Annotated in this window: 111 protein-coding genes, 2 tRNA genes, 1 other RNA gene and 1 pseudogene (1 of these 115 running past the window's edge); 57 read left to right on the top strand and 58 right to left on the bottom strand. The window is 60.0% G+C overall.

The genetic code is table 11. From position 1 onward, the window contains the following. The 4 genes from EDF70_RS17315 to EDF70_RS17300 all read left to right on the top strand — a co-directional run. Positions 1-393, top strand: partial view of a 2,3-bisphosphoglycerate-dependent phosphoglycerate mutase gene (locus tag EDF70_RS17315; RefSeq protein ID WP_132276134.1) — the 3' portion only. 243 nt of this gene lie to the left of the window's left edge; 393 of the gene's 636 nt are visible here — the last part of the coding sequence; its start codon lies off the left edge, out of view; its stop codon occupies positions 391-393. Between the two features lie 347 nt (positions 394-740). Further along, positions 741-1,451, top strand: a complete 711-nt coding sequence (locus EDF70_RS17310; protein WP_132276132.1) for a DUF1045 domain-containing protein — start codon at positions 741-743, stop codon at positions 1,449-1,451. Then, the gene (locus EDF70_RS17305) at positions 1,451-2,584 is read left to right on the top strand and encodes an alpha-D-ribose 1-methylphosphonate 5-triphosphate diphosphatase (protein WP_132276131.1); all 1,134 of its coding nucleotides are present in this window, start codon (positions 1,451-1,453) and stop codon (positions 2,582-2,584) included. Before EDF70_RS17310 ends, EDF70_RS17305 begins: the two co-directional genes overlap by 1 nt. 111 nt (positions 2,585-2,695) lie before the next feature. Continuing rightward, on the top strand, positions 2,696-2,986 hold the full coding sequence (locus EDF70_RS17300; protein WP_132276129.1) for a hypothetical protein: 291 nt from the start codon (positions 2,696-2,698) through the stop codon (positions 2,984-2,986). A 36-nt stretch (positions 2,987-3,022) separates the two neighbouring features. Here the strand turns inward: EDF70_RS17300 and polA are convergent, their stop codons facing one another. After that, entirely contained in the window at positions 3,023-6,007 is a 2,985-nt protein-coding gene (gene polA / locus EDF70_RS17295) for a DNA polymerase I (protein WP_132276809.1), read from the bottom strand. 426 nt (positions 6,008-6,433) lie between these two features. Here polA and EDF70_RS17290 point away from each other — a divergent pair, with 426 nt between their 5' ends. Further along, on the top strand, positions 6,434-6,865 hold the full coding sequence (locus EDF70_RS17290) for a MarR family transcriptional regulator (RefSeq protein WP_132276127.1): 432 nt from the start codon (positions 6,434-6,436) through the stop codon (positions 6,863-6,865). A gap of 100 nt (positions 6,866-6,965) precedes the next feature. Next, positions 6,966-8,357, top strand: a complete 1,392-nt coding sequence (locus EDF70_RS17285; protein ID WP_132276125.1) for a dipeptidase — start codon at positions 6,966-6,968, stop codon at positions 8,355-8,357. 341 nt (positions 8,358-8,698) lie between these two features. Here the strand turns inward: EDF70_RS17285 and EDF70_RS17280 are convergent, their stop codons facing one another. Next, a complete protein-coding gene (locus tag EDF70_RS17280; RefSeq protein WP_132276123.1) occupies positions 8,699-8,908 on the bottom strand; it encodes a cold-shock protein in 210 nt (69 codons plus the stop codon). Positions 8,909-9,398: 490 nt separating this feature from the next. Here EDF70_RS17280 and EDF70_RS17275 point away from each other — a divergent pair, with 490 nt between their 5' ends. Beyond that, positions 9,399-9,890 (top strand): YbaK/EbsC family protein, encoded by a 492-nt coding sequence (locus tag EDF70_RS17275; protein ID WP_132276121.1) that lies wholly within the window; start codon positions 9,399-9,401, stop codon positions 9,888-9,890. Here the strand turns inward: EDF70_RS17275 and EDF70_RS17270 are convergent. The 4 genes from EDF70_RS17270 to EDF70_RS17255 all read right to left on the bottom strand — a co-directional run bounded on the left by EDF70_RS17270 (position 9,884) and on the right by EDF70_RS17255 (position 11,592). Then, positions 9,884-10,228: a hypothetical protein gene (locus EDF70_RS17270; RefSeq protein WP_132276119.1), complete on the bottom strand. Its 345-nt coding sequence runs from the start codon at positions 10,226-10,228 to the stop codon at positions 9,884-9,886. The two genes, EDF70_RS17275 and EDF70_RS17270, sit on opposite strands and share 7 nt — an antisense overlap. Before the next feature lie 253 nt (positions 10,229-10,481). Next, entirely contained in the window at positions 10,482-10,703 is a 222-nt protein-coding gene (locus EDF70_RS17265) for a hypothetical protein (protein WP_132276117.1), read from the bottom strand. A 282-nt stretch (positions 10,704-10,985) separates the two neighbouring features. Continuing rightward, the gene (locus EDF70_RS17260) at positions 10,986-11,243 is read right to left on the bottom strand and encodes a DUF982 domain-containing protein (RefSeq protein WP_245519221.1); all 258 of its coding nucleotides are present in this window, start codon (positions 11,241-11,243) and stop codon (positions 10,986-10,988) included. A gap of 106 nt (positions 11,244-11,349) precedes the next feature. Beyond that, positions 11,350-11,592, bottom strand: coding sequence for a hypothetical protein (locus tag EDF70_RS17255; protein WP_132276115.1), 243 nt, complete (start codon positions 11,590-11,592; stop codon positions 11,350-11,352). A 173-nt stretch (positions 11,593-11,765) separates the two neighbouring features. On the opposite strand from EDF70_RS17255, the gene EDF70_RS17250 reads away from it, so the two are divergent. The 4 genes from EDF70_RS17250 (at position 11,766) to dnaJ (ending at position 18,337) form a co-directional block, all read left to right on the top strand. Next, complete coding sequence (locus EDF70_RS17250; RefSeq protein WP_132276113.1) at positions 11,766-12,173, top strand: DoxX family protein; 408 nt, start codon at positions 11,766-11,768, stop codon at positions 12,171-12,173. A 190-nt stretch (positions 12,174-12,363) separates the two neighbouring features. Then, positions 12,364-15,000 (top strand): penicillin-binding protein 1A, encoded by a 2,637-nt coding sequence (locus EDF70_RS17245; RefSeq protein ID WP_132276111.1) that lies wholly within the window; start codon positions 12,364-12,366, stop codon positions 14,998-15,000. Positions 15,001-15,210: 210 nt separating this feature from the next. Further along, positions 15,211-17,112, top strand: coding sequence for a molecular chaperone DnaK (dnaK, locus tag EDF70_RS17240; RefSeq protein WP_132276109.1), 1,902 nt, complete (start codon positions 15,211-15,213; stop codon positions 17,110-17,112). A 97-nt stretch (positions 17,113-17,209) separates the two neighbouring features. Further along, a complete protein-coding gene (gene dnaJ / locus EDF70_RS17235) occupies positions 17,210-18,337 on the top strand; it encodes a molecular chaperone DnaJ (protein ID WP_132276107.1) in 1,128 nt (375 codons plus the stop codon). A gap of 57 nt (positions 18,338-18,394) precedes the next feature. On the opposite strand, the gene EDF70_RS17230 is transcribed toward dnaJ, so the two are convergent. Beyond that, positions 18,395-19,033 carry a threonine transporter RhtB gene (locus EDF70_RS17230; protein WP_245519220.1) on the bottom strand — a complete coding sequence of 213 codons (639 nt, stop codon included), beginning with the start codon at positions 19,031-19,033 and terminating at the stop codon, positions 18,395-18,397. A 151-nt stretch (positions 19,034-19,184) separates the two neighbouring features. On the opposite strand from EDF70_RS17230, the gene EDF70_RS17225 reads away from it, so the two are divergent. Then, positions 19,185-20,363, top strand: coding sequence for a low temperature requirement protein A (locus tag EDF70_RS17225; RefSeq protein ID WP_132276105.1), 1,179 nt, complete (start codon positions 19,185-19,187; stop codon positions 20,361-20,363). A gap of 12 nt (positions 20,364-20,375) precedes the next feature. Here the strand turns inward: EDF70_RS17225 and EDF70_RS17220 are convergent, their stop codons facing one another. The 3 genes and pseudogenes from EDF70_RS17220 to EDF70_RS17210 form a co-directional block, all read right to left on the bottom strand. After that, on the bottom strand, positions 20,376-20,582 hold the full coding sequence (locus tag EDF70_RS17220) for a SlyX family protein (protein ID WP_132276103.1): 207 nt from the start codon (positions 20,580-20,582) through the stop codon (positions 20,376-20,378). Positions 20,583-20,586: 4 nt separating this feature from the next. Beyond that, positions 20,587-21,036 (bottom strand): annotated as a pseudogene (locus EDF70_RS17215) (cupin domain-containing protein); the annotation flags it as partial. Positions 21,037-21,453: 417 nt separating this feature from the next. Beyond that, a complete protein-coding gene (locus tag EDF70_RS17210) occupies positions 21,454-22,950 on the bottom strand; it encodes a globin-coupled sensor protein (protein WP_132276099.1) in 1,497 nt (498 codons plus the stop codon). Positions 22,951-23,253: 303 nt separating this feature from the next. On the opposite strand from EDF70_RS17210, the gene recF reads away from it, so the two are divergent. Genes recF through EDF70_RS17195 form a run of 3 tightly spaced genes read left to right on the top strand, consistent with a single transcriptional unit; the run spans position 23,254 to position 25,655 of the window. Then, positions 23,254-24,375 (top strand): DNA replication/repair protein RecF, encoded by a 1,122-nt coding sequence (gene recF, locus EDF70_RS17205; RefSeq protein WP_132276097.1) that lies wholly within the window; start codon positions 23,254-23,256, stop codon positions 24,373-24,375. A gap of 39 nt (positions 24,376-24,414) precedes the next feature. Further along, positions 24,415-25,185, top strand: a complete 771-nt coding sequence (locus EDF70_RS17200; RefSeq protein ID WP_132276095.1) for a molybdopterin-synthase adenylyltransferase MoeB — start codon at positions 24,415-24,417, stop codon at positions 25,183-25,185. Next, complete coding sequence (locus EDF70_RS17195) at positions 25,182-25,655, top strand: GNAT family N-acetyltransferase (protein WP_132276093.1); 474 nt, start codon at positions 25,182-25,184, stop codon at positions 25,653-25,655. The genes EDF70_RS17200 and EDF70_RS17195 overlap by 4 nt, the downstream gene beginning before the upstream one ends. On the opposite strand, the gene EDF70_RS17190 is transcribed toward EDF70_RS17195, so the two are convergent. Further along, the gene (locus EDF70_RS17190) at positions 25,652-26,656 is read right to left on the bottom strand and encodes a D-glycerate dehydrogenase (protein WP_132276091.1); all 1,005 of its coding nucleotides are present in this window, start codon (positions 26,654-26,656) and stop codon (positions 25,652-25,654) included. The two genes, EDF70_RS17195 and EDF70_RS17190, sit on opposite strands and share 4 nt — an antisense overlap. A 151-nt stretch (positions 26,657-26,807) precedes the next feature. On the opposite strand from EDF70_RS17190, the gene EDF70_RS17185 reads away from it, so the two are divergent. Beyond that, positions 26,808-27,353 (top strand): SH3 domain-containing protein, encoded by a 546-nt coding sequence (locus EDF70_RS17185; protein ID WP_132276089.1) that lies wholly within the window; start codon positions 26,808-26,810, stop codon positions 27,351-27,353. Here EDF70_RS17185 and EDF70_RS17180 read toward each other — a convergent pair. Continuing rightward, positions 27,346-28,338 carry an adenosine kinase gene (locus EDF70_RS17180; protein WP_132276087.1) on the bottom strand — a complete coding sequence of 331 codons (993 nt, stop codon included), beginning with the start codon at positions 28,336-28,338 and terminating at the stop codon, positions 27,346-27,348. The two genes, EDF70_RS17185 and EDF70_RS17180, sit on opposite strands and share 8 nt — an antisense overlap. A 374-nt stretch (positions 28,339-28,712) precedes the next feature. On the opposite strand from EDF70_RS17180, the gene EDF70_RS17175 reads away from it, so the two are divergent. Beyond that, entirely contained in the window at positions 28,713-29,657 is a 945-nt protein-coding gene (locus tag EDF70_RS17175) for an AEC family transporter (RefSeq protein ID WP_132276085.1), read from the top strand. A 69-nt stretch (positions 29,658-29,726) separates the two neighbouring features. On the opposite strand, the gene EDF70_RS17170 is transcribed toward EDF70_RS17175, so the two are convergent. After that, positions 29,727-30,302 carry a cytochrome c family protein gene (locus tag EDF70_RS17170; RefSeq protein WP_132276083.1) on the bottom strand — a complete coding sequence of 192 codons (576 nt, stop codon included), beginning with the start codon at positions 30,300-30,302 and terminating at the stop codon, positions 29,727-29,729. A gap of 154 nt (positions 30,303-30,456) precedes the next feature. Between EDF70_RS17170 and EDF70_RS17165 the strand changes: the two genes are divergently transcribed. Together EDF70_RS17165 and EDF70_RS17160 are read left to right on the top strand one after the other, a co-directional pair. Then, positions 30,457-31,209: a 3-deoxy-manno-octulosonate cytidylyltransferase gene (locus tag EDF70_RS17165; RefSeq protein ID WP_132276081.1), complete on the top strand. Its 753-nt coding sequence runs from the start codon at positions 30,457-30,459 to the stop codon at positions 31,207-31,209. Positions 31,210-31,220: 11 nt separating this feature from the next. Further along, on the top strand, positions 31,221-32,072 hold the full coding sequence (locus EDF70_RS17160) for a prephenate dehydratase (protein WP_132276079.1): 852 nt from the start codon (positions 31,221-31,223) through the stop codon (positions 32,070-32,072). 60 nt (positions 32,073-32,132) lie between these two features. Here the strand turns inward: EDF70_RS17160 and EDF70_RS17155 are convergent, their stop codons facing one another. The 4 genes from EDF70_RS17155 to EDF70_RS17140 form a co-directional block, all read right to left on the bottom strand. Then, positions 32,133-32,507, bottom strand: a complete 375-nt coding sequence (locus EDF70_RS17155) for a VOC family protein (protein ID WP_132276077.1) — start codon at positions 32,505-32,507, stop codon at positions 32,133-32,135. A 70-nt stretch (positions 32,508-32,577) separates the two neighbouring features. Beyond that, positions 32,578-33,273 (bottom strand): YafY family protein, encoded by a 696-nt coding sequence (locus EDF70_RS17150; protein ID WP_132276075.1) that lies wholly within the window; start codon positions 33,271-33,273, stop codon positions 32,578-32,580. A gap of 6 nt (positions 33,274-33,279) precedes the next feature. Continuing rightward, positions 33,280-34,233, bottom strand: coding sequence for an NAD(+) diphosphatase (gene nudC, locus EDF70_RS17145; RefSeq protein WP_132276073.1), 954 nt, complete (start codon positions 34,231-34,233; stop codon positions 33,280-33,282). Between the two features lie 30 nt (positions 34,234-34,263). Beyond that, the gene (locus EDF70_RS17140) at positions 34,264-34,683 is read right to left on the bottom strand and encodes an HIT family protein (protein WP_132276071.1); all 420 of its coding nucleotides are present in this window, start codon (positions 34,681-34,683) and stop codon (positions 34,264-34,266) included. A gap of 111 nt (positions 34,684-34,794) precedes the next feature. Here EDF70_RS17140 and ffs point away from each other — a divergent pair. From ffs to EDF70_RS17120, 4 genes are all read left to right on the top strand, one after another. Next, an RNA gene (gene ffs / locus EDF70_RS17135) (signal recognition particle sRNA small type) lies at positions 34,795-34,891 on the top strand. A 77-nt stretch (positions 34,892-34,968) separates the two neighbouring features. After that, positions 34,969-36,855 carry a DNA polymerase III subunit gamma/tau gene (locus EDF70_RS17130; RefSeq protein ID WP_132276069.1) on the top strand — a complete coding sequence of 629 codons (1,887 nt, stop codon included), beginning with the start codon at positions 34,969-34,971 and terminating at the stop codon, positions 36,853-36,855. A 12-nt stretch (positions 36,856-36,867) separates the two neighbouring features. Then, complete coding sequence (locus EDF70_RS17125; RefSeq protein WP_132276067.1) at positions 36,868-37,191, top strand: YbaB/EbfC family nucleoid-associated protein; 324 nt, start codon at positions 36,868-36,870, stop codon at positions 37,189-37,191. Positions 37,192-37,263: 72 nt separating this feature from the next. After that, a complete protein-coding gene (locus tag EDF70_RS17120) occupies positions 37,264-37,875 on the top strand; it encodes a LysE family translocator (protein ID WP_132276065.1) in 612 nt (203 codons plus the stop codon). Positions 37,876-37,883: 8 nt separating this feature from the next. Here EDF70_RS17120 and EDF70_RS17115 read toward each other — a convergent pair whose 3' ends face one another. Beyond that, positions 37,884-38,516, bottom strand: coding sequence for an MOSC domain-containing protein (locus tag EDF70_RS17115; protein WP_132276063.1), 633 nt, complete (start codon positions 38,514-38,516; stop codon positions 37,884-37,886). A 57-nt stretch (positions 38,517-38,573) separates the two neighbouring features. On the opposite strand from EDF70_RS17115, the gene recR reads away from it, so the two are divergent. Together recR and EDF70_RS17105 are read left to right on the top strand one after the other, a co-directional pair. Further along, a complete protein-coding gene (recR, locus tag EDF70_RS17110; RefSeq protein ID WP_132276061.1) occupies positions 38,574-39,179 on the top strand; it encodes a recombination mediator RecR in 606 nt (201 codons plus the stop codon). A gap of 10 nt (positions 39,180-39,189) precedes the next feature. Beyond that, positions 39,190-40,431, top strand: coding sequence for a lytic murein transglycosylase (locus EDF70_RS17105; RefSeq protein WP_132276059.1), 1,242 nt, complete (start codon positions 39,190-39,192; stop codon positions 40,429-40,431). Positions 40,432-40,454: 23 nt separating this feature from the next. Here EDF70_RS17105 and EDF70_RS17100 read toward each other — a convergent pair whose 3' ends face one another. Next, entirely contained in the window at positions 40,455-42,086 is a 1,632-nt protein-coding gene (locus EDF70_RS17100; protein ID WP_132276057.1) for an MFS transporter, read from the bottom strand. Between the two features lie 264 nt (positions 42,087-42,350). On the opposite strand from EDF70_RS17100, the gene rimP reads away from it, so the two are divergent. From rimP to EDF70_RS17060, 8 genes are all read left to right on the top strand, one after another. Continuing rightward, positions 42,351-42,947 (top strand): ribosome maturation factor RimP, encoded by a 597-nt coding sequence (gene rimP / locus EDF70_RS17095; protein WP_132276055.1) that lies wholly within the window; start codon positions 42,351-42,353, stop codon positions 42,945-42,947. A gap of 58 nt (positions 42,948-43,005) precedes the next feature. Beyond that, a complete protein-coding gene (nusA, locus tag EDF70_RS17090) occupies positions 43,006-44,625 on the top strand; it encodes a transcription termination factor NusA (protein WP_132276053.1) in 1,620 nt (539 codons plus the stop codon). After that, positions 44,622-45,314 carry an RNA-binding protein gene (locus EDF70_RS17085; protein ID WP_132276051.1) on the top strand — a complete coding sequence of 231 codons (693 nt, stop codon included), beginning with the start codon at positions 44,622-44,624 and terminating at the stop codon, positions 45,312-45,314. The genes nusA and EDF70_RS17085 overlap by 4 nt, the downstream gene beginning before the upstream one ends. Before the next feature lie 101 nt (positions 45,315-45,415). Beyond that, positions 45,416-48,133: a translation initiation factor IF-2 gene (gene infB / locus EDF70_RS17080; RefSeq protein WP_132276049.1), complete on the top strand. Its 2,718-nt coding sequence runs from the start codon at positions 45,416-45,418 to the stop codon at positions 48,131-48,133. 321 nt (positions 48,134-48,454) lie between these two features. Beyond that, positions 48,455-49,711, top strand: a complete 1,257-nt coding sequence (exbB, locus tag EDF70_RS17075) for a tonB-system energizer ExbB (RefSeq protein WP_245519219.1) — start codon at positions 48,455-48,457, stop codon at positions 49,709-49,711. Between the two features lie 5 nt (positions 49,712-49,716). Further along, positions 49,717-50,229 (top strand): TonB system transport protein ExbD, encoded by a 513-nt coding sequence (exbD, locus tag EDF70_RS17070; protein WP_132276047.1) that lies wholly within the window; start codon positions 49,717-49,719, stop codon positions 50,227-50,229. After that, the gene (locus EDF70_RS17065; protein WP_245519218.1) at positions 50,226-51,179 is read left to right on the top strand and encodes an energy transducer TonB; all 954 of its coding nucleotides are present in this window, start codon (positions 50,226-50,228) and stop codon (positions 51,177-51,179) included. The genes exbD and EDF70_RS17065 overlap by 4 nt, the downstream gene beginning before the upstream one ends. Before the next feature lie 94 nt (positions 51,180-51,273). Continuing rightward, on the top strand, positions 51,274-52,266 hold the full coding sequence (locus EDF70_RS17060) for an Ldh family oxidoreductase (RefSeq protein ID WP_132276045.1): 993 nt from the start codon (positions 51,274-51,276) through the stop codon (positions 52,264-52,266). A gap of 18 nt (positions 52,267-52,284) precedes the next feature. Here the strand turns inward: EDF70_RS17060 and EDF70_RS17055 are convergent, their stop codons facing one another. The 4 genes from EDF70_RS17055 to EDF70_RS17040 form a co-directional block, all read right to left on the bottom strand. After that, on the bottom strand, positions 52,285-53,676 hold the full coding sequence (locus tag EDF70_RS17055; protein ID WP_132276043.1) for an ABC transporter permease: 1,392 nt from the start codon (positions 53,674-53,676) through the stop codon (positions 52,285-52,287). Further along, complete coding sequence (locus EDF70_RS17050; RefSeq protein ID WP_132276041.1) at positions 53,673-54,362, bottom strand: ABC transporter ATP-binding protein; 690 nt, start codon at positions 54,360-54,362, stop codon at positions 53,673-53,675. The genes EDF70_RS17055 and EDF70_RS17050 overlap by 4 nt, the downstream gene beginning before the upstream one ends. Positions 54,363-54,366: 4 nt before the next feature. Next, complete coding sequence (locus tag EDF70_RS17045; protein WP_132276799.1) at positions 54,367-54,795, bottom strand: hypothetical protein; 429 nt, start codon at positions 54,793-54,795, stop codon at positions 54,367-54,369. A gap of 167 nt (positions 54,796-54,962) precedes the next feature. Further along, positions 54,963-56,717 (bottom strand): alkaline phosphatase, encoded by a 1,755-nt coding sequence (locus EDF70_RS17040; RefSeq protein WP_132276039.1) that lies wholly within the window; start codon positions 56,715-56,717, stop codon positions 54,963-54,965. A 437-nt stretch (positions 56,718-57,154) separates the two neighbouring features. On the opposite strand from EDF70_RS17040, the gene EDF70_RS17035 reads away from it, so the two are divergent. Together EDF70_RS17035 and EDF70_RS17030 are read left to right on the top strand one after the other, a co-directional pair. Next, positions 57,155-57,778: a ribonuclease D gene (locus EDF70_RS17035; RefSeq protein WP_132276037.1), complete on the top strand. Its 624-nt coding sequence runs from the start codon at positions 57,155-57,157 to the stop codon at positions 57,776-57,778. Positions 57,779-58,008: 230 nt separating this feature from the next. Then, a complete protein-coding gene (locus EDF70_RS17030) occupies positions 58,009-59,769 on the top strand; it encodes a hypothetical protein (protein ID WP_132276035.1) in 1,761 nt (586 codons plus the stop codon). An 81-nt stretch (positions 59,770-59,850) separates the two neighbouring features. Here the strand turns inward: EDF70_RS17030 and rpsA are convergent, their stop codons facing one another. Next, positions 59,851-61,554 carry a 30S ribosomal protein S1 gene (gene rpsA / locus EDF70_RS17025; protein ID WP_132276033.1) on the bottom strand — a complete coding sequence of 568 codons (1,704 nt, stop codon included), beginning with the start codon at positions 61,552-61,554 and terminating at the stop codon, positions 59,851-59,853. 152 nt (positions 61,555-61,706) lie between these two features. Then, on the bottom strand, positions 61,707-62,345 hold the full coding sequence (cmk, locus tag EDF70_RS17020) for a (d)CMP kinase (protein WP_245519217.1): 639 nt from the start codon (positions 62,343-62,345) through the stop codon (positions 61,707-61,709). Between the two features lie 254 nt (positions 62,346-62,599). On the opposite strand from cmk, the gene EDF70_RS17015 reads away from it, so the two are divergent. After that, the gene (locus EDF70_RS17015; protein WP_132276029.1) at positions 62,600-62,986 is read left to right on the top strand and encodes a TIGR02300 family protein; all 387 of its coding nucleotides are present in this window, start codon (positions 62,600-62,602) and stop codon (positions 62,984-62,986) included. 149 nt (positions 62,987-63,135) lie between these two features. Beyond that, positions 63,136-63,211 (top strand) — tRNA-Ala (locus EDF70_RS17010). A 51-nt stretch (positions 63,212-63,262) separates the two neighbouring features. On the opposite strand, the gene EDF70_RS17005 is transcribed toward EDF70_RS17010, so the two are convergent. From EDF70_RS17005 to EDF70_RS16985, 5 genes are read right to left on the bottom strand one after another with little or no spacing between them, the layout of a single operon-like run. Beyond that, positions 63,263-63,670, bottom strand: coding sequence for a hypothetical protein (locus EDF70_RS17005; protein WP_132276027.1), 408 nt, complete (start codon positions 63,668-63,670; stop codon positions 63,263-63,265). A gap of 39 nt (positions 63,671-63,709) precedes the next feature. Next, complete coding sequence (gene nagA / locus EDF70_RS17000) at positions 63,710-64,867, bottom strand: N-acetylglucosamine-6-phosphate deacetylase (RefSeq protein ID WP_132276025.1); 1,158 nt, start codon at positions 64,865-64,867, stop codon at positions 63,710-63,712. Next, positions 64,864-65,892 (bottom strand): SIS domain-containing protein, encoded by a 1,029-nt coding sequence (locus EDF70_RS16995; RefSeq protein ID WP_132276023.1) that lies wholly within the window; start codon positions 65,890-65,892, stop codon positions 64,864-64,866. Before EDF70_RS16995 ends, nagA begins: the two co-directional genes overlap by 4 nt. A gap of 15 nt (positions 65,893-65,907) precedes the next feature. Continuing rightward, positions 65,908-66,672 carry a GntR family transcriptional regulator gene (locus EDF70_RS16990; protein ID WP_132276021.1) on the bottom strand — a complete coding sequence of 255 codons (765 nt, stop codon included), beginning with the start codon at positions 66,670-66,672 and terminating at the stop codon, positions 65,908-65,910. Then, positions 66,669-67,556, bottom strand: a complete 888-nt coding sequence (locus EDF70_RS16985; RefSeq protein WP_132276019.1) for a BadF/BadG/BcrA/BcrD ATPase family protein — start codon at positions 67,554-67,556, stop codon at positions 66,669-66,671. Before EDF70_RS16985 ends, EDF70_RS16990 begins: the two co-directional genes overlap by 4 nt. Before the next feature lie 207 nt (positions 67,557-67,763). Here EDF70_RS16985 and EDF70_RS16980 point away from each other — a divergent pair, with 207 nt between their 5' ends. The 11 genes from EDF70_RS16980 to EDF70_RS16930 all read left to right on the top strand — a co-directional run bounded on the left by EDF70_RS16980 (position 67,764) and on the right by EDF70_RS16930 (position 77,926). Next, positions 67,764-68,651: an N-acetylmuramic acid 6-phosphate etherase gene (locus EDF70_RS16980; RefSeq protein WP_132276017.1), complete on the top strand. Its 888-nt coding sequence runs from the start codon at positions 67,764-67,766 to the stop codon at positions 68,649-68,651. Between the two features lie 52 nt (positions 68,652-68,703). After that, on the top strand, positions 68,704-69,969 hold the full coding sequence (locus EDF70_RS16975) for an ABC transporter substrate-binding protein (protein ID WP_132276015.1): 1,266 nt from the start codon (positions 68,704-68,706) through the stop codon (positions 69,967-69,969). Positions 69,970-70,154: 185 nt separating this feature from the next. Then, a complete protein-coding gene (locus EDF70_RS16970; RefSeq protein ID WP_132276013.1) occupies positions 70,155-71,105 on the top strand; it encodes a sugar ABC transporter permease in 951 nt (316 codons plus the stop codon). Positions 71,106-71,116: 11 nt separating this feature from the next. Continuing rightward, the gene (locus EDF70_RS16965; RefSeq protein WP_132276011.1) at positions 71,117-71,956 is read left to right on the top strand and encodes a carbohydrate ABC transporter permease; all 840 of its coding nucleotides are present in this window, start codon (positions 71,117-71,119) and stop codon (positions 71,954-71,956) included. Continuing rightward, positions 71,953-73,014 (top strand): Gfo/Idh/MocA family oxidoreductase, encoded by a 1,062-nt coding sequence (locus tag EDF70_RS16960; RefSeq protein WP_132276009.1) that lies wholly within the window; start codon positions 71,953-71,955, stop codon positions 73,012-73,014. Before EDF70_RS16965 ends, EDF70_RS16960 begins: the two co-directional genes overlap by 4 nt. A gap of 22 nt (positions 73,015-73,036) precedes the next feature. Continuing rightward, positions 73,037-74,038 carry an ATP-binding cassette domain-containing protein gene (locus EDF70_RS16955; protein WP_132276007.1) on the top strand — a complete coding sequence of 334 codons (1,002 nt, stop codon included), beginning with the start codon at positions 73,037-73,039 and terminating at the stop codon, positions 74,036-74,038. Between the two features lie 62 nt (positions 74,039-74,100). Beyond that, complete coding sequence (locus EDF70_RS16950) at positions 74,101-74,652, top strand: DNA-3-methyladenine glycosylase (protein ID WP_132276005.1); 552 nt, start codon at positions 74,101-74,103, stop codon at positions 74,650-74,652. Positions 74,653-74,835: 183 nt separating this feature from the next. After that, complete coding sequence (locus tag EDF70_RS16945; RefSeq protein ID WP_165932053.1) at positions 74,836-75,393, top strand: winged helix DNA-binding protein; 558 nt, start codon at positions 74,836-74,838, stop codon at positions 75,391-75,393. Positions 75,394-75,424: 31 nt separating this feature from the next. Beyond that, positions 75,425-76,285, top strand: a complete 861-nt coding sequence (locus tag EDF70_RS16940; protein ID WP_245519216.1) for an alpha/beta hydrolase — start codon at positions 75,425-75,427, stop codon at positions 76,283-76,285. A 69-nt stretch (positions 76,286-76,354) separates the two neighbouring features. Continuing rightward, positions 76,355-77,071, top strand: coding sequence for a YoaK family protein (locus EDF70_RS16935; protein WP_132276001.1), 717 nt, complete (start codon positions 76,355-76,357; stop codon positions 77,069-77,071). A 66-nt stretch (positions 77,072-77,137) separates the two neighbouring features. After that, positions 77,138-77,926: a YdcF family protein gene (locus tag EDF70_RS16930; RefSeq protein ID WP_132276795.1), complete on the top strand. Its 789-nt coding sequence runs from the start codon at positions 77,138-77,140 to the stop codon at positions 77,924-77,926. Here EDF70_RS16930 and EDF70_RS16925 read toward each other — a convergent pair whose 3' ends face one another. Then, a complete protein-coding gene (locus EDF70_RS16925; protein WP_132276793.1) occupies positions 77,927-78,394 on the bottom strand; it encodes a hypothetical protein in 468 nt (155 codons plus the stop codon). It lies immediately after the preceding gene. A 124-nt stretch (positions 78,395-78,518) separates the two neighbouring features. Beyond that, a complete protein-coding gene (gene irrA, locus EDF70_RS16920) occupies positions 78,519-78,938 on the bottom strand; it encodes an iron response transcriptional regulator IrrA (RefSeq protein WP_132275999.1) in 420 nt (139 codons plus the stop codon). A gap of 296 nt (positions 78,939-79,234) precedes the next feature. Here irrA and fabA point away from each other — a divergent pair, with 296 nt between their 5' ends. The 5 genes from fabA (at position 79,235) to EDF70_RS16895 (ending at position 82,509) form a co-directional block, all read left to right on the top strand. Further along, positions 79,235-79,750, top strand: coding sequence for a 3-hydroxyacyl-[acyl-carrier-protein] dehydratase FabA (gene fabA, locus EDF70_RS16915; protein ID WP_132275997.1), 516 nt, complete (start codon positions 79,235-79,237; stop codon positions 79,748-79,750). Positions 79,751-79,794: 44 nt separating this feature from the next. After that, the gene (gene fabB, locus EDF70_RS16910) at positions 79,795-81,018 is read left to right on the top strand and encodes a beta-ketoacyl-ACP synthase I (RefSeq protein ID WP_132275995.1); all 1,224 of its coding nucleotides are present in this window, start codon (positions 79,795-79,797) and stop codon (positions 81,016-81,018) included. Positions 81,019-81,022: 4 nt separating this feature from the next. Beyond that, on the top strand, positions 81,023-81,829 hold the full coding sequence (gene fabI / locus EDF70_RS16905) for an enoyl-ACP reductase FabI (RefSeq protein ID WP_132275993.1): 807 nt from the start codon (positions 81,023-81,025) through the stop codon (positions 81,827-81,829). 88 nt (positions 81,830-81,917) lie between these two features. Continuing rightward, entirely contained in the window at positions 81,918-82,100 is a 183-nt protein-coding gene (locus EDF70_RS16900) for a type II toxin-antitoxin system HicA family toxin (protein ID WP_132275991.1), read from the top strand. A 13-nt stretch (positions 82,101-82,113) separates the two neighbouring features. Further along, positions 82,114-82,509, top strand: a complete 396-nt coding sequence (locus EDF70_RS16895; protein WP_132275989.1) for a type II toxin-antitoxin system HicB family antitoxin — start codon at positions 82,114-82,116, stop codon at positions 82,507-82,509. Here the strand turns inward: EDF70_RS16895 and EDF70_RS16890 are convergent, their stop codons facing one another. The 7 genes from EDF70_RS16890 to EDF70_RS16860 form a co-directional block, all read right to left on the bottom strand. Continuing rightward, positions 82,510-83,151, bottom strand: coding sequence for a tetratricopeptide repeat protein (locus EDF70_RS16890; RefSeq protein WP_132275987.1), 642 nt, complete (start codon positions 83,149-83,151; stop codon positions 82,510-82,512). 75 nt (positions 83,152-83,226) lie between these two features. Then, positions 83,227-84,234, bottom strand: a complete 1,008-nt coding sequence (locus EDF70_RS16885; RefSeq protein WP_132275985.1) for a class I SAM-dependent methyltransferase — start codon at positions 84,232-84,234, stop codon at positions 83,227-83,229. A gap of 95 nt (positions 84,235-84,329) precedes the next feature. Next, a complete protein-coding gene (gene pnp / locus EDF70_RS16880; protein WP_132275983.1) occupies positions 84,330-86,462 on the bottom strand; it encodes a polyribonucleotide nucleotidyltransferase in 2,133 nt (710 codons plus the stop codon). A 325-nt stretch (positions 86,463-86,787) separates the two neighbouring features. Beyond that, positions 86,788-87,057 (bottom strand): 30S ribosomal protein S15, encoded by a 270-nt coding sequence (gene rpsO, locus EDF70_RS16875; RefSeq protein ID WP_112729456.1) that lies wholly within the window; start codon positions 87,055-87,057, stop codon positions 86,788-86,790. A 171-nt stretch (positions 87,058-87,228) separates the two neighbouring features. Next, on the bottom strand, positions 87,229-88,158 hold the full coding sequence (gene truB, locus EDF70_RS16870) for a tRNA pseudouridine(55) synthase TruB (RefSeq protein WP_132275981.1): 930 nt from the start codon (positions 88,156-88,158) through the stop codon (positions 87,229-87,231). A gap of 6 nt (positions 88,159-88,164) precedes the next feature. Next, the gene (gene rbfA, locus EDF70_RS16865; RefSeq protein WP_132275979.1) at positions 88,165-88,590 is read right to left on the bottom strand and encodes a 30S ribosome-binding factor RbfA; all 426 of its coding nucleotides are present in this window, start codon (positions 88,588-88,590) and stop codon (positions 88,165-88,167) included. A gap of 172 nt (positions 88,591-88,762) precedes the next feature. Then, positions 88,763-89,011 (bottom strand): hypothetical protein, encoded by a 249-nt coding sequence (locus EDF70_RS16860; RefSeq protein ID WP_132275977.1) that lies wholly within the window; start codon positions 89,009-89,011, stop codon positions 88,763-88,765. Positions 89,012-89,041: 30 nt separating this feature from the next. Here EDF70_RS16860 and EDF70_RS16855 point away from each other — a divergent pair, with 30 nt between their 5' ends. Continuing rightward, entirely contained in the window at positions 89,042-90,148 is a 1,107-nt protein-coding gene (locus EDF70_RS16855; protein ID WP_132275975.1) for a DUF475 domain-containing protein, read from the top strand. Positions 90,149-90,223: 75 nt separating this feature from the next. Here EDF70_RS16855 and EDF70_RS16850 read toward each other — a convergent pair whose 3' ends face one another. From EDF70_RS16850 to EDF70_RS16835, 4 genes are all read right to left on the bottom strand, one after another. Next, positions 90,224-90,976 carry an ABC transporter permease gene (locus tag EDF70_RS16850; RefSeq protein ID WP_132275973.1) on the bottom strand — a complete coding sequence of 251 codons (753 nt, stop codon included), beginning with the start codon at positions 90,974-90,976 and terminating at the stop codon, positions 90,224-90,226. Next, positions 90,973-91,908: an ABC transporter ATP-binding protein gene (locus EDF70_RS16845; protein WP_132275971.1), complete on the bottom strand. Its 936-nt coding sequence runs from the start codon at positions 91,906-91,908 to the stop codon at positions 90,973-90,975. The genes EDF70_RS16850 and EDF70_RS16845 overlap by 4 nt, the downstream gene beginning before the upstream one ends. After that, positions 91,905-93,092: an ABC transporter permease gene (locus tag EDF70_RS16840; protein WP_132275969.1), complete on the bottom strand. Its 1,188-nt coding sequence runs from the start codon at positions 93,090-93,092 to the stop codon at positions 91,905-91,907. Before EDF70_RS16840 ends, EDF70_RS16845 begins: the two co-directional genes overlap by 4 nt. Positions 93,093-93,157: 65 nt before the next feature. Further along, on the bottom strand, positions 93,158-94,066 hold the full coding sequence (locus EDF70_RS16835; RefSeq protein ID WP_281033623.1) for an ABC transporter substrate-binding protein: 909 nt from the start codon (positions 94,064-94,066) through the stop codon (positions 93,158-93,160). Positions 94,067-94,351: 285 nt separating this feature from the next. On the opposite strand from EDF70_RS16835, the gene EDF70_RS16830 reads away from it, so the two are divergent. Further along, positions 94,352-95,116 (top strand): siderophore-interacting protein, encoded by a 765-nt coding sequence (locus tag EDF70_RS16830; protein ID WP_132275965.1) that lies wholly within the window; start codon positions 94,352-94,354, stop codon positions 95,114-95,116. 67 nt (positions 95,117-95,183) lie between these two features. Here EDF70_RS16830 and ccoS read toward each other — a convergent pair whose 3' ends face one another. The 14 genes from ccoS to EDF70_RS16760 all read right to left on the bottom strand — a co-directional run bounded on the left by ccoS (position 95,184) and on the right by EDF70_RS16760 (position 109,275). Beyond that, positions 95,184-95,348: a cbb3-type cytochrome oxidase assembly protein CcoS gene (gene ccoS / locus EDF70_RS16825; RefSeq protein ID WP_132275963.1), complete on the bottom strand. Its 165-nt coding sequence runs from the start codon at positions 95,346-95,348 to the stop codon at positions 95,184-95,186. Next, positions 95,345-97,627: a cation-translocating P-type ATPase gene (locus EDF70_RS16820; RefSeq protein WP_132275961.1), complete on the bottom strand. Its 2,283-nt coding sequence runs from the start codon at positions 97,625-97,627 to the stop codon at positions 95,345-95,347. Before EDF70_RS16820 ends, ccoS begins: the two co-directional genes overlap by 4 nt. Continuing rightward, on the bottom strand, positions 97,624-98,115 hold the full coding sequence (locus tag EDF70_RS16815) for a FixH family protein (RefSeq protein WP_132275959.1): 492 nt from the start codon (positions 98,113-98,115) through the stop codon (positions 97,624-97,626). Before EDF70_RS16815 ends, EDF70_RS16820 begins: the two co-directional genes overlap by 4 nt. Beyond that, a complete protein-coding gene (gene ccoG / locus EDF70_RS16810; protein WP_132275957.1) occupies positions 98,112-99,710 on the bottom strand; it encodes a cytochrome c oxidase accessory protein CcoG in 1,599 nt (532 codons plus the stop codon). Before ccoG ends, EDF70_RS16815 begins: the two co-directional genes overlap by 4 nt. 164 nt (positions 99,711-99,874) lie before the next feature. Then, positions 99,875-100,738 (bottom strand): cytochrome-c oxidase, cbb3-type subunit III, encoded by an 864-nt coding sequence (ccoP, locus tag EDF70_RS16805; protein WP_132275955.1) that lies wholly within the window; start codon positions 100,736-100,738, stop codon positions 99,875-99,877. A gap of 3 nt (positions 100,739-100,741) precedes the next feature. Next, positions 100,742-100,894 (bottom strand): cbb3-type cytochrome c oxidase subunit 3, encoded by a 153-nt coding sequence (locus tag EDF70_RS16800; RefSeq protein ID WP_132275953.1) that lies wholly within the window; start codon positions 100,892-100,894, stop codon positions 100,742-100,744. A 12-nt stretch (positions 100,895-100,906) separates the two neighbouring features. After that, positions 100,907-101,638: a cytochrome-c oxidase, cbb3-type subunit II gene (ccoO, locus tag EDF70_RS16795; protein ID WP_132275951.1), complete on the bottom strand. Its 732-nt coding sequence runs from the start codon at positions 101,636-101,638 to the stop codon at positions 100,907-100,909. Positions 101,639-101,649: 11 nt separating this feature from the next. Then, positions 101,650-103,272, bottom strand: a complete 1,623-nt coding sequence (gene ccoN / locus EDF70_RS16790) for a cytochrome-c oxidase, cbb3-type subunit I (RefSeq protein WP_132275949.1) — start codon at positions 103,270-103,272, stop codon at positions 101,650-101,652. A gap of 133 nt (positions 103,273-103,405) precedes the next feature. Then, complete coding sequence (locus EDF70_RS16785) at positions 103,406-104,068, bottom strand: HAD-IA family hydrolase (RefSeq protein WP_132275947.1); 663 nt, start codon at positions 104,066-104,068, stop codon at positions 103,406-103,408. Positions 104,069-104,144: 76 nt separating this feature from the next. Beyond that, positions 104,145-104,882: a copper homeostasis protein CutC gene (locus tag EDF70_RS16780; RefSeq protein ID WP_132275945.1), complete on the bottom strand. Its 738-nt coding sequence runs from the start codon at positions 104,880-104,882 to the stop codon at positions 104,145-104,147. Next, positions 104,879-105,877, bottom strand: coding sequence for an ROK family protein (locus tag EDF70_RS16775; protein ID WP_132275943.1), 999 nt, complete (start codon positions 105,875-105,877; stop codon positions 104,879-104,881). Before EDF70_RS16775 ends, EDF70_RS16780 begins: the two co-directional genes overlap by 4 nt. Further along, positions 105,874-106,674, bottom strand: coding sequence for an ABC transporter permease (locus tag EDF70_RS16770; protein ID WP_245519215.1), 801 nt, complete (start codon positions 106,672-106,674; stop codon positions 105,874-105,876). Before EDF70_RS16770 ends, EDF70_RS16775 begins: the two co-directional genes overlap by 4 nt. Positions 106,675-106,754: 80 nt before the next feature. Beyond that, positions 106,755-107,675 (bottom strand): ABC transporter permease, encoded by a 921-nt coding sequence (locus EDF70_RS16765; RefSeq protein ID WP_132275941.1) that lies wholly within the window; start codon positions 107,673-107,675, stop codon positions 106,755-106,757. 52 nt (positions 107,676-107,727) lie between these two features. Continuing rightward, the gene (locus EDF70_RS16760) at positions 107,728-109,275 is read right to left on the bottom strand and encodes an ABC transporter substrate-binding protein (RefSeq protein ID WP_165932052.1); all 1,548 of its coding nucleotides are present in this window, start codon (positions 109,273-109,275) and stop codon (positions 107,728-107,730) included. A 133-nt stretch (positions 109,276-109,408) separates the two neighbouring features. Here EDF70_RS16760 and EDF70_RS16755 point away from each other — a divergent pair, with 133 nt between their 5' ends. Next, the gene (locus EDF70_RS16755) at positions 109,409-110,542 is read left to right on the top strand and encodes an ROK family transcriptional regulator (RefSeq protein ID WP_132275937.1); all 1,134 of its coding nucleotides are present in this window, start codon (positions 109,409-109,411) and stop codon (positions 110,540-110,542) included. A gap of 20 nt (positions 110,543-110,562) precedes the next feature. Then, positions 110,563-112,005 (top strand): M81 family metallopeptidase, encoded by a 1,443-nt coding sequence (locus EDF70_RS16750; RefSeq protein WP_132275935.1) that lies wholly within the window; start codon positions 110,563-110,565, stop codon positions 112,003-112,005. A 133-nt stretch (positions 112,006-112,138) separates the two neighbouring features. On the opposite strand, the gene EDF70_RS16745 is transcribed toward EDF70_RS16750, so the two are convergent. Next, positions 112,139-112,215 (bottom strand) — tRNA-Met (locus EDF70_RS16745). Positions 112,216-112,232: the final 17 nt, after the last annotated feature.

Genomic DNA, 112,232 nt, shown 5'->3' with positions numbered 1-112,232 from the left:
CGCAACCAGGCGCTCAACGAACGCGATTACGGCGACCTCTCCGGCCTTAACAAGGACGATGCCCGCGCCAAGTGGGGCGAGGAACAGGTCCATATCTGGCGCCGTTCCTACGACGTGCCGCCGCCGGGTGGCGAAAGCCTGCGTGACACCGGCGCCCGCGTCTGGCCCTATTACCTGACGGAAATTTTGCCACGCGTTCTCAAAGGCGAGAAGGTTCTGGTAGCCGCCCACGGCAATTCGCTGCGGTCGCTGATCATGGTTCTCGACCGCCTGACGAAGGAGCAGATCCTCGACGTCAACCTCGCGACCGGCGTGCCGATCGTCTACACGGTCAACGCCGATTCCACCGTCGCTTCCAAGGCGGTTCTGGGCGATATGTCCGGCGCGCACTGAGCCAACGGCAAGCATTGAAATGCAGGAAGGGCCGCGTCGATGACGCGGCCCTTCCTGTTCAAATTACATGTTCCCAAAAAGATCGGCAATCAATCCTGGTGACGGGAATACCAATAGGCCGACAATACGCCGCTGGCCGCAAAGACTGCCATGACGGTGCCGATCATGATGCTTGCTTCTTCCATTGTACTGTCTCCTTATTGCGTTGTGGAAACGTACGAAGGGTCGAAAAGGTTTCATCGACCGTGCCGCGGGTTTGTCACGAGGCTGTGAAAAGGTACCGCGACAACGCGGCGACAACGGCCTATATCCCTGGTCGAACACCGAATTTAAGGACATGAGATACCATGCGTTATGCGATCTATTTCACCCCCGCCAAGGATGATCCGCTGACGCAGGCAGCAAGTGTCTGGCTTGGCCGTGATGCCTATGAAGGGCGCGATCTTACCCCTCCCACCGATACGGGTCTTTCAGAAGACGAATGGAGGACGATTACGGCTGATCCGCGCCGTTACGCCTTTCATGCGACGCTGAAGGCGCCGTTTACGCTGGCCGACGGCAAGGACGAAGCGGGCCTTATAGATGCAGTCGATCGGTTCGCCGCACAGGCTGACGCCTTCGACATTCATGAACTGGTGGTCGCCGGCCTTGGGCCTTTCTTCGCGCTCGTGCCGGGCGCACCTGACCCAATCCTTCAAGCTTTCGCGGGCAGCATCGTGGAGCAGTTCGAGCCCTTTCGTGCACCGCTTTCCGAAGCCGATATCGCGCGCCGCAAGCCGGAAAAACTGAGCGAGCCGCAGCGCAACTATCTGCATCAATATGGCTACCCTTACGTCATGGAAGAATTTCGCTTCCACATGACGCTGACCGGGCCAGTAGTCGAGGAACGCAGCGCGGCAATTGCCGCGCTGCTGACACAGCGCTTTGCCGCGTTCACCGGCAAGCCGCGCAGCATCGATGCGCTGACGGTGTTCGTCGAACCGCAACGTGGCGAGCCGTTTTCCGTTCTGCATCGTGCGCCGCTCAAGTCTGGTGAGAAAAAAGAGGCCGTGGCTTGATGGAACAGGTTTTCAGCAATGCCCGCATCGTTCTTGAAGACAGCATCCTGCAGGGTTGCGTGCAGATCCGCGATGGCCTGATTGCAGACATTTCCGAGGGAACATCCCAAGCCGGTGAAGACCTGGAAGGCGATTATCTGCTGCCCGGCCTGGTGGAACTGCATACCGACCATCTGGAAACCCATTTTTCGCCCCGCGCCGGGCTGAAATGGAATGCGATTGCCGCCATTCAGGCGCATGACACCCAGATCGCTGGTTCTGGCATCACCACCGTTCTCGATTGCCTGCGCATGGGATCGGGCGAGGAAGGCGGCTTTGCGCGGGGCGAGATGCGCGAACTGGCAAACTCGATCGAAGCGGCCGGTCGTGAGGGTCGCCTGCGCTCGGAACATCTCCTGCATCTGCGCTGCGAGGTCTCGACATCAGACGTGGTCGAGCAGTTCTCCGATTTCGAGGGTGATCCGGCCGTGCGGCTCGTTTCACTGATGGACCATGCACCCGGCCAGCGCCAGTTCCAGACGATGGACCAGTACATCTTCTACTACAAGATCAAGCGTGGCCTGAGCGATGAAGCTTTCGATGCTTTCGTCGCACGCCGTCTGGAGGCATCCGAGCGCTATGCGGCGCCGCATCGCGATGCGCTTGCCGCCCATTGCACGGATGTCGGCATCGCGCTTGCCAGCCATGACGATGCGACCCTTGAGCATGTCGATGAATCGATCGGCCACGGCGTAAAGCTGGCTGAGTTCCCGACAAGCGTCGCTGCCGCCGAAGCCTCGCACAAGGCTGGTCTCAGCGTGTTGATGGGGGCACCGAACGTGGTGCGCGGTCAGTCGCATTCCGGCAACATTGCCGCCAGCGACCTTGCCCGTCTCGGCGTGCTGGATGTGCTGTCGTCGGACTATGTGCCCTTCAGCCTGCTGCACGCTCCATTCCTCCTCGCAGACACGATCGAGAACGTCAGCCTGCCGCAGGCGATTGCCATGGTCAGCGCTACGCCAGCCCGCACGATCGGCCTCAACGACCGCGGCCGGATCGCCACAGGCCTGCGTGCCGATCTTGTGCGCGTGCATCGGACGAGCGGTGTACCGGTCTGCCGCGCTGTCTGGCGGCAAGGAAAACGCGTCACCTGACGGCATCTATTCTTGGGTTCACAGCGACGTGAGGTGTAAAAATCTTCACACGTCTCGCTTTAAAGTTTCAGACAAAGCTCTAGCTCTCCTATTATATTAGGGGAACACAATATGAAACAGACGGCCAGAACGACCAGGAAAGCAGAGGAAATCGCATTCGATATCGAGGCACGCATGGTCGTGCTCGAGATCGTTTCGATGACCAGCCTTGCGCTGGCGCTCGACACTTCGGAAAACGGAAATGCCGAGCAGGCGCGTGGCATCATGGAATTGATCGTCGAGACCGTACAGCAACGCTGTTCGGAGATGGGCCTGTCGTCCGAGGCATCACAATCGGCCGAGCGTTACGCCCAGCAAATGCTGTCGACGGCCCTGTCTTCCCTTTACCCGACCGGCCATTGACCCGCCTGCCCCGGTTATTCCGCGGCAGGCAGAAAATCAGTGCGCTTCATCCCAGTTGCTGGCAGCACGCGCATCCACCTTCAGCGGCACGCGCATGGACAGCGCCGGCATGGTGGCATTTTCCATGACTGACACGATCACCGGGATCGCCTTGTCGACATCGGCGTCCTCGACCTCGAAGATCAGTTCGTCATGCACCTGCAAGAGCATGCGCACCCGCTCACCCAGACCTGCATCGGCAAGCGCGGGCTCCATCTGCACCATGGCGCGGCGGATGACATCGGCCGCCGAACCCTGGATCGGAGCATTGATCGCCGCGCGCTCGTTAAAGGCACGCACGGACGGGTTGGAAGACTTGATCTCTGGATAGTTGATGCGGCGGCCAAAGATGGTTTCGACATAACCATCCTCGCGAGCTTTTGCCTTGGTGCTGTCCATGTAGTCGCGAATGCCCGGAAAGCGCTCAAAATACTTCTTGATGTATTCGCCGGCTTCCGAGCGCTCGATCGACAGCTGATTGGCAAGACCGAAGGCCGAAATGCCGTAGATAATGCCAAAGTTGATCGCCTTCGCGCGGCGACGCACCTCTGACGGCATGCCTTCCACCGGCACGCCGAACATTTCCGATGCCGTCATCGCATGGATATCGATGCCGTCTTCAAAAGACTTGGTCAGCTGCGGAATGTCCGCGACATGCGCCAGCACACGCAGTTCGATCTGGCTGTAGTCTGCGGATACCAGCTTGTGGCCCGGCGTCGAGATGAAGGCCGTCCTGATCTTGCGGCCTTCGGCATTGCGCACCGGGATATTCTGCAGGTTCGGTTCCGACGAGGACAGACGTCCCGTCGTGGTCGAAGCCAGCGAATAGGATGTGTGCACCCGCTTGGTTTCAGGATGAACGTAGCCCGGCAGCGCATCGGTATAGGTGGATTTCAGCTTGGTGAGTTGACGCCAGTCGACGATCTTTCGTGGCAGCTCCGCCCCTTCGGCCGCCAAATCCTCCAGCACGCTGGCCGAGGTCGACCACTGGCCGGTCTTGGTCTTGGAACCGCCGGGCAGGCCCATTTTGCCGAACAGGATGTCACCGAGCTGTTTCGGGGAACCGATGTTGAACCGTTCACCGGCCAGCTGGTAGATTTCGTCCTCGAAGGCTGCGGCCTTCTGGGCAAGTTCACCGGAAAGACGTGAGAGGATCTGACGATCGACGGTGATGCCGCGTTCTTCCATATCGGCCAGAACCGACACCAGCGGCCGCTCCAGGCGTTCATAAACGCGGGTGAGGCCAGCAGCGGCAAGCTGCGGCTTCAACACCATCCACAGGCGCAGCGTCACGTCGGCATCTTCCGCCGCATAGGCCGTCGCCTTGTCGATATCGACCAGATCGAAGGTAACACCGCTCTTGCCCGAGCCAGCGACCTCCTTGAAGGCGATCGGCTTGTGGTTCAGCCAGCGTTCCGACAGCCCGTCCATGCCGTGGTTCGCCTTGCCGGCTTCCAGCACATAGGACATCAGCATCGTGTCGTCGTAATTCCTGACGGTGACGCCGTGGCGTTTCATCAGCAGATAGTCGAACTTCAGGTTCTGCGCGACCTTCAGCACCGACGGATCTTCCAGCAGATCCTTCAAACGGTCGAGCGCCTGGCGCGGCGCGATCTGGTTTTCGGCCAGACCACCGCCCAGAAGATCGCCGACGCCGTTCTTGTGCGTCAACGGCACATAGGCAGCCCGGATTTTCTGGCCCGACGGATTATCCTTGTTGTCGGCAAGCGCCAGCGAAAAACCCACCAGTTCGGCCTGCATCGGATCAAGCGAATTGGTCTCGGTGTCAAAACCAACGAGACCGGTTTCGCGCGCCGCCCTGATCCAGTCGTCGAGTACCTCGACATCGCGGATCGTCGTGTAAGTGGTCGTATCGATCTTGGCACTGCCGAAAGCGGCAATCCGCGTCTCGGCCAACGATGCCGGCGTGGCTTCGCCGTTGCCCTTGGCAGCAGCCGCCTTTGCCGGCGTTGCTGACACATCGCCCGCGCTCTGAACGGTATCTCCAGCGGTTCCGGCATCGAGATCGGGACCTCGGGCAAGGTCACCCCACTCGACAGTGACCTCAGCGGGTTCGATTTCGTCGGCATTGCAGTCGCAGGCAGCCGCCACGCGGCGTGTCAGTGTGCCGAACTGCATGGTTTTCAGGAAGGCGACCAGCTTGGGACCATCCTGCGGCTCAAGAACCAACGCATCCAGATCGAGCTCCAGCGGCACGTCGGTGCGAAGCTCTACCAGCTGCCTGGAAAGACGGGCCTGATCGGCAAAATTGATGATGCTTTCGCGGCGCTTGACCTGTTTGATCTCGCCGGCACGGGCGAGCAGCGTGTCGAGATCACCGAATTCTTCGAGAAGCTGGGCGGCGGTCTTGGGGCCGATACCGGGAATGCCCGGCACGTTATCGACCGAATCGCCGACCAGCGCCTGCAGGTCGATCATCTTTTCCGGCGGCACGCCCCATTTCTCGATGACGTCAGGGACACTGATCTGCTTGTCCTTCATGCTGTCATACATGTGGACCATCTGCGTCACGAGCTGCATCAGATCCTTGTCGGAGGAAACGATCGTGACATCCGCTCCGGTCGCTTCCGCCTGTCGTGCATAGGTGGCTATGATGTCGTCGGCCTCGAAACCTTCCGTCTCGATGCAAGGCAGATTGAAAGCGCGGGTCGCCTGGCGGATCAAGCCGAACTGCGGCACCAGTTCTTCCGGCGGCGCGGAACGGTTGGCCTTGTAGGCATCATAGATTTCCTTGCGGAACGTCTTCGAGGAATAATCGAAGATGACCGCAAAATGCGTCGGCGTGACACCGACAGAAGTGTCGCGCGCATCAGTCAGCAGCTTCCACAGCATGTTGCAGAAACCCGATACGGCACCGACCGGCAGCCCATCGGACTTGCGGGTCAGGGGGGGAAGCGCGTGAAAGGCCCGGAAAATGAAGCCGGAGCCGTCGACTAGGAAGAGATGATCGCCTTTTTTCATGGGCATGAGATATCGCGTGACGTGGGTTGCGTCCAATGAAACTTGGCAGGATACGCCGCCTTTGCAAGCCGCCTGCGAGTGGGGCGCCGGGTATTATTACGGATTTGTAATTCTTGCTTCCCTTGAAAAGCCGCATTCAGGCTCACATTTCTAAACCAACGGCGCCTGATCACGCCGTCGTCTGAAAGCTGGCTCGTCCCCCGCCGCTTCAGATCGGGCAAGGGCCTTTCCCCCTCTCCGGGCCTTTGCCGCTTATCTGAGCCGCCATGACCGATCCCCCTCCCGGTCATGGCGGTTTCGCTTTCGGCATCAGCATCAACTTTAGAATTTATTCACATACATAACCCTGCGCAGGTTTCGCAAAAGCATGGCAGGCTATATAACCGATCCATTCCGCGCCCTCGCATCCGGAAGGATGATTCGCCCATGGCCTTTGATCGTTCCAAGTCAGCGACCTATCTGGCTGGCCAATTGGCCAAGGGGTTTGCGCGATCACTTCACCAACGCGCCGTCACGCTTGGGTTTTCGCCCGGCCAGTTCCCAGTTCTCGTCGAGCTCTGGCAGGAAGATGGCCTCACCCAGAAGCAGATTCTTGATCGCCTCGATGTCGAGCAGGCAACTCTTGCCAACACACTGTCACGCATGGAACGCGACGGACTGGTCGGACGCACACCACACCCGACCGATCGCCGCGCCCAGATCGTCTCGCTGACAGAGCGTGGCAGGGCGCTTGAAAGCGAGGCAATTGGTGCAGCGGCCGAGGCCGAAAGCGCACTGCTCGACGGATTTCGCAGTTTTGAAAAGCAGCTTATGCTCGAATACATGCGCATGGCGGTGGAGAATGCGCGAAAGCTCTGATGGCTGAACCTGACCTCAGGGACAATATCCGAGGGTGTTTCCAAATCATTGCGAATGGGTCTAGGGTCCGGCCAGTCTTTAAGAATGCAGGATCTTTTCCATGACCGATCTTTCCCCCGTGCTTTCCCGCGCCGACGAAAACCTGCCGGCCGCGCTCGACCGCCTGTTCGATCTTGTCCGCATCAAGTCGATCTCCACTGACCCTGCCTACAAGGCAGATTGCGCCAAGGCCGCCGACTGGCTGGCCAAGGAACTGACTTCGCTCGGCTTCGACGCATCGGTACGCGCCACACCCGGTCATCCGATGGTTGTCGGCCACCACGCCGCCTCCACGCCTGACGCCCCGCACGTTCTGTTCTACGGCCATTACGATGTGCAGCCGGTCGATCCGATCGAGCTTTGGGAAAACGATCCTTTCGAACCGGCGATCAAGGATCTCGGCAATGGCCGCAAGGTACTGACCGGTCGCGGCACCGCCGATGACAAGGGCCAGTTGATGACCTTCGTGGAAGCCTGCCGCGCCTACAAGGACGTGCATGGCTTGCTGCCGATCAGCGTCACCATTCTGTTCGAAGGTGAAGAAGAGTCGGGGTCGCCGTCGCTGAAACCGTTCCTGCAAGCCAATGCGGAAGAATTGAAGGCCGAATTCGCACTCGTTTGCGACACCGGCATGTGGGACACCGATACGCCGGCAATCGCTGCTGCCCTTCGTGGCCTGGTCGGCGAGGAAATCACCATCACGGCTGCCGACCGCGATCTGCATTCCGGCCTGTATGGCGGTGCGGCCGCAAACCCGATCCACATCCTCACCAAGGTCATTGCCGGCCTGCGTGACGATACCGGCCGCATCACGCTTGATGGCTTTTACGATGGCGTCGAGGAAACACCTGAAAACATCAAGGCAAGCTGGGAAACGCTCGGTCGCTCCTCGGCAAACTTTCTTGGCGAGATCGGGCTCTCGGAACCGGCTGGCGAAAAGGGACGGTCGGTACTGGAACTGACCTGGGCGCGCCCGACCTGCGAGGTCAACGGTATCTGGGGTGGATATACCGGCGACGGCTTCAAGACCGTGATCGCCGCCAAGGCATCGGCAAAAATCTCTTTCCGCCTCGTCGGCACCCAGGACCCTCAGAAGGTTCGCGAGAGTTTTCGCGCTTACGTGCGTTCGCAGATCCCGGCCGATTGCTCGGTTGAGTTTCATGAGCACGGCGCCTCTCCGGCGATCCAGCTGTCCTACGATTCACCTGCCCTGACGACGGCCAAGAACGCGCTGTCGGACGAATGGGCAAAGCCTGCCGTCGTCATCGGCATGGGCGGATCGATCCCGATCGTCGGTGATTTCCAGACCTTGCTGGGCATGGACTCGCTGCTGGTCGGCTTTGGCCTCAACGACGACCGCATTCACTCTCCGAACGAAAAGTATGAACTGAAGTCGTTCCACAAGGGCATCCGCTCGTGGGCACGCATTATAGATGCGCTTGCAAAACGGTAATTTTTCCCGTGGCTCCGGCACTTTGCGTCGGGGCCACTGCACATCGTAAGGTTTTCGATGCCCTAAAACGCCAAAAAGGCCGGGCAAGCCCGACCTTTCGTATCCCGTTTCAAGCCTGCCATTACATCCGTGGTCAAACGAACGGGATCGGCACTTCTCAATTCCGCAGGCTTTTGACCCGCGGTTATGAAATGACGATAAGCTGAAATGGTTAATATTTCGTTAACATCTAAAACAGCATCTCGAATTAGCACAGGCCTCGGCTTTCCGCGTCCTGAAACGCAAAACGCGCCCCGGAAGGGCGCGTCCAATATTTCTGATCCCGAGGGATAAATAGCTGATCAGGCAGCCTGAAGATTGTCAGCCGAAACGCGGCCCGAACGCTTGTCGGTAACCAGTTCGAAGCTGATCTTCTGGCCGTCGTTCAGGCCGTTCATGCCAGCGCGCTCAACAGCAGAGATGTGAACGAAGACGTCCTGTGCGCCGTCGTCAGGCTGGATGAAGCCGAAGCCCTTGGTTGCGTTGAACCACTTTACGGTACCTGTAGCCATTACGATGTCCTTTCAGTCGCAAATATAAGCTTGCTCACTGCCTCATGAAGGCAATGTGCGTCATTTCTCGTATTTGAAGGAAAGGTCTCGTAGCGTAAGGACGCCTTAGTGCCGCTTGCAAACAAATATCGATGCGGAGGCAGGTAACTTTGAGAAGGCGGGATGTCAAGATAAACAGATGCCGCAGGCGCAATCTTCAATTGCACCAAACTCGAAACATCAACTGAATTTCCCTGTCGGCAAATACCGAAAATAAGAAACCCGGCGCGGGAGGAGGTGCGCCGGGTTCTTAATACTGACTAGCAACCGGGAGGAGGAGGTGTTGCCAGTCCAATCGAGCGACACTGGGAGGAGGAGTGCGTCGCTTCGATGTTTGTAAGATACGGCATATTCGCTCAAAAAACAGACAGAGTTTCGCAGCGCAGCCATGCGTTTTGCGCATAACTCTTTCAGGCTTGCGGCCTCAGTGCCTGGCGATTAGGCTGACTTCATGTCACTTCAATCAGTTCAGGCCTTCTTCGCCAGTCACGCACCCGAAATACAGGTCATCGAAACCGAAGCTAGCTCGGCAACTGTTGCGCTTGCGGCCGAAGCTCATGGCGTCGAGCCGGACCAGATTGCCAAGACCATCTGCCTGCGCGCCGGCGAAACCGTGCTGCTGCTTGTGACGGCGGGCACACGCCGCCTCGACAATCGAAAGTTTCGTGATCACTTTGGCGCCAAGCCGCGGATGCTGGGTGGAGAAGATGTGGTGGAACTGACCAGTCACCCGATTGGCGGCGTCTGCCCATTCGGCCTCGCCGCACCGCTATCGATCTATTGCGATTTATCGCTCAAGGACCACGCTATCGTGGTGCCGGCTGCAGGCGCCACGAATTCTGCGGTTCGAATTGCGCCTGAGAGGATGGCGGAGCTGGTATCCGCCACCTGGGTCGATGTCTGCGGCATGCCGAAAGAGCCTGCCGAACAGAGTGATCAGTAGTAGCGGCGGTACCAGGCCTGCTTCTGCTCGGCCGTTGTCGTGGCAACCAGATAACCGATACCGAAGCCGATCGCACCGATCAGCGTAAACAGAGTGGTGGCTGCCGCAGGATGCTCACGAATGGCGCCGGCCGCGGAGACAGCCTCATCCTGCACATAATGCGCAGCACTGCTGGCCCGGCGTGAAACATTTTCATATGCCTCGCCGCTTTTTTCAGCGAGCTTTTCGCGGATCGTGGCAATCTCGGCGCGCAGGTTGGCGACTTCGCTCTTGAACCCGTCGTTGAGGTCCTCGCTCGTAAGGTCGCTTGAGATGTCGGCTTTGCGTAGGGACTTCATTCCAATCGCCTCTGGCATGGGTATCTCCAAACATGGTTGTGTTCAACGTATCGGAGCATGCTCAACTGATGAGCGGCGGATAGGTTCCCGATCGCAGCAACCAGGGGGATGATGTGATGCAAAAAAGCAAAACGGCCGAATCAGTCATGATTCCGCCGTAATCGAAGCCGGCAATCCGGCCATGTTTTCAAGCTGAAAACAGCTTTCATTCCCCGCATGAGCAACGCGTGAGTGCAGCCCTAACAGCGCACGACTAGCGGCTTTGGGCCAGGGTTTCTGCCAGATGCGACAGAGCCTCTTTTTCGCTCATGCCCTTCTGCAGAGAATTCACCAGAATCAGCGCAAGGGCCTCGCCATCAGGGCTATCCTTGTTGATCCGGTGTTCGTTGCAGGCATCATCGAAGACCTGCTGAAGGAGGCTGAGCTGATCGGGATTGACCGGCTGTCGAACTTGTGTGCGCATGAAAATCTCCATCGCTCCCGGCTTCCCCTGCCGGGCGTTGGCTACAGTGCATACGTTCTCAACGTCTGCGAGGCGTTGGCTACCTTTCCCCGAAATAAAGGCACCAATTGGACTGATCTCAGATCCGCTTACCGGAGATAGTCTCAACAATAAATACAGCCTTCACGGGAATACTATTGAGGCTAAAATCGATAGCGACGCAACTACAACTAATCATATGTGATTTAGCATATTATTTTACTCTTAATTGTATGTTGAGCCATAAAAAAGGGGACTAGCGCCCCCTTTTCAAAATCAGTTCGAATGAGCCCGCGCTTCGCTGACGGCCTGTTCAAATTGAATGCGCGCTTCCTCGACGGTTCGCCGTCCATCCAGCGCCGCCCGGCAAAGGCTGCGGGCACGCACGAACTCTGCACCACGTAGAAACGGCCACTTCTCTGTCATCAAAGCCAGGGCATCATGTGGCCCCTTGACCAACTGTTCGTCTGCTTCACCAACAGCGACACAGACGGGCTTATTCCATTGCGACTTGCTAATCTGTACGTCGAGCATCGGACCCTCCCCTTTAACAGCCGACTTAAACGCATTGGCAGCCTAATCGGTTCCAAGGAAAAACACCAGAAAAGGATCATATGTCATCTTCATCCTTTTGGCGGGATCAGTGCCGCCACGAATGATCGCGCGGGACAGATGCCGAACCCAGAAGATAGCCCACCGCCAGGCCGGCAAGTCCGACAGCAATCAGAGCCGAGCCGGTCGCTGCAGGATGATCCGCCGCGTGGGCCGCGACCATGCCGGCCTCATCCCTGACACGATCAACAGCCTTTCGTGCCTTTGCCGTTGGCCGGTCCCTGTTCGTGATATCGCCGGTGAAACCAGCATCCAGTGATTTGCGCGCCATATCCATTCTCCTTTGCCAACAACCTCGATCGGGTAACACAGGCAAACCGGATTGGGTTCCGCTCAACGGCACGGCATGCGCTTTCACGAAGACGTGCGGTGAAGTTGCATTGCTTTTCGCAAGTGCAGCAAACAAAGGGATTCGTTATCATTTTCTCCCGGAGTACACCGCTTATGCAAAACAGCCTCAACAGCGCCCAGCCTGCTCTTCTCAGTGCGCTGCGTATCGCCCTCGGCCTCGTCATCTTCTCGTTCGGCATGGCAAAGATCTTTCACTTCCAGGCCGGCAACTTCACCCCGCCGGCCGGATCGCTTCCTTGGATCGCCGGTCTTTTCGAACTGATTTGCGGTTTCCTCTTCCTTGTCGGCTTCCAGACGCGCATTGCCTCTTTCTTGCTCTCGGGCCTGATGGCGTCGGCCTATTTCATCAGCCATTTCCCCAAGAGCTTCTTCCCGGTTGAAAACGGTGGTGGCGCGGCAGCGGTCTACTGCTTCGTCTTCCTGTATTTCGTCGCCGCCGGCGCCGGACCGTTCAGCCTCGACGCCAAGCTTTTTGGCGCCCGCACTGCCAAAACTGCCTGATCTGAATGACAGGGAGCGCAGCCGACCGGGCTGCGTTCCTGCTCTGCGGGACGGGCATCATCACCCTTAATGCCTCGTTAAATCGCCGCATTTACAATTCATTGGAAATATCGGGCGAGGAACGACGCGCGCCGCCGGACGCATTGTCATCCGGCAGGCGCCCGACAGAATTGGGGTATTACCGGTCCGCATGGCATCCAGATCAAAGTCAAATGAACGCGTCGAGCCATCCTTCGGGGACGAGGCAGAGCAGGATTCCGACTTGCGTCTGGACGCCGACGATCGGATTTCCGCCAGAGGCAAGTCTGCCAAGGGCAAAATCAAGCCCGCGACGCCAGCTAAAAAATCCTCCCACAAAGCCAAAGAACCGCGCCAATCCGGCGGCTTTTTCGGCTTCGTCCGCTCCGTCGTTTATTGGTGCATCGTTCTCGGCATCTGGGTCGGCATCGGCGTCGGCGGTCTCGTCATATATTACGGCTCGAAAATGCCGAGCGCCAGCTCGTGGACAATCCCCGACCGGCCGCCGAACATCAAGATCACCGCGCTCGATGGTCAGGTGATCGCAAACCGCGGCACGACCGGCGGCGAGGCTTTGGCGCTTGAAGAAATGTCGCCTTACCTGCCACAGGCCGTCATTTCCATCGAGGACCGCCGTTTCTACTCGCATTTCGGCATCGATCCCGCCGGTCTTGCCCGCGCCTTCGTCAACAACCTGACCGGCCAGCCGATCCAGGGTGGTTCGACGATTACGCAGCAGCTGGCCAAGAACCTGTTTCTTTCGCCGGACCGCACCTTCGAGCGCAAGATCCAGGAAGTGCTGCTTTCCTTCTGGCTGGAAACAAAATTCACCAAGGACCAGATTCTCGCCATGTATCTGAACCGGATGTTCTTCGGTTCGAATGCCTATGGCGTCGAGGCAGCCTCGCGGCGCTACTTCAACAAGTCGGCGCGCGACGTCAATCTGGGTGAAGCGGCAACGATTGCCGGCCTTTTGAAAGCCCCATCGCGCCTTTCGCCGGCGCGCGATCCTGAGGCAGCCGAAGCCCGCGCACAGATCGTGCTCAGCACCATGCAGCAGGAAGGCTATATTACCGAAAGCGACCTGAAGACGGCGATGTCTCAGCCACCGACCAAGGCAAAACGCTATTGGTCCGGCGCGCAGCATTATGCCGCCGATATGGTGGTCGATGAAGTGAAGCGCCTGATCGGCGACATCAAGACCGACGTCAATGTCGAGACCACGATCGATCTTTCGCTGGAGGAAAAAGCTGAAAAGGCATTGACCGACGTCCTCCAGAAGGAGGGCAGCAAGCTCAACGCTTCGCAGGCGGCACTCGTTTCTGTCGATGCCACCGGCGCCATCCGCGCGCTGGTCGGCGGCAAGGATTATACCGAAAGCCAGTTCAACCGCGCGGTCACGGCCAAGCGCCAGCCCGGTTCGGCTTTCAAGCCGTTCGTGTATGCCGCAGCGCTCGAAGCCGGCGCGCGGCCGGACACCGTCTATAACGACGGCCCGGTGAAGATCGGCAACTGGACACCGGAAAACTTTGACCAGAAATACCGTGGCCCCGTCACGCTTTCGACGGCACTGACCAATTCGCTCAACACGATCGCCGCGCAGCTGGTGACACAGGTCGGGCCTACCAATGTCATCCAGCTTGCCCACCGCGTCGGCATCGACTCGGAGCTGCAGTCGAATGCTTCGATCGCTCTCGGCACATCGGAAGTTTCGCTCCTCGAGCTCACCTCGTCCTACGCCCCGTTCATGAATGGCGGCTTCAAGGCCGCGCCGCACATCATCACGCGTATCACCGATCCGGACGGCAAGGTTCTTTACCAGGCCGAATTCCAGAACCCGCCGCGGGTACTGAGCGAGACCGTTGCCGCGACCATGAACAACATGATGAGCCGCGTCGTACTCGAAGGTACCGGCAAGAATGCGCGGCTGAAAAACTGGCAGGTGGCCGGCAAGTCGGGCACCACCCAGTCGTTCCGCGATGCGCTGTTCGTCGGTTATACCAGCATCCTCACCACCGGCATCTGGTTCGGCAATGATGATGGCGCGCCAATGAAGAAGGTTACAGGTGGCGGTCTGCCGGCCAAGGCCTGGAAGGAATATATGACGGCGGCGATGAGCGGTTACACGCCGACGCCGCTTTACGGCAGCGGCGCCGGCTTCGTGCTGCCGCCGGCAACGGAACAACAGCCGCCGCAACAGACAACGCTCGGCGACCTGATCTCGGGCGTGCTGCCGGGTGTGGGCAGCGATCCCGCGCCGATAGACGACACCGGCGAGTTCCCGCCGGCACCGACGCCGGCTCAGCCTCAGCAAAACCAGGCGGTTCAAAACCCCTACCCACAGAACCAGCCGGTGCCCAACCAGCCAACACAACAGCAACAGCAGGCCCGCCCGCAGCAGCCTGTTCAGCAAGCGCAGCCGCGTCCACAGCAGCAACCAAGGCAACAGCAAAGCGCTCCGGTGCCGGCCAATGTGCGACCGAATGACGGTGGCTATGTCCCGCCCGGCAATGTGCCCGCGAACCGCTATGACCAGCGCGAATACCGCCCGGAAAACCAGCCCGCTTACGAGCCGGAATACCGTCCCCGCGACCGTGAGGTTCGGGATTACCGCGAATATCGCGGCGGTTATGGTGACCAGGGCGGCGTGCCCGTACCACCGGGCGATGTCGGCGGCGATTACGGCAATTATGTTCCGCCCGGCAATGTCGGTGAAGGCGGTTATATCCCGCCCGATAACCGCGGTTACGAACAACCGCATCCGATGCCGCGCCGGACAACGCTTTTCGACATTCTGACGGGGCAATAACCTCCGTTACCCACCCCGTTAAGTACAGGCGCGGCAAACTCCTCTTTTTGCTGACATTCGCGTGAATTCCCGCCTTGCAGTCGGAAAAACCCGTCCTTATATACGCCGCATGTCCGCAGCGCAGACTGCGGAAAACCATCCCAGTCGAGGAACTGTCAGTGGAATGCCTGAACGGGGTTCCGATGGTTCGCTTAAAGGAGAGAAGAAAACATGGCTAAAGTTATTGGCATCGACCTTGGTACGACAAACTCCTGCGTCGCCATCATGGATGGTAAGGACGCAAAGGTGATCGAGAACGCCGAAGGCGCTCGCACCACTCCTTCCATGGTCGCATTTTCTGACGATGGCGAACGCCTCGTCGGCCAGCCGGCCAAGCGCCAGGCGGTCACCAACCCCACCAACACCCTGTTTGCCGTCAAGCGCCTGATCGGCCGCCGCGCAGATGATCCGACCGTCGAAAAGGACAAGGCTCTTGTTCCGTTCGAGATCGTCAAGGGTGACAACGGCGATGCATGGGTACAGGCACAGGGCAAGGGCTACTCGCCTGCCCAGATTTCCGCGATGATCCTTCAGAAGATGAAGGAAACCGCTGAATCCTATCTCGGCGAAAAGGTCGAAAAGGCCGTCATCACCGTTCCGGCATACTTCAATGACGCCCAGCGCCAGGCAACCAAGGATGCCGGCCGCATCGCAGGTCTTGAAGTTCTGCGCATCATCAACGAGCCGACCGCAGCAGCGCTCGCCTACGGCCTCGACAAGAAGGACGGCAAGACCATCGCCGTTTACGACTTGGGCGGTGGTACGTTCGATATCTCGGTTCTGGAAATCGGCGACGGCGTCTTCGAAGTGAAGTCGACGAACGGCGACACCTTCCTCGGCGGTGAAGACTTCGACATGCGTCTGGTCGAATATCTCGCAAACGAGTTCAAGAAGGATCAGGGCATCGACCTGAAGAACGACAAGCTTGCTCTGCAGCGCCTCAAGGAAGCTGCCGAAAAGGCCAAGATCGAACTGTCGTCCTCGCAGCAGACCGAAATCAACCTGCCGTTCATCACGGCCGACGCTTCCGGCCCGAAGCACCTGACGCTCAAGCTGACGCGCGCGAAATTCGAAAGCCTGGTCGATGATCTCGTCCAGCGCACGATCGCACCGTGCAAGGCAGCCCTCAAGGATGCCGGCGTCACCGCTGCCGAAATCGACGAAGTCGTTCTGGTCGGCGGCATGAGCCGCATGCCGAAGGTACAGGAAGTCGTCAAGCAGCTGTTCGGCAAGGAGCCTCACAAGGGCGTCAACCCGGATGAAGTCGTTGCACTCGGCGCCGCCATCCAGGCCGGCGTTCTGCAGGGCGACGTCAAGGACGTTCTGCTTCTCGACGTGACCCCGCTGTCGCTCGGCATCGAAACGCTGGGTGGCGTCTTCACACGTCTGATCGATCGCAACACGACGATCCCGACCAAGAAGAGCCAGACCTTCTCGACCGCTGACGACAACCAGTCCGCCGTCACCATCCGCGTTTCGCAGGGCGAGCGCGAAATGGCCCAGGACAACAAGCTGCTTGGCCAGTTCGACCTCGTCGGTCTGCCGCCGGCACCGCGTGGCGTACCGCAGATCGAAGTCACCTTCGATATCGACGCCAACGGCATCGTCCAGGTTTCGGCCAAGGACAAGGGCACCGGCAAGGAACAGCAGATCCGCATCCAGGCCTCCGGTGGTCTGTCCGACGCCGACATCGAAAAGATGGTCAAGGACGCCGAAGCCAATGCCGAAGCCGACAAGGCCCGCCGCGCCGGCGTGGAAGCCAAGAACCAGGCTGAAAGCCTGATCCACTCCAGCGAGAAGTCGCTGGCCGAGTATGGCGACAAGGTTGGCGAGAGCGATCGCGCTGCCATTCAGGACGCCATCACGGCGCTGAAGGGTGCGGTCGAGGCTTCCGAGCCGAACGCCGAAGACATCCAGGCCAAGACCCAGACCCTCATGGAAGTCTCCATGAAGCTCGGCCAGGCCGTCTATGAGGCCCAGCAGGCCGAAGGCGGCGCTTCCGAAGGCGGCAAGGACGACGATATCGTCGATGCCGACTACGAAGAGGTCAAGGACGACAAGAAGTCGGCTTGATGAGTGTTTGCCCTTTGGCAGACAAGCACGCATAGTTGACACGAAATCCGGCTGCCATAGTGCAGCCGGAATACTTTCGGGAGCCGGTTAAATCTCCATGGCAAAAGCAGACTTTTACGAAACGCTGGGTGTGGCGCGGACCGCCGACGAGAAGGAGCTGAAAAGCGCCTTCCGCAAACTTGCGATGAAATTTCATCCCGACAAGAACCCGGGCGACGCGGAAGCCGAAAAGAAGTTCAAGGAGATCGGCGAAGCTTACGAGACCTTGAAGGACCCGCAGAAACGCGCGGCCTACGACCGCTTCGGCCACGCAGCCTTCGAACATGGCGGCATGGGTGGCGGTGGTGGCATGGGCGGTGGCGCCGGTGGCTTCTCCGACATCTTTGAAGACATTTTTGGCGAGATGATGGGTGGCGGCCGTGCGCGTCGCTCTTCGGGCGGTCGCGAACGCGGCGCCGACCTGCGCTACAATATGGAAATCAGCCTCGAAGAGGCCTATGCGGGCAAGACCGCGCAGATCCGGGTTCCGACCTCGATCACCTGCGATGTCTGCTCCGGTTCGGGCGCCAAGCCCGGCACGCAACCAAAGACCTGCGGCACCTGTCAGGGTTCCGGCCGCGTGCGCGCCAGCCAGGGTTTCTTCTCGGTCGAGCGCACCTGCCCGACCTGTCACGGTCGTGGTCAGACGATCAGCGACCCTTGCGGCAAGTGCCACGGCCAGGGCCGCGTCACCGAAGAACGGTCGCTGTCGGTCAACATTCCGGCCGGCATCGAAGACGGCACCCGCATTCGCCTGCAGGGCGAAGGCGAAGCCGGTGCTCGTGGTGGCCCGTCGGGCGATCTCTATATCTTCCTGTCTGTCACGCCGCACCAGTTCTTCCAGCGTGACGGAGCGGACCTTTATTGCGCCGTGCCGATCTCGATGACGACGGCAGCGCTTGGCGGCACGTTCGATGTGACCACGCTCGACGGCACAAAATCGCGCGTGACGGTGCCGGAAGGCACGCAGGCCGGCAAACAGTTCCGTCTGAAGGGTAAGGGCATGCCGGTTCTGCGCTCGTCGCAGACGGGTGATCTCTATATCCAGATCGGTATCGAAACCCCGCAGAAGCTGACCAAGCGCCAGCGCGAACTGCTGCAGGAATTCGAGGAACTGTCGTCCAAGGAAAACAATCCGGAATCGACGGGCTTCTTTGCCCGGATGAAGGAATTTTTCGACAACTGATCGATCAGCTGATCCGCAAAAAAGCCGCCTCGCAAGGGCGGCTTTTTTCGTTGGCCTTTATGCCAGCGACTGGATGGACGATCCGGCGAGAATGATCGCAAACAGCAGCAGGCAGGCGGCGGCGACACGGCGGATGACAACCGGCTTGACCGTAAAGCCGCGACCGCCGCGCATCAGCCGTCCGAACAGGATCCAGCCGTTGGCGGCAAACAGGACGAGACCGGAAAACAACAGCAGCCATGGTGCAAGCATCGGCAGATCGCCATGCGGCATGATCACCAATGCGATGATCAGTGCCTTGGGATTAAGGACAGTCGTGACAAACACCTGCCGGACGGAAATATCGCCGCTGGCATCGTCTGGCTTTTGCGTCGATACCCATAGCCGGACGCTGAGATAGAGCACCCAGACCACTGCGGCGATCTTGGCGATCAGCGCGGCCTGCGGATAGGTTTCGAAAAACGGCGCCGCCAGCGTCGCCACCGGCACGATCACCAGAAGATAGCCGCAAAGTTCGCCGCCGATCAACGGCAGTGCCCTTGCCCATCCACGCCCATATCCGCCGAGCGCCATCAGCGTATTGGTCGGGCCGGGCGTGCAGAGCAGAAGAAGGATGGCGAGGGTGAATTGCAGCGGCGTCACGACAGGAACCTGAAATCGATCACCGGCACGGCCCGGCACCTTCAGCCCTAACATGGCATCCGCCGATCGCCTTGACATCGGTCAATGTCCCGACCCGGCGGAATTCTTTCGCAGACCTCATCTATATCAGTCACCGCCCCCTGCCCTTTCGCATTCCCGCGCTAGATTGGTCCTTCCGCGCCCGCCGCATCACCGGAAAACATTCATGGCCAAAAACACGCAGCACTGGCTCCGCAAGGACGACAAGGAATCGACCAAGGCCAGTTTTCCGGAACTGTTCTTCGACCTCGTTTTCGTCTTCGCCCTGATCCAGCTATCGGAAACACTGGCCTCGGATTTTTCCTTCGGAATTGCCGCCGAAGCGGTGCTGTTCATTTTTGCGCTCTGGTGGGTGTGGATCCACACGACATGGGTCACCAACCTGCTGGATGCCGAGATCGAGCCGGTGCGAATTTTGCTGTTCGTGCTGATGTTTTTCGGCATCGTGCTGGCGATTGCGCTGCCGAAAGCCTTTTCCGACATGGGGCTGGTTTTCGCACTGGCCTATTCCGGCATGCAGTTGTCGCGCTCGCTGTTTGCGCTTTACGCCTTTCGCGGCACCAACGACGAATCCTACCGCACGTTTTTGCGCATCACGCTCTGGCTGACCCTATCCTGCGCCTTCTGGATCGCCGGTGGACTTCTGGACAGGGAGATGCGCGTGATCCTGTGGATCGCAGCTCTCGCCATCGAGTATATCGCGCCGATGCTGCGATACTGGCTGCCGGGACTTGGCCAGGCGCCCGAAGAAACGCTCGACGTCAACGGCGAACATCTGGCTGAGCGCTGCGCGCTGTTCGTCATCATCGCGCTTGGCGAAACAATCCTAACCACCGGCAAGACGGCATCCAGCCATCTCGACAGCGCCATGACGCCGCTGGTGCTGTTCTGTGCCTTCATGTCGACCGTGCTGATGTGGTGGATCTATTTCCACGACGGGCAGGAGCGCGCGAGCGACAAGGCCGAAGAAAATGCCGAGCCGCAATCGACGGCCGATCACCTTTTCACCTACGGCCACCTGCCGATCGTCGCCGGTATCATCTTCACCGCTGTCGGCGAGGATTTTTCGCTATCGCATCCGTTCGAAAAAGGCGGCTACAATCACGCGATCGCGCTGCTGGGCGGACCGATCCTTTATCTGGCCGGCATCCTGTGGATGAAAAAAGTGTCGTCGCGCGTGATGCCGTGGTCGCATTGCGCCGGCATCGCCATTCTTGTCGCCGGCTTTCTGATCGTGCCGTTCGCCGCCAATTTCATGATCCAGATCGTTGCCAGCCTGACGCTGCTGATGGTGGCGATCTGGGAATATGTGGCGCTGAAACGTTTTCGCCGCGATGCCGCGTGATCGGCAACAACCTCAATAATGCGGCGGGCGGGTGATGGCGGGCGCGTCGAGCGAGCTTTCCTCCAGCGTCAGAAACCGTTCGGTGAGCCGGTCCAGCTTGGCGCGGGTCTGCTCGACCACTTTCCACTGTTCGGCCAGCTGATCCGACAGCTCCTCGATCACCTTGGCCTGATGGGCCGCCAGTTCCTCAAGCTTCACCAGTCGTGTTTCGTCGCTCACGGCTTCATTCCCTTGTTTTTGTCTGCGATTGCCGGGCGCGAAGCGCATCCGGCAATCCGTCATGATCTCCAAGCGGCCGGCGCGGCGGATCGCTCCACCAGTCCGGACGAAACGCCTGCATCTCGCCATGCCTTGGGTAGTAGATGCGGTTTTCCGGTTTGGAAACATCTCCGATGACAAGAAGACGGACATCAGCGTCGGAATTGTTGATGAATGTGTGCGCCTGACCCGTCCCGGCCGGAAATCCGACGGAATCACCCGGCCGCAAACGATGGAGTTCGCCATCCAGCCAGACATCCGGCGTGCCTTCGATGACATGCACGAATTCCTCTTCCAGGCTTTCGGCATGTGGAAAGGAGGTGCGGCGACCAGGCGGCAGGCGTTCGTGGTGAATGCCGATACGCGACAGGCCGAGATGGCGGGCAAGCGGTGCGCCGATCGAAAGGCGCTCGTCAATACCGTATTTGCCCGAAAACCGATATTCTCAGATCATGCTGCAGGCGGTCGCCCGACATGGCCGGTTCGGGCTACCTTCTGCTCGATGAGAATGAGTGTGCCGGCCAGCACCACCGCCAGACACATGGCGAGACCACAGGTGATCCAATGTAAAGGCTGGAGCAGAGTTTCCACAACGGTTCGAAATATCGTCGTGAGACGTTGCGACAGAAACAGTCTGCCGCGTCTGGGCAAAGGAGAACGCAAAACATCGGTCCGATCTGAAAGATGGATTTTTCACAATTCTAATGAAAATGCAGCTGGGCGCCGGATATGCCGTGGCGCGCTGCCCTTCTTTGCGCTGATCGGTCCAAACTCGCAATATGTGATTATTGATCGGTTTGTTTTGACAGGCCGGCTTTTCGCCGGCCCCATGTCAGGCGCGAAGGCGTGGCCGCTCCATCTGCTGCGTATTCCGGCCGGTGCGCGTGCGGAAGCGGGCGACCAGCGAAGCGAGCGTGTTGGAAATGCTGACAAGGCTCTGGGCCGAAGCGTTGGTTTCTTCCATCAGCGCGGCATTCTGCTGAGTGATCTGATCCATGCTGCGCACCGAAGCGTTGATCTCGTCGATGCCGGATGCCTGTTCCTGTGCGGATTGGGCGATGGAGGTGATATGTTCGTCGATCGCCTTGACCCGCGTGCCGATGCCGGTCAGCGCCTCGCCGGCGCGGTTGACCAGATTGACGCCGCGTTGAACATCACCTGACGAACGGTCGATCAGCTCCTTGATCTCCTTGGCGGCGGCAGCCGAACGCTGGGCCAGTTCGCGAACTTCCTGGGCAACGACGGCAAATCCCTTGCCCTGTTCGCCGGCACGCGCGGCCTCGACACCGGCATTCAGCGCCAGAAGATTGGTCTGGAATGCGATCTCGTCGATGGCGCCGATGATCTGTGTCATCTTCTGCGAGGATTGTTCGATATCCCCCATGGCGGCGACGGCTTCTTCCACCACCTGACCGTTTTTCTGGGTCTCCATTGCCGATTCGCGGATGATCGTCTGGACTTCCCTGGTGCGCTTTGCCGACTGACCGGAAAGAACGGTGATCTGTTCGAGCGCAGCCGCCGTCTCTTCCAGCGCCGCCGCCTGCTGTTCCGTGCGTCTGGCCATGTTATCGGCGGCGGATGAAATATCACCGACCTCGGCGCGAACCTGATCGACCGAACCGGAAATGTTGCGCATCGCCGCATCAAGCGAAGCGACAGAAGAATTGTAGTTTTCGCGCAGAACCGCGAAATTGGCCGCCAGTTCCTGACGCACTTCCGAGGTCAGATCGCCATCGGCGAGGTTCTTAAGCGCTGTGTCGAGCGCGTTCAGTGCCGCATCCTGCTCCGCCTTGGCAACAGCACGTTCGGCTTCCACCTTGGCGCGTTCGTCGCTGAGCACCTGCAGATAAACCGAGATCGCATAATCCATATCCACCATGGCCGCCTTGACGACCGCCGACAGATGTTCGGACAGGACCTTGGCTTTCTTCTCCACGAAGAAGCCTTTCATTTCATCCTGAATGACGGCGCGAATGATGCCGTCGAGGATCATTGCATAGCCGCCGATATACCAGCGCGGCTCCAGCCCGAGGCGGGCATGGGTGCGACCGATGGTGGAAACCGCTTCGACATAGCTGTCATCGTAACGGCCCGAAGCGATTACATCCCAATGACTGGCCTGGCGCTCCTGCGCGTGGGCGATATGCGCATCGCTGGAGAAGAATTTTGCGGTATGCGGATGCGCCTTGGCCTTGCCGTAAAATGTATCGAGCGCGCCATTCACGGCCTTCGCCACCAGCGGGCGCACATTGGCGAGATGCCCGCGCTCGGCCGTGCCCAAACCCACGAAAGCAAGACGCTCGTTCAGTGCCGATTTCTGGTCGCTCATGAAAAATACCCCATCGAATGAATGTGATGCAATCGTTCCGTTACGCCGGCCCCTGGCGCCATTTGTGGGAGCGATTGATTAACGTGCTGTTAGCCATGCATACTGACCTTTCGTTAATTATGAGTTCTTGTTGTTTTAGCTGGCGCGTATTTCTTGAAGGCTGGTCACATTTTGCAGCTGGGTAGAATCTTGCGTCACCCGGCCTTGTGGCGAGAGTGGTGAAGGAAAGGCTATGCCCAATACAAAACTTGCCTTTGCCCCTCGAAATCCTTAGCTCCTGTGCAACGACAAGCACGAATCGCGATGGCCGAAAAAACCTCCCTGTCCCGTCTGAAGCTGACCGACTTCCGCAACTATGCGGAAGTGTCGCTGTCGCTCGACGGGCGGCATGTGGTGCTGACCGGCAATAACGGTGCCGGCAAGACCAATCTGCTGGAAGCGGTCTCCTTCCTTTCCCCGGGACGCGGGCTTCGCCGCGCCGTGCTATCCGATGTCACCCGTGTCGGCGCGACCGGCGGATTCAGCGTGTTTGCCGATGTGGATGGCCGCGAGGGCGAGGTTGCGATCGGCACCGGCTTGGATGGCGACAGCGAAAGCCTGACGCGGCGGCTACGGCTGAACGGCACGCCGGTACGCTCCGTCGAGGAACTGACCGACCATCTGAATGTGCTGTGGCTGACGCCGGCCATGGACGGGCTGTTTACCGGCTCCTCCTCCGACCGCCGACGTTTTCTCGACCGGCTGGTTCTGTCGCTCGATCCCGCCCACGGACGACGCGCCGCCGATTACGAGCGTGCCATGCGCAGCCGCAACAGGCTGCTCTCGGAAGGCCGGTTCGATCCGGCATGGCTTTCCGCCATCGAGGTGCAGATGGCCGAGCTTGGCATTTCCATGGCGGCGGCGCGACGGGAAATGCTGGGGCTTCTGACAGCGCTGATTGCCGAAAGCGATGCTTCCCCCTTCCCTTCGCCCGATCTGCAATTGAGCGGGTTTCTGGACGAGGCCGGTGACCGGCCGTTTGCCGATCTCGAAGAGGATTTCTGCTTCATGCTGGAGGAAGGGCGGCGTCGCGATGCCGCCGCCGGCCGTACACTTTCCGGACCGCACAGGGTCGATCTTCTGGTACGCCACAGAGACAAGAACATGGAGGCGGCACGCTGTTCCACAGGTGAACAGAAGGCACTGCTCGTGGGCCTTGTGCTGGCGCATGCGCGACTGACCGCAAACATGACCGGATTTGCCCCCGTTCTGCTGCTCGATGAGATTGCCGCGCATCTGGACGAAGGCCGGCGTGCGGCGCTGTTTGATCTCGTGCATGATCTCGGCGGACAATCCTTCATGACCGGCACCGACCGCGAGATGTTTTCGGCGCTCGGCGAGCGGGCGCAGTTCCTGACCGTCGAGCATGGCGGCATTGCGGGATGAGCCGCTATTCAAATGGTGTGTCGGTGTTAGGATAGATCCATGGACGCCCTGACAACCGAAGAGATCGAACGCTATCGCCGCCATATTCTGCTGCCGGAAATCGGCGGTACGGGGCAGCAGATGCTGAAGAATGCCCGCGTGATGGTGATCGGCGCAGGGGGGCTGGGCGCGCCGGTTCTGCTGTATCTGGCCGCTGCCGGCATCGGCACACTGGCTTTTGCCGATGATGACCATGTGTCGCTCTCCAACCTGCAACGGCAGGTGATCCACGACACCGGCACGGTGGGCGAGGAAAAGACCGCGAGCGCGCGCAAAACGCTTGCGCGGTTGAACCCGCATGTGCGCGTCATCACCTTCGAAGAGCGTTTTTCCAGTGTCTGGGCGGCCGATCACCTCAAAGGTTTTGATCTGCTGATCGACGGTTCCGACAATTTTGACACCCGATACATGGCGGCCGATGCGGCGGAAGCGGCGCGTATTCCGCTGGTGACCGGTGCCGTTGGCCGCTTCGACGGTTCGGTGACGGTGCTGAAGCCCTATGAGACCGGGCCGGATGGCGTGTTGTTTCCAACCTACCGCGACCTGTTTCCGCAAAAGCCGCCGGAAGGTCTGGTGCCCGCCTGTGCCGAGACCGGCGTGATCGGGGCGCTGACCGGCGTGATCGGCACGCTGATGGCCATGGAGGCGATCAAGGTGATCACCGGCACCGGTGAGCCGCTCATCGGTCGCCTGATGCTTTACGACGCGCTGTCGGCACGGTTCGACACGATCAGATACAAACGCCGCAAGACGAAAGACGCCGCCGAATGACCGAGATTGTGCCTATCAGCGCCGATTTTCAGCGCTGGGACGAACTGCTGGCGCTGATCCTGTCTTCTTTCGCCTATATGGACGGCATGATTGACCCGCCCTCCTCCGCCAACCGGCTGACACTGGCGGTTTTGGCCTACAAGGCGAAAGACGAGATTGCATTCGTGGCGATAGACGATGGAAAATTGGTGGGCTGCGTGTTCTGCAAGCCGGAGGCCGAGTTTCTGTATGTTGGCAAGCTGGCGATTGCCCCCGCCTTTCAAGGCAAGGGGCTGGGCCGAAAGCTTCTGGCCAAGGCAGAGGACGTGGCGCGGGACAGAAAACTGCCGGCGCTCAGGCTGGAAACCCGTATCGAGCTTGTCGGCAACCATGCCACGTTCGGCCGCTGGGGTTTTGAAAAGACAGCGGAAAATCGCCATGCGGGTTTTGACCGCACGACATCCATCGAGATGCAGAAGCAGCTTGCCTAATCGCGCCCCGGAAGAACCCGGTTCGGCGGGCGATGCCCGTCGAAATAGGCGCGGATGTTGATGATCACCTTGTCGCCCATATCGACGCGGCCTTCCAGCGTTGCCGAGCCCATATGCGGGAACAGCACCGCCTTGCCTTCCTTGGCGAGTTTCAGCAGCTTTGGATTGATGGCCGGCTCGTTCTGAAAGACGTCCAGCCCGGCGCCGGCAATTTTTCCGTCACGCAGCAGCTGGATCAGTGCGGCCTCGTCGATGACGTCGCCGCGCGCGGTGTTGACGATGATCGCCGACGGCTGCATCAGCGCTAGGCGCCGGGCCGAGAGGAGATGGAAAGTAGCCGGTGTCGACGGGCAGTTGACCGAGACGATATCGACGCGCGCCAGCATCTGGTCGAGGCTGTCCCAGTGGGTGGCTTCGAGTTCGGCTTCGGTTGCCGGGTTGATCGGCCCGCGATTGTGGTAATGCACGGAAAGCCCAAACGCCTTGGCGCGGCGGGCAACGGCGGTGCCGATACGACCCATGCCGATGATACCGATGCGCTTTCCGCCGATACGGCGGCCGAGCATCCAGGTGGGTGACCAGCCTTCCCAGTGGCCGGGCTTGTCCATCAGCACCTGCGAGCCTTCCACCAGCCGGCGCATGACGGCAAAGATCAGCGCCATCGTCATGTCGGCCGTGTCTTCGGTCAGCACGTTCGGCGTGTTGGTGACGGTGACGCCCTTTTTCGCGGCGGCATCGACATCGATATGGTCGGTACCGTTGGAAAAACCGGCGATCAGTTTTAGCTGCGGCCCTGCCTTTTCGATCAGCTCGGCATCGATACGATCGGTGACGGTGGGCACCAGAACATCGACCTCCGCCATGGCGGCGGCCAGTTGTTCGCGCGTGCGCGGCGTGTCGTCGATATTGAGTTCGGCGTCGAAAAGCTCGCGCATGCGGGTTTCCACGGCGTCCGGCAGTTTGCGCGTCAGATAGACCCGGGGCTTCTTCTTGGCGGTCATGCTGTTCAGAGGTCCTTAACCAAGTTTTGCGATCCTGTCTGGGTTAAGCGTTTTCTACCAGACCCTTCGGCGAAGACAAACGAAACTCGTCATGCGCTTGCGAGATCGCGAAACACACGCGGCTTCCGAACTATCTAGGACTAAAAAACATATGCGTCGCGTCATTCGCAATTCCATCCTTGCCATCACGCTTTGTCTCACAGCTGCCGCACCGGTATTCGTGGGACCTGTTCTTGCGCAAGGGGCGGGCAAGGGCGCCAGCGGCCTGCCGCTTCCCCGCTTCGCCAGCCTGAAATCGAGAAAAGTGAATATCCGCATCGGCCCGAGCACCGATTATGCCGTTTCATGGATGTATATGAAGGCCGGCACGCCGATGGAAATCATTCAGGAATATGAAAACTGGCGCCGCGTGCGCGATGCCGACGGCACCGAAGGCTGGGTCAACCAGGCACTGCTTTCCGGCACCCGCACTGCCGTGGCCGCCCCGTGGATGCGCGGCAAGGGCGACGACGTTTTCGTCAACATGCGCAGCAGGGCGGAAGGCTCGAGCGCCATCATCGCCAAGGTCGAGCCGGGTGCGGTTCTGACCATCGGCGAATGTAATGGCGACTGGTGCCACGCCGAAGCCGGCGAGGCAGAGGGTTGGGTCAACCAGGGCGAAATCTGGGGCGCCTACCCCGGAGAAGCCTTTAAATAAGGCCTGCAGCCGAGGCCTGCGGCTGCATCGATTCCAGCGGCCGCGGACCGACCTGCTGGATGACGATGCCGGCAGCAAGGCAACCGAGCTTGCCGCAATCTTCCAGTGAACGATCCTTGGTATAAGCGGCAAGGAAGCCGGCAGCGAAAAGATCGCCGGCGCCTGTGGTATCGACCAGTTCGCGGATCGGCAGAGCCGGGATCTTGATCCGCTCGTCGCCGCGCACGATGACCGCACCTTCTTCCGACATGGTGACGGCTGCCAGCTTGCAATCGGCGCTGATCTTGTCGAGCGCCAATTCGAAATCGTCGGTTTCGTAGAGCGACAGGGCTTCCTGCTTGTTGGCGAACACGATGTCGACCTTGCCGGAACGCATCAGGTCCAGGAATTCATCACGATAACGGCCGACGCAGAACGGGTCGGACAGCGTCATGGACACTTCGCGGCCGGCCTCATGGGCGATGCGGCTGCATTCGAGAATGGCTTCTTTCGCGCGCGGCGGATCCCACAGATAACCTTCGAAATAGGTGACCTTCGAATCCTTCACCACGTCTTCCTCGACATGTTCCGGGCCAAGATCGACGCAGGCACCGAGATAGGTGTTCATCGAGCGCTCGCCGTCGGGCGTGACGAAAATCATCGAGCGGGCGGTTGGCGGAAATGTGCCATCCGGCTTGGTTTCGTAATGGACGCCCTGAGCACGGATATCGTGCTGAAAGATTTCGCCGAGCTGGTCGGCCGCGACCTTGCCGAAATAGGCAGCCTTGCCGCCGAGATTGGCAATGCCCGCCGCCGTATTGCCGGCGCTGCCGCCGGATGCTTCGTGGGCCGGGCCCATCAGCGAATAGAGAAGTTCGGCGCGCTCGGCGTCGATCAGATTCATGGCCGCCTTGGTGATGCCGTTGTCGGTGAGAAACTGGTCATCGCAGCGCGCGATGATATCCACGATGGCGTTACCGATGGTGAGGACGTCGAACCTGCTCATATGCCGATGCTTTCTCCGTGACTGGGTTCCCCCGTCATAGCCATTTCTGACCCGAAAGAAAGCAGAAAACCGGAGGATTGACGCAGGTCATATGCCTGTCATGAAAGAGGGATACGTTTGTTTTCAACGGAGGCCACGACGCATGGCCATCAAGGGCTGAAAAGCCGCCGTTACCGGTTTTGCACCCGACCACGGATGTACTGGCGGAAGTTAAACCGGACACCCGGCAGGATCGGGACGGAAAGCGGGGGCTTCCCCCGCTTTTTTGTTTTCCGTATTTGCGCTTTCCCGCCAAATAGATGGCAATACATTTGTCGTGATGGACGATATGCGCTAGACGCAATCATACGCCCGTCTCCCGAAAGCATTTCTCCGTGTCAGCTGTCTTCCTGAATGTCGCCCCGGTCTTCCTCCTCATTCTTCTGGGCTGGACACTCGCGAGAACCAAATTCGTCGGCGCCAAGGTGGGCGATGCGCTAGGCGAATTCGTCTTCAAGCTGCCATTGCCGCTCCTGATCTTTCGCACGCTGGCCGAAGCGGATTTTCATGGAGCCTCGCCCTTCCGCCTCTGGATCGCCTATTTTACCGGTGTCGCCATTACCTGGACGGTGGGGCATCTGGCGGCCCGTTATCTGTTCGGTCGCGATGCCAAGATCGGCGTGATCGCCGGCATGTCGTCCGCCTTCGCCAACAATGTTTTCATCGGCCTGCCGCTGGTCGGCCTGTCCGTCGGCAATGACGGGATCGTGGCGCTCTCCATCCTGATTGCCATCCACCTGCCGCTGATGATGGTGGTGGGCACGGTATTGATGGAAAGTGCGACCGCCAAGGTGGATGGCGGCGGGCGCCGGAGCATAATGGCCGTGCTGAAACAGGTGGGCTCCAACCTCATCCGCAATCCGCTTGTCATCGCGCTGTTTGCAGGCCTGATCATGAACGGCCTCGGCCTGACATTGCCGTCTCTGGCCAAGAACCTTGTCGACCAGATCGCCTCCACCACCGCACCGCTGGCGCTCATCTCGCTCGGCATGACGCTGACGCAATACCCGATCCGCGGCAATCTGGGCCTTGCCACCGTGACCGCGTGCCTGAAGCTGATGCTGATGCCGGCCTGCGTGTATGCGGTGGCGCATCTGCTGGAACTTTCTCCGGCCTGGACGATGGCGATCGTGATCACCTCCTCCGTGCCGACCGGCATCAATGCCTGGCTGATCGCCATGCGTTTTCGCGCGGGACAGGGCATGGCGGCTTCCACCATCAGCATCACCACACTGTTCGGTGTGCTGACCGTCAGCTTCTGGATGTGGCTGCTCGGCTGAGCCCGCGCAAAAGACCATGAAAAAAGCCCGGCTTCGAACCGGGCTTTATATATATATTCAGCGAAATGATCAGTTGGTGGCCGGCGGCGGTGCCGCCGGATCCGGCAGAGGCTCGGGCGTATCGGCCAGCGTGCGCAGATAGGCGATCAGGTTGGCGCGCTCCTCATCCTTCTTGATGCCGGCAAAGCCCATGGCGGTTCCGGCGATGTAGGCCTTCGGCGCGGTAAGGAAGTGGCTGAGGTGATCGTAGGTCCACTTTTCTTCGCCACCCTTGGAATAATCCTTCATGGCAGCCGAGTAGCTGAAGCCCTCATGCGTGGCGATCGGGCGATTGACGAGACCGAAGAGATTGGGACCAACCTTGTTGGGCCCTCCCTTGGTCGCGTCATGACAGCTTTGACACTTCTTGAAGACGGTTTCACCGGCCTTGGCATCGGCACTGGCGAGAAGCTGTGCGATCGGCACGGCTGCCGCTGCTGCGGCCTCCCCGCCGCCTCCGGCTGCTGCTTCTTCCGCGACGATCTCGAAGCCGGGTTTTTCCGGCGCTGGCGAATGGAACAGTCCTTCCGACGCGATCGAAACCGACATCAGAACGAAGACCGAGGCCAACAGGGCTCCCACGCCCATATTCACATAGGGGTTCACGACAAATACCCTCCTCCTCACCGCCCAATACGAGCAGCCTATCTTGAAATCGCTGAAAAGCTATGTCTTTTGCAGCACGCGTGCAATCCGAATATAGCACTCGCAACTGAGACGTTTTGCCACTATTCGCACCAGATTTGAAGGGCTTACCACCATGACTTTGGCTTCCGACAAGACGTTGGTTCTGATCCCGGCGCGCATGGCGTCGACCCGTCTTCCGGACAAACCGCTCGCCGATATCAATGGCTTACCGATGATCATCCAGGTGGCGAAACGCGCGACGGAAGCCAATGTCGGCCGCGTCATCGTTGCCGTCGACGACCAGCGCGTGTTCGACGTGGTGAAGCAAGCCGGTTTCGAAGTGGTCATGACCCGCGCCGATCACCAGTCCGGTTCGGACCGCATTTTCGAGGCCGTGCAGCTTGTGGACCCGGATGCCAAGGCCGAATTCATCATCAACGTGCAGGGCGACCTGCCGACCATCGAGCCGGAAGTGGTGCAGGCTTCGCTGAAGCCGATGGAAAACCCGGACGTGGATATCGCCACGCTGACGGTCGAGATCACCGACGAGCATGAGAAGGCCAGCCCGCATGTGGTGAAGGTGGTCGGCTCGCCGATCTCCGACACACGCCTGAAGGCGCTCTATTTTACCCGCACGACCGCGCCTTATGGCGACGGCCCGCTCTATCACCATATTGGGCTTTATACCTATCGCCGCGCTGCGCTTGCGCGTTTCGTTTCGATGAAGCCATCCGCGCTGGAGCAACGCGAAAAACTGGAACAGCTGCGGGCGCTGGAAGCCGGCATGCGTATCGACGTGGAAATCGTGCATTCGGTGCCGCTGGGCGTCGACACACCCGCGGATCTCGACAAGGCGCGGGCGATCCTCGCCGGCCGTACCAAGTGAAGGACATGACAATGACCGTGACCAACCGCATTTCCTTCCAGGGCGATTACGGCGCCAATTCCGACATGGCCTGCCGCGACATGTTTCCGAACATGGAACCGCTGCCCTGCCCGACCTTCGAGGACGCGTTCAACGCACTGGAAAACGGCGAGGCCGATCTGGCGATGATCCCGATCGAAAACACGCTGGCCGGCCGCGTGGCCGACATCCACCACCTCCTGCCGGAATCGCGCCTCAACATCATCGGCGAATATTTCATGCCGATCCGGTTCCAGCTGATGGTGATGCCGGGCGTGCAACGCGACGAGATCCGCACCGTGCACAGCCATATCCATGCGCTTGGCCAATGCCGAAAAATCATTCGCAGCAATGGCTGGAAGGCCGTCGTTGCCGGGGACACAGCCGGTGCCGCCAAGCTGGTGTCGGAAATGGGTGACCGTTCGATGGCGGCCCTTGCGCCGCGTCTGGCCGCCGACCTCTATGGGCTGGAAATTCTTGCCGAAAATGTCGAGGATTCGGAAAACAATGTGACGCGCTTCGTCATTCTGTCGCGCGACGAGGCATGGGCTACCCGCGAGGACCCGGCCGAGGTGATCGTCACCACTTTCGTCTTCAACGTGCGCAACATTCCGGCAGCGCTCTACAAGGCGCTGGGCGGCTTTGCCACCAACGGCATCAACATGACCAAGCTGGAAAGCTACCAGATCGGCGGCAAATTCATCGCCACGCAGTTTTATGCCGACGTGCAGGGCCATCCGGACGATCCGGCTTTGCGCCGCGCGCTGGAAGAACTGCGGTTCTTCTCTGAAAAGGTGCGCATTCTGGGTGTCTACAAGGGCCATGCCATGCGGGGCACGCTGTAAGGCTGGCGGCATAACCGGATCTGAGGAAGGCGGCGTATCAAAACGCCGCCTTCTTTCGTTTTATTCCGAGACGGCGCGGGCGTAGACGCGCAGGCGATGGCCGTCCGGATCGGTAACGGTGAATGTGTAGCCGAAATCCGCATTGACCGGGGTTTGCAGCACGCGAAGGCCGCGAGCAGTCCAATCGGCATAGATGCGATCGACGTCGGCGACCGTATCGACGCGGAAACCGATTTCCGAGCCGCCACTCTGACCCGTTACCTGCGGCAGCGCCGTGTGGCGCGACCAAAGGCCAAGCTTCATGCCGGTGGACAGCACGAACAGCGAGAAGGTGGGAGAATTTTCGACCGGTTCAGCGCCGAGCAGATCACGGTAAAAGCCGGTGCTGGCAGAGGTATTGTCGACGTAGAGAATGACAAAATCGGGGTGGTTCATCTCAGTGCTCCTTGGTTGGGACTGAGCGGACCTTATGCGCACCTGCTGTCAAATCCTGTCAGCAGCGGCATCAGACTGCAGGAGGAATGCCTTCCGCTTCACGCCACTCCTTCAAGAGAGCTGCACGCCGCCGCGGATAGCGTTTTTCCAATGAGACCGCAGAGGCGATACGATCGGTGCGAAAGTGGCGAAAGCCGTTGCGCAGTTCGCACCAGGCAATCATCACCCGCACGCTATCGAAAAAGCCGAGCGCAAACGGCCAGACATGGCGCTGTGTTGGCGTGCCCTTTTCATCCGAATAGGCAAGGTCAAGGATATGTTCGGCGCGGATCGCCTTGCGGATCAGCAGCAGATCCGACTTGTCCTCCTGACGGCGCGGATTGGCGACCAGCAGGGTGGAATTGTCGATTTCCTGCCTCAGGTCCGGCGGCAGGACGGCGGCGATCTTTTCCAGCGCATCGACGGCGCCGGCGGCAAGGCGTGGGTCTGCCATCTTTGCCACCCAACGGGAACCGAGCACCAGCGCCTCGATCTCTTCGGGTGAAAACATCATCGGTGGCAGCATGAAGCCGGGTTTCAGCACATAACCGAGACCGGCTTCACCTTCGATCAAAGCCCCCTGCGCCTGCAGACTGGCGATATCGCGGTAAAGCGTGCGCAGGCTGACGCCGGTTTCCTGCGCCAGAATCTTGCCGCTGACCGGCTGGCGATAGCGCCGCAGCACCTGCAGAAGTGTCAGCAGACGCTCCGAGCGGGCGACCGTCATCGAAGTTTACCAATCGATCCAGTCGCGCATCAGCCTGTAGGCGATGGCACCGGGATGCGGGGCGAAAAACTGGCTGTCCTGCCCGGCATCGAGCATGGTGGCCACTTCGGCGCGGGTGAACCAGCGCACGTCCGACATTTCCTGCGGATCGATCTTGATTTCTTCCGAGGTCGCCTCGGCATAACAGCCGATCATCAGCGAATGCGGCATCGGCCAGGGCTGCGAGGCGTGATAACGCACGCGACCGGTTTCGATGCCGGCTTCCTCGAACGTTTCCCGCCGCACGGCGTGCTCTATCGTTTCGCCGGGTTCGACGAAACCGGCGAGGCATGAATACATGCCCTCCTGAAAATGATGACTGCGGCCGAGCAGGCAGAGATCCTTTTCGACATCCACCGTCAGCATGATCACCACCGGATCGGTGCGTGGGAACATCATGTGATCGCAGGCCGTGCAGACGCGCTTGTAGCCGCCGAGCCTCGTTTCCGTCGGTGCGCCGCATTTTCCGCAAAAACGGTTGGCGCCATTCCATTGCAAAAGGCTGACGGCCTGCGCCACCTCACCGAGAATTTCGCCTTCCAGCAGCGCATCGCGATACAGCGCGCGGGCATCGGCCGGCTTGAAATGGCCGGCGAGCTCATCCGCCGCGATGCCGACGGGCACGGCGATGCGCGGCTCGCCGCTTTCCTTGTAGCCAAGCAGGATGGCATTATCGAAATCCGGCTGCAGGTCCGACAGTTCATAGGCCGAAAACAGCGGATCGAGGACGCGGTCATCATGCTTGAGGATGAGTTTTGCGCCGGAAAACGCGAAGATATGCGTGCCGTCGATGGCAAAAGCCTTTTCCACGCAATCATCCGCCCGGTATTCGGCCTGACGGTCGAGCATGTTGCCGGCAAAGGCCGTCAGGCTGCCCGGTTCGGGATGGGGAGCGTCGGTATCGAACAGCGTTTTTGTCATGTCGGCCTTCATGTGATTGCGTGCGTCGGATCAGAGCGCTTTCGTCAGCGCCTTGATAAACTTTTCCATGTCGGCCTCGTTGCGTGGTTCAGCCGAACCAAAACCCCAGATCGGGCCGGGCCAGTTCGGGTCGCCTTCGGAACGCGCGACGATATGCACATGGAGTTGGCTGACGATGTTTCCAAGCGCGCCGACATTGATCTTTTTCGCGCCCGTGACTTTCTTCAACGCCGATGCCACCATGTTGGTCTCGAAGGTGAGCATGGCCTGATCAAGAGGGGTCAGCTCGAACGTTTCGGTGATGCCGCGCCGTTGCGGCACCAGCATGACCCAGGGCCATCGGCCATCCTTCATGATCCGCAACTGACACAGGCCGGTGACCGTGGCCAGCACCGTATCGCGGGCCAGCCGCTCGTCCAGTTCAAACGCTGCCTTTTGCAACGATGGCATGGGGTAAATCCTCCGGTATTTTCAGTCTTTTTCTGAGGGCGGTCGATGACGTCTACAGATTTTTACAGGCTTGGCTTGCATTTACCAGCGATATTGACGATATGAGCGGTGGGAGGTTGGTGGTGGACGAGCCACTCGCCAACCGGGTCAGGTCCGGAAGGAAGCAGCCCTAACGAGCCAGGCACGGGTCGCCGTGCCAGCCTCCCACCCTCTCATCTTGGTCAGCGTCCGGTCCGGTCATAAACCTTGCGGCCGGAATGGCCCGTACAGGCTGGCAGGATATTTATGAGCGATAGCGGGTCCACATCAGCGAGCAACACCCCGGCCGGCAGCGGCTACAGGGTTCTGGCGCGCAAATATCGCCCCAAGGATTTTTCGGACCTGATGGTCGGCCAGGAGCCGATGGTCCGCACCCTCACCAACGCATTCGAGACCGGCCGTATTGCCCAGGCATACATGCTGACCGGCGTACGCGGTGTGGGCAAGACCACGACCGCCCGCATTCTGGCGCGCGGCCTCAATTACAAGACCGCCGAGATGGATCGCCCGACCATCGACCTGCGCGAACCCGGCGAACATTGCCAGGCGATCATGGAAGGCCGCCATGTCGACGTGATCGAGATGGACGCCGCCTCGCATACCGGTATCGACGATATCCGCGAGATCATCGAACAGGTGCGTTACCGTCCGGTGTCGGCGCGCTACAAGGTCTACATCATCGACGAAGTGCACATGCTGTCTACGCAGGCCTTCAACGGCCTCTTGAAGACGCTCGAAGAGCCGCCGGAACATGTGAAATTCATCTTTGCGACGACGGAAATCCGAAAAGTTCCGATCACCGTTTTGTCGCGCTGCCAGCGTTTCGACCTGCGCCGTATCAGTGCCGCCGATCTGGTCGGCCTGTTTGGCACGATCGCGCAGAAGGAAGGCATTACCGCCGAGCCAGAAGCACTCGCCATGATCGCGCGTGCGGCCGAAGGTTCTGCGCGTGACGGCCTTTCGCTACTGGACCAGGCGATTGCACATGGCGGCGGCAGCGTGCATGCCGATACCGTGCGCGGCATGCTGGGATTGGCCGACCGCGCCCGTATCGTCGACCTGTTTGGCCATGTCGTGGCCGGCGACGTGACGGCAGCGCTTTCCGAATTCACGGCGCAATACGAGGCCGGAGCAAACCCGGTCGTGGTGCTGACGGATCTTGCCGACTTCACCCATCTCGTCACCCGTTTCAAATATATTCCCGATGCCGCCAACGATCCATCGCTCAGCGAAGTGGAACGCACGCGTGGTGCAGACTACGCTCAATCGGTAGCGGTGAGCACGCTGTCACGCATCTGGCAGATGCTGCTGAAAGGCATTCCGGAAGCGGAAAATTCCTCGCGGCCTGCCGGCGCTGCCGAAATGGTGCTGATCCGCCTGACGCATGCTGCCCACCTTCCTTCACCGGAAGAAGCCGCAAAACGAATGCTGGATATAGCCAATGGCGGTGGCGAAGGTGCCGCTCCGCGTGGTGCGCCGAACGGTAATGGCGGCGGCGGATCGCAGGCTATGCAATCTGCGCCGATGACCAGCGCGCGCGCAATCGGCATGCCGCAGGGCATTGGCGGCAATGGCGCGACGGCGCGCCTGCATTCTGTGCCGATGCCGGAACGTCAGGAGATGCCGGTTGGGCGGATCGAGCAGCAACCGGCCGAAAAGGCTGCGCCGCAAGTTTCCGTCAGCTCGCTGAACGACATTGTCGATCTGTGCGTGAAAAACCGTGACGCCAAACTCAAGGCATTGGTGCGCAATTTCGTGCGACTGGTGAAGGTGGAGCCCGGTCGGCTGGACATGCGCCTGACCGAAGGCGGTCCCGCTTCGCTTCCCGGTGAACTCGGCGTGAAGCTGAAGGAATGGACCGGTATTCACTGGATCGTCTCGCTCAGCCGCGAAGAGGGCTCGGCGACGCTTGTCGAAATCGACAATTCGGCGCGTGAAGTGCGCCTTACCGACGCTCGTTCCGACCCCGATGTCATGGCAATTCTCGGCCAGTTTCCGGGCGCCAAGGTTATCGACGTGCGCATTCGCGTTGACGACACATCCGACGACGACGAGACAGCGGCCCCACCGGCCGTGATCGAAACCGCCGAGGGCGATATTTTGTCCGGCGACGACATCGACACCGATCAATAAGGAAGATTACCGATGCGCGACATCATGGGCATGATGGGCAAGGTCAAGGAAATGCAGGCCAAGATGGAGAAGATGCAGGCGGATATCGCCCTTCTCGAAGTCGAAGGCACATCGGGTGGCGGTCTCGTGACCGTGCGCCTGAACGGCAAGGGCGAGATGCTCGGCCTGAAGATCGATCCTTCCCTGTTCAAGGAAGAGGAAGTCGAGATCCTCGAGGACCTGCTGATCGCCGCCCACAAGGATGCCAAGGACAAGGCCGACGCAACCACCGCGGAAAAAACCCGCGAACTGACCGCCGGCCTGCCGATCCCGCCGGGTATGAAGTTCCCGTTCTGATTCTTTCGACAGGATCGGGCGCATCTCATGTGGGATGCGCCCGATTTTACTTACGCTTGGAGGAGCGCGGCCGTGACATTCACATCCATTCTGGTTTTCGCAGCCGCCCTGTTTGTAGCCGCAGGCTCTCCCGGCCCGAGCATTGCAGCCCTTGTGGCACGCGTGCTTTCCAAGGGATGGCGCAATGTTCTGCCATTCATTGCCGCCATGTGGGTGGGCGAGGCGATCTGGCTGTCGCTCGCCGTGGCCGGTCTTGCCGCCGTTGCCGAAAGCTTTCAGCCGGTTTTCGTGGCGATCAAGTGGATCGGCGTTGCCTATCTTCTCTATCTGGCCTGGAAAATGTGGTTCGCCCCTGCCGACGTCGGTGGTGAAGACCTGCCGGAAAGCCGTTCGGCGCTAAAAATGTTTGGGGCCGGCCTGACGGTGACACTCGGCAATCCCAAAATCATGATGTTTTACGTGGCGCTTCTGCCTTCCATCATCGACCTTGCCGGCGTGACCCTGGTTGGTTGGGCGGAACTGGTGGCGGCGATGGTCATCGTTCTTGCAACCGTCGATGTCGCGTGGATGGCGCTGGCGGCAAAGGCACGACAGTTTCTGAAAAGCCCACGAGCTGTAAAGATCGCCAACCGGATTTCGGCCGGCACCATGGCCGGGGCTGCGGCGGCGATTGCGACGCGCTGAGGCCGACATCAGAACTTTGCCGGTTTGCCGGCGATGATGGCTTCGCGCATATCCGCATGGATGGGGGCGTCAAGGAAACGTGCAGCATCGGCTTCGACCAGTCGCTTGCCGAATTTCTCCAGCATTTCCGGGATGGGCACATTTGCGCCGTCGTGGCGAATGTGTTCGACACCATCGCCAGCCATGGCCATTCCGGGTTTGAGAACACGGCAATAGATGCCGGGGCGCATGGCCTGCCTGTAGGTTTTCACGATCGACGGATCTCCCATACGCGCGGCAAGCGTGGCGCAGGGCGTACGCGCCGAGGTCGCCTGCAATTCGAGGCCATTTTCGAACACGAAACGATCGCCGGCGCTGACGTCGCGATTATCGAGGCCTTCGATCACGAGATTTTCGCCGAACGTGCCGGGTGGCAGAGGCCGGTCAAGCTTATGCGACCACCAGTCCATCGTCAGCGATCCTTCCAGAAGCACTGCCTGTTCCGGGCCGCCGTGGTATTTGCCGTTGCAGACTGCATCGCCGACGAGGCCTTCGCGGTCGATCATGACGGATGAATTGACGGCATGCTTGTTGATGCCGGTCTTGTAGGATTTGCCCGGCAGTTTTTCCGCATGACCGAGGCAGACGGCGAGAAGTTTCATGCGATCAGACCACCTTCCGAGATTCCGTTTGCCTCACATATGGGCTAAAAGCTGCGCATGGCAAAACGCGTTACCGGTCCTGAAATCGAAAAACTCATCCAGCTTCTGGCGAAAGTGCCGGGACTGGGCCCCCGCTCCGCCCGACGGGCAGCGCTTCACCTGATCAAGAAGAAGGACCAGTTGCTGGGTCCGCTCGGGGCCGCCATGGGCGAGGCCTATGACAAGGTGAAAGTCTGCTCGCGCTGCGGCAATGTCGATACGATCGACCCCTGTACGGTGTGCACCGACGACCGCCGCGATCAATCCGTCATTATTGTCGTTGAGGACGTGTCCGACCTTTGGGCGCTGGAACGGGCCGCCGTGATGAACGCCGCCTATCATGTTCTCGGCGGCACGCTTTCGCCGCTCGATGGCGTCGGGCCGGATGATCTCAACATCAAGGGTCTGATCGACCGGGTGAGCGAGGGCGGGATCAAGGAAATCATCATTGCGGTGAATGCCACCGTCGAGGGACAGACGACGGCGCATTACATTACCGATCGGCTGGCCGATCTCGGTGTTGCCATCACCCGGCTGGCGCATGGCGTGCCGGTGGGCGGTGAGCTGGATTATCTCGACGAAGGCACGCTGAGTGCAGCACTGCGCGCACGCACGGCAATCTGAGGAGGAAGCCATGAAAACGAAACTGGCCGCACTACTGACCAGCGCTCTCGCCTTCCTCCCCCTGCCCGCCCTTGCCCAGAACAAGCCGGATGTCGAAAAACAGTTCCAGCGATGGATCGCCAGCGATCTTTCTCCTGCCGCCAGAAAGGCCGGCGTTTCCGAGCGCACAATCATGGCTGCCTTCGACGGAGTTTCGCTGAACTGGGACCTGCCGGATCTGGTGCCGCCGGGCACCACGCCTCCGAAGAAACAGGACCAGAGCCAGGCAGAGTTTTCCTCGCCGGGCGCTTACTTCAACGAAAAGCGCCTGCAGGGACTGGCGACGACCGGCCGCGGGCTGGCCAGCACCTATGGTTCGACGCTGAAGAAGATCGAAGCCGCCTATGGCGTTCCGGGTGAAGTGATCGTTGCCATCTGGGGCCGGGAATCCGGTTTCGGCAAGGCGCGCATGCCCTATTCCGCCGTGCAGGTTCTGGCGACAAAAGCCTTCATGTCGACCCGCAAGGACATGTTCCGCGAAGAATTGATTGCGGCTTTGCAGATGATCCAGCGTGGCGATGTCGATGCCGCGACCATGAAGGGATCATGGGCCGGCGCGCTGGGACAGCCGCAATTCATGCCAACCAGCTATCTGAAATATGCCGTTGATTTCGACGGCGATGGCCGCGCCGATATCTGGAATTCGGTGCCGGATGCGCTCGCCTCGATCGGTCATTACCTGCAAAAGGAAGGCTGGCAGCGCAGCCGCGACTGGGGTTTTGAAGTCAGCATTCCGCAAAATGTTTCCTGCGCACAGGAAGGGCCGGATCTGGCCAAGCCGGTGTCCGCCTGGGCCGGCATCGGCATCGAGCGGATCACCGGCAAGGCGTTTCCCTCGGCCGACCTGAAGGCCGATGGCATGATGCTGGTACCGGCCGGGCGCGGCGGGCCGGAATTTCTGGTGACGCCGAATTTTTACGTCATCAAGGAATATAACAATTCCGACCTCTATGCGCTGTTCATCGGCAATCTGGCCGATCGCATCGCCTATGGGGCGGGACCTTTCCAGTCACAATGGGGCGATGTCGGTAAGATGCTGCGCTCCGACGTGCTGGCCATGCAGAAGGCGCTGGTCGCCAAGGGGTATGATGTCGGCAATGTCGATGGATTGCCAGGTTTCAAGACGCGTCGTTCACTGGGCGACTGGCAGGCCAAGAGCGGTATCGCGCAGACCTGTTATCCGGATGCCTCGTTGAAGGGCAAGTTGCGATAGGCTGAGTTTCAGCTTGCTCGATCTCAATGATGCAGATCGATCGACGCCTTGTGAAAGATATCGTCGCGCGGCGGGATGGCCTGACGTTCGATCATGCGGTGCACGCGCGGGCCGACTTCGCCGACATGCAGTTCGCGAATGCGCTTCCAGACATCGGCATCCGCCTGGGTTCGGCGCTGGTTGTGGCGCACGTAATCGGCCCAGGTGGCGGTGTGATAGGTTTCCGTCCAGATATCCGGGTTTTCCAGATCACGCATCAGTGTCCACTGGCGGGCGCCATCGCGGATGCGGATGCGGCGACGCTGCGACATCAGCTCGAGAAACTCTGGCACGTCCTTCTCGCCGATCGTATAGTCGATCAACAACACGATCGGGCCGCTTCGCGCCTTCAGGTCGAGGCGCAGCGACGGTTCGCTGAACGTATTGAGCGGATCGAGGTTGAGGCTTTCAAACTGTGGCAGGCGCATGCGAAGACCGATTGCCACGCCCAGAAGCATGACGGCGGCGGAACAGAGAAAGGCAAACGGCGCACCGTGGTTTTCGGCCACCAGACCCCAGATCCAGCTGCCGGCCGCCATGCCGCCGAAAACCGCTGTCTGATAGAGCGACAGCGCCCGACCGACCACCCAGCGCGGCGTCGACATCTGCACGGTGACATTGAACAGCGACAGCGCCATGACCCAGCAGGCGCCGGGAATGAGCATGACGGCGGTGGTGAGCCATGCATTGCTGCTGAAGGCGATGACCACGCCGCTGAAGGCAAAACCGCAAAACGAAATGCGGACGATGGTTTCCGACGTAAATGCTTCGCGTAAATACGCATTAGAAAAGGCGCCGGCGATGGCGCCGAGACCAAAGGCGCCAAGCATTATGCCATAGGTGAGCGGGCCACCAGCCACCAGATCACGTGCAACGATCGGCAGAAGCGCCAGGATGATGGTGGTGGAGAAGCCGAAAACGCAGGAGCGCAACATCACGTTGAGGATGTTGGGCGACATTGCCACGTAACCGATACCGGCCGAGATGGCGCGCAGCATGGTTTCGCGCGGCAGTTTGGTCTTGATATATTGCGGGCGCCAGCGCACCAGCGCGTAGATCAGCGCCAGATAGCTGACCGTGTTGGCGGCAAAGGCGGCTGCCGCACCCGCCGCCGCGACAATGGCACCGCCGATGGCCGGGCCGACGCTGCGGGTGATATTGAAGCCGACGCTGTTGAGCGTGACGGCTGCCGGCACCACGTCTCGCGGCACCATGTCGCCGACCGAGGCCTGCCAGGACGGGTTGTTGAGCGCCACGCCGCAGCCGATCAGGAAGGTGAAGGTCAGAAGAGACCAAGGCGTCAGGACGTCGAGATAGGCGCAGAGCGTCAGAAGCGACGAGACGACGAGCATGAAGATCTGCGCCGTCAGCATGATGCCGCGACGATTGTAATTGTCGGCCAGCGCGCCCGAAATCAGCGAGAACAGCATGATCGGCAGGGTGGTCGATGACTGCACCAGCGCCACCATATCCTGCGAACTGGTGATCGAGGTCATCATCCAGGCGGCACCCACCGCCTGGATCAACCCGCCGAGATTGGAGGAGATGCTGGCGAGCCAGACGGTACGGAATGTCTGGTGGCTGAAAGGCGCGAGAGGCGACACCCGGTTGGGCACTGTGCTGTTCCTGGATGATTCTTGTTACCCGCTAACCTAGAGACATGCCTGTCGAGGGCAAGCCGAAAACCGGGTCGATGCCGATATGGTTTAGGTGACGCTAAGGCATGATTGCGCAACCCTTGCAATCCTACGGCTCGGAGCGTATATAGCCTTTAAATTCTTGATCGTCTGATGAAGGGTGGGCCCGCAAGGACCCGCTCTTTTTTATTAGCCGGTCGCGGGACAAGCCTCGCTTTTGAGCGATAAAACGCCGGATAAAACATGCAGCCAACCGAACTGGAGCCGCGTCTCATCGTCGAGACTGGCCTTGACCTCAGGATCGCAGAAATCATCGAACCCACGCTAATCGGCATGGGTTTCCGTCTGGTGCGCGTCCGCATGATGAACCAGAACGGCATGACACTGCAGATCATGGCCGAGCGCGAAGACGGCACGATGGATGTCGAAGGCTGCGAGGCCGTGTCCACCGCCATTTCGCCGGTTCTCGATGTGGAAGATCCCATCGACAAGGAGTATCATCTGGAAGTGTCGTCGCCGGGCATCGATCGCCCCATGGTGCGCAAGTCCGATTTCGCGCGCTGGACCGGCCATCTCATCAAGCTGGAGACCTCGATCCTGGTCGACGGCAAGAAGCGTTTCCGTGGCAAGATCGGCGAGACCAGTGAAGACGGTTTTGTGCTTGAGCGCGACCAGGTGGCTGCCGGCGAAGAAGCGCATGTGACCATTCCGTTCTCGGCTTTGGCCGAGGGCAAGCTGATCCTGACGGACGACCTGATCCGTGACGCTCTGAAAGCCGACAAGCTTGCCAAGCAGGCGGCCAACCAGAACGACGACGAAGACGAACAAGACGCAGAATAACAAACGAAACCCTGCCTGAAACGGCAGTCAGCATTTCGACCTACGGAGACCAACGACTATGGCAGTGAGTGCGAACCGGCTTGAACTTCTGCAGATCGCAGATGCAGTTGCGCGCGAAAAGGTCATCGACCGCGAAATCGTTCTGGCCGCCATGGCCGACGCGATCCAGAAGGCCGCACGTTCGCGGTACGGCTCTGAGACCAATATTCGCGCCGACATCAATTCGAAGACCGGCGAAATCCGCCTTCAGCGTCTTCTCGAAGTGGTCGAGCATGCCGAAGACTACGGCACGCAGATCCCGCTGGCGCTCGCCCGCGACCGCAATGTCGACGCCAAGATCGGCGACTTCATCGCCGATCCGCTGCCGCCGATGGACTTTGGCCGCATCGCCGCCCAGTCGGCCAAGCAGGTCATCGTGCAGAAGGTGCGCGAAGCCGAGCGTGACCGCCAGTTCGACGAGTTCAAGGACCGCATGGGCGAAATCGTCAACGGTACAGTCAAGCGCGTCGAATACGGCAACGTGATCGTCGATCTCGGCCGTGGCGAAGGCATCATCCGTCGTGACGAGATGATCCCGCGCGAAAACATGCGCTACGGCGACCGCGTCCGCGCTTACGTTTACGACGTGCGCCGCGAACAGCGTGGCCCGCAGATTTTCCTGTCGCGTACGCATCCGCAGTTCATGGTGAAGCTCTTCACCATGGAAGTGCCGGAAATCTACGACGGCATCATCCAGATCAAGTCGGTTGCCCGTGACCCCGGTTCGCGTGCGAAAATCGCCGTCATTTCCAACGACTCGTCGATCGATCCGGTCGGCGCCTGCGTCGGTATGCGTGGTTCGCGCGTTCAGGCCGTTGTCGGCGAGCTTCAGGGCGAAAAGATCGACATCATTCCGTGGAGCCAGGATCCGGCTTCCTTCATCGTCAACGCCCTGCAGCCGGCTGAAGTCGCCAAGGTCGTTCTCGACGAGGATGCAGAGCGCATCGAAGTCGTGGTTCCGGACGAGCAGCTGTCGCTGGCCATCGGCCGTCGCGGCCAGAACGTCCGTCTCGCATCGCAGCTGACCGGCTGGGATATCGACATCATGACGGAGGCCGAAGAGTCGGAACGCCGTCAGAAGGAATTCAACGAGCGTACCAACCTGTTCATGGAAGCGCTGGACGTCGACGAAATGGTCGGCCAGGTGCTTGCTTCTGAAGGTTTTGCCGCCGTCGAGGAACTGGCTTACGTCGAACTCGACGAAATCGCCTCGATCGATGGTTTCGACGAAGACACCGCCAACGAGATCCAGACGCGCGCCAAGGAATTCCTGGAGCGTATCGAAGCCGAAAACGATGCCAAGCGCGTGGCGCTCGGCGTTCAGGACGAGCTGAAGCAGATCGACGGCCTCACCGCCCAGATGCTGGTGGCGCTCGGCGAAGAAGGCATCAAGACGGTCGAAGACTTTGCCGGCTGCGCAGCAGACGATCTGGTCGGCTGGTCGGAGCGCAAGGACAACGAAACCAAGAAGTTCGAGGGCACGTTCTCGAAGTTCGACGTTTCCCGCGTCGAAGCCGAGAACATGATCGTGCAGGCCCGTCTTCTGGCCGGCTGGATCACCGAGGCTGACCTTGCGACCGCTGAAGAGGCCGAAGAAGCCGAAACCTCGGAGGAGGCGGAAGCCGCTGAACAGGAATGATTGCCGAGGCTTCTGCCAACGGTGATCACGAAGATCAGGCTGCGGACGAGGTTTTCAACGACCGCACCTGCATCGTGACACGCGAAGCCGGATCGCCTGAAACGCTGATCCGCTTCGTGGCCGGCCCTGACGGGACGGTGGTTCCCGACCTGAAACGCCAGCTGCCCGGTCGCGGCTGCTGGGTTAAGGCGGAACGGGCTCTGGTCGAAAAGGCCGTGGCTCGCAAGATTTTTGCACGCGCCCTGAAAAACAAGGAGGTGCGTGCGGAGCCGGAACTCGTCGCCCTGGTGGACACGCTTTTGGCCGCCCAGGTGACAGGCATGATGAACATGGCCCGCAAGGCAGGCCAGTTCGTGACCGGCGCAACGAAAGTGGATGCCGCTGTCCGTTCGGGCGAGGCTCTGGCCGTGTTTCACGCGTCGGACGCCGCCGCGGACGGCATACGCAAGATCGACCAGGCCCGAAAGGCCTGGCGGCTGGGCAACGGCCTGGAAGAGGAGATTCCTTCTTTCCGGCTGTTTACCTCGGCCGAAATGGACGAACTGATGGGCCAGAATGCTTTTATCCATGCCGTGGCGCTTGCAGGCCAGGCGGGTGAAGGTGTAGTGAAGCGCGCAACCATGCTCGAAACGTACCGTCATGGCGGTCCTTCCGGAGCAAATGGCGGCGCTGGCCGGTCAGAGACATGACACGGGTACCGGCAAAAGCCGGCTGCCGCATTGAACGACGTGTATTGAAACACAGGGTCTGATGTTCCTCATCCGGTCCTGTGCGAAGGAACAGGAACGGAATGACGGACAACAAAGACGACAAGACAGCCGGCGTGAAAAAGACCCTCACCTTGAAGCCTTCAGGGATGAGCCAGGGTACCGTGCGCCAGGACATGGGGCGCGGCCGTACGAAGTCGGTCGTCGTCGAAACGGTGAAACGCCGCCCGACCCGCCCACAGGACGAAAAGCCGATCACCCCGATCGCAACGCCGGCTCCGCGCGCTGAAACGCACGCACCCGTTGCCGCCGCTCCGGCTGCGACAGCCACACCTGCACCGCGCCCGGCAGCACCGACGCCTGCACCGGCTCAGACCCAGACGCGTGTCCACCAGCAGACGCAGGCCCATCGCCCTGCGCCGACGCAGGTCCGCCAGCCCGAACGCCCCCGCGGCGCCGTGCTGCATGACCTCTCGGCCAGCGAAATGGACGCCCGCCGTCGCGCGCTGGTAGAAGCTCAGGCTCGCGAAGTTATTGAAGCCCAGAAGCGCGCAGAAGACGAAGCCCGCCGCAAGGTCGAGGAAGAACAGCGCCGCATCGAGGCGGAAGCCGAAGCTGCGCGCATCGCCGCATTGCCGAAGCCCGAGCCTGTTGCGGAACCTGTCGTTGAAGCACCGGCCGCTCAGCCGGCTGCCGCTGCACCTGCCGGTAATCGCAATCAGGAAAACCGTCCGCAGTCGACGCGTCCTGCCGCTCCCGGCACTGCTGCCGCCGTTCCCGGCCGCCGCAACGTTACGGAAGAAGACGACCGTCGCGGCCCGCCGCGTGGTGGCGCTCCGAACCGTGGCAAGGCACCGGTCGTCATTCCGGCAAAGGCACCTGCACGTCCGAAGGCCGACGAAGGTCGCCGCCAGGGCAAGCTGACGATCACTGCTGCCAGCACGGACGACGACGGCAACAACCGTGGCCGCTCGATGGCCGCCATGCGCCGTCGCCAGGAAAAATTCCGCCGCAGCCAGATGCAGGAAACCCGTGAAAAGGTTATCCGCGAAGTCATCCTGCCGGAAACCATCACCATTCAGGAACTGTCGCAGCGTATGTCCGAACGCGCCGTCGACGTTATCAAGTACCTAATGAAGGAAGGCCAGATGATGAAGCCGGGCGACGTCATCGACGCCGACCTTGCAGAACTCATCGCCAGCGAATTCGGTCACACCGTCAAGCGTGTTTCGGAATCCGACGTTGAAGAAGGTATCTTCGACGTTGCCGACGACGCCGTCGAAATGATCTCGCGTCCTCCGGTCGTGACGATCATGGGTCACGTCGACCACGGCAAGACCTCGCTGCTTGATGCGATCCGTCAGGCCAACGTCGTGTCTGGTGAAGCCGGTGGCATTACCCAGCATATCGGTGCCTATCAGGTCGAACAGAACGGCCAGAAGATCACCTTCATCGACACCCCCGGTCACGCCGCCTTCACGGCCATGCGTGCCCGTGGTGCACAGGCAACGGATATTGCGATCCTCGTGGTCGCAGCCGATGACAGCGTGATGCCGCAGACGATCGAATCCATCAGCCATGCCAAGGCTGCCGGTGTACCGATCATCGTGGCGATCAACAAGATCGACAAGCACGAAGCCAACCCGGACAAGGTCCGTCAGCAGCTTCTGCAGCACGAAGTCTTCGTTGAATCGCTCGGCGGTGAAGTGCTCGACGTCGAAGTTTCGGCCAAGAACAAGACGAACCTCGACAAGCTGCTCGAAGCCGTGTTGCTGCAGGCCGAAATTCTCGACCTCAAGGCTGACCCGGTCCGTACCGCTGAAGGTATCGTCATCGAAGCCCAGCTCGACCGCGGTCGTGGTGCGGTTGCGACCGTCCTCGTCCAGAAGGGTACGCTGAAGCCAGGCCAGATCATCGTTGCCGGCGACCAGTGGGGCCGTGTTCGCGCCCTCGTCACCGACAAGGGCGATCACGTCAAGGAAGCGGGACCTGCCATGCCGGTCGAGATCCTCGGCCTGTCGGGTACGCCTGCTGCCGGTGACCGCTTCGCTGTCGTCGAAAACGAAAGCCGTGCACGCGAGATTTCCGAATATCGCCAGCGTCTTGCTCGCGACAAGGCGGTTGCCCGCCAGTCCGGTCAGCGCGGTTCGCTCGAACAGATGATGAGCAAGCTGCAGAACACCGGCTACAAGGAATTCCCGCTGCTCATCAAGGGCGACGTGCAGGGTTCCGTCGAGGCGATCATCGCGTCGCTCGACAAGCTCGGCACCGACGAAGTGCGTGCGCGCATCGTTCACTCGGGCGCAGGTGCCATCACGGAATCGGACCTTTCGCTTGCCGAAGCGTCCAACGCCGCGATCATCGGCTTCAACGTCCGTGCCAACGCACAGGCCCGTACGGCCGCCGAACGTGGCGGTATCGAGCTTCGCTACTACAACATCATCTACGATCTGGTGGATGACGTGAAGGCGGCGATGTCGGGTCTGCTTTCGCCGGAACGTCGCGAAACCTTCCTCGGCAATGCCGAAATCCTGGAAGTGTTTAACATAACCAAGACCGGCAAGGTCGCGGGTTGCCGTGTCGTCGAGGGCAAGGTGGAGCGTGGTGCAGGTGTCCGCCTGCTGCGCGACAACGTCGTCATCCACGAAGGCAAGCTCAAGACGCTCAAGCGCTTCAAGGACGAAGTCTCGGAAGTGCCGATGGGTCAGGAATGCGGTATGGCCTTCGAGAACTACGAAGACATTCGCGCTGGCGACGTCATCGAGTGCTTCCGCGTGGAACACATCACCCGTACGCTCTAAGCCGACGGGGCTAGAAACAGAAAAGCCGCCCGTGATTTTTTTCACGGGCGGCTTTTCTTTTGCGCGATAGACCATCACTTTTTCCGGCATCGATCACCCATAACGCGATAAACTCAAACTTGAGTCCAGCACGCGTATTTTACCGTGTCGCAGCAATTTATTGTTGCCAAGCGCAGTCAAGTTTACTATCGGGTAACCGAACGGTACGAGCGTCGCCTGAGGCATGTTCGCTGGCGGATTGAATGCAAAAAGCATTCTCCCGGGCATGGCACACGATCGGATGCATCGTGCAAGCCTGTTTCGAGTCCGGAGAATTTCTGAATGTCCATAGCCAAAAATCGCATTTCGACCACCCGTGGCCGTGGCTTTCTATCCTGCACGGCGCTCATTGCCGCGACGCTGATGACGGCATCCGTCCATGCGCAGACACCGCCGGCGGAAACGCCTGCAGCGACGACGCAGAACAGCGCGCCTTCGCAGACGACTCCAGTTGCTCCGACTCAGAATACCGCACCCGCACCTTCCGAAACAGTTCAGCCGAGCACCCCGCCGCAGGCAGCACCGAATGCGCCAACAGGCCGTCTGCCGCAGGCTGCTGCTCCTGAGCAGGCCCAGCCAACCCCGGCACCGGCCAGCCAGCCGACACCGGCACAGTCGGCGCCAGCACCAGCGCAAAACAATGCCGCTCCAGCCGCTTCACCGGCCCCAGCAGCACCCGTGACGCCGACCGCCTCCGAGCAATCCGCGCGGGCGCAGAGCACGGAGCCATCCGGCACGGCCGCACCTGCTCAGCCAGGCACAGAGCAGGCAACCGACATCGCACCTGCGACCGACGAGGAAGCACCGCGCGCCGACCTGCCTCACGATCTTTCCCCCTGGGGCATGTTCATGCAGGCCGACTGGGTCGTCAAAGGCGTCATGATCGGCCTCGCCATCGCGTCGCTGCTGACCTGGACCGTCTGGTTTGCCAAGACGCTGGAACTGACGGGCGCCCGTGCCCGCGCCAACAAGACGATCAAGGCGATCCGCAAGGCGCGCACGCTGACTGAGGCCGTCAAGGCGACCGAGGGCCGTGGTGGCCCGGCAGCCGCCATGCTACGCGCAGCTGCCGAAGAGATGGAGATTTCCGAAGCCGCCATCGAACACGCCGAAGGTGACGGCGTGAAAGAACGCGTGTCCTCCGTGCTGTCGCGTATCGAAGCCTTTGCCGGCCGCCGCATGGCACGCGGCACCGGCATTCTGGCAACGATCGGTTCCGTCGGCCCGTTTGTCGGCCTGTTCGGCACCGTCTGGGGCATCATGAACTCGTTCATCGGCATTTCGGAATCCAACACGACCAATCTGGCCGTCGTCGCACCCGGCATTGCAGAAGCTCTGCTGGCAACCGCCATCGGCCTCGTCGCCGCCATCCCGGCCGTGGTGATCTACAACCTGTTTGCCCGCTCGGTCACCGGCTACCGCCAGCTTCTGGCCGATGCAGCCGCCGGCGTCGAGCGACTGGTCAGCCGTGACCTCGACTTCCGCAAAATCCCGCCGGGCGGCCGCGTCAAGCCGGTTTCGCTTGTCGCCGGGGAGTAAGAACCATGGCTGGCGGTATTCGAGAACATCACGGCGAGGAAATGGCCGAGAACCACGAGATCAACGTCACGCCGTTCATCGACGTGATGCTGGTCCTGCTGATCATCTTCATGGTGGCGGCACCTCTGGCGACGGTCGATGTCAATGTCGACCTGCCGGCATCAACCGCCAAACCGGCAGAGCGTCCGCAAGAGCCGATGTATCTGACCGTCAAGGAAGACCTGTCGCTGAACATCGGCAACGATGCCGTTGCACGCGAAGAGCTCGCCAACACACTCGACCGGCTGACGGGCAACAAGCGCGATACGCGCATTTTCCTGCGCGCCGACAAGATGGTCGATTACGGCCACTTCATGGAGGTGATGAACCTTCTGCGTGATGCCGGATACCTGAAGATCGCGCTTGTGGGGCTGGAAAGCCTTCCCGCGCCAATTCCCGCCCAGGATGGCGCGGTACCTGCAACAGCACCCGTTGCTGCACCAGCCGCTCCGGCACCTGCAGGAGGTGCAAACCCGTGAACTCGGTCACCTTCAATCCAACGCCCGCCGGGCGTTTTGGAGAGGCTGCCCTTTGGGGTTCGGCAGGACTTGTCGTGCTCGCTCTTCACATTGGCGCCGGCTTCTACCTGATGCGGGAACCCGAAATGGCGGCCGGCGACAATACGCCTCCGCCGGCGATCATGATCGAGCTTGCACCGGAGCCGGAAGCGGCAATGCCGGAAGAAACGCAGATCGCCGAACAGACGCAGGATTCCGAAGAGATCAAGAGCGACACGCCGGAGCCCGTCGAGCCTCAGCCTGAGCCTCCACCGCAGGAGGTGACGCCGCCCGAACCGCCACCACCGGAACCGGTCATCGAAGAGCCGCCGCCGGAGCCCGTGCCGGAACCGGTTCAGGAAGTGACCGAAAGCGTGCCGGAAGAGCCGCCGGAGCCACAGGTCGATCCGATCGTGGAAGAACAGATGGCAGCACTCGACAATGTCGAGGTGCCGTTGCCGGTCATGCGTCCGCCCGAACCTGTCGAAAAGAAACCGGAAGAGCCGGTGAAAAAGAAGGTTGCGGAAAAGCCGCGCCCGAAAAAACAGGTTCAGGCGACCAAAGCCAGCCAGGAAGCCAAGGTCGACGCCACCCAGTCCGATCGCACGGCTGCACAGCAGACATCGACGAGCAGTTCCGCTTCATCCTCAATGTCGCCGCAACGCTGGCAGGGACGCTTGGCTGCGCATCTGGAACGCAGGAAGAAATATCCGGCTGCAGCGCGTTCGCGACGCGAGGAAGGCACGGTGTCCGTCCGCTTCCAGATCGATAACAGCGGCAACGTTCTGTCGGTCTCGCTATCGCGTTCCTCCGGTTCCGATGCGCTCGACCAGGAAGTTCTGGCGCTTATGAAACGGGCATCGCCCGTACCGGCACCACCTGCTGGTGTCAACAAGACGATCACCGTTCCGATCCGCTTCACCATCCGCTAAAAACCATCGCCGCCATGCCTTGAGAAATCGGGCATGGCGGTAGCGCTTCAGACTGGCACTTGCTAATTATGCTGCATCGCAACAGGTGCAGTTTATGAACATTTCGCTGGCAGACGCCGAACTCCTCATTTCCTCCATTTTTCAAGACAATGGCGTCGATGCCGTGGCATCCCTTTCGGTGGCACGTGCGCTTGTGCAATCGGAAGCGGCCGGGCAATCCGGCCATGGCCTGCGCCGCGTGCCGACCTATGTCAAACAGGTGCGCACCGGCAAGGTGGATGGCCGCGCCTTGCCGCTGTCTTCGCGACCCAAACCCGGCATTCTCGCCATCGACGCCAATCTTGGCTTTGCCTATCCGGCACTCGATCTGGCGGTCGACATGCTGCCGGCAATCGTGCGCGAACAGGGGATAGCACTTGCCGCCATCAACCGTTCCCACCATGCCGGCGTCATGGCGCTGACGGTAGAGCGTTTTGCCGAGCAGGGGCTGGTGGCGATGATGTTTGCCAACGCACCGGCCGCCATGGCCGCCTGGGGCGGCAAGACACCGCTTTACGGCACCAACCCGATCGCTTTCGCCGTGCCGGTTGCCGGCAACGATCCGCTGGTCATCGATCTTGCACTTTCTAAGGTGGCGCGCGGCAAGGTGATGGAAGCCAACCAGAAAAAGGTCAGCATTCCCGATGACTGGGCTTTTGACGTGGATGGCAACCCGACCACCGATGCGGCTGCCGCGCTGAAAGGCACGATGGCGCCGGCCGGCGGGGCAAAGGGTGCAGCGCTTGCATTGATGGTGGAAGTGCTGGCGGCCGGGTTGACCGGCGCAACCTTTTCCCATCAGGCAAGCTCCCTGCTCGACGAACACGGTCCTGCCCCCTCTCTGGGCCACATGATCATCGCCATCGATCCGAATGCGGCAACCGGCGCAGGCACATTGGAGCGCATGGCCGGTCTCGCCTCTGAGATGGCCCGTGAGGAGGGTGTACGCCTTCCCGGTCGTCGTGGACGCGGATTGCGTCGAACTGCGCTGGAGAGCGGCCTGACGCTTGAAGACGACGTCATGGCGGCAATCGAAGCACTTCGTTGATGGCGAGCAGGTTCTTGCTCAGGCCCTGAGGGCCTGAGCCGGAGACTGGCGATAGGCAAGAAGCGCCGGTACCGCAGCCAGCACGGCGGCAAAGCCGAGCAGGATCATCGCAAGCCGCAGATCTTCGCGGGTAAAGCCGACCGGCAGGATGACGCCGCTTTTGGCGGTAAACATCTGTGCACCAAAGTGAGCGGCCCCAAGACCAACCAGAAAACCGATGCCGATGCCCAGCGCGACGAGCAGAAACAGTTCCAGCCAGACGATCAGGAACACCGAGCTGCGCGGTGCCCCAAATGCTCGCAGCGCACCGATCTGGCGGCGGCGCTGACCCACGTGAATCACCGTGACCAGAACCAGCGCGGCAGCGACCAGCCCCTGCGAGCCGGCGGCAACGGCGCTCAACACCATCTTGGCATCGCCCAGCGTCGCATAAAGTCCGGTCAGGACTTCACCCGGAAAGACACCGAGCGTGGCACCTGTGCGATATTCCTGACGCAGGCGATAGGCATCGGCAATGGTTTTTGGCTTGACGAGGATCGCCGGCAGGCCGGGCATGCCTTCACCAAAGGTCTCGACGATGGGCGCATCCGGATCGATGCTGCCGTGGTGTTCTTCCTCGACATGTTTCGAGGATGCCGAACCGATGGCAAAAGCATATTTCGCTACCGGCTGCTGAGCTTCGGAAGCGTGCGCCACCGGTTCCGGCTGGCCCGCCTCTCCCCCGGCATGCGCATCCGCTTCATCATGATGCCCCTCGCCTTCGGCAGCATGATCGTGACCGTCTTCCTCATGATGGCCATGCTCCGCGCCAAGACCATGGACATGCCAGACCGCCTGGATCGGCACCAGAATGGCGCGATCCCAGGGCGTACCGGTGGGCTGCAGCTTGCCGACAACCTTGTAGGCTGCGCCGGCATGTGTGTGGCCGCCGGTTTCGGCGCTGCCATGCATGGGCTTGATTTCGGCCCCGACGGACAGATCCACCGCGGCGCCAAGGACGGCCTCACCTTCCAGTGCAAACATTTTTCCGTCGGCAAAACCGGTCGTCGTGCCATTGATCAGGCTGGTCGTGGTACCGATGATCGGATAGCCGGCATAGCTGTCGCCGAAACCGACCGGGGCAGCCCAGGCAACACGCGGATCGGCGGCCAGTTTCGTCAGGACGGCGCCATCGACCAGCGGCAGCGGTGCGGGCTGCAAAAAGATGGAGGAGAGGATCAGCTGCGTTTCGCTGCCGGCGGCACCGACGACGAGGTCGAATTTATCCGCTGCACGCGCACTGCCGAGACGAAGCGAACGTTCCTGCAGTGTAACTGCAACGCCGAGAGCCGTGGCAAGCGCCACGAGAAGAATGACAACGGCGCCGCCCAGCCAGAGACGACGCAGATCGGCGAGGATGAACCGGATCATGCCGCGATCTCCCCAAGCCGAGCATCAGCGACGATGCGCCCGCTCTTGAGCGACAGGCGGCGATCAAGGCGTTCGACAAGACGTTGATCATGGCTGGCGATGATCAGCGTCGAGCCGGCATCGGCAGCCACTGACAGCAGGAGATCACCAACCGCCTCGCCGCTTTCGAGATCGAGGCTGGCGGTCGGTTCGTCGGCAATGATGACGCCGGGCTTGCGCAGCAATGCGCGGGCGATCGCCACGCGCTGCATTTCGCCACGCGACATGGTCTCGACATGCTGGTCGGGACGGGTGAGGCCGACGGTTTCGAACAATGTGCGGGCGCGTTTCACCAGTTCTGCATTGGCGACGCGCGACAGGCGCGCCGGCAGAAGAATGTTTTCCAGTGCCGAGAGGCCGGGAAACAGATGAAAGTCCTGCATGACGAGACCGATATTGGCGGCGCGCCATTGATCGCGTCGGCCCTCGGACAGATCTGCGAGGTTCTGCTCGCCCCAGAACACGCGACCGGCGCGAATGCGCTCAAGGCCGGCGATGATGTTGATGAGCGTGCTTTTGCCCGAACCGGAACCGCCCGTCAGCGCCACACGGCTGCCGGCGGCGATTTCGAGACTATCGAGACTAAGAACCGGTGCCGCCAGACCGGGAAACGATACGGCGAGATTTTCGATTTTCAGCGGCAACATGTTTTCAAACCGTGCCGTATTCAGCCTGGCGGATACGCAGGAGACTGACAAAGCCGGTTTCCGGATCGGTCCACGATCCCGTTTCCAGCTTGCCGCGCACTTCGATCGTCTGGCTGGGCTGGGTAAAGGTCTGTTTTTCGCCGAGATAAACGACGACGATATTGTCCGGCCAGTCGCTGTCGGTGGAGCAGAACGGGCAGATCGACATCGGGATTTCGGTGAGCACGAAAAACTGCGCTTCGGCCTTCAGCGGCGGCGCCATGAAACCGCGCATGGCGATCTCCTTGCCGTTCAGCTGTTTGACCTTTTCGGAAAATTCGAGCCCGAGGACGCTGATCTTGCCATAAAGCTCATCGAACGAAATCGGGCTTTCGGCGCGAGCACGCGTGGCGGCGGAAAACAGCGGCAGGCCGGCCATCAGGCCCAGCGTCATGGTCTGCAGCGTCTGGCGGCGATTGAACCGCGCCTGATCAAGCTTGCTCATGACCAATCTCCTTTTTGGAAATGTCTCACGCATCGTGATCCTAACGGAGTGGCGATGCAAGAGCGGGAACGGCAGGGGCACGCCATGACGACGTGCCCCCACGGTCTTTTCAGGTCTTAGTTGGTCTGCTTTGCGCCAAGCGCGAAAGCTTCGGCGAGACCCTTGTAGACGTCGCTCTGCTCCATGTAGCCACGGAAGCCTTCGGCGCCCGGGCCTTCGGCCTGCAGAACGATATCGTCAACAGCGTGGACACCGCTGTCAGCGCTCTTCGGGATGATGCCGGATACGAAGACAGCGCCGGGAACGTCCTTGTACTGTTCGTTGGCGATGTATTCCTTCTTTTCGTTCTGGACCGACGGCGCAAACGGGCCATCGAGCTTCGGACGGAAGGTTTCGTAATGGTCAGGGCCGTTATTGGCGTTCAGGAACAGGCGACGCGACACGTCGACCTTGTCCGGATAACCGTCGCCGTCCTTGTCTTCGTAGTTCGGGAAGCCGGCTTCGGCGTAGGTACCGACCTTTTCGCGCATTTCGGTGCCCGGCTTTTCGTCATCGACGGTGCCGATGATGGAAACACCGTGGGTGTGGTCGCCGGTAACGACGATCAGCGTGTCGGGGTTCTTGGCGGCAAATTCGCGGGCAACACCGATGGCCTTGTCGAACTCGATCGTATCGACGACAGCGCGATCCCAATCCAGCGGATGGGACATCTTGTCGACGTTTGCGGCTTCAACCATCAGGAAGAAACCTTCCGGGTTCTTCGACAGCGAATCGAGAGCGACCTTGGTCATTTCGACCAGGCCCGGCTGTTCCGGGAACTTGCCGACGGTACCCTTCTTGAGGAACTCGCGGTCGAGCGTGGTGTCCATGTTGCCGGTGTGGAACAGGCCCAGGATCTTGCCGGTATTGCTGCTGGCCGCCGTTGCCAGTTCACCCTTGCTGGTTGCCAGCGTGTAACCGGCTTCCTTGAACAGGGCGATGTAGTCCTTGTCGTCCTTGCGCTTCGAGCCGGCAGTCGCCTGCGGCAGGAAGTAGGCGGAGCCACCGCCGAGCAGAACGTCTGGCTTGACGTCGAACAGCATGCCGTTGATTTCGGCCTTGTCACCACGCTTACGGGTGTGGGCGACGACTGCGGCCGGGGTCGCGTCCTGCAGTTCGGCGGTAGAGATGATGCCGATCGACTTCTTGGTCTGGCGGCGCAGGGCTTCGGCGAGGGTTTCGACCTTGGGGTCGTCCATCGAGGCAGGTGTGCGGTCGGCATAAACGCCGATGGCGTTCACGGCGGTCTTGTGACCGGTCATGTAGGCCGACATGGTGTTGGCAGAGTCGGTGGCGACAGCGTCCGTGGCCGAGGTGCCGATGAAGGCGACCGGCGGCACGTCATCCATGTTGAGGCGGCCATTGGCCTTACCTTCGGTCATGCCCTTGGACATGATGCGGGCAGCGGTGCGGTGCGCAACAGACAGACCGTCGGCGATCAGGAAGATGACGTTCTTGGCCTTGGCCTGGGACGGCGTACCGTAAACATTCCAGGTAACGCTCTTGGTTTCCGAACCTGCGGAAACTTCGACCTTGTAATCACCGGCATTGGCGATGGTGATGCCACGCAGGATGACGGCCGAACCAAGGACCTTGTCCTTGTTCTTTTCTTCGGCGACGAACTCGACTTCCTTGCCGAGAGCGGCCTTGTAATCCTGGCCGTTGACGGTGATTTTTACGTCTTCCGGCTTTACGACGGCATCAAACTCGACCTTGAAGTCGAACGGCGAGCCCGAAAGGATCGTGGCACGATCGAGCGGGAAAACTTCGGCAGCCTGAGCAGCGCCGGCAAGAATGGTCGTAGCGACCAGGGCGGCAAGAATTTTGCGCATGGTGGAACCTCGCTGAGGAGTTTAAAAGTGAAGGCGAGGTGGGTATATCGGCGCCAGATGACACTTACGTGACGCATTGTCGCAACGGCCGCCGAAGAGGAAAATATCTGGAAAGGCGCCCTTCCCGAGCAAGGGCCGAAAATGAAAAAGCCTGCCGCGGGAGGAGGTGCGGCAGGCTTTAAACTTGACCGACAACTGGGAGGAGGAGGATGTTGTCGATCCGTATCGGGCGGCACTGGGAGGAGGAGTGTGCCGCTTCGATGATTGGTTTATAGCCATGCGTTAGTAGAAAGGGAAACTAATTTGTTGCAACGCAGCAATGCGTTTTGTGCAAACCTGCTCCAGGCCTTGGCTTCGAATGAGGCAGAATATTTAGAGATGGCGATGCCACGCGCGATTGCGGTATAGCGGGACAAACAGTCGACAAAGGATTTTCCATGGCCCAGATCCGGTATCACGAAGGCGATATCTCCGCAGTGGACGCTGCCCGCTACACCGGCGCCGTCGCCATCGATACGGAAACGCTGGGACTGGTGCCACGCCGCGACCGCCTCTGCGTCGTGCAGCTTTCGCCCGGAGACGGCACGGCCGATGTGATCCGCATTGCCGCCGGTCAGAAGCAGGCCCCCAATCTGGTGGCACTGCTGGCCGACCCGACGCATGAAAAGATTTTCCATTACGGCCGATTCGACATTGCCGTGCTGTTTCATACGTTTGGGGTGACGACGGCTCCGGTATTTTGCACCAAGATCGCGTCACGGCTGACACGCACCTATACCGACCGGCACGGATTGAAGGACAATCTGCGCGAACTGCTGGAGGTCGACATTTCCAAGGCGCAGCAGCAGACGGACTGGGCCGCCGAGGTTCTGTCACAGGCACAGCTGGAATATGCGGCATCGGACGTGCTGCATCTGCATGCGTTGCGCGACAAGCAAGTGAACCGGTTGATCCGCGACAAACGCATGGAGCTTGCAGAAGCCTGCTTTGCATTCCTGCCGACGCGCTCGAAGCTCGATCTTCTGGGATGGGACGAGACCGACATCTTTGCCCATAGCTGATGGCAGGCATGCGGCCAAATCGACGAGCAAATTGCAACCACTGAATGAAAACAGCGTTGCCGTTAGGGAATCATTAGGGATGTTTGCGGCATATTTAGCCTAACCATCCGGCATGAAAGTCGCCATGAGGCGCGACGGTTGCAACCCAAATGGGTTGCAAAGATATTTTGACCGTCCAGCCGGCCTGTCCCTTCAACTCGAGGATCTGCCTCCCTGACGTGGAGCCGGCCATGCTGCCACCTGTTCCCGCCACATCCGTCGCCCACGCCATGCAGGCGAACCAGCGACAGGCTTCGACCCAACAGATTGCGCCGGACGTCCCCGTGCAGGACAACGCCGTAGCGGGGACTGTGCGACCGATCGTTGCCGGCAATACATCCAGCATGGAACTGCTTGGCCTTTCCGGCCAGATGCGGCTGGCGCAGAGCCTTTCCGTTTTTGCCGAAACGCTTGGCAGCCTTCTGAAACTGCCGCGTCGCGAGGGCGAGGCGCTTGCCGACTACAGCAAAAGGCTGGCTGCCGCCATCACCGCTCTCGGGGCGCAAGAGCGCGCACGCCTGCAGGCACAGTTGAATACGATCATGCAGGGGGCGACACTGCGTCTGCTTGCAGAGCTGCTGAAAGACCCGTCCGGGCCCGCTGCAGCACGGCTGGCAGTGCAAATCGAAATCTCACAATATCAGGAACGCGATCTGGCGGCGCGCCATGTGGTGAGCTCCTATCGGCAGAACAATGGCAGCGATCTGCCTCTCCTGCCCGCCAATCGGATGGACGATGGGCCAGCCAATGGAAATGCGACCGAGGGACAGGCTTCCTTCCCTGCGGACAGTGTTGACGGCGAAGGCATCAACCCAATCGCAACGACAGAAAACGCCTCCGATATCGAGACACAGGGCCTAGCACCGAAGAGCGATGCGACAACGGCCAATGCCATAGACGAGGACGGCAGCCGTCAGGGACTGCGGCATCCCGGGGAAACGTCAGCATCCGAAGCCGCCGAGCCTGCACATCCAGCGACAAACATCAGCGACAGCGATATGGCTGACGGCCAGACGGCCGCGAACGACATCAAAGCCGCACATGTCGATGGCTCTCCTGCATCCCAGCGCACAACGGACGTGCGCAAAGAGCAGACTACCGGGCTCGAAACACATGGGTCCCATCCACAAACACCCGACGCGCCTTCGGACGAGGCTTCCAAGACAGGCCACTTGCCGGACAGAAGTGCAACGCCGGTAAAACCGGCAGCGATTTACGATGCCGCCGCCCTTGCCCGTCAGGCGCATGACGAAGCCGATCTGACAATTCCCAAAACCGCCAAAGCCATTATCGATCGTTTCCAGACCGAATGGGTTGCCGGCCTTGCCTCAGGAGAGCCGGACGCAAAGGGCGCGAGGCAGATTGCGCAGGCGCAGGCCAATATCCTGGCTGTGCGGCCTGATGCGGAAACAGACCCGAGGACGACCGCCGCAGACGCAGAGGTCCTGAAGACGGCGGCCATTTCCGATCAAACACAAGATGACGATGTGCCCGCACCTCTCGTCAATGCGCTTCCGCCGGCGACCAATACGGCATCGACATCGGCCAGTCTTTCGGCACAACCCGATACCGCTTTCGAAAAGGCGCTGCTCGGCATGTCGCTCCTGCCGCGCGACGTGCCGGCGCATCCGCTTGTGCCGCATGCCGGTGCACAGGAATTCGAAGAGAGTGAAAACCACGAGATCAGGCGCAAGCCGCCGGTCGGCGATGATGACCAGCCGCCGCGGCGCGACCATCAGGGCCAACAGCAACCATCTGGCGGCGAAGAACGGCAGGGTGGCGGAGAGCCGCAACCGGAGCCAATGACGCCGGAAGACGAGCCTTTGCATGCAGCCGCAACAGAGACTGCAGCGACCACGGCCGGAACCCGGCAGGCGCCGCGTCAGCATCTGACAGATCATCCGGGTACGGGTGCCGAAGACTTCTATCGCCGGATGGCGGCTCTGGAATAAATCTCAATCAGATACGCACACGAAAAAGGCCGCCGGATCATCTCCGGCGGCCTCTTCATTTCAAAAGATCGAAGCTGACGATTACTCGCTGCCGCGGTTCTTCAGGGCTGCGCCCAGGATGTCGCCGAGCGAAGCGCCCGAGTCCGACGAACCGAACTGAGCAACGGCTTCCTTCTCTTCTGCGATCTCGAGAGCCTTGATCGACAGCATGACCTTGCGGTCCTTCTTGGAGAAGTTGGTGACGCGAGCGTCAAGAACCTGGCCAACCGAGAAGCGCTCCGGACGCTGGTCGTCGCGATCGCGAGCGAGGTCAGCGCGGCGGATGAACGAGGTGATGTCTTCGTGTTCAACGAGCTTCACTTCGATGCCGCCGTCGTTAACGGCGATGATTTCGCACGAAACGACAGCGTTCTTGCGCAGTTCGCCGGAAGCGGCAGCGTCGCCGACCGAGTCCTTGCCGAGCTGCTTGATGCCGAGCGAGATGCGTTCCTTCTCGACGTCAACATCCAGAACAACAGCCTTGACGATGTCGCCCTTGTTGAACTCTTCGATGACCTGCTCGCCCGGACGGTTCCAGTCGAGATCCGACAGGTGAACCATGCCGTCAACGTCGCCTTCGAGGCCGATGAACAGGCCGAATTCGGTCTTGTTCTTGACTTCGCCTTCGACTTCAGTGCCGGCCGGATGGCTGAAGGCAAATGCCTGCCACGGGTTCTCGAGGGTCTGCTTGAGACCGAGCGAGATACGGCGCTTGGACGGATCGACTTCGAGAACGACGACGTCGACGTCCTGCGTGGTCGAAAGGATCTTGCCGGGATGAACGTTCTTCTTCGTCCAGGACATTTCGGAAATGTGGATCAGGCCTTCGATGCCCGGCTCCAGTTCGACGAATGCACCGTAATCGGTGATGTTCGTGACGGTACCGGAAATCTTCTTGCCGACCGGGTACTTGGCCGAGATGCCATCCCACGGATCCGACTCGAGCTGCTTCATGCCGAGCGAGATGCGGTGGGTTTCCTGGTTGATGCGGATGATCTGAACCTTGACCTGCTGGCCAATGGACAGGATTTCCGACGGATGGTTCACACGGCGCCATGCCATGTCGGTGACGTGCAGCAGGCCGTCGATGCCGCCGAGGTCAACGAACGCACCGTAATCGGTGATGTTCTTGACGACGCCGTCAACAACCTGGCCTTCTTCGAGGTTCTGAACGATTTCAGAACGCTGCTCGGCGCGGCTCTCTTCGAGAACGGTACGACGCGAAACAACGATGTTGCCGCGACGCTTGTCCATCTTGAGGATTTCGAAGGGCTGCGGGTTGTGCATGAGCGGGGTGACGTCGCGGATCGGACGGATGTCGACCTGCGAACGCGGCAGGAAGGCAACGGCGCCGTCGAGATCGACGGTGAAACCACCCTTGACCTGGTTGAAGATAACGCCTTCGACGCGCTCGCCAGCTTCGAACTTGACTTCGAGCTTGACCCAGCTTTCTTCGCGGCGAGCCTTTTCGCGCGACAGAACAGCTTCGCCGAGAGCGTTTTCGATGCGCTCAACGTAAACTTCAACTTCGTCGCCGACCTTCAGCGAGCCGTCCTTGCCCTTTGCACCGAATTCCTTCAGCGCGATGCGGCCTTCGACCTTGAGGCCGACGTCGATGACGGCAACGTCTTTTTCAATCGCCGTGACGATACCCTTGGCAACATAGCCTTCGGCGAGATCGGTCTTGGCAAAGGATTCTTCCAGCAGGGCTGCGAAATCTTCGCGCGACGGGGTAGATACTGACATGAAATCTCCTGGGAGTGTCCGTGTGGACACCAGCGCCGGGGGTTCGAGTTAAAAATACCCGAAATTCAAGTCCGCTTCCTCAAAGGGAAGCAATCCGGCGCGGGGACTGGAACTTTCGGGGCATGCAGGCTGCCGGGCGAACCGGCTGGCCATCAATTCTTGTTCAGGGCAGCATCGACAATGCGTTTTGCAGCCAGAAACGCGGCCTCTATACTCATTTCCGACGTATCTAGCAAGTGCGCATCCTCGGCCGGCTTCAACGGGCTGTCGGCGCGGTTCATGTCGCGGTCGTCGCGCGTCTTCACGTCGTCGACGATGGCGTCGAAATCGGCCGCTTTGCCGGAGGCGATGATCTCGTCATAACGACGCCGCGCCCGTACTTCCGGCGAGGCGGTGACGTAAAGTTTCACGATAGCATCCGGGCAGACCACGGTGCCGATATCGCGGCCATCGAGCACCGTACCTGGCGCTTTCCTGGAAAAGGCGCGCTGCGCTTCCACCAGCGCACGGCGCACGGCGGGCATGACAGCGATCTTCGAGGCGGCTTCACCGATTTCGTGTCTTGCCAGGACGGAACGGTCGAGACCGGCCAGATTCACCTCGAGCGCCATCTTCTCGGCAATTGCCTCGCTGTCGAAGGGCAGGCCGGCATCGATCAGCGCCTTGGCGGTGGCGCGATAGGTAAGCCCCGTATCGAGATGATGAAAGCCATAAGTCTCGGCAAGACGCCGCGACAGCGTGCCCTTGCCGGCAGCCGCCGGCCCATCGATGGCGATCGTGATGTGTTTCAAGAGACTGCCTCCTGCGAAAACCGGGCAGCCGAAACCGGGCAATGCCACATTTTCTGCCGACTTATCACGCAGCGTGATGGCGGTCATCTGTGCAATGGTGCAGAATGGCGTGATTTTGCTGGGTCAAGTTTGCCTTTGACATGCCAGAGGACAACGACTAAGGGGACCGGCTAGCATTTTCAGCTGAAATATGACGACCGCAACCATGCGGCATTGCCGATACCATTCGGCCCATTCTCACGAGGCTTTCGACAGTGGCAAAAGCGGAACTTGGTACCAAACGTGTAGACCCGGATACGGGCAAGAAATTCTACGACCTCAATCGCGACCCGGTCGTCTCGCCGTATAGCGGCAAGTCCTGGCCGCTGTCGTTCTTCGAAGAGAACTCGGCTGCCGCCATCATGGAACAGGCCGAGGAAGAGGACGTCCAGGAAGTCGATACCGAGAACAACGAAGTCGAACTCGTTTCGAGTGACGACAACGACGACGGCAACACCGGCGACGATATCCCCGATGATCTCGGCGACGACGATGTCGAACTCGACGGCGATGACGACGACACCTTCCTCGAAACCGAAGAAGACGATGACGACGATATGTCCGATATCATCGGCGTCGGCGGCGACGACGAAGAAGGCTGATCTTCTCTAAAATGCGGCCCGGAAAAGATTTTTTCACCGGGCCGCATTTTTCGGCTTGCACTTCCCGAAAACAGGAAGTACTTAGCCGCCACTCCCGAAGCGAAAGCGGCACGGAGTTCCCAGGACCGGAAATTCCGGACCACCCTGATGGGGCTATAGCTCAGCTGGGAGAGCGCTTGCATGGCATGCAAGAGGTCAGCGGTTCGATCCCGCTTAGCTCCACCAAATCTTCCCAGAGACACTCTATCGGTTCAAAAAATCTAGCACTCTTGTGTGTCAGATCTTGAACACCTCTTCCCCGCAGAACACGATCACGTAACCGCCGGACGATTCGGCCTTTGCCGCCCATGATTCGAGCTGGCTGCGATAGGGTTCGCTCCGCCATAGATCGGGGTGATCGGGATCCGCCAGAACGGTGATCTGCGGTCCCTGTTCGTAAATCATCATTTTCGAGATTGCTGGGTCCCATTCGGGCGGCAGCGAATCATCGGTGCGCCAGAGACAGAGGAAATCACGACAGAGCGATGGCCGGTCGTCATAGATCGAGCAGCCCCGACCTTCGACGCAGTGGCTGCACCACGCATTTGCCGGCTTGTCGAAATGATCGATATCCGGCAGCCGACAGCACAGCGTGCAGGTGCCGCAGGTTCTGTTCTCGACTATGGTTGTGGTGGTGGCGGACATCCGCCAGCCAATACCACCGGGACCGCCTGGACAGAAGCGCTATTGGCGATGGACGCAGGTGCCGCCGATGAAGGTGGCATTCATCGACAGGTCGTCGTTCAGAAGCACGAAATCCGCATCGGCTCCTTGCCGCAGCGATCCCTTGTGCGAAATACCGATGGCTTCTGCCGGGTAGACCGTTGCCATGCGCACCGCTTCCTCCAGCGGCAGACCGAGCTTTTCATGCACGAATCGTACCGATGAGAGCATGTCTATATCGGCACCGGCCAGCGTACCATCGGCCAGCGTCAGGCGACCATCTCTGCGCAGGATTTCGCGGCCATTGAGCGTAAAGCTGGTCACATCCGTGCCGATCGGCGACATGGCGTCGGTGACGATAAAAATGCGCCCCTGCCCCTGCTTGGCGCGCAAGGCGACAGACATCGATGGCGCAACGACGTGGATGCCGTCGGCGATCAGGCCGCAATGCAACGTCACGCTCTGCAGTGCGGCGCCGACAAGACCGGGTTCGCGGTGGCCGAGCGGGCTCATGGCATTGAACAGATGTGTGACCATGCGCGCACCGGCTTTTTCGTAACGACCGGCCGTCTCGAAGCTTGATTCGGTATGGCCGAGACTGACGATGATGCCAGCATCCGCCAATTGGCCAACCTGCGCCTCGCTGACGTTTTCCGGGGCGATCGTGGTCAGCAGAACATCGAGATCCTTTGCCGAGGACAGGAACAGGTCGAGATCGGCCTCCTCCATCGGGCGGATCAGCGCCGGATCATGCGCGCCCTTGCGGGCAACGGAAAGATGCGGGCCTTCAAGATGCAGGCCGAGAAAACCGGAGACGCCTTCGCGCCTCGCCTGTCTGCCAGCCTCGACGGTGGCCCGGGTAGTTTCCGGGGTATCGGTGATCAGCGTCGGTAGCAACGCCGTGGTGCCGAAACGGGCATGGGCGGCGCAGATGCGTGAAATGCCTTCAACGGTCGGCTCATCATTGAGCATCACGCCACCGCCGCCATTGACTTGCAGGTCGATAAAGCCGGGCAGAAGAATGCCGCCGTCGAGTCTTACCTTTTCCGCAGTGTCGGCGAGCGCCGAGGCAGAGACAATTGCCTGCACCGTGCCGCCGCTCACGACCAGTGCCGAATCATCGTGCCAGGCCGCGCCATCAAAAATGCGGGCGCCTAAATATGCCTTGGCGTCGGTCATCGGGTTTCCGTTACCTTCTTGAGTGCCACCGGCGCATCCGGATTAAAACCGCGGCTGCGCGACCAGGATTCGACGAAACCGTAGAACGGCAGGATCAGAGCCAGCGCATCGGTGAGCGGATGGCCGGTTGCGACGAAAGGCAATTTTCGAGCGGACTTGACCTTGTCCGACGTCGCGAATGCAAGCGCGCGCTTGCCGGAAAGGCTTTCGACGATCTCGACAACCGAGTTTTCCGCAGCATCCCTTGCGGCAAAGGCGAGCAGCGGAAATTTGTCTTCCACCAGCGCCACCGGCCCATGCAGCACTTCGGCAGCCGAATAGGCTTCGGCATGCATGTTGGAGGTTTCCTTGAACTTCAGCGCCGCTTCGCTGGCAATCGCCAAAGCCGGGCCGCGACCGAGCATGTAAAGCGATTCGGCATCGCCGAGTTCCGCGGCAAAATCGCCCCATTGCAGGGTGACGGCCTTTGCAAACACTTCCGGGAGGTTTTGCAGGGCATTGCGCAAATCCGCGTCGTTGGTCCACTCGGCCAGAAGCGCCAGACCCGCGACGATGGAATTGACGAAGGATTTTGTGGCGGCGACGGCCAGTTCCGGGCCGGCCTGAATATCCAGCGCGTGGGTACAGGCGGAGGCAAGCGGTGACGGCAGCGTGTTTGTCAGCGCCACCGTGACGGCACCGGCATCGGTGGCCGATTGCGCCATCGCGACGATATCGGGGCTTTTGCCGGATTGCGAGATGGTGATCGCCGCGCCGCCCGAAAGCTTCAGTTTTGCGCCGTAGATGGAGGCAAGCGACGGACCGAGCGAGGCAACCGGCCGGCCGGCGGTGAGTTCCACCGCATATTTGATAAAGGTGGCGGCATGATCGGACGAACCGCGCGCAATGGTGACCAGAAAGGCCGGGTCCTTTTCCCGCAACGCGAGACCTGCCGATTTCAGATCGGCGGCAGAGCGGTCCAGCAGGCGGGCGACAGCGTGCGGGATCTCGTCGATCTCGCGGCGCATATGGGTTTGCGTGGTCATGGAATCCTCCGGCATTCAACGGCCGCCAAGCGTCAGCTCGGCGACGAAATCATAGGCATCGCCCCGGTAGAGAGAGCGCGTGAACTCCACCACCCGGCCGGAACCGAGATACGAAATACGTTCGATCGACAGGCCGGCAGAGCCGACCGACACCTGCAACAACCCGGCATCCGGGTTCTTGACGTTGCATGCGGAGATGCGCTGGATGGCGCGCACCGGCCGGGCGCCGGTCTTTTCCAGTTCGCCATACAGCGATGTGGAGACGCGTGCGGGATCCGGCAAAAATTCGGCCGACAGGCTGGCGCGCTCGATAGCAAGCGGCATGTCGTTGGTAATGCGCAGGCGGCCTATACGGGCAACCAGTGTACCGGGCGCTAAGCCGAGCATGACGCTTTCTTCCGGCGAGGGATGATAAAGACCGCGCTCCAGCCATTCCGAGCGGGTGACGAGACCGCGTCGCGCCATGTCTTCGGTGAAGGAGGTGAGGTGCGAAAGCGGCTGCTCGACACGCGAAACCGGTTTGACGACAAAAGTGCCGGAGCCGTGGCGGCGCATCAGCAACCCGTCTTTCACCAGATCATCCACCGCCTTGCGCACGGTGACACGGCTGACACTGGCGTAATCGGCAAGGTCGCGTTCGGCCGGAAGCGCAGCACCATGAGCCAGCCTGCCGGAACGAATCGCATCCTCCAGCGTCTGGCGCAGTTTCAGATAAAGCGGGCCGGCGCTTGCCGCCTGAAAACCGTCGAGCGGCAGGAGGGCGGAAAGCGCTTCGCTCATCGGCCAGTTCCCTCGGAAGTCAGTTCGGAGACCGCAAGTGAGACGGCGCCGGTGAGCGCATCGGCCAAAGGTTCTGACAGGCGGTTGCGGTGGCGCTCAGCCAGATAGGTGGGGTAAAGACCGGCGAGACCGCCGAGCAGGCACAGACGTCCTTGCCCTTGCATGACGGCCGCCACGGCATCAAGCGCGGCATCGACTTCGGCTGCGGCCGCATGGAGGATGCGCAGGGCCGTTTCATCACCCCGTTCGGCGGCGAAAAACACGCGTGGCGCATAGCGTCCGAATTCGCCGGGGCTGGCCTTGCGGGCAAAGCCTACAACCTGCTCGGGATCATTGCCGAACTCCGCCAAAAGTTCGGCGGAGAGCGGCGTCACCGAGCGGACGCCATCATGCGCCAGCAGACACTCCTGAAGCGCGGCATGACCAAGACGGGCGCCGCTGCCGAGATCACTCACCTGAAAACCCCAGCCGCCGATGGAGGTCAATTGATCACCACGTCGCGCGAGGCAGATCGTGCCCGTGCCGAGAATGGCGATGGCGCCGTCCTCGCTGCCTACCGCACCCTCAAGCGCGATCAGCCCATCATTGACGATTTTCGAGCGCTGGAACGGCAGGCGGGCCAGAACATAATTGACCGCATCGCCGACATTGTTGCCGGCAAGCCCGAGAAGGGCCGAGGAGGACGAGACCAGATTTTCAGAAAGGCCGGCATCCCGAAAGGCCAGACGCGCCGCCTCATCGATATGGCGCAGCGCATTGTCGGGATCGGACAGAATATTGGAGGCACCGCTTTTGCCACGGCCAAGGATACGACCATCGGTATCCGCTACCGCTGCACGGCAACTGGTTCCACCACCATCGATCCCGAGAATATAGTTGGGCATGAATACCTCCGACACAAACCATACCAAAAAAGTACCAATAGCCAAGGGCGATTTGCAATTCGCATTTTGGAAACGTTTCAATGCATTGATTCATAATTATATTTTTCCGAATTTACGGCCGTGCGGTCATTCAACTTAGGCGATCGTTAATTTGCATCTGGACAATTGGTATTTTTTTGGCATCATTTCTCTCGAGGGAGAACTCGGATGAGCAAAAACGCCACCGAAGCCAGACATGAACACGCGATCGGGCTGGATATGCTCGAGCCGACTGCGGCGCTGCGTGTGCTTGCAGAGGGCCAGCAGCGGGCCGCTCGCGCCGTGACCGACGCCATCCCGGCACTTGCTGCGGCTGCCGAACTGACCGCACGTGCTCTCCAGCGGAGCGGACGACTGATCTATGTCGGCGCTGGCAGTTCCGGCCTGATGGCGATGGCCGATGCGCTCGAACTGCCCGGCACCTATGGCATTGCCCGTGACCGGATCGTGGTTCTGATGGCAGGCGGCATTGCCAGCCTGACCGATCTGGCCGGCGGCCCGGAAGACGACATTGCCCTGGCTGAACGGGATGCCGCCTGCATTGCCGACAGCGACTGCGTGATCTGCGTTTCCGCCAGTGGCTCGACGCCTTATGCACTGGCCATTGCAAAAATTGCGAAAGCGCGTGGCGCATCCGTGATCGGCATCGCCAACAATGCCGGCGCACCTTTGTTGAAACTTGCTGATGTTGCCGTGCTTCTGGCAACGCCGCCGGAAGTGGTGGCGGGATCGACCCGCATGGGTGCGGGTACTGCGCAAAAGATCGCGTTCAACATGCTGTCGACTCTCACGGCCATCAAGCTCGGCCATGTGCATGACGGGCATATGGTGGATGTGCGGGCCGACAACGAAAAGCTGCGCATCCGCGCCACTCGCATCGTCTCTGAAATCGCCGGCATCGACATGGATGCCGCCGGCGAACGGATGCAAAGCGCTGCAGGCTCGGTGAAAGTCGCCGTGCTGCTGGCAGCAGGTGCGCATGATGCGGAGACGGCGCAGGCCGCGCTTGCCCGCTCTGGACAGGTACTACGGCAGGCACTTGCCGAGTTCGAATAATAATAATGGGAACCGAAAATGCGCCCGCGGGCGCCATAACTGGGAGAATGTCATGACCCGTATGCTGAAAGGCCTGATGCTTGCCACGACCGTGCTTGTGCCTGCGGCACTGGCAGGTGTTGCCAATGCTGCCGATACCGCGCTGACCATCGAAAGCTGGCGCAACGACGACCTGTCGATCTGGCAGGAAAAACTGATCCCCGCCTTCGAAGCCAAGAACCCCGGCATCAAGGTGACGTTCGCCCCGATGGCTCCGACCGAATACAATTCGGCCGTCAATGCCAAGCTGGAAGCTGGCACGGCGGGCGATCTCATCACCTGCCGCCCGTTCGACCTGTCGCTTGCCATGTTCGAAAAGGGCCAGCTTGCCGCGCTGAACGACCTCGACGGTATCAAGAACTTTTCGGATACCGCCAAGTCCGCGTGGAGCACAGACGACGGCAAAACGACGTTTTGCGTGCCGATGGCATCGGTCATTCACGGCTTCATCTACAACAAGAAGGCGTTTGAAGAGCTGAAGGTCGCGGTGCCGAAGACCGAGGACGAGTTCTTCGCCCTGCTCGAAAAGATCAAGACCGACGGCAACTACATCCCTCTGGCCATGGGCACCAAGGACCAGTGGGAAGCCGCGACCATGGGCTATTACAATATCGGCCCGAACGACTGGAAGGGCGAAGAAGGCCGCAAGGCGCTGATCGCCGGCACCCAGAAACTGACCGATGCCGACTGGATCGAGCCCTACAAGACGCTGGCCAAGTGGAAACCCTATCTCGGCGACGGTTTTGAAGCCCAGACCTATCCGGACAGCCAGAACCTGTTCACGCTCGGCCGCGCCGCCATCTATCCGGCCGGTTCCTGGGAAATCGCGCCATTCAAGGCACAGGCCGATTTCGAAATGGGCGCCTTCCCGCCACCGGTGAAGAAGGCCGGCGATACCTGCTACATTTCCGACCATAACGACATCGGCATCGGTCTCAACGCCAAGGGCAAGAACCCGGAAGCGGCGAAGAAATTCCTCGCCTGGGTCGCCTCGCCGGAATTCGCCACGCTTTACGCCAACTCGCTGCCGGGCTTCTTCAGCCTGAACTCGACTGCGGTGAAGATGGAAGATCCGCTGGCGCAGGAATTCGTCTCCTGGCGCCAGAACTGCAAGCCGACCATCCGCCCGAGCGCGGCGATCGTCGGCCGTGGCAAGCCGAACCTCGATCTCGAAATGTGGCGTGTGTCGGCCAATGTCATCAACGGCACGCAGACACCGGAACAGGCAGCCGAAGAGACCCAGAAGGGTCTGGAAAGCTGGTACAAGCCGGCGAAGTGAGCTGATGAAGGTGCGGAGGCTGATCACCAGCCTCCGTTCGACCTTCGATAAAGCTCATCCACCTCTCCAATCGTCATCCTCGGGCTTGTCCCGAGGATCTGCAACTACCTGAGATCATGAACGTGGTCAGATCCTCGGCACAAGGCCGAGGATGACGCCTCACATGCAAACGCAGAGTTCACATCATGAGCGACATCGACACGGCCGATCCTGCGATCGCTCCGATCAAACGGCCCACCCGCTGGCATATCGCCGTGTTTCTGGCGCCGGCAGTGCTCGTCTATACGGCGATCATGATCCTGCCGCTGATCGAAACCCTGCGGCTGTCGCTCTACAATCTCGTCGATGGACAGACGGTGTTTGTCGGGCTCTCGAATTTTGCCACGCTGTTTTCCGATCCACGGCTTTCCGCCAGTTTCTGGAATGCGCTCGGCAATAACCTGATCTTCTTCGTCATCCATATGCTGGTGCAGAACCCGGTGGGCATTGCGCTCGCCGCCATGCTGTCTGTGCCGAAACTGCGCTTCGCCACCTTTTATCGCACCGCCATCTTCGTTCCGACGCTGCTGTCCTTCGTGATCGTCGGCTTCATCTGGAAGCTGATCCTGTCGCCGATCTGGGGCATTGCCCCCAGCCTGATGGATCTCGTCGGGCTGAAATGGGCGTTTGCGCCCTGGCTCGGCAAACCGGACAGCGCGCTGATCACGGTGTCGCTGATTTCCGTCTGGCAATATGTCGGCATTCCGATGATGCTGATCTATGCCGCTCTGCTCAACATCCCGGAAGAAGTGCTGGAAGCCGCCGAATGCGACGGCATTACCGGCTGGAGCCAGTTCTGGAAGATCAAGCTGCCGCTGATCCTGCCCTCGATCGGCATCATCTCGATCCTCACCTTTGTCGGCAATTTCAATGCCTTCGATCTGATCTATACTGTTCAGGGGGCGCTGGCCGGTCCCGATGGCTCTACCGATATTTTGGGCACCCTGCTCTACCGCACCTTCTTCGGTTTCCAGAACCAGATGGGTGACCGCTCGATGGGTGCGACCATCGCCACCGTGATGTTCCTGATCATTCTCGCCGGCGTTTCGCTTTATCTCTTCGTCATCCAGCGGCGCATGCGTCGCTACCAGTTCTGAAGGAGGCGATCATGGCCAAGGCCCGCACCTCGCTTGTCCGCACCGGACTGATCCATCTGGCTCTGATCAGTTATACGCTGATTGCGCTGTTTCCGGTGTTTCTGACGCTGGTCAACTCGTTCAAGAGCCGCAATGCGATCTTTCGCGATCCGATGGCGATCCCCACGCCTTCGACCTTCGATCTCGTTGGTTACAAGACCGTGCTCGCCCAGGGTGATTTTTTCGGTTATTTCCAGAACAGCATGATCGTCACCGTTGTGGCAATCGCGCTGGTGCTGCTGTTCGGTGCGATGGCGGCGTTTGCGCTGTCGGAATATCGCTTTCGCGGCAACCTGCTGATGGGGCTTTATCTGGCGCTCGGCATCATGATCCCGATCCGGCTGGGCACCGTCGCCATCCTGCAGGGCATGGTGGCCGCCGGTCTCGTCAACACGCTGACGGCGCTGGTTCTGGTTTATACGGCACAAGGGCTGCCTCTTGCCATCTTCATCCTGTCGGAATTCATGCGCACCGTTTCCGATGACTTGAAAAATGCCGGGCGGATCGACGGATTGTCCGAATATGCCATCTTCTTCCGCCTTGTCCTGCCGCTGGTGCGCCCGGCCATGGCGACGGTTGCCGTGTTCACCATGATACCGATCTGGAATGATCTGTGGTTCCCGCTCATCCTTGCGCCCGGCGAGGAAACCAAGACGGTGACGCTGGGTGCGCAGATGTTCATCGGCCAGTTCGTCACCAACTGGAACGCCGTGCTCTCCGCCCTGTCGCTCGCCATCCTGCCGGTTCTGGTTCTTTACGTCATCTTCTCACGCCAGCTGATCCGCGGCATCACTTCGGGAGCCGTCAAATGAGTTCCAACACACCCCTTCGCGTGCTTGTTGCCGGTCTCGGCAATATGGGCCGCAGTCACGCATTGGCCTATCATCACAATCCCGGTTTCGAGATCGTCGGTCTTGTGAACCGCAGCCGGCCGGACCTGCCAGCAGAACTCGCCGACTATCCGTTCCTCAACGATTTCGAAGCCGCGCTCAGCGAACTGAAACCGGATGTCTGCTCGATCAACACCTATTCCGACAGCCATGCCGCCTATGCCATTCGGGCATTCGAGGCTGGCGCCCATGTGTTTCTGGAAAAGCCGCTGGCGACGACGGTTGTCGATGCCGAGCGCGTGGTCGCTGCCGCCAAGGCGCATGGCCGCAAGCTGGTGATCGGTTACATTCTGCGCCATCACCCCTCGTGGATACGGCTGATCGCGGAGGCCCGCAAACTCGGACCACCTTACGTTTTCCGCATGAACCTCAACCAGCAGTCCTCCGGCGCCCATTGGGACGTGCACAAGGCGCTGATGCAGACGACGTCGCCGATCGTCGATTGCGGCGTGCATTATCTCGACGTGATGTGCCAGATCACCGATGCGCGCGCCGTGGAAGTGCGCGGCATGGGCCTGCGCATGTCCGACGAGATCGCGCCCGACATGTATAATTACGGCCATCTGCAGGTGATGTTCGAGGATGGTTCGGTCGGCTGGTACGAGGCCGGCTGGGGACCGATGATGTCGGAAACGGCGTTTTTCGTGAAGGACGTGATGTCGCCAAAAGGATCGGTATCGATCCGTGTCGACGAAAACGCCAAGTCGGCCGATATCGATACGCATACGAAAACATCGGTCATCCGCGTGCACCGAGCCGAGACCGGGCCGGATGGCGGCTTTCTCGTTGCTGACGAAGATCTCAGGATGGAGGGAGAACCCGGCCATCAGGAACTGTGTGACCTCGAACAGGCCTATGTATTGAAAGCCATCCGCGACGACATCGACCTGACACGGCATATGGACGATGCCGTACAATCGCTGCGCCTTGCGCTGGCGGCCGACGAAAGCGTGCGTACCGGGCTGCCGGTCCGTTTCTGAGATTACATGAAGGAACAAGCCCTTGGGTTCGCTGAAACTGACATCCATCCGCAAGGCCTTTGGCACGCACGAGGTGCTGAAAGGCATCGATCTTGAGGTCGAGGACGGTGAGTTCGTGATCTTTGTCGGCCCTTCCGGCTGCGGCAAGTCCACGCTTCTCAGGGTCATCGCCGGCCTTGAAGACGCATCGAGCGGCAGCATGCAGATCGATGGTCAGGAGGTCGCCACCGTGCCGCCTGCAAAACGTGGCATCGCCATGGTGTTCCAGTCCTACGCGCTTTATCCGCACCTGACGGTGAAGGACAATATGGGGCTTGGCCTGAAACAGGCGGGCACGCCCAAGCCGGAGATCGAGACACGTGTTGCCGAAGCGTCGCGCATGCTGTCGCTTGGGCCGTATCTGGCGCGGCGCCCGGCAGAGCTTTCCGGCGGCCAGCGCCAGCGTGTCGCCATCGGCCGCGCCACCGTGCGCGAGCCAAAACTGTTCCTCTTCGACGAGCCGCTGTCCAACCTCGACGCGGCTTTGCGCGTGCAGACACGGCTGGAAATCGCCCGCCTGCACCGACAGCTGAAGGCAACGATGATCTATGTCACCCACGATCAGGTGGAGGCGATGACGCTGGCCGACAAGATCGTGGTGCTGAATGCCGGCGCAATCGAGCAGGTCGGATCTCCGATGGAGCTTTACAACAAGCCGGCTAACACCTTTGTTGCCGGTTTCATCGGCTCGCCGCAGATGAATTTCATCGAGGCCGACAGGCTGGGCGATGCGCAGGCAAAAACCCTCGGCATCCGCCCCGAACATATCGCGCTTTCCCGCGAGGCCGGCGACTGGCAAGCCAAGATCGTGCATGTCGAACATCTTGGTGCCGACACCATTCTTTATCTGGAAACGGAAGAGACGGGCCTTCTCACCGTGCGCCTGTTCGGTGAACATCGCTTCGCGGCCGACGAGATCGTCTTCGCAACGCCAGACAGGAGCCGCCTGCATCGGTTCGACGCCAAAGATCAGGCAATCGCGTGACGGGCTGACTTGTCATGATAGGCCGGCAGGCCGATATCACGCACGTGATCAAACGGTGGGACATGACGGACCTGCATGAATTTTTCGACCGCTCTTCGGTTGAGGTGGCGCGCGACCTGATCGGCGCCGAACTGATATTTGCAGGTTGCGGCGGCGTGATCGTCGAGACGGAAGCTTATGAGCCGGACGACCCGGCATCGCACAGTTTCCGCGGCATGACGCCGAGAACCCGCACCATGTTTGGCCCGCCTGCACATGCCTATGTCTATCGCTCCTACGGTATTCACTGGTGTCTGAACTTCGTCTGCAAGCCAGGTAGCGCCGTGCTGATCCGGGCATTGCAGCCCGTCTCCGGCCTTGCCGAGATGGAAACAAGACGCGGCAAGACGGATCCGCTTCTGCTTTGCTCCGGCCCGGGACGGCTATGTCAGGCACTTGGCGTCGGCATCGCGCAGGATGGCCTGCCGCTCTATCAGCCACCTTTCGTCGTGACACCTGCACACGTCACAGCAATCGTGGATATCGGCAAACGCATCGGTATATCCAAGGCAATGGATCAGCCCTGGCGCTTCGGGCTGCGTGATTCTGTTCATGTCAGCAACAAGTTTCGCTGATGGATCAGCTCTGCCACACCTTCATTTTCGATGTATTGCCACGCATCGAAACATGCTCCACCTCTGCAACATGTGAAATTTACCCATTTTATACCGAATAAAACACAGTATTTATATCAAACAACTACTGTATTTTCGCAAAACTTAATGCAATATTCCGCGCAAGACGCGTGGAGAAACTCGATGAACGACATATCCGGAGCCGAAGGAGCGGCCCAAGACCACCTGACGGACATGAGCCTGTCGGAAGATGCGCTCACTGCATTCGAGTGGTCCTTATGGCGTATATCGGCCGCGTTTCTGCGCTGGCAGTCGGAATGCAGCACCGATCTGGCCGGCACCAGCATCAGCGGGCTGGAAACCGCGGTTTTGCATACGATCCGGTATCGCCAGAAGCCCAAGGGCCTCAGCGAAATCTGCCGATTGCTTGGCCGCGATGATACCGCCAATGTGCAATATGCCATCAAGAAGCTGCAGGGCCTGAAGATGATCGAGCGCGTCAAGGGCCGGTCACGCAAGGATACACTCTATATCCCGACCTCGGCCGGCGAGCAGTTGACGCAAGATTATCGTGCAGTGCGTGAAAACCTGCTGGTCTCGATGATCCAGAGGATCGATCGATCGGACAACAGTCTGCAATCCACGACCGAAATGCTGGAACTGCTGACGAGCTTTTACGAAGCCGCCACACGCCGCGTCGCCAGCAGTACACTGCCGACGGGCCATTCCGCCCAATCCTGATCTTTTCTGGCAGGCGATGCGTGATACGGTGATGGTTTACAAGACCATCACGACAGGTGCATGCATGATTTTCCACGCGGTTTCGGACTGGAACGACGCTTATTCCAACGGACCCAATATCCCCAATGGCAGCGCCTGGCCGCAGGCCTGGGTTGAGCCGGCCAGAAACTACCGGGACACGCTACTCTCACTCGGCCGCGCCGAGATCGATATCGCCTACGGATCAAAGCCGCGACATCTGTTCGATCTCTTTCTGCCGGAAGGAACGCCACGGGGACTGGTCGTTTACGTCCATGGTGGTTTCTGGCAGAGCCTCGACAAATCCTACTGGTCGCATCTGGCCAATGGCGCGGTGACACACGGTTATGCCGTGGCATTGCCGCAATATACGCTCTGCCCGGATGCACGCATTTCCGACATTACCCGTGAGGTTTCCGAGGCCATAACGGCGGCGGCGAAACGGATTGCCGGGCCGCTGCACCTGACCGGTCATTCCGCAGGCGGGCATCTTGTGTCCCGCATGGTTTCCCATACCTCGCCGCTTGCTCCCGAAATCCGCCGCCGCATTGGCAATACGATATCGATTTCCGGCCTGCACGATCTGCGTCCGCTTCTGCCCACACGGCTGAACGAAAAACTTCAGCTGACGCTGGACGAAGCCGAACGGGAAAGCCCGGCGCTGCTGATGCCGGGAGACGATGTAAAGCTGTTCTGCTGGGTGGGCGCCAGCGAGCGGGCTGAATTCCTCCGCCAGAACGATCTTCTTGCCAATATCTGGACCGGGCTTGGCGCCAGGACCGGCTGCTATCACGAGCCGGATCGGCACCATTTCAATATCACGGATGGGCTGGCCGATCCCGCACATCCGCTGACGATGACGCTTCTGTCTTGATCTTCATCAAGACCCGCATGAAACCCTCATTCATCATCGCCTGATAGGACCTGCAAAAAGGACAGGGATATGACCATACAGAGGCGACGCCGGATGATACGAACCAGACGAACGAGCCTGGGCGTGACGCTGGTTGCGGCGATTTCCTTCCTGGCCGGATTGACCGACGCGATAGGATTGCAGCTTTCCGGTGATTTCGTCTCGTTCATGACCGGCAACACAACGCGCGCTGCAATCTCTTTCGAGCAGGGCGATTACAGTCATGCGCTCGTGCTGGTCGGGGCGATCGTCACCTTCGTGATCGGCAATGCGCTTGGCATCATCGTCGCGCATCTGTTCGAGCGACGTATTTTCGCCGTTCTCACCACGGTCGGCCTGCTTCTGGCGGTTGCCTCGGCGCTGGCTGCGCCCGAACTGGCGATCTGGCGGTTCAATGCCGTGGTACTGGCAATGGGCCTGGTCAATGCAGCGGTGGAGCATATCGAGGGCCTGCCGATCGGCCTGACCTATGTCACCGGCGCCCTTTCCCGTCTGGGGCGCGGTATCGGCCGCACGATCCTAGGAGAGCGCAATTTTGGCTGGACGGTGCAGATCGTGCCATGGCTCGGCATGGCAGCCGGTGCGCTTTGTGGCGCGGCTCTGGCCATAGGCCTGCCCGATCAGGCCTTGCAGATGGCGGCATGGTTGACGCTCGGCTTTGCTGCCATCACGCTGTTCATACCGCGCTCCTTGCAGCACCGTTACAACCAACGGCCAACGCCATCGAGCAACGGCTTGCATCACTGAATGTGAGAGAGGAATTTCGGTCTATAGTCATCGACGAATCGATCCGAAAGGCGCCCTTCCCCGATGATGTTCTATCTTTCCAAAATCGTCTGGCTGTTGGTGCAACCGCTTTCGCTGGCCTTCTTTTTGTGCCTAGCGGGCGCCCTTCTGGCGTCGCTCGGCTCAAGGAAGGCAGGTGCTGCCCTTTCATTTTTCGCAGCACTTGTATTGTTCGTCGCGCTTTACACGACGACCGGCAGCGTCGCTTTGCAGGTGCTGGAGGACCATGTGCGCAAGCCTTCTGCGGATCCGGCGGATCTCTCCTGCATCATCGTTCTGGGTGGCGCGCTTGAAAACCAGGTGACGACAAGCCGCGGCGGCATCGAACTCAATCAGGCAGCGGATCGTTTTGTCGAGACGGCACGACTGGGGCTGAAATATCCGCAGGCCAAAATTCTGGTGTCCGGCGGTGATGGCTCGATCAGTGGCGCCTATGAGGGCGAGGCAAATGCATCGGAACGGTTCTTCTCCGCTTTCGGCATATCCTCAGAGCGGCTGATCAAGGAAAACGGCTCCCGCAACACGTTCGAAAACACCCTGAACACAGCGGCGCTGCTGAAGGAACGCGGGCTTTCGGATTGCCTGCTGATCACCTCCGCCTTCCATATGCCGCGCTCGCTCGGCCTGTTTCGCCATGCGAGGCTTGCCGTCACGCCGTGGCCGGTGGATTATCGCACCACCGGCATCGAGAAGCTGGGCTTCGATTTCACCCAGCCATCGCTCAACGCGCAGCAAACGGCCACGGCCGCACGCGAATGGATGGGGCTGGTCGGCTATTATCTGTCCGGTCGAACCGGATCGTTGCTGCCGGAGTAACTACTTCTTCGAGATGGTCACGAACTTGGTGCCACGTACGCGCACCGTCATCTGGCACGACTCACCACCGTCGCGTTCGCAATATTTGGGCGCCATTTTGAAGACGAACACCATGTTGCCGAAACGCTTGATGAAATCGTAGCTGTGGATGCGGGCGGTGGCGATCATGAAATAGCCGCCCTCCTTGACCTGCAGATAGAAGTTATAGGGGCAACCTTCTTCATTGCAGGCCTGGCCCTTCGTTCCGTCGCAAGTATAGGCGCCATGATTGGCGATGGCATCGATCAGGCCATCATTGTTGATATCCATGCGCGTGATGAAATCGCCACCGAATTCGACGGCTTTGCATTCCTTACGGAAATGATCTTTTTCATAGATTTCCGGATCGCTCAGCAATTGCTGCTGCGCAAATGCGGGTGCAGCGGTGATCAGGCAGAGCAACGCGGCAAGAAAAGGCAATATTTTCATCAAAATGGCCTCGGGACGGCATGGTTTTAAATGATGCTGGGCAGCACATCGACGGCTGCCCAATATCCCATATTCCCACATGGCGCTTGCGCGGCGCTGACGAGGCCGCGCCGCAAAGTTGCGATCAGGATTTTTTCTCGCGGAGACGGATGATCACGTCAACATGGGCGATTTCCATGCCTTCCGGCGGTGCCGGCAGGTTGTCGATCGCAAGATTGTTGATCGGGATATCCAGCACTTCATTGCGTCCTTCGACGAAGAAATGATGGTGATCGGAAGTATTCGTGTCGAAATAGGTTTTTGCGCTTTCGACAGCGAGAACCCGGATCATGCCCGCTTCGGTGAACTGGTGCAGGGTATTATAGACGGTCGCAAGAGACACCGGCACGCCGGCGGATGTCGCCTCCTCGTGCAGTTCCTCCACCGTCAAATGGCGGTCACCCTTGGCAAACAGGAGATCGGCGAGTGCGATACGTTGCCGCGTCGGACGCAGCCCACATACTCGCAACCTTGTCTCCACGTCCATGCTGGCTTCAGCCATCATGCAGGCAAACTCCCGTCATCTTTGATAAAGTTCAACACTGGATATAACTTTAGCGACGAATGGTTTCAATAGCGCAAGTGTTCGCGCCATCACGAACGCCCTTTGTGTCATGGAAAAAACGCAGATTCGACGTTTACGCCTCTGGTTTGGCGGCTTCGCTTCCTATATGCCCTCGTGATCGTATGGGGCAGTCCCGGTTGATCGGCGATAAGCGGATCGGGGCAATCTCTTAATTTTGTGCCTATCCTGCTCTATAGCTTCGGATGGCCGCGACGACGGAGTAATGGATAATCCTGATGGCAACGAGACAGTCCAGCTACAGCTACGAAGAAATCCTCGCCTGCGCACATGGTGAACTCTTCGGACCCGGTAACGCGCAATTGCCTTTGCCGCCCATGCTGATGGTCCACCGCATCACGGACATTTCCGAAACCGGCGGCGCTTTCGACAAGGGTTATCTGCGCGCAGAATACGACGTGCGTCCGGACGACTGGTATTTCCCATGCCATTTCGAAGGCAACCCGATCATGCCGGGCTGCCTCGGCCTCGACGGCATGTGGCAGCTGACCGGATTCTTCCTCGGCTGGCTGGGTGAAGAAGGCCGCGGCATGGCGCTTTCGACCGGCGAAGTGAAGTTCAAGGGCATGATCCGCCCGACCACAAAGCTTCTCGAATTCGGCATCGACTTCAAGCGCGTCATGAAGGGCCGCCTCGTACTGGGCACCGCTGACGGCTGGCTGAAGGCCGATGGCGAGACCATTTATCAGGCAACCGACCTGCGCGTCGGTCTGGCCAAAGACAAGACGGCCTGAACCGCTTTTCAAGCGGTCGACGAAAACAACAAAGGTTTGATCACATGAGACGGGTAGTAGTCACGGGCCTGGGGATCGTGTCCTCGATCGGTAACGACGCTGGCGAAGTCACCGAATCCTTGCGTCAGGCAAAGTCGGGCATTTCCTTTTCCCCCGACTTCGCCGAGCACGGCTTCAAATGCCAGGTCTGGGGCAAGCCGAATATCGACACGACGGACCTCGTCGATCGCCGCGCCATGCGCTTCCTCTCCCAGGGTGGAGCATGGAACCATGTCGCGATGAAGCAGGCGCTGGCCGATAGCGGCCTGGAAGAGAAGGACTACGCTCAGAACGAGCGTGCCGGCATCATCATGGGTTCTGGTGGTCCTTCCACCCGCACGCTGATCGAAGCCGCCGATATCACCATCAAAAACAATAGCCCCAAGCGCATCGGCCCGTTCGCCGTGCCGAAGGCAATGTCCTCGACGGCATCGGCAACGCTCGCCACCTGGTTCAAGATCCACGGCGTCAACTACTCGATCTCGTCGGCCTGCTCGACGTCTGCACATTGCATCGGCAATGCAGCGGAAATGATCCAGTGGGGCAAGCAGGACATCATGTTCGCCGGCGGCCACGAAGATCTCGACTGGACCATGTCGAACCTGTTCGACGCCATGGGCGCCATGTCTTCGAAATACAACGACAACGCCCCGAGCGCTTCGCGCGCCTACGACGTCGATCGTGACGGCTTTGTCATCGCCGGTGGTGCAGGCGTTCTGGTTCTCGAAGAACTGGAACATGCCAAGGCCCGCGGTGCCAAGATTTACGCTGAAATCACCGGTTACGGCGCAACTTCCGACGGCTACGACATGGTTGCACCGTCGGGCGAAGGCGCCATCCGCTGCATGCGTCAGGCTCTCTCCACCGTGAAGGGCGATGTGGATTACATCAACACCCACGGCACCTCCACCCCGGTGGGCGATTCGAAGGAAATCGGCGCGATCCGCGAAGTGTTCGGGGACAAGATCCCGCATATCCAGTCGACCAAGTCGCTGACCGGTCATTCGCTGGGTGCAGCCGGCGTGCAGGAATCGATCTACGGTCTCCTGATGATGCAGGCCGGATTCATCGGCGAAAGCGCGCATATCCAGAACCTCGACCCGGAATTCGACGGCGTTCCGATCGTGCGCAGCCGCATCGACAATGCCAAGATCGATACCGTTCTTTCCAACTCCTTCGGGTTCGGCGGCACCAATGCCACGCTCGTCTTCCAGCGCTATAACGGATAATCCCATGACAGGTATCATGCAGGGCAAACGCGGCCTGATCATGGGCGTTGCGAACAACCATTCCATCGCCTGGGGCATTGCCAAGGCGCTGGCGGCGCAAGGTGCTGAACTGGCATTCACCTATCAGGGTGATGCGCTGGGCAAGCGCGTGAAGCCGCTGGCAACCGAAGTCGGCTCCGACTTCGTCATTCCTTGCGACGTCGAAGATATCGCCTCCGTCGATGCCACCTTCGACGCCATCAAGGAACGCTGGGGCTCGCTCGACTTCATCGTTCACGCCATCGGCTTTTCCGACAAGAACGAGCTGAAGGGCCAGTACGCCGAAACCACGCGCGAAAACTTTTCGCGCACCATGGTGATCTCGTGCTTCTCCTTCACCGAAATCGCCAAACGCGCAGCACCGCTGATGGTGAATGGCGGCTCAATGCTGACGCTGACCTATAACGGCTCACAGCGCGTCATCCCGAACTACAACGTCATGGGCGTGGCCAAGGCGGCTCTAGAAGCCTCCGTGCGCTATCTGGCGGCTGATTTCGGCCCACAGGACATCCGCGTCAACACGATCTCGGCAGGCCCTGTGCGCACGCTGGCCGGCGCCGGCATTTCCGACGCCCGCGCCATCTATGCTTGGAACAAAGAAAACGCGCCGCTTCGCCGTACTGCGACGATCGAGGACATTGGCGGCTCGGCTCTCTACCTGTTGTCTGACCTTTCGCGTGGCGTGACCGGCGAGGTGCATTACGTCGACGCCGGCTACAGCATCACGTCACTGCCGACGCTGGACAATCTGCGCAAGGCCGACAGCGAGTAATTTCAGAACCTGACCTGTACAAGAGCATGCGCATCATGATGCGCATGCTCTTGTTTTTTGCGCGATTGACGCGTACCCTTCCGGTAGCTTGGAGCGGAATAGCCAGAAGATCATCGCCAGACTGAAGCGCGAAGGCTTCCTGTTGATCTCGATCAAAGGATCTCATCACAAGCTCCGCAGAGGCACTCAGACGATCATCGTACCGCATCCAAAGAAGGATCTGCCGAGCGGCACCGCAATGGCAATCGCCAGGCAAGCGGGCTGGATTTGATAGGAAGCAGGCCATGAAGCATTTCATCGCGCTCGTACACAAAGACGAAGACAGTGCCTTTGGTATCCGTTTTCCCGATCTGTCCTCGGTGTTTTCGGCTGCTGATACCGAGAATGATCTGACCGCCAATGCGATCGAAGCGCTGCGCCTCTGGGCGGAAGATGCCGACTTGCCTAAACCTTCCACTTACCGGCAGATCACCGAACGCGGCGATATACGAGCTGAGCTTGCGAATGGCGCATTTTTTATCCGTATTCCCTATATCGAGGATGATACACGCGTGGTGCGTGCCAATGTCACGTTCGAAAAGGGTATGCTGGATGCTATCGACGCCGCAGCGCGCGAACGTGGTTTAACCCGCTCTGCCTTTCTTGCCAGTGCCGCCCGAAAGGAGATCGAGGCTGCCTGATCAGGGCGCAAGCCTCAACTCCTCAACAGCCTGGATATTTCCCGCCGCTGCGGCCTCCTTCAGAAGTGATTTTGCCCTTTCAGGCTCTTCCTCAGCAATCAGCTGGGCAAGTTTCCATTTCGCCCAATGGTCTTTGGTCTTGGGCAGGCTGAGCTCGAGATACCGTCTGGCAAGCGCCACGTCCTTCTTCACACCGTCACCGTCGGCGAGCATGAAGGCCAGCATGTGGTAGGCCCAGATATTGTCGTTTTCAGCTGAAATGCGGTACCAGATCGCCGCGATCTTGGGATCGGCCTGAACGCCGATACCCTTCTGGTAACACCAGCCGACTTTCAGCTGGCCGTGTTTGTCGTTCCTGGCGGCCGAGCGCATGTACCAGTTGAAGGCCTGAAGCGGGTCTTTTGCCAGCCCGGTCCCATGCTCGTACAATTCGCCGAGCTTAAAGGCGGCAACCGGATTTCCTTTCTCGGCGGACAGCCGGAAATAGCGGGCGGATATCGCCAGATCGCGATCGCTCCGGTGCTCGCGCGCCTCATAAAATTCGGCGGCGTTGAACCATTCCCAGGAGTTTCGCACCTGATCCGGCCGCGCTGCGGCGGCCGATATCAGCAGACAGCAGAGACTGCACACAATCCTGTTCACGCCACCACTCCAACCCACCGATCGCAACCCTAGAATGCAATCGATGGCGTTGGCAAGGATAGTGAAGAGCAGGTCTTATTTGCGTCCCCACAGCACCTTGAAGCGGGCATTGCGGCACGTCTCGCCGCTCTCGCGGAAGGCTTCTGCCAGAACTGGCTCATAGGGCAGGCCACGATTGGCCACCATCAGCAGCTGGCCGCCGCTACGCAGCGAAGCCGCTGCCGTACGGATCATTGTCCTGCCGAGCTCAGGATCGGCTGCCTGCGCCTCGTGGAAGGGCGGGTTCATGATCACGAGATCGTATTTTTCCTTCGGCGGTTCGGCACCGAGATCCTGCCAGAAGAAACGCGTGGCGAGATCCGGGCAATTGCCGGCGAGGTTGCGCTTGGCGAATTCCAGCGCCTGCCAGTCCGCCTCGAACAGGTCGATGCGGTTGGTACGGCGCGACTTTTCGGCCAGCATGACGGAGAGATAACCCCAGCCGGCACCAAAATCCGCGGCATTGCCATCGAAATCGGTCGGCAGGCGGCTTGCGAGAAGCTCTGAGCCCGGATCGACATGATCATGGGAGAAGATGCCGGGAATGGTCTCGAAGCGCCCCTCGACCATGCCTGCGGTCTTGCGCAGCGCCTTGATACTGCCGGAAGCATCTTCCGGACGGCCGAACCAGATGGCGACGCCATGATATTTTGGTGCGTAGTCGAGGATGACACCGAGTTTCAGCAGCATGGTGCGGAGCGACTGGATGCCGTCTTCCTTGCCACCGGCAATGACGATGACGCCGCCGACCTTTACGCGGGCCAGAACTTCGGCCACCCGGTTTTCGTTTTCACCGCGATGCTTGCCGCACAGAACGAGGCCGAAATCGTAATCTTCGCCTTCGGCTTCCGGAAAGGCATTGTCGCCCAGTGCGCGGAACAGCGGTCGGAAGGGCTGCACGGCGGTGATATCGCCGAGAAAGTCCGACGGCTTGGCATGGCCGGCTTCGGCGCCAAGGAAGAGCACACGCTCGCCCTCGCCCGGCATCGGCACCGCGTCGGTGGCAAAGGGATGGAAAAGCGTCTTGAGGGCGTCTCGGCTCATGATGTCGGACCTTGGCGGTGTTGTTTTCAGAAACTGATAAAGAAAAGGCGCGGAAGACAATGCTCCCGCGCCTCGATCTTGCGATCTGCGAAAGCTTACTCGGCTGCTTCGCCTTCGGCCTTCTTGATTTCCTGGCCGGTGGCCTGGTCGACGACCTTCATCGACAGGCGAACCTTGCCGCGCTCATCGAAGCCCATCAGCTTGACCCAGACCTTGTCGCCTTCCTTGACGATATCGGAGGTCTTGGCAACACGCTCGGAAGCGAGCTGCGAGATGTGGACCAGACCGTCGCGGGCGCCGAAGAAGTTGACGAAGGCGCCGAAATCGGCGGTCTTCACAACGGTGCCTTCGTAGACCACACCGACTTCCGGCTCGGCAACGATCGAGTGGATCCACTTGCGGGCCGCTTCGATTTCCTTACCCGAAGAAGAAGCGATCTTCACGGTGCCATCGTCTTCGATGTTGATCTTGGCGCCGGTCTTTTCGACGATTTCGCGGATGACCTTGCCGCCCGAACCGATGACTTCACGGATCTTGTCGACCGGGATGTTCATCACTTCGATGCGCGGAGCGAATTCGCCGAGCTGCGAACGGCCTTCGGTGATGGCATTGGCCATTTCGCCGAGGATGTGCTTGCGACCGCCCTGAGCCTGCTCGAGAGCGACCTTCATGATCTCTTCGGTGATACCGGCAATCTTGATGTCCATCTGCAGCGAGGTGATGCCGTCGGCAGTACCTGCAACCTTGAAGTCCATGTCGCCGAGGTGATCTTCGTCGCCGAGGATGTCGGAGAGAACGGCAAAACGTTCACCTTCGAGGATCAGGCCCATGGCGATACCGGCAACCGGCTTAGCCAACGGAACGCCTGCATCCATCAGAGCGAGCGAGGTGCCGCAGACGGTTGCCATCGAGGACGAGCCGTTCGACTCGGTGATCTCGGAGACGACGCGCAGCGTGTAAGGGAACTGCTCAGGCGACGGCAGCATCGGACGGATAGCGCGCCATGCGAGCTTGCCGTGACCGATTTCGCGACGGCCCGGGGAGCCCATACGGCCGGTTTCGCCAACCGAGTAGGGAGGGAAGTTGTAATGGAGCAGGAAGCGCTCCTTGTACATGCCGGTCAGGCTGTCAACGTACTGTTCGTCTTCGCCGGTGCCGAGCGTGGCAACAACGATCGCCTGCGTTTCACCGCGGGTGAACAGCGACGAACCGTGGGTGCGCGGCAGGATGCCGACTTCCGAGACGATTGCGCGGACGGTCGACAGATCACGGCCGTCGATACGGCTCTTGGTGTCGAGGATGTTCCAGCGAACGATCTTGGCCTGCAGATGCTTGAAGGTCGCGCCGATGACTTCGGCAGTGTATTTCGGCTCTACGCCTTCCGGGAAGAAGTGAGCCTTCACCTTTGCCTTGACGGCATCGACGGCTGCGTAACGTTCAGCCTTCTGGGTGTTCTTGTAGGCGGTGCGCAGCTCGGCTTCGAAATGCTTGAGCATCTCGGCTTCGAGTTCGGAATGATCTTCCGGCTGGAAGTCGCGCGGTTCCTTGGCGGCAACTTCAGCGAGCTTGATGATCGCGTCGATGACCGGCTGGAAACCACGGTGGCCGAACATGACAGCACCAAGCATGACGTCTTCGTTCAGTTCCTTGGCTTCCGATTCAACCATCAGGACGGCGTCCTGGGTGCCGGCAACAACGAGGTCGAGAACCGATTCGTCCATCTCGTCGAGATGCGGGTTCAGAACGTATTCGCCGTTGATGTAGCCGACGCGTGCGCCGCCGACCGGGCCCATGAACGGAACACCAGAGAGCGTCAGGGCAGCGGAAGCGGCAACCATCGACAATACGTCGGGATCGTTCTCAAGGTCGTGCTGGACGACAGTGACGACGACCTGGGTGTCGTTCTTGTAACCTTCAGGGAAGAGCGGGCGGATCGGACGGTCGATCAGGCGGGAAACCAGCGTTTCCTTTTCCGACGGACGACCTTCGCGCTTGAAATAGCCACCCGGGATCTTGCCGGCGGCGTAGGTCTTTTCCTGGTAGTTGACGGTCAGCGGGAAGAAATCCTGGCCCGGCTTCGGCGCCTTGGCCGAAACGACGGTGGCGAGAACGACGGTTTCGCCGTAGGTGGCCAGAACGGCGCCGTCAGCCTGGCGGGCGATCTTGCCCGTTTCCAGCTTCAGCGGGCGGCCTGCCCATTCGATTTCGACAGAGTGGGTATTGAACATGTGTTGTCCTTCAATGCGGGAATGACGTGACACCCTTTGCAAGGCGCCGGCACAATCGACCGCAGATATGACACATCACGGGCAAGACAACGAGAAGCTCCGATTCCCCTTGAAGGGAAACATTGGCCAAGATTTCAAGAAAATCTCGGCCAACAAAGCATCCGGCAATCCTGCCCCATGACAGGTCGGGGTTGATCTGGCAAACCGGCCATCCGGTTTCGCCGACAGTTTTCGCGCACATCATGAGCGCGGCAGGCAATGATCGGGCAAGGCCCGGAAAGAGGTCCGGCGGACACCCCGCAAGGAGCGCCCGCCGGAAAAGGTCTTAGCGACGGATACCCAGGCTGGTGATCAGCTTGGTGTAACGGGCTTCGTCCTTCTTCTTGACGTAGTCAAGAAGCGAACGGCGCGTGGAAACCATGGTCAGAAGGCCACGACGGGAGTGGTTGTCCTTCTTGTGGCCCTTGAAGTGTTCGGTCAAGTTGGTGATGCGCTCGGTGAGGATAGCAACCTGGACTTCCGGCGAACCGGTGTCGCCTTCAACGGTTGCGTATTCCTTGATGAGTTCGGCCTTGCGCTCTGCAGTGATCGACATCGTATGATCCTTTATGTGAAGAGGAATGAGGTCGCCAAAGGCCGAGATGTCGTTCAGCCTTGGCCGTGAATGCCGGGAACATGCCAATTGGCGGCCCCTAGCTGGCGCTGCCTATAGACCATTCGGCATGGAATGGGAAGAGGCCCGTATTTTGAGGAGGCCGATGGTTTATCAGCCAAACACCCGCTTCGGACGGAACTCACCCTGGGCGATATCGCCGATGGCAACCAGACGTCCCTTTGCCGTGGCATAGACTTCCGGCGCTTCGAGCGGGGCGTCGCGACCACGGACGATAACCGGATTGCCCATGCGGATGCGATAGGCCTGATCTTCACTGAGCGGCAGATGCGGCAGATCGGACAGCGCTTCGACCGTATCGAACAGAAGCGCATCCAGCGCCGCGAGACGCTCGTCACGATCCTCGACGCTTTCCAGCGCCACGAGATCGGCAAGCGGTACCATCTTCTCTTCCGCAAACGGCGCAACAAATGTGCGACGCAGGTTGGAGATATGGCCGAAACAGCCGAGGTCCGTACCGAAATCGCGGGCCAGCGCGCGGACATAGGTGCCCTTGCCGCATTCGACTTCGAAATGTGCGCAATTCTCTTCCGCGCCAAGCAGCGTCAGGCGAAAAATCTGGACTTCGCGGGACGGGATCTCGACCATTTCACCGCCACGGGCAAGATCGTAAGCGCGCTCGCCGGCGATCTTGATCGCGGAAAACTGCGGCGGGACCTGGCTGATCGTGCCGGTATAGTTCGGCAGGATATCGAGGATTTCCTGCTCGCTCGGACGCTTGTCGGAGCTCTCAACGACATCGCCTTCAAGATCGTCCGTCGAGCGCTGTTCGCCCCAGGTGACCGTGAACTCATAGATCTTGCGGCCATCCATGACGTAAGGCACGGTCTTGGTGGCATCACCTAGCGCGATCGGCAGCATGCCCGAGGCAAGCGGATCGAGCGTGCCGGCATGACCGGCCTTCTGGGCGTTGAACAGCCACTTGATCTTGGAGACGGCTTCGGTCGAGCCGAAATCGACAGGCTTGTCGAGGATAAGCCAGCCGGAGACCGGCCGGCCCTTGGGTTTACGCGGTTTGGACATTCTTCTCTATTCTTGCTCGTCGCCGGAGGCCTTGGACTCAGGATTGCCCCCGAGATCGCGCTGCACTTCCGGAGATTTCAGCAGCTGGTCGATCTTCTTGTAATTGTCGAAGCTGGTATCGTCACGGAAACGCACTTCGGGCATGTATTTCATTTGCCGCAACTGGCCGCCGAGGCGGCCGCGAATGTATTTCGCATTACGGTTCAAAGCCTCGATCACCGCTTCGTGGTCCGGCAGACCGAGCGGCGTGACATAGGCGGTGGCAATTTTCAAATCCGGAGACATGCGGACTTCCGACACGGAAATCACGGTCTTTTCGATCAGATCGTCGCGCACTTCGCCGCGCTGGAGAACCTGCGTAATGGCGGCGCGTACCTGCTCGCCGACGCGCAGCATCCGCTGCGAGGGCGCGGAAGACGTTGCTTTGCTCATTTCTTGTTTTTCTTTCTTCTCATGTCCGCTTCGATACTGATCCTATCAGAAAGATCGTCGTTTGGCGCGGGCAGGCGTGCTCCATGCCTTTTTGGCGCCGAAAGGTCAAGCTTGGGACATTTTTCGCCCCCGTCTGCCGGAGCGACAAAATGCAGGTAGCAACGCTCGCTCATCAAACATTAGGGATCAGCACGGGCACCCTCTTGACGAAAAACTGAAAACAGCCAATTTTCATGGTGTCTTCGCGCGCCTTTACCGAGCCCGCGAAAGAAACCTGGTGCCGGGCCCCTCTGGCGAGAGTTTTTACGGCGCTCTCGCGATGTCGGTACCGCCTGCAAAACAGCCGGCGGATTAACAACGTCATGACACAATCCCAAATCTTTGGGATGGATGCCGCGTGCGGCATGTCCATCTCCTCCATGCGTCTTCTCTCCACCAGGGGGACACACGCATGAGCCAGTCCACATCATCCACGCTCGGCTATTTCCGCTGGGCCTTCATCGTTACCGCGCTTGGTCTACTCCTCGGCGGCTTCCTCGGCTGGCAATCGACCGGCACGATCAGCGGTACAGCGACGATCTTCTTCATCTGCGTCGTGCTGGCGGTTCTGGAAATCTCGCTCTCCTTCGACAACGCCATCGTCAACGCCAACAAGCTGAAAGACATGACCCCGGAATGGCAGCATCGCTTCCTGACCTGGGGTATCCTGATTGCCGTGTTCGGCATGCGTATCGTCTTCCCGCTGTTGATCGTCGTGATCGCTGCCCAGATCGGGCCGATCGAGGCAATCGTTCTGGCGGCAAGCCAGCCGGAAGAATATTCGCGCATCATGCATGACGCGCATCTGCCGATCGCAGCCTTTGGCGGCACCTTCCTGATGATGGTGGGCCTGTCCTACTTCTTCAATCAGGAGAAGGACGTGCACTGGATCCCGTTCCTCGAAAGCCCGATGGCCCGCTTTGCCGGCATCAAGGGTGTCGAGATCGCCGTAGTGCTGTTGTTGATCCTGCTCTTCTCGCGGCTTTTGACCGGTGAGGATTCGGTCACCTTCGTCTATTCGGCCATCTATGGTCTCGTGACCTTCCTGATCGTCGAAGTGATCGGTGGCCTGCTCGATGCGCAGCAGAAGACGATGTCGGAAGCCGCAAAGGGTGGTCTCGGCGCCTTCATCTATCTGGAAGTGCTGGATGCCAGCTTCTCCTTCGATGGCGTCATCGGCGCGTTTGCGCTCACCCACAACCTGTTCATCATCGCGATCGGCCTTGGCATCGGCGCCATGTATGTTCGCTCCATGACGATCATGCTGGTCGAAAAGGGCACGTTGACGCATTACCGCTATCTCGAGCATGGCGCCTTCTATGCCATCCTCATCCTTTCGGTGATCATGTACGTGCAGACGATGTTCCACATTCCCGAGGTTATCACCGGCCTTGGCGGTGCGACCCTGATCGGCATCTCGCTGTGGTCGTCGATCCGCTACAACCGTCGCCACGTCGAACAGGACAAGCGCGAGGGCACGCTGGATCGTCCGGTGGAACCGGCGACCAACCAGATCTGATCCAGATCGATCGGTATTTTGACAACCAAAGCCGCCGGACATCGTTGATGTCCGGCGGCTTTTTCATGTCAGCGGTCAAGCAGCGCGGTTCAAGCCGGATCGGCGCGCGACCACGCGTTCTGCGAACAGCAATGTGTCGTAGATCAGCACCGCCAGTGCCGCGACGACCACACCACCCTGCAGAATGAAGGCGAGATTGTTGGACTGCAGGCCGGCAATGATCACCTCGCCGAGCGTGCGGGCCGCTACCGTCGATCCGATAGTGGCCGTGGCCAGGCTGATGACGATCGACAGGCGGATGCCGCCGAGGATGAGCGGAAAGGCCAGAGGCAGTTCGACCTTGGTGAGACGCTGCCAGCCGGTCATGCCGGTGCCGCGCGCGGCCTCCATCACCGATACCGGCAATGTGGTGAGGCCCGTCAGGGTGTTTTCGAAGATCGGAAGCAGTCCGTAAAGAAACAGCGCGATCAGCGTCGGCCATTCGCCGAAACCCAGCATCGGTACCGTCAGCGCCAGCACGGCGACGGGTGGAAAGGTCTGGCCGATATTCACCAGACTGCGCGACAGCGGCAAAAATTCACGACCGGATTCACGTGTGACGAGGATGGCCAATCCGACGGCGACGATGGTGGCGGCAACGGTGGCCGCAAAGACCACCGTCAGATGCGAGATGGTCAGCGACAGAAGGCTGGACTGTACATAAACCGGCGGCCCGCCGTTTTCCGTCAACGGCTGGAGCAGCGGCGCAAACCATTGTGGCATGACCAAAAAGGTCACCAACAGCAGAAAAACAATTAGCCGGATAATTAACGGCAAGCCAATTCTCATTCCGGCCTCGCCCGCTTCAGGAGGCCATCGACGGTGACCCGGCCGATAACCGCACCGTCCCTATCCGTGACAGGCAATGCGGAACGACCGGACCAGAGCAGCTCGGCCAAAGCATCCCGCTGGCTGATATCGGAGGCGATCGCCGCCCCTTCCGCAGGTCCTGTTTCGATTGCGGCCTCGACACGGTTCAGCGACAGAAGACGAAATGGCCGTTCTGCGGTGCCGATCAACGAGGCGACGAAATCGGTTGCCGGATTGGCGAGCATTTCAGCCGGCGTCGCATATTGCAGCAGGCGCCCGCCATCCATGACAGCGATCTTGTCGGCAAGGCCAAAGGCCTCTTCCATATCGTGGGTGACAAGGATGATGGTGGTACCAAAGTGTTTCTGAATGGCGAGCAGATCATCCTGCGCCTTGGCGCGAATGACCGGATCGAGTGCGCCAAAGGGTTCGTCCATCAACAGCAGGTTCGGCTCGGCAGCAAGCGCGCGGGCGACACCGACGCGCTGGCTCTGACCGCCGGACAGTTCGTGCGGAAAACGTGGGCCAAACGATGTTGGATCGAGTTGAAAAAGTTTGAGAAGCTCTTCGACACGCGCCTTGATACGCTCCTGCGGCCAGCCGAGCAGCTTTGGCACGGTGGCGATGTTGTCCGCGACGGTACGATGGGGAAACAGGCCATGCCCCTGAATGGCGTAACCGATGCGGCGGCGCAGTTCGTGCGGGGCAATGGCGCCATTGTCCTCACCATCGATGCGGATGGCACCCTTGGTTGGCTCCACCAGCCGGTTGATCATGCGCAACAGCGTGGTTTTACCCGAACCGGAGGTGCCGACGATGACGGTGACGGATCCCGCATCGACCGTCATCGAGACGTTATCGACCACGGTGACGTCGCCATAGGCCTTGCTGATGCCATCGATCTCGATCATGCGGTCGCTTCCTTTCCGGCAGTAGGAGCCGTCCTGTTTGTCGCATTTGCCGGTGCTGTCAGCTCCACAACGGCATCGAGAATGACTGCCGCTGCAAAAGCCAGTGCTACCGTTGGCACCGCGCCGAGCAGAACCAGATCCATTGCCGTCTGGCCGAGCCCCTGAAACACGAAAACGCCAAACCCGCCGCCACCGATCAGGGCCGCGATGGTGGCAAGACCGATATTCTGCACGAGCACGATACGAATGCCGGTGAGGATGACCGGAAAGGCAAGCGGCAGTTCCACCTGAACCAGCCGCTGCCGATCCGTCATGCCGACACCGCGGGCGGCGTCATTGGCATCGCGGGGCACGCTAGCCAGACCTCCCACCGTGTTGGCTACCATCGGCAGCAGGGAATACAGAAACAACGCCACGAAGGCCGGCGCCATGCCGATGCCGCGAATGCCGAGATCGGCCGCGCCCGGCACAGTGGCCGCCACCCATGACAGCGGGCCGATGAGGATACCAAACAGGGCGATCGACGGAATGGTCTGGACGACATTGAGAAGGTTGAGAATGACAGAGCGGATGCGTGCGGCGCGATGGCAAAAGATGCCAAGCGGGATACCGATCAGCGCCGCAACGGCAAGAGATCCGGATGCCAGTGTCAGGTGCCGCCCCGCCTCCATCCAGAACGTGTCGGCGCGCGAAACATATTCCTTCATGAGCGACAGGCCGCTCCACAGGTCCGAGGTCAGGATCAGTGTTATTGCGGCAGCAGTGGCTGCGAGAAAAGCGATGCGTAACCATGCAGTCGGCCGCATGCGCGCCAGCGAATCCGTTGCCAGCAGGGCGAAAGCGGCACCGAGCATCCAGAAACCGGAGCCGGGTGAGACGCGGGCATAGGTATTGCCTGCCGGCGTCAGAAAGGTCGCCGCACCACCGATGGCAATTGCGAGACCTGCCAGCACCACGAAACTGGTCACCAGCCGAACCAATATCGGCAGGCGCAGAAGCGCGAGGACGATGCCGACGATGACCAGCGCCATCAGAACCATGCCGAGCGAAGGCGGCAGGGCGGAAAGCAGGGAACGCCCCTCGCCCTGCACGATGCGGTTGGCGCGAAACAGCGCAAAGGGCGCGACGAGGCCATAAGCAGCGATCAGGGCGACCACCACTCCGACCCGGTCGATCCGGCGCAAGTCAAGCCTCACAAGTCAAACCTCATGCGTTTTCCTGCTCTTTGCCGGCTGGCGCTTCTATCGGCTTACTTCAAAAAACCATTCGTCTTGAGAAAGTCGTCCGACACTGCCTTGGCCGGTTCACCACCCAGCTGAACGCGACCGTTCAACTCCTGCAGCGTGACGAGATCGAGCTTTTCGAAGACGGGCTTCAGCAGGCTTTCGATCTGCGGATTTTCCTTCAAGACCTTTTCGCGGATGATCGGCGACGGCTGGTAAACCGGCTGCACGCCCTTGTCGTCTTCCAGCACCACAAGACCGGACGGCGCGATGCCGCCATCTGTCCCGTAGACCATGGCCGCATTGGCACCGCTGGTCTGGTTGGCGGCGGCGGCGATGGTGGCGGCTGTATCACCACCCGAAAGAGTGATCAGTTGTTCCGGCTTCAGGGTAAAGGCGTAGGTCTTCTGGAATGCCGGCAGGGCTGCGGCGGAATTGACGAATTCCGAAGAGGCGGCGAGTTTGACTGTGCCGCCACCGGCAACGTATTTGCCGAAATCGCTCAAGGTGACGAGTTTGTTGGCATCCGTCACATCCTTGCGCAGCGCGATCGCCCAGGTGTTGTTGGCCGGCGATGGTGTCAACCAAACGATCTTGTTGGCATCGTAGTCTAGCTTCTTGGCCTGCTCATAGGCCTTGGCGGCATCGTTCCAGCCGGCGTCACCACCGCTCTTTTCGAAAAAGAAGGCCGCATTGCCTGTATATTCCGGGTAGATATCGATTTCGCCAGCGGTGATCGCCTTGCGGACAACGGGTGTTGCACCGAGCTGGATGCGGTCGGCCGTCTTGATTCCATTGGCATTCAGAACCGAAAGAATGATGTTACCGAGAACACCGCCTTCGGTATCGATTTTCGATGATACGACGACCTGCGCCTGAGCCTGCCCGAAGGCGAAGGAGGCGGCGAGAAGCACCCCGGCAAATTTTGTCATCATGCGCATGAAAACTATTCCTTCCCTCAGGGGCTCGTTCAGCGGCCCGGTTGTCGCTCAGTATCATTCGACTACGGAAACACGTTTCCGTCTCGGCATGGTTTTGCAATTAGGTCGCGGCTTGCGAAAAAACAGGCTGCGTTACCTTAGCCTCCCGAAAAAGCTCCGCACGAAAACTTGACTTTTGGTCCCAAGAATATGGTTCTATCGACGGATCGGGCAGCGATCCGTGCCACCGTTCACGGTACATGCATGATCGCCATTTGCCCTCCGATCAAGGAGACTGTCATGGATCAACAATCCAGTTCCGCCCCCACAGCGGACATGCCGCGCAAAAGACCCGAACTTCCCGCCTGGACTTTTCGTGTCGTCGAGGCTGCGGACGTGAGACCAAAATTGCGGCGGGTCTGGTTCACCGCCGAGGGCATCGAGGCACTTCAATATAAACCCGGTCAGGACGTTGTGCTGTTTCTGCCGCTCGAAAACGGCGAACTCGGCCGCCGCCACTACACGATCCGCGGCATCGACCGTGACAAAGGCACTGTCGCCATCGATTTCGTCATGCATGGCAATACACCGGGACCGAATTTTGCAGGCAACTGCAAGCCGGGCGACACGGTCGAAGTCAAGGGACCGCGTGGCCGCGTCGTGTTCAATCCGGAAGCCGACTGGCACCTGTTTACCGGCGACGAAACCTGCCTGCCGGCGATCTACCACATTCTGGAAACAGTACCGGCCGGGACGAAAGCCTATCTGTTTCTGGAGGTGCAAGGTCACGAAGACGAGGAAGCAATCACCACAGAGGCGGATGCCAATATCGAATGGCTACATCGTGGTGACGCGCATCCGGGGCCAAACAGCATCGTGCTCGATCGGCTCTCGAGCTTCGACCTGCCGCAAGGACGTGGTCATGCCTATATCATCGGCGAAACGAGCAATGTGCGGGCCCAGCGCCATCACCTGATCGCGCGTGGCCTGGGACGCGACCAGATCGCCTCGGAAGGTTATTGGCGTCCGGGCCGCAACGGCGGCCACGATCACGTCGACGACTGATAAAGCCAGACACGACAAAGGCGCCGCATATTTTTGCGACGCCTGAAACAATCCGTCCTCTCACCGATCAATGACCGCGCGGATCATCCGGCTTGTTGTCGTCGGACAGGATACGCCAGGCGGCGCCATCGAGATCCTCATACTGGCCGGAGCGCAAGGACCACAAGAAGGCGCCAAGCCCCAATGCACCCAGAAACAGCGCCACCGGTATGAGGTAGATCAGCATGTTCATGCGGTTCGAGCCCCCGGCGAGATTTCCAGTTCTGCATCCTGGGCGACTGCCCTCTCGCCCGCCCGCACATGATTCAACCGCAGCGCATTGGCGACGACGATCAGCGACGAAGTGGACATGGCGACGGCCGCGATCAACGGAGTGGCGTAACCGGCCAGCGCGATCGGCACGGCGATGACGTTGTAACCGATGGCAAGCCCGAAATTCTGGCGGATCAAGGTGCCGGCACGCCGCGACATTTCATGCGCGAAAGGCACGGCGGCAAGGCTTTCGTGCATGAACACGAAATCTGCCGCCTGACGGCCGATATCCGCAGCCGTTGCCGGCGCCATCGAGACATGGGCAGCGCGCAGGGCCGGTGCATCATTGATGCCGTCACCGACCATCATCACCTTGCGACCGCCCTCGGCAAAGGCAGATACGGCATCGGTCTTGCCGCGTGGAGAAAGATCGGACTGCCATGCGTCGATCGAAAGCCGCTTCGCAAGGCGCTCGACCACGGCCGCTCTGTCCCCCGACAGAATTGCGGTCGACATGTTTTTCGACAGAAGTTCCCGCATGGCCGCTTCCGCACCGGACCGCGCGCGGTCTTCGAAACGGAAAGCGGCAAGTTCTGCGCCATCAACCGACAGGACCACCTCGGACGAGGCCGAAGCACCGGCTGAATTTTGATCGCAGGCGAAACGGCGGCTGCCGAGGCGGTAGGTTCGACCGCCGGAAAAGCCTTGCAGCCCCTCGCCCGGCCTTTCTTCGACGCCCTCGAAAAACGGCACCGAACCTGTGTGGCGCGTGTAAAGCGTCTGCGATAGCGGGTGGCGCGAATGGGCGGCGAGACCGGCTGCCATCGACAGATGCGAGGCGTCGATTTCGCCGCCATTGAGCAGGCGCGGACGGCCGACCGTCAAAGTGCCGGTCTTGTCGAAAACGATCATTTCGACCTCGGCCAGACGTTCCATGGCGGAACCGTCCTTCACCATGATGCCGTTCCTGAACAGGCGGCCGGCGGCCACGACCTGCACGACCGGAACAGCAAGGCCCAGCGCGCAGGGGCAGGTGATGATCAGCACGGCGATGGAGATCAGCATCGCCTGTTTCCAGTCACCACCAAGAAGGCCCCAGGACAGGAAGGCCGTTATGGCAAGCAGATGGACAGCCGGCGAATAAAATTGCGCGACACGATCGGCAAGTCGGCGATAACCGGCACGGCTGCCTTCGGCGGCTTCCATCAGCGACATGATTTCCGACAGAAACGAATCCCTGGCAGCAGCCGTCGCCTGTAGGACCAGCGAGCCGGTGAGGCTGAGCATGCCGGCCTGAACACTGGCACCCTTCGTGACGGGATGTGGTGCGCTCTCGCCATTGACGATCGACACATCGAGATCGCTGGCACCGCTTTCAACAATGCCATCGACCGGGATTCGTTCACCGGCGGCAATGGCGATGCGATCTCCCGGTCTGATATCCGAAACCGGACGGTATTCGCGCACGTCATCAGCGCCGAGCACCATCGCTCCACGCGGCGACAGGCGCGCTAACCCGCTGATCGAGGCACGCGCCCGCTCCCGCATGATATGGTCGAGCGTGCGGCCGATCAGCAGGAAAAACAGCAGCGACACCGTCGCATCGAACCAGGCGTGGTGGCCGTGATGCATGGTTTCCCAAAGCGACACACCATAGGAAAGGGTAATGGCCAGCGCGATCGGCACATCCATATTGGTGCGGCCGCGGCGAATGACATTCCAGGCGGACTGGTAGAAAAAGCGGCCGCCATAGATCAGCGCTGGAGCCGCGATCATCGCCGAAATCCAGTGGAACATGTCGCGCGTCGAGGCATCGGCACCGGACCAGACCGATACCGACAGGAGCATGATGTTTGCAGCCGCAAAACCACAGACGGCGACACCGCGCAGCAGCTGCGATTTCAGCGCGTCGGCGGCTTCCTCGGCGTCGTTGAACAGATGCGCCGAATAGCCCGTGGAGGTGACGATGGTGCGGACGATCTCAACCGGATCGGTTGTCTCACCGTCAACGGATTCATGCCAGAGGACGGACACACGTTTGGTCGACAGGTTCACCCTTGCCTTTTCGACGGCCGGCATAGCGCCCAGCGCCTTCTCGATCGTGGCGATGCAGGCACCGCAATAGACGTCCGGTACGCCAAGATCAGTCTGCTTCATGCCATTGCCCAGATCACGGGCGGACAGCAGCAATTCTTCGGTGGAAGGCAATGCGCCCAGAAGATCGAGCGCACCTTCAGTCCCAGGCGCACAGCAGCTCATGACCGCTCTCCGTGGACGGCGATCCGGCGTGTCTGGTGCAGGATCGGATTGCCGCCGCGCGTCGCCACCGCCTCGATGATCCAGTGACCGGGCCGGATGTCATGCTGGGCCGTGAAGATGCCCTGCGCCTGCGGTTCCAGCGTCAGGGTAAAATCCTGACTGTCACCGACCGGCCGCCGGAATGACAGGACAAGCGTATCGGCGGCAACGGCGCCATCCGGATCCGAAACCTCGTAACGGACGGAAGTACCATCGATCTTCAGATTTCCGATCACGCCCGTGGCTGCGAGCGCGCGCTCTGCGGCAACCTTGGCGTTGAACTGCTGGCTGGCGACATAGGTGTTCGGCACAACCAGGCCGCTCCAGCTGCTCACCGCCTTATAGGCCATGAAGAAATTGACCGAAATGATGACACCGAAAAACGACAGCATGATCGCCAACATGTGCCAACCGGTCAGGGTAAAGGGCTTCTTCTCGGCGCCGATCATTTTTTTCCTCCTGGCGTGTTGAACGTGGCATTGTAGGCGTCGCTCTCATGGCTGGAGCGATCCTCGGCGATGAAGCGGAAATCACGCACCGGCGAAGCCTTTGCATCGCCATCGGGCGGTAACGTCACGAAGACGCGAAGCGCCATCGCCTTGTCCGGTTCGGCCGGAATGGCAACGATGTTGCCGGGAACATCCGTGATGCCGACAACACGCATGCTTGCCTGCGGCAGGCCGTCGAGCGACAGCATGATGGTGCGCGGCTCCGGCACCATGTTGAGAAGCCGGACCGTGTAGCCGTTGCGGATCGACCCGTCCGATTCCAGCACGAATTGCGGATTGCGGTCATGCACGACATTGAGCTGCAGCCGGTCACGCGTCAGAAGCGCATAGACCAGCCCCAGTCCGATCAGGGCCCAGATGCCGAAATAGATCAGCGTACGGGTGCGAAAGATCACCTGCCAGTGGAACTCGCGGATGCGATCAACGAAAGACCCATCGGAATTACGAACGCGGGCCGGCTCGATAGCGGTCTGGCCACCATTGGTCGCCAGCGCCATGTTGCCATCGTATTCGTCGAGCGTGGCATAGGCGATCAGGCCGCGTGGCTTGCCGATCTTGTCCATGACGTTGTCGCAGGCATCGATACAAAGCGCGCAGGTGATGCAGGCCATCTGCTGACCATCCCTGATGTCGATGCCCATGGGACAGACCGCCACGCAGGCATCGCAATCGACACAATCGCCAACCGACTGACCGCCGGCTACCATTTTCTTGGCATGACGGCTACGCGGCTCTCCCCGCCAGTCGTTATAGGTGACGACCAGTGAATGCTCATCCAGCATGGCGCCTTGGATACGGGGCCAGGGACACATGTAGATGCAGACCTGCTCGCGCATCAGCCCGCCGAGAATATAGGTCGTGGCGGTCAGGGTCGCGACGGTCGAATAGGCAACGATCGCCGCCTGACCCGTGACGAAATCGAATGCCAGACCGGGCGCATCGGCAAAATAGAAAATCCAGGCGCCGCCTGTCAGCACCGCGATTGCCAGCCAGATCGCGTGTTTTGTCACGCGTTTGGAGATCTTGGCGAAGGTCCATGCGCTGGCGTTGAGCTTGATCTGAGCGTTGCGATCTCCATCAATAAAACGTTCGACGGCCAGGAAGAGGTCAACCCAGACCGTCTGCGGACAGGCATATCCGCACCATGCCCGCCCCACCGCCGATGTCAGCAAAAACAGACCCAGCCCTGCCATGACCAGCAGGCCGGCGACGAAGAAAAATTCCTGCGGCCAGATCTCGATGAAGAAGAAATAGAACCGTCGCGCCGACAGATCGATGAGCACCGCCTGATCGGGCGCGTGCGGACCACGATCCCAGCGGATCCATGGCGTCAGGTAATAGATCGCCAGCGCCACCACCATGAACAGCCATTTGAAGCGGCGGAAGCGGCCCTTGACGCTTTTCGGAAAGATCTTCTGGCGCTTTTCGTAAAGCGGTTCCGATGGCGGAACCGGACCGGAGCCGCTTCCGGAGCCATTCCCCGGTCCTCTGGCGCCGCCAGCGGGCTGGAGGTGGTTTGCCGTATAAAGGTTCATGGGACGATCCACTTCTTGTTCCGCCCTTTTCCCACCGCGGCCCATGGCAAACCTTGACCTAGGTCAAGTTTCGGGTGCGACAGAATTGACAAATGAGAAGGCCGCACCTTTCAGCAAAGCGCGGCCCAAGGATTGCAACAGAGAAAAATCCGCTCCGTTCCTGCTTATTCGCCACCACCCAGCGAATGGATGTAAACGGTCAACTGCTTGACGGTGTCGCTGCTCAGACGGGCCTGCCAGGCCGGCATGACACCATGTTTTGGCGCACGAACCTGTTCGGCGATTTCCGCTTCCCCATTGACCTTCAACCAGATGGCATCGGCCAGATTGGGCGCACCAAGCTCACGATTTCCCCTGGCATCCTCGCCATGACAGGAGGAGCAGTTGTCGAGAAAAATCTGCTTGCCGGGTTCGACCAAGGCAGCATTTTTTGGGGTGCCGGTCAGGCTGCTGACATAGGCGGCGACCTGACGGATTTCGTCCGGCTGCAGCATCTCTCCGAAGGCCGGCATGTCGGCAATCCGGGTGTCCGGATCGACGGCATCACGGATACCATGTGCGATCGTCTGCTGGATCGTGTCGAGATCGCCGCCCCAGAGCCAGTCGTCATCATTGAGGTTGGGATAACCGATACCACCGGCAGCACCCGAACCATGGCAGTTGGAGCAATTGACCTTGAAGGCGGATGCACCGCCGGCAATGGCAAACTGGTTCATCTGCGGATTGGCAACGATTTCCTGCAGCGAGGATTTCGAGATTTTCTCGATAATTCCGCCCTGGGCAATCTTTGCACCGGCACTTTCAGCCGCATATTCGGCTCGGCTGGAATAACCGAGAATGCCGGGTGTGGCTTGCGTCAGCATCGGCCATGCCGGGTAGAGGACGGTATAACCGAGAGCCCAGACAATACAGGCATAAAAAGTCCACAACCACCAGCGCGGCAGCGGGTTGTTCAACTCGCGAATGCCATCCCACTCATGACCGGTGGTTTCGACGCCGCTGATTTCATCGACATGTTTTTCGGCCATGGCTCAGTCCTCCTTCAGAGGGATATGCGCAGCCCTGTCCGCCGATGCCTTGCCGCCTGGACGCAGGGTGAAGAAGATGACGCCGACAAAAAACAGAGCCATGGCAAGCAGGCCCCAGCTATCGGCGAAGTGACGCATTGCTGTGTAGGTTTCCATGAGAGCCTCTCCTCAGCGATAACCGGTGGCATCGTCATAGGTCGAGAAATCGACCAGCGTGCCGAGCACCTGCAGGTAGGCGACGAGCGCATCCATCTCGGTCAACCGAGCCGGGTCGCCATCGAAATTGCCGACCTTGGCCTTGGGGTAGCGTTCCAGCAGGCCGGATGTATCGGCATCCGGATTGGCCTGTGCCTCCAGATCCGCCTTGGCGCTGGTGAGCATCTCTTCCGTATAGGGAACGCCGACGCGGCTGTTGGCCGTCAGCTCCATCGTGGCGTCAGTGACCTTGAGGTTCGTTTCCTTCAGGAAGGCATAGCTCGGCATAACCGATTCCGGCACGACCGACCGCGGATCGGTGAGATGCTGGACGTGCCATTCGTTGGAATAACGATCACCGACACGGGCGAGATCCGGCCCCGTGCGCTTGGAGCCCCACTGGAAGGGATGGTCGTACATGGATTCGGCCGCCAGGCTGTAATGGCCATACCGTTCGACCTCGTCACGGAACGGACGGATCATCTGGCTATGGCAGGCGTAACAGCCTTCGCGGATGTAGATGTTGCGGCCGGCCAGTTCGAGCGGTGAATAGGGACGCATCCCCTCCACCTTCTCGATGGTGTTTTCGAGATAGAAAAGCGGCGCGATTTCCACGATGCCGCCGATCGACACGACGAGCAGCGAGCCGACCAGAAGCAGGGTCGCGTTGCGCTCGATGAACTGATGTTTATCCATCAAAGACATGAGTTTCGTCCTTATTCGGCGGGCTGCAGGTTGGCCGAAGCCTGACCGGGAAGCCGTTCTTCGCGTTCATGGCCAAGAATGGTCATGGTGACGTTGAAGGCCATGATGATGCCGCCGGCGAGGTACATGGCGCCGCCGAGCGCACGCAGCAGGTAATAGGGGAACATGGCCGACACGGTTTCTGCGAACGAATAGACGAGGAAACCCTGGTCATCGTATTCGCGCCACATCAGACCCTGCTGGATGCCGGCAACCCACATGACGGCGGCGTAGACAACGATGCCGAGCGTGGCGAGCCAGAAGTGCCAGTTGACCATGGCAAGGCTGTAGAGACGCTTGCGGCCCCACAGTTTCGGCACGAGGAAGTAGACCGAGCCGAAGGAGATCATCCCGACCCAGCCAAGTGCGCCGGAATGGACGTGACCGATGGTCCAGTCGGTATAATGGCTGAGCGAGTTGACGGCCTTGACCGACATCATCGGGCCTTCGAAGGTCGACATGCCGTAGAAGGCAATCGCCATGACCATCATGCGCATGATCGGGTCGGTTCTGATCTTGTCCCAGGCGCCCGACAGCGTCATCAGGCCGTTGATCATGCCACCCCAGGACGGCATCCACAGCATGATGGAAAAGACCATGCCGAGCGTCTGCGCCCAGTCAGGCAGCGCCGTATAATGCAGGTGGTGCGGACCTGCCCAGATATACATGAAGATCAGGGCCCAGAAGTGGATGATCGACAGGCGATAGGAATAAACCGGACGTTCGGCCTGCTTGGGCACGAAATAATACATCATGCCGAGGAATCCTGCCGTCAGGAAGAAACCGACGGCGTTATGGCCGTACCACCACTGGGTCAGGGCGTCCTGAACGCCGGCAAAGGCGGAATAGCTTTTTACGCCCAGAAAGGAGACCGGCACCGCCAGATTGTTGACGATATGCAGCATGGCAATGGTGACGATGAAGGCGAGATAGAACCAGTTGGCCACATAGATGTGGGGTTCCTTGCGCTTCAGGATCGTGCCGAGGAAAACCAGCAAATAGGCGACCCAGACGATGGTGAGCCAGATATCGACATACCATTCCGGCTCGGCATATTCCTTGCCCTGGGTGATACCCAGAAGATAACCGGTCGCCGCCATGACGATGAAAAGCTGGTAGCCCCAGAACACGAACCAGGCGAGGCCGCCACCGAACAGGCGGGCGCGAGACGTCCGCTGGACGACGTAGAAGGAGGTTGCGATGAGAGCATTGCCACCGAATGCAAAAATGACCGCTGACGTGTGCAGCGGCCGCACACGGCCGAGCGTCAGGAAGGGCTCCAGATTGAGCACCGGAAACGCCAGTTGTAGCGCCACGAAAACACCGACCAGAAAACCGACGACGCCCCAGAAGACCGTGGCGATCGTTCCATAGCGGATGACTTCGTCGAAATAGCCGGACTGATCATCCCGGCTGCTTGCCCGGCCTGCGCCGGAGAAATCAACACGGCGCACAACGACGACCGTGCTGATGGCAAGACAGAAGAAAAGCACCCACATATGGGCGGCAAAAAGGTCATCATGGGCAAAGCCGGCGCCCAGAAGCGCAAGAAACGCCCCGGCAACCAACCCGCCAATGGTAATGGTATTGTTCATCGCGAACATCCCCCTGAAGCATATGACGGACGGCCGAACCGATGTTCAGCCGCCGCTCTCAGGCAGAAATGTCATTTGATGTGTTTAGCGACCTTGATTCAGATCAAGGTATGAGCCGCAGTTTAGAGAGGCTCTATCTTCTCTGAAGCGACAGGCGGCCATCCGCATCGACATGCGTGGTCAGATCGCGGTAATCGGCAATCGTCAGATGGCTGGTTTCAAGCGGATGCGCATGGGTGTGGCTGATCACGGCGACATCGGCGCCCGCCCCTTCACCTGCTTTGACGCCGGCCATGACGTCTTCGAAGACCAGCGCTTCGGCCGGGCTGATGCCGACACGTTCGGCACCGAGAATATAGCATTGCGGATTGGGTTTGCCGACCTTCACATCCTCGGCGGTCACCATGAAGCGCGGCTCGGTGATGCCGGCAGCCGCAAGCCGGCGCTTGGCCAGCATGATCGGCGAGGAGGTGACGATCGCCCATTTTTCCGGCGGGATCGACGCCAGAAATTCGATGGCGCCGGGGATCGGCACGACGCCTTCGACATCATCGATCTCACCCTGCAGAATGATGGCCGCTTCTGCTGCCGGGTCGACACCCGGAAGGTTTAGTTCGGTGATCGTGTCGATGCCACGCTTGCCGTGCATGGTCGGAAGGAATTTTTCGACATCCAGCCCATGGCTTTCTGCCCAACGTCCCCAGACACGTTCTGCCGACGCAATCGAGTTCAGGATGGTTCCGTCCATATCAAACAGGAAGGCATCATAGGTCTTTTGCGGCAGGGAAGCGGACATGCGGGATAACCTCGGGGGACAATGTCGGGACGTTCTGGATAGCGGGCCGCCGGGCAAGATGCAAACGCCGGCGGCGTTACTTGTTGTCGTCTCGCCAGCCATCCAGCCTTGCGCGCATCTGCCGGACGATATCGGCATCCGTTGCAAAAGCCTCTTTCGACTGGAAACCGAAAGCTGTGGCACGATCATCGGGATCTGCAAGGATTGCCCTGCGGCAGGATGCATGGACGTCGCCGACACCGCATCTCAGCAGGTGATCAACATTGTCGGGCCGCAAACCGCTACCGGGCATGATGCGGATTCGGCTGGCGGCCTTCTTCATGAGCCGGGTAATTTCATCGGCACCCTCTATCGCCGTCAGCCTGCCCCCGGAGGTTAGGATGCGCTCCATACCGAGGTCGATGGCCTGTTCGAGTGCGATATCCATATCCGGCACGAGATCAAAAGCACGGTGGAGCGTGACACCTGCCTCACCGGCAACGGTCTTGAGCCGCGCCAGCATGGCCGTATCGAGCCTGCCATCCTCTCGGCTCGCACCAATCACCACGCCGGCAAGGCCAGCCGTCAGGGCCGCGTCGATATCGGCGGCCATGGCCGCCTCGTCATCGGAGCCGAAGATAAAGGAACCGGCCCGCGGACGGACCAGCGCATGGACCGGGATCGGCGCGCGCGCTGCCAGAGCCATCAATCCCGGCGAAGGTGTCAGGCCGCCGACATCGAGCGCGGCACAGAGTTCGATTCGATCTGCCCCGCCTTCGATGGCGGCAGCGAGACCTGCCGGGCTATCGACGCAGACTTCGAGCAGAATGGTCATGCAGCGCCCTCGTTATGGCCCTCAACCCGGCCCTGTCGCGCCAGCACAGCCGCCCCCACCAGTCCGCCGTCATCCTGACGGATGGCAGGTATGACGATTGGATGGTCGAACCGGTTCAGCACGCGTTTTCGGACGGCTGCGTCCAATGCGGCAATCAATTTCGGTTCAGAGGCGAGACCGCCGCCGACCGGCACGATCGATGCACCGGTGATGTTCACCACCAGCGACAGCGGATCCGCGACCAATTGCAGGTATGCGGTCATGGTGCGATCGGCAGCCGGATCACCGCCCGACCATGCGTCAAGAATTTCATGGCTGGTGCTTTTGCTCCCATGCAGAAACTGGTGCAGACGCTCCATTCCGCGCGCGCCACCGATCGTATCAACACATCCGGACTGACCACAGCCGCAGGCGAAGCGTGGTATGAAAACCGTGTCACCGGCTCCGAAATCGACCGTCGTATTCAGCGCCGGGCCATGCCCCCATTCGCCGGTGACACCACCGGCACCTCTGATCAAACGGCCATTGATCGCCAACCCACCGCCGATACCGGTGCCCATGATGGCGCAGAAGACCACGGGATGACCGCGACCGACGCCCTCATTGGCCTCAGCAAGCGTGAAACAATCGGCATCGTTGGCGGCAAAAACCGGCCGGCCAAGAGCAATTTCGAGTTCGTTCGCCAGATGCCTGCCGGTAATGCAGGGAATATTGGCTGACGTCGCGGCACCATTTTTCGGATCGATCAGACCGGCAATCGACAGCGCCAGAGCTGCGTTGCGATGATCCGACGGGACATGCCGCACGATCAGTGACGATACGGTAGCCAAAAAGTCCGGCCACGAACCAACAGGTGTTTCGACGCGGTCGAGTATGCGCACCGTTCCGGGCTCCGGCGATGCTGCGAACTTCATGAACGAGCCGCCGATATCGATGGCATAAACCGGATCGGCCGCACCCATGCCGCCGTGATTGGAACTCTGCAACTGCGTCATTGCCGTGGGTCCAGCAGGTCACGCAATCCGTCACCGAGAATATTGAAGCCCAGCACGGTGACCATAATGGCAAGACCGGGAAACAGCGACATGTAGATGTTGAGGCCGAGATAGTTGCGACCGTCGCTCATCATCGCGCCCCATTCCGGCAGCGGCGGCTGCGCACCGAGGCCAAGAAAAGAAAGGCTGGCGGCCGACAGGATGACGGTACCGGCCGTCAGGGTGGATTGCACGATGATCGGCCCGACGGCATTGCGCAGGATATAATGCGTCATGATGCGGCGACGGGAAATGCCGAGCGACACGGCTGCTTCCACATATTCCATGCTTTTCAGCCCGAGCGTCAGGTTTCTGCTCAAGCGCGCGTAAACCGGCACGGAGAAGATGGCGATGGCAATCATCAGGTTCATCAGGCTGGAGCCGAGCACGCTGACGATGAGGATAGCGAGCACGATACCCGGGAAGGCAAACAGAATGTCCATCACCCACATGATGGCCTGATCGGCCATTCTGCTCGCCATGCCGGCAAAGATACCGAGCGGCACGCCGACAAAAACCGACAGGCCGACACTGAGAACCACTTCCAGAAGCGAGATGCGCGCGCCGTAGAGAACGCGGGCAAGGATATCGCGGCCATTGTCGTCTGTGCCGAAAGGATGCGCCCAGGACGGCGACATCATCGTCGACAGAAGATCCTGCTCGTAAGGGTCTGTCGGTGCAATGAAGGGGGCAAGGATGGCAGCCAGCACGATAAGGCCGACCAGACCGGCGCCAATGATGATGCTTCGATGTGCCATTGCCCAATAGGCTGTCCGGCACAGCGTTTGCGCCCACGATCGGCGCATAGTGGTTTCTGCGTCTGTCTGCAGGGCCATGATCAATCCAGCCTGATCTTGGGGTTGAGGACGGCGATCAGCAGCTCCGCCAGAAAATTCATCATCACCACGCCGGTAACGGCCACCAATGTGACGCCCTGGATAACGGGATAGTCGCGATAACGCACGGAATCGACCAGCAGCCGACCGATGCCAGGCCAGTTGAACACCGATTCGGTTACCACTGCACCGCCGATCAGGCTGCCGAAATTCAGGCCGATGATGGTGACAATGGGGATCATGGCATTGCGCAGCGCATGGCTCCAGTAAACCGACCCCGGTGCCAGCCCTTTGGCGCGCGCGGTGCGGATATAATCCTGCGCCAGCACCTCGATCATGCTCGAACGTGTCATGCGGGCAATCACTGCGGTCGGCAGAACGGCGAGCGTTACCGAGGGCAGGATAAAACTCTTCCATGACGCGGCGCCGAGCAGCGGCAACCAGCCAAGCCCCACCGAAAACGTGTTCATCGCCATCAGCGCCAGCCAGAAATTGGCAATGGAGGCGCCGACGATCGCCAGCAGCATGACGGCCTGATCCGGCCAGCCATGTCGATAGATCGCACCGATCATGCCGGCGGGCACACCGATGCTGATCGCCAGAAGATAGGCGCAGATGGCGAGCCCGATCGTATAGGGCATGCGCTCCGTGATCTCTTCGACCACCGGCAGTTTTGACTTGATCGACAGCCCCAGATCACCCTGCACGGCATTGGCTGCAAAATCCGCATATTGGACGACCAGCGTGCGGTCGAGCCCCAACCGCGTACGCATGTTGTCGACCGCTTCCTGCGTTGCCTCGGGTCCGGCCATCAGGCGTGCGGGATCGCCCGGAAGCGCCCGGATGGCGAGAAAAACCAGCAATGACACACCGATCAGGATCAGCGGCAGGGCCAGCAGTTTTCGGAGAATATAAGCTTTCATGCGCTTTCTCGGCAAAGAGGCGGTCGGGTTTTCCCGACCGCGATCTCATGCCCTACTTGCTGGCGTCTTTGACCACGACGAGACCACCTGGAATCATCCAGGCCCCGCTGACATTGGAGCGCGTCGCATAGAGATCCTGCTTGGTATAGAGCAGCACGTGCGGCGCCTGCTCGTTCACGAGCTTCTGGGCCTCGCCATAGATCGCATTGCGGGCCTTTTCATCCAATGTGGAAGCAGCCTTGTCGATCAGATCATCGAGTTTCGGATCGGAAAAGAAACCGAGATTGGCACCGGCCGGAGAAGCGCTCTTGCTATAATAAAGCGGGCGAAACTGCAGATCGGCGCCACTGACACCGGAAGACCAGGAAGCGATCGATGAGCTGATACCTTCCTTTTCCTTGCCTGCAGGGTCGAGGAAGGCGGCCTTCGACCAGACACCACCCTCCATGCGCTTGACCTCCAGCTTGACACCGGCCTTGGCCCACATGGCCTGCAGCAGTTCGCCGATGCGGGCTTCCTGCTCCTGCACGATCGTGGTCATCGAAAATCCATCGGGATAACCGGCTTCGGCTAGCAGCGCCTTTGCCTTGTCGATATCGTATTCATAAGGCGCCAGCGACTTGTCATAGCCGGGAGTGACGGGGGCAAGCGGCGAATTGGCCGGTGTCGCATAACCCTGCATGAACGCGCGCACCAGACCTTGGCGATCCGTCGCATAATTCAGCGCCTGACGGACTTTGACATCATCCAGCGGCTTCATTTTTGTATTCAACGACACCCAGAATACCGCCGAACCGTCAGAAGCGTTGACGACCATGTCGGGATTATTCTTGAGCTGGTTGGCAAAGGCTGGTGGTAAGGGATTGACGATATCGGCATCCCCCGTCTGCAGCGCCATGCTCATCACGGATGTTTCGGCAGTCCATGTCCACTTGATCTCGTCCGCACCTTTCGGCGCACCGCCCCACCATTCGGTGTTTTTTGTCTGCAGCACATATTCACCGGACTTGTATTCGGCGAGCTTGTAGCGGCCGGTGCCAACAGCCTTTGTTCCGATCGTGCCGGCAGCATCCGCCGTCGGGCTGACAATCAGGCAAGGTCCGGTGGACAGAAGCGCGATGAAGGCCGGATATTTTGTCTTCAGCTTGAACTGCACGGTTGAGGAATCGATCGCTGTCACGCTGTCCAGAAAGGTGCGCAGACGGCCGCTGGCGGCGAGACCGCGCTTGGTATCGAGATGGCGGGCAAAATTCTTCACCACGGCATCGGCATCGAAAGGCGTGCCGTCATGGAATTTCACGCCGTGACGCAATTTGAACGTCCATAGCAGACCGGATGCATCGGCCGTCCATTCGGTCGCAAGCGCCGGACGCAGAGAGAGATCCGGGTCGCGGCGCACAAGCCCCTCGTACATCGGATCGAGAACGGCTGCCGTGTAGGTGGCTGTCTGGTCACCGGGATCCATGGAGCGCGGCGCTTCGCTTTGCATGACCGTCAACGTGGCGGCCGCCGCGATAGCCGGCATTGCAAATGGCATGGACAGACCAACGGCAAGGGCACAGCCCAGAACCAGACGGCGGCGATGTTTATTGTCGATCATATTCATCCGTTCACCCTCTTGTTTTTCACTTTAAGCGGCGCACCGCCTTAGATCATTTTTGTTATTTATTGCCGTTGATTTGTTCATTTTGTGAACTTAGTGTCAAGTCACTCGTTTCCCGGACAACCAAACCATGCTCACCGCCTCCCACCGCCAGCTTCTGCGTGTCATCAGTGAATCCGGCCCCTTGAGCCGGACGGAGATGGCTGTCGCATTGGGTTTGAGCAAGGCGGCAATGAGCGGGCTTGCGCGGGATTTGATCGATCTGGGTGTTCTGCATGAGGCCGGTACGATCTATGGTCGGGGGCGCCCTTCGATACGGCTGGACCTGCAACCGGAATGGGCATTTTTTGCCGGCATATCGCTCATTCAGGATCCGGCACCGATGATCCTCTGCGATCTCGGCGGCAAGGTTATTGCCCAGATCGACATGCCGCTGTCGCGCGATCCGCAGACAATTGCGAGACTGATTGCCGAGCGATTGCCGGATCTGTTCAAGGCTCACCCGCATGCCGCCGCAAAGATCGGCGGTATCGGCATTGCCCTTTCCGGCTTCGTCGACGAGCGTCAGGCAACCTGTATCCAATCGACGCTGCTCAATTGGCAGGGCGTGCTTCTCGCGCAGATCATTCGCGAACATACAGGCATAGACACGTTCATCGAGAACGACGCCAAGGCGATTGCCGTTCATGAGAAACTTTTCGGCAGTACCCGCGACCAGCAGAATTTCAGCGTCGTCTCGCTCGGCGATGGCATCGGCTGCGCCCATGTGATCGACGGCAGGCTATACCGTGGGAACCATGGCGGCGCCGGCGAGATCGCTCATTGCACGGTGGAACCGGGCGGCGCACCCTGCCGCTGCGGCAAACGCGGTTGCCTGGACACTATTGCTTCCATGAACGCCATCAAGGAGATGGCGCGCGCCGAGGGTTTTGCCTGCACCTGCCTGTCCGATATCGAGAAGATCGCTTCAACCGGCAACGCTGCGGCGATCAATATTCTGCACCGCGCCGGCTCGGCACTGGGGCTTGCCATCGCCAATCTCATCCAGATGAACGACCCCGGGCTCATTCTCATCACCCATACCGAAGACGGCCTGCAGGGCCTTTTCGGAACCGTCATGCAGCAGGCAATCGAAACCAATGTCCTGCCGCGCTATGCCGGGCAGACGCCGATCCGTCTGCGCCGTGTCTCCAGCGATATCTGGGCGCGAGGCGCTGCCAGCATTGCAGCCCATAACTTTCTGATCGGCCCCAATATCAATTGAGCATCATATCGAGGTTTCCCATGCGCATTGCAGTCGGCGGCATCCACATCGAATGCAGCACCTACAACCCGGTTCTCAACGAGGAGAAGGATTTTCGCGTCACCCGCGGCGAAGAGCTGAGCAAAGCGCCCTATTTCGCCTTTCTCAAGGATTATGACGCCGAATTCCTGCCGACCATTCACGCCCGCGCGATTGCCGGCGGCCCCGTGGCGCGGGTCACATATGAAGCCTTCAAGGCCGAGTTTCTGGAACTCCTGAAGCCGCTTCTGCCGCTCGACGGGCTTTATCTCGCCATGCATGGCGCCATGTATGTGGAGGGAATGGAGGACGCCGAAGGTGACTGGATTTCCTCCGCACGCGAACTGGTCGGACCTGATTGTACCCTATCGGCGAGCTACGACCTGCACGGCAATGTCAGCCAGCGTATTCTCGACGCCCTCGACATGTATTCCACCTACCGCACCGCGCCCCATATCGACGTCGAGGAAACCATGCGTCGTTCGGTATCAATGCTGGTTCGCAGCCTGAAGACCGGAGAAAAACCGATCATCGTGTGGGCACCAATTCCAGTCGTACTGCCGGGCGAGCGCACCAGCACGGTCGATGAACCGGCAAAAAGCCTTTACGCCATGCTGCCGGAGATCGACGCCATGCCCGGGGTATGGGATGCATCGCTGATGGTCGGTTACGTCTGGGCCGACGAACCGCGGGCAAAAGCCTGCGCGATCATGACCGGGACCGACCGCGCCGTTCTGGAACGCGAGGCGAAACGTGTGGCTCAGGCTTACTGGGATGTACGCGAACAATTCATCTTCGGTTGCGAAACCGGTTCCATTCAGGAATGTGTCGATAAGGCAATCACCAGCAGTACAGCTCCCGTCGTTCTGGCAGAATCCGGTGATAACCCGACCGGTGGCGGCGTGGGCGACCGGGCCGAGGTTCTTGCTGCGCTGATTGCCGCCAATGCGCAGGGCGTCATTTTTGCCGGCATTGCGGACAGAGCCGCAACAGAGGCCTGCTACGCGGCCGGTATTGGTGCTGTGCTCGACCTTTCAGTCGGCGCATCATTGGACGCGATCAACAGCAAGCCAATTCATGTCGGCGCAAATGTCAAATTCCTGTCAGAGGCACAAGATCCTGCTGACAGGCAGGCCGTGGTCGTGATTGGCGGCATCGAACTTGTGCTTTCCGCCAAGCGACGTCCGTACCATTATCTCGCGGATTTCGTGCGTCTGGGACTCGATCCGCACGGCGCCAAAATCATCGTGGTGAAGTCGGGATACCTTTCCCCCGAACTGGCTCCAATCGCCAATCCCAATCTGATGGCGCTGTCTCCCGGTGTTGTGGATCAGTTCGTGGAGCGACTTTCCAATGACCTTCGAAACCGGCCTACCTATCCATTCGAGACCGATTTTTCCTACACGCCCCAGGCTTTGTCGACGGGGCGTTCGATCAACCGCTGAAAGAGTTGTTTCCCAGAACGACAAAAAGCCCCTTACGGGGCTTTTATGGTTGTTTGGAGACACTTGTTTTGACCGCACCCCGTTGCTGTGGTGCGTTTGTATTCTGGCTATTTGTTTTTTGGGAGATTGATTTTGGTTGCGGGGGCAGGATTTGAACCTGCGGCCTTCAGGTTATGAGCCTGACGAGCTACCGGGCTGCTCCACCCCGCGACGAGCACAAACCGAAG

The sequence above is a fragment of the Neorhizobium sp. JUb45 genome, from assembly GCF_004343585.1.
In the GTDB taxonomy this organism is placed as follows: domain Bacteria; phylum Pseudomonadota; class Alphaproteobacteria; order Rhizobiales; family Rhizobiaceae; genus Neorhizobium.
Note: the sequence above shows the minus strand (reverse complement) of the source record. Positions and strands in the feature narration are given on the sequence as shown.

What these genes read in the sequence shown, in the direction of transcription:
- EDF70_RS17310 (WP_132276132.1), top strand. Translation starts at nt 741, where the DNA reads ATGCGTTATGCGATCTATTTCACCCCCGCCAAGGATGATCCGCTGACG.
- EDF70_RS17305 (WP_132276131.1), top strand. Translation starts at nt 1,451, where the DNA reads ATGGAACAGGTTTTCAGCAATGCCCGCATCGTTCTTGAAGACAGCATC.
- EDF70_RS17300 (WP_132276129.1), top strand. Translation starts at nt 2,696, where the DNA reads ATGAAACAGACGGCCAGAACGACCAGGAAAGCAGAGGAAATCGCATTC.
- polA (WP_132276809.1), bottom strand. Translation starts at nt 6,007, where the DNA reads ATGAAAAAAGGCGATCATCTCTTCCTAGTCGACGGCTCCGGCTTCATT.
- EDF70_RS17290 (WP_132276127.1), top strand. Translation starts at nt 6,434, where the DNA reads ATGGCCTTTGATCGTTCCAAGTCAGCGACCTATCTGGCTGGCCAATTG.
- EDF70_RS17285 (WP_132276125.1), top strand. Translation starts at nt 6,966, where the DNA reads ATGACCGATCTTTCCCCCGTGCTTTCCCGCGCCGACGAAAACCTGCCG.
- EDF70_RS17280 (WP_132276123.1), bottom strand. Translation starts at nt 8,908, where the DNA reads ATGGCTACAGGTACCGTAAAGTGGTTCAACGCAACCAAGGGCTTCGGC.
- EDF70_RS17275 (WP_132276121.1), top strand. Translation starts at nt 9,399, where the DNA reads ATGTCACTTCAATCAGTTCAGGCCTTCTTCGCCAGTCACGCACCCGAA.
- EDF70_RS17270 (WP_132276119.1), bottom strand. Translation starts at nt 10,228, where the DNA reads ATGAAGTCCCTACGCAAAGCCGACATCTCAAGCGACCTTACGAGCGAG.
- EDF70_RS17265 (WP_132276117.1), bottom strand. Translation starts at nt 10,703, where the DNA reads ATGGAGATTTTCATGCGCACACAAGTTCGACAGCCGGTCAATCCCGAT.
- EDF70_RS17260 (WP_245519221.1), bottom strand. Translation starts at nt 11,243, where the DNA reads ATGCTCGACGTACAGATTAGCAAGTCGCAATGGAATAAGCCCGTCTGT.
- EDF70_RS17255 (WP_132276115.1), bottom strand. Translation starts at nt 11,592, where the DNA reads ATGGCGCGCAAATCACTGGATGCTGGTTTCACCGGCGATATCACGAAC.
- EDF70_RS17250 (WP_132276113.1), top strand. Translation starts at nt 11,766, where the DNA reads ATGCAAAACAGCCTCAACAGCGCCCAGCCTGCTCTTCTCAGTGCGCTG.
- EDF70_RS17245 (WP_132276111.1), top strand. Translation starts at nt 12,364, where the DNA reads ATGGCATCCAGATCAAAGTCAAATGAACGCGTCGAGCCATCCTTCGGG.
- dnaK (WP_132276109.1), top strand. Translation starts at nt 15,211, where the DNA reads ATGGCTAAAGTTATTGGCATCGACCTTGGTACGACAAACTCCTGCGTC.
- dnaJ (WP_132276107.1), top strand. Translation starts at nt 17,210, where the DNA reads ATGGCAAAAGCAGACTTTTACGAAACGCTGGGTGTGGCGCGGACCGCC.
- EDF70_RS17230 (WP_245519220.1), bottom strand. Translation starts at nt 19,033, where the DNA reads ATGTTAGGGCTGAAGGTGCCGGGCCGTGCCGGTGATCGATTTCAGGTT.
- EDF70_RS17225 (WP_132276105.1), top strand. Translation starts at nt 19,185, where the DNA reads ATGGCCAAAAACACGCAGCACTGGCTCCGCAAGGACGACAAGGAATCG.
- EDF70_RS17210 (WP_132276099.1), bottom strand. Translation starts at nt 22,950, where the DNA reads ATGAGCGACCAGAAATCGGCACTGAACGAGCGTCTTGCTTTCGTGGGT.
- recF (WP_132276097.1), top strand. Translation starts at nt 23,254, where the DNA reads ATGGCCGAAAAAACCTCCCTGTCCCGTCTGAAGCTGACCGACTTCCGC.
- EDF70_RS17200 (WP_132276095.1), top strand. Translation starts at nt 24,415, where the DNA reads ATGGACGCCCTGACAACCGAAGAGATCGAACGCTATCGCCGCCATATT.
- EDF70_RS17195 (WP_132276093.1), top strand. Translation starts at nt 25,182, where the DNA reads ATGACCGAGATTGTGCCTATCAGCGCCGATTTTCAGCGCTGGGACGAA.
- EDF70_RS17190 (WP_132276091.1), bottom strand. Translation starts at nt 26,656, where the DNA reads ATGACCGCCAAGAAGAAGCCCCGGGTCTATCTGACGCGCAAACTGCCG.
- EDF70_RS17185 (WP_132276089.1), top strand. Translation starts at nt 26,808, where the DNA reads ATGCGTCGCGTCATTCGCAATTCCATCCTTGCCATCACGCTTTGTCTC.
- EDF70_RS17180 (WP_132276087.1), bottom strand. Translation starts at nt 28,338, where the DNA reads ATGAGCAGGTTCGACGTCCTCACCATCGGTAACGCCATCGTGGATATC.
- EDF70_RS17165 (WP_132276081.1), top strand. Translation starts at nt 30,457, where the DNA reads ATGACTTTGGCTTCCGACAAGACGTTGGTTCTGATCCCGGCGCGCATG.
- EDF70_RS17160 (WP_132276079.1), top strand. Translation starts at nt 31,221, where the DNA reads ATGACCGTGACCAACCGCATTTCCTTCCAGGGCGATTACGGCGCCAAT.
- EDF70_RS17155 (WP_132276077.1), bottom strand. Translation starts at nt 32,507, where the DNA reads ATGAACCACCCCGATTTTGTCATTCTCTACGTCGACAATACCTCTGCC.
- EDF70_RS17150 (WP_132276075.1), bottom strand. Translation starts at nt 33,273, where the DNA reads ATGACGGTCGCCCGCTCGGAGCGTCTGCTGACACTTCTGCAGGTGCTG.
- nudC (WP_132276073.1), bottom strand. Translation starts at nt 34,233, where the DNA reads ATGACAAAAACGCTGTTCGATACCGACGCTCCCCATCCCGAACCGGGC.
- EDF70_RS17140 (WP_132276071.1), bottom strand. Translation starts at nt 34,683, where the DNA reads ATGCCATCGTTGCAAAAGGCAGCGTTTGAACTGGACGAGCGGCTGGCC.
- EDF70_RS17130 (WP_132276069.1), top strand. Translation starts at nt 34,969, where the DNA reads ATGAGCGATAGCGGGTCCACATCAGCGAGCAACACCCCGGCCGGCAGC.
- EDF70_RS17125 (WP_132276067.1), top strand. Translation starts at nt 36,868, where the DNA reads ATGCGCGACATCATGGGCATGATGGGCAAGGTCAAGGAAATGCAGGCC.
- EDF70_RS17115 (WP_132276063.1), bottom strand. Translation starts at nt 38,516, where the DNA reads ATGAAACTTCTCGCCGTCTGCCTCGGTCATGCGGAAAAACTGCCGGGC.
- recR (WP_132276061.1), top strand. Translation starts at nt 38,574, where the DNA reads ATGGCAAAACGCGTTACCGGTCCTGAAATCGAAAAACTCATCCAGCTT.
- EDF70_RS17105 (WP_132276059.1), top strand. Translation starts at nt 39,190, where the DNA reads ATGAAAACGAAACTGGCCGCACTACTGACCAGCGCTCTCGCCTTCCTC.
- rimP (WP_132276055.1), top strand. Translation starts at nt 42,351, where the DNA reads ATGCAGCCAACCGAACTGGAGCCGCGTCTCATCGTCGAGACTGGCCTT.
- nusA (WP_132276053.1), top strand. Translation starts at nt 43,006, where the DNA reads ATGGCAGTGAGTGCGAACCGGCTTGAACTTCTGCAGATCGCAGATGCA.
- EDF70_RS17085 (WP_132276051.1), top strand. Translation starts at nt 44,622, where the DNA reads ATGATTGCCGAGGCTTCTGCCAACGGTGATCACGAAGATCAGGCTGCG.
- infB (WP_132276049.1), top strand. Translation starts at nt 45,416, where the DNA reads ATGACGGACAACAAAGACGACAAGACAGCCGGCGTGAAAAAGACCCTC.
- exbB (WP_245519219.1), top strand. Translation starts at nt 48,455, where the DNA reads ATGTCCATAGCCAAAAATCGCATTTCGACCACCCGTGGCCGTGGCTTT.
- exbD (WP_132276047.1), top strand. Translation starts at nt 49,717, where the DNA reads ATGGCTGGCGGTATTCGAGAACATCACGGCGAGGAAATGGCCGAGAAC.
- EDF70_RS17060 (WP_132276045.1), top strand. Translation starts at nt 51,274, where the DNA reads ATGAACATTTCGCTGGCAGACGCCGAACTCCTCATTTCCTCCATTTTT.
- EDF70_RS17055 (WP_132276043.1), bottom strand. Translation starts at nt 53,676, where the DNA reads ATGATCCGGTTCATCCTCGCCGATCTGCGTCGTCTCTGGCTGGGCGGC.
- EDF70_RS17050 (WP_132276041.1), bottom strand. Translation starts at nt 54,362, where the DNA reads ATGTTGCCGCTGAAAATCGAAAATCTCGCCGTATCGTTTCCCGGTCTG.
- EDF70_RS17045 (WP_132276799.1), bottom strand. Translation starts at nt 54,795, where the DNA reads ATGACGCTGGGCCTGATGGCCGGCCTGCCGCTGTTTTCCGCCGCCACG.
- EDF70_RS17040 (WP_132276039.1), bottom strand. Translation starts at nt 56,717, where the DNA reads ATGCGCAAAATTCTTGCCGCCCTGGTCGCTACGACCATTCTTGCCGGC.
- EDF70_RS17035 (WP_132276037.1), top strand. Translation starts at nt 57,155, where the DNA reads ATGGCCCAGATCCGGTATCACGAAGGCGATATCTCCGCAGTGGACGCT.
- EDF70_RS17030 (WP_132276035.1), top strand. Translation starts at nt 58,009, where the DNA reads ATGCTGCCACCTGTTCCCGCCACATCCGTCGCCCACGCCATGCAGGCG.
- rpsA (WP_132276033.1), bottom strand. Translation starts at nt 61,554, where the DNA reads ATGTCAGTATCTACCCCGTCGCGCGAAGATTTCGCAGCCCTGCTGGAA.
- EDF70_RS17005 (WP_132276027.1), bottom strand. Translation starts at nt 63,670, where the DNA reads ATGTCCGCCACCACCACAACCATAGTCGAGAACAGAACCTGCGGCACC.
- nagA (WP_132276025.1), bottom strand. Translation starts at nt 64,867, where the DNA reads ATGACCGACGCCAAGGCATATTTAGGCGCCCGCATTTTTGATGGCGCG.
- EDF70_RS16995 (WP_132276023.1), bottom strand. Translation starts at nt 65,892, where the DNA reads ATGACCACGCAAACCCATATGCGCCGCGAGATCGACGAGATCCCGCAC.
- EDF70_RS16990 (WP_132276021.1), bottom strand. Translation starts at nt 66,672, where the DNA reads ATGAGCGAAGCGCTTTCCGCCCTCCTGCCGCTCGACGGTTTTCAGGCG.
- EDF70_RS16985 (WP_132276019.1), bottom strand. Translation starts at nt 67,556, where the DNA reads ATGCCCAACTATATTCTCGGGATCGATGGTGGTGGAACCAGTTGCCGT.
- EDF70_RS16980 (WP_132276017.1), top strand. Translation starts at nt 67,764, where the DNA reads ATGAGCAAAAACGCCACCGAAGCCAGACATGAACACGCGATCGGGCTG.
- EDF70_RS16975 (WP_132276015.1), top strand. Translation starts at nt 68,704, where the DNA reads ATGACCCGTATGCTGAAAGGCCTGATGCTTGCCACGACCGTGCTTGTG.
- EDF70_RS16970 (WP_132276013.1), top strand. Translation starts at nt 70,155, where the DNA reads ATGAGCGACATCGACACGGCCGATCCTGCGATCGCTCCGATCAAACGG.
- EDF70_RS16965 (WP_132276011.1), top strand. Translation starts at nt 71,117, where the DNA reads ATGGCCAAGGCCCGCACCTCGCTTGTCCGCACCGGACTGATCCATCTG.
- EDF70_RS16960 (WP_132276009.1), top strand. Translation starts at nt 71,953, where the DNA reads ATGAGTTCCAACACACCCCTTCGCGTGCTTGTTGCCGGTCTCGGCAAT.
- EDF70_RS16950 (WP_132276005.1), top strand. Translation starts at nt 74,101, where the DNA reads ATGACGGACCTGCATGAATTTTTCGACCGCTCTTCGGTTGAGGTGGCG.
- EDF70_RS16945 (WP_165932053.1), top strand. Translation starts at nt 74,836, where the DNA reads ATGAACGACATATCCGGAGCCGAAGGAGCGGCCCAAGACCACCTGACG.
- EDF70_RS16940 (WP_245519216.1), top strand. Translation starts at nt 75,425, where the DNA reads ATGGTTTACAAGACCATCACGACAGGTGCATGCATGATTTTCCACGCG.
- EDF70_RS16935 (WP_132276001.1), top strand. Translation starts at nt 76,355, where the DNA reads ATGACCATACAGAGGCGACGCCGGATGATACGAACCAGACGAACGAGC.
- EDF70_RS16930 (WP_132276795.1), top strand. Translation starts at nt 77,138, where the DNA reads ATGTTCTATCTTTCCAAAATCGTCTGGCTGTTGGTGCAACCGCTTTCG.
- EDF70_RS16925 (WP_132276793.1), bottom strand. Translation starts at nt 78,394, where the DNA reads ATGAAAATATTGCCTTTTCTTGCCGCGTTGCTCTGCCTGATCACCGCT.
- irrA (WP_132275999.1), bottom strand. Translation starts at nt 78,938, where the DNA reads ATGATGGCTGAAGCCAGCATGGACGTGGAGACAAGGTTGCGAGTATGT.
- fabA (WP_132275997.1), top strand. Translation starts at nt 79,235, where the DNA reads ATGGCAACGAGACAGTCCAGCTACAGCTACGAAGAAATCCTCGCCTGC.
- fabB (WP_132275995.1), top strand. Translation starts at nt 79,795, where the DNA reads ATGAGACGGGTAGTAGTCACGGGCCTGGGGATCGTGTCCTCGATCGGT.
- fabI (WP_132275993.1), top strand. Translation starts at nt 81,023, where the DNA reads ATGACAGGTATCATGCAGGGCAAACGCGGCCTGATCATGGGCGTTGCG.
- EDF70_RS16895 (WP_132275989.1), top strand. Translation starts at nt 82,114, where the DNA reads ATGAAGCATTTCATCGCGCTCGTACACAAAGACGAAGACAGTGCCTTT.
- EDF70_RS16885 (WP_132275985.1), bottom strand. Translation starts at nt 84,234, where the DNA reads ATGAGCCGAGACGCCCTCAAGACGCTTTTCCATCCCTTTGCCACCGAC.
- pnp (WP_132275983.1), bottom strand. Translation starts at nt 86,462, where the DNA reads ATGTTCAATACCCACTCTGTCGAAATCGAATGGGCAGGCCGCCCGCTG.
- rpsO (WP_112729456.1), bottom strand. Translation starts at nt 87,057, where the DNA reads ATGTCGATCACTGCAGAGCGCAAGGCCGAACTCATCAAGGAATACGCA.
- truB (WP_132275981.1), bottom strand. Translation starts at nt 88,158, where the DNA reads ATGTCCAAACCGCGTAAACCCAAGGGCCGGCCGGTCTCCGGCTGGCTT.
- rbfA (WP_132275979.1), bottom strand. Translation starts at nt 88,590, where the DNA reads ATGAGCAAAGCAACGTCTTCCGCGCCCTCGCAGCGGATGCTGCGCGTC.
- EDF70_RS16860 (WP_132275977.1), bottom strand. Translation starts at nt 89,011, where the DNA reads ATGGAGGAGATGGACATGCCGCACGCGGCATCCATCCCAAAGATTTGG.
- EDF70_RS16855 (WP_132275975.1), top strand. Translation starts at nt 89,042, where the DNA reads ATGAGCCAGTCCACATCATCCACGCTCGGCTATTTCCGCTGGGCCTTC.
- EDF70_RS16850 (WP_132275973.1), bottom strand. Translation starts at nt 90,976, where the DNA reads ATGAGAATTGGCTTGCCGTTAATTATCCGGCTAATTGTTTTTCTGCTG.
- EDF70_RS16845 (WP_132275971.1), bottom strand. Translation starts at nt 91,908, where the DNA reads ATGATCGAGATCGATGGCATCAGCAAGGCCTATGGCGACGTCACCGTG.
- EDF70_RS16835 (WP_281033623.1), bottom strand. Translation starts at nt 94,066, where the DNA reads ATGATGACAAAATTTGCCGGGGTGCTTCTCGCCGCCTCCTTCGCCTTC.
- EDF70_RS16830 (WP_132275965.1), top strand. Translation starts at nt 94,352, where the DNA reads ATGGATCAACAATCCAGTTCCGCCCCCACAGCGGACATGCCGCGCAAA.
- ccoS (WP_132275963.1), bottom strand. Translation starts at nt 95,348, where the DNA reads ATGAACATGCTGATCTACCTCATACCGGTGGCGCTGTTTCTGGGTGCA.
- EDF70_RS16820 (WP_132275961.1), bottom strand. Translation starts at nt 97,627, where the DNA reads ATGAGCTGCTGTGCGCCTGGGACTGAAGGTGCGCTCGATCTTCTGGGC.
- EDF70_RS16815 (WP_132275959.1), bottom strand. Translation starts at nt 98,115, where the DNA reads ATGATCGGCGCCGAGAAGAAGCCCTTTACCCTGACCGGTTGGCACATG.
- ccoG (WP_132275957.1), bottom strand. Translation starts at nt 99,710, where the DNA reads ATGAACCTTTATACGGCAAACCACCTCCAGCCCGCTGGCGGCGCCAGA.
- ccoP (WP_132275955.1), bottom strand. Translation starts at nt 100,738, where the DNA reads ATGGCCGAAAAACATGTCGATGAAATCAGCGGCGTCGAAACCACCGGT.
- EDF70_RS16800 (WP_132275953.1), bottom strand. Translation starts at nt 100,894, where the DNA reads ATGGAAACCTACACAGCAATGCGTCACTTCGCCGATAGCTGGGGCCTG.
- ccoO (WP_132275951.1), bottom strand. Translation starts at nt 101,638, where the DNA reads ATGTCTTTGATGGATAAACATCAGTTCATCGAGCGCAACGCGACCCTG.
- ccoN (WP_132275949.1), bottom strand. Translation starts at nt 103,272, where the DNA reads ATGAACAATACCATTACCATTGGCGGGTTGGTTGCCGGGGCGTTTCTT.
- EDF70_RS16785 (WP_132275947.1), bottom strand. Translation starts at nt 104,068, where the DNA reads ATGTCCGCTTCCCTGCCGCAAAAGACCTATGATGCCTTCCTGTTTGAT.
- EDF70_RS16780 (WP_132275945.1), bottom strand. Translation starts at nt 104,882, where the DNA reads ATGACCATTCTGCTCGAAGTCTGCGTCGATAGCCCGGCAGGTCTCGCT.
- EDF70_RS16775 (WP_132275943.1), bottom strand. Translation starts at nt 105,877, where the DNA reads ATGACGCAGTTGCAGAGTTCCAATCACGGCGGCATGGGTGCGGCCGAT.
- EDF70_RS16770 (WP_245519215.1), bottom strand. Translation starts at nt 106,674, where the DNA reads ATGGCACATCGAAGCATCATCATTGGCGCCGGTCTGGTCGGCCTTATC.
- EDF70_RS16765 (WP_132275941.1), bottom strand. Translation starts at nt 107,675, where the DNA reads ATGAAAGCTTATATTCTCCGAAAACTGCTGGCCCTGCCGCTGATCCTG.
- EDF70_RS16760 (WP_165932052.1), bottom strand. Translation starts at nt 109,275, where the DNA reads ATGATCGACAATAAACATCGCCGCCGTCTGGTTCTGGGCTGTGCCCTT.
- EDF70_RS16755 (WP_132275937.1), top strand. Translation starts at nt 109,409, where the DNA reads ATGCTCACCGCCTCCCACCGCCAGCTTCTGCGTGTCATCAGTGAATCC.
- EDF70_RS16750 (WP_132275935.1), top strand. Translation starts at nt 110,563, where the DNA reads ATGCGCATTGCAGTCGGCGGCATCCACATCGAATGCAGCACCTACAAC.